Source organism: Nostoc linckia z4 (assembly GCF_002608075.1).
GTDB classification, from domain to species: domain Bacteria; phylum Cyanobacteriota; class Cyanobacteriia; order Cyanobacteriales; family Nostocaceae; genus Nostoc; species Nostoc linckia.
Genome location: NZ_LAHA01000001.1, coordinates 173,014 through 288,356 on the forward strand (window position 1 = coordinate 173,014; position 115,343 = coordinate 288,356).

A 115,343-nucleotide genomic window follows, 5' to 3' on the forward strand; every position below is an offset into this window, starting at 1 on the left:
CCATGCTCCAGTCTGGAGTCCCTGGTTAAGAATTGGGGTCAAGTCTTGTTCCCCGGCGTTGGGATTGGCAGCAAAAATAAATGTTACAGGTGCTTGAACAATTTGCTGTTGATTCCAAGATGCTGCTGCTAGCGCCGCTTTTTGTGCCTCATCTTGCACAAGAATAATTTGCCAGTCCTGGATATTAAAACTGCTCGGTGCTGCCACAGTTAACTCTACCAATTGTTTGAGCAATTCTGGAGTAATGGGGTCTGATTTAAAAGTTTTGATTGAACGACGTTGAGCGATGGCTGTTGGTACATCCAAAGGCTGGATTTGGGTGACTGGACTCATGAGATTCTCCTGATAGTTAAGTACAACAATTTGGGATTTTCGATTTTTGATTTTAAATTCTTTCCACACGCCTTGCCCAAAGCAGACAAAATATAAATATCCTGAGTCTGCGATGTTTTTCAAGTTTGGATGCAAGAAATTTAAATCCAAAATCTAAAATCTAAAATTCTTAGTTTGCTACTGCTTCGTTAGCAGCTGACCAAAATGGATAATCTGTATATCCCTTTTCATCACCACCATAAAATGTGGCTTGATTGGGTTCATTTAATGGTGCATTCAAAGCCAAACGTCGAGGTAAATCTGGATTTGAGATGAATAATGTACCAAAGGCAACTAAATCGGCTGCTTTATTGGCAATTACAGCATTGCCTTTTTCACGAGTATAACCGCCATTGACAATCAGTGTATTTGTAAAGCGATCGCGTATGTGACTAGTAGGCACAACAACCGCACCATGTCTGATATCTGCGTCTATTGCTTCAAAAATATGCAGATATGCCAAATTAAACTGATTCAGTGCTTGAGCCGCATAGCCAAATGTCTCTAGGGGATTGGAGTCGCGTATATCGTTAAACGTCCCACTAGGCGAAAAACGTACTCCCACTCGCTGAGAATCCCACACACTAGTTACGGCCTCTGTCACCTCCAACAAAAATCGAGTCCGATTTTCAATGGAACCTCCATATTTATCTGTACGCTGATTGGTGCTATCCCGGAGAAATTGATCGATTAAATAACCGTTAGCTGCATGAATTTCCACCCCATCAAACCCAGCCGCCAAGGCATTTGCAGCTGCTTGACGATATTTTTCTACTATCTGCGGTATTTCTGAAGTTTCTAAAGCACGCGGAGTCACAAACGGCTTCGGCCCCTCAAAAGTTGAAGCCTCACCTTTAGCAGCAATGGCAGAAGGCGCTAGAGGTAAAGCTCCATCCGGTTGCAAGTCTGGGTGGGAAATCCTGCCTACATGCCATAGTTGCAGAAAAATTCTTCCTTGTTGCTGATGCACAGCATCAGTTACTAACTTCCAGCCCTCCACCTGTTCTGGGGAATGAATTCCTGGTGTAAGCGGATAGCCTTGTCCTTGTGGGCTTACCTGTGTTGCTTCAGAAATAATCAATCCCGCCGAAGCACGTTGAGTGTAATACGTAGCATTCAGTTGGTGTGGCACATTTCCCTCACCCGCCCGATTTCGGGTTAACGGTGCCATCACTATCCGATTCGGTAATTCCAGATTCCCTAATTGATAAGGAGAAAATAAATTAATATCAGCACTCATTGGTTATAGCTCCGAATTGTTATTAGTTATTGGGCATTGGGCATTGGGCATTGGGCATCGGGCATCGGGCATTGGGCATTGGGCATTGGGCATTGGGCTCTCCTTGTCTACCCCCTCTCCCCTGCCCCTCTGCCCCTCTGCCCCCTGCCCCATGCCCCACACTAAACAATCGACCGAATCACACCACCGTCTACCCGCAAAGCTGCACCATTGGTTGCTGAAGCTAGGGGACTCGATAGGTAAACTACCATCGCTGCTACTTCTTCATTTGTTTCAAAGCGTTTAATTAGCGAACTTGGACGCACATTTTGGAAAAATTCCGCCTCAACTTCGGCTGGAGTAGTACGACGTTCTTGCGCTAGGTTGGAAATAAAGTCTTCAACGCCTTCTGAACGAGTCGGCCCTGGTAAGACTGAATTCACTGTGACTCCAGTCCCAACGGTCATTTCTGCTAAACCCCGTGCAATGGCAAGCTGGGCTGTTTTAGTTGTGCCATAGTGAATCATTTCCACAGGAATTTGAATGGCAGATTCACTAGAGATAAAAATTATCCTCCCCCAGTTTTGGTCTAACTGCTTTTGGAGATATTGCCGACTCAAACGAATTCCACTGAGTACATTGACTTCAAATACTTTTAACCAGTCTTCATCACTGATGTTAAAGAAGGTCTTTGGTTCGTAAATACCCAGATTGTTAATTAAGATATCAACTTGGGGAACTTCTTGAAAAAGTTTTTCTACTCCTGCTTTTGTACCTGCATCAGCAACGACGCCAGAAACTTTTGCTTTTGGAATACTTTGCTGAATTTTAGCGATCGCCTGTGCTACCCTTTCCTCAGACCGACCGTTGACAATCACTGATGCACCCTCTTGAGCTAAACCTTGGGCTATGGCAAAGCCAATGCCCGCAGTTGAGGCAGTTACCAGTGCGGATTTACCATACAATTTTAAGTCCATTTGCCTCTTTCTCTACTTATTTGCTCTGGGAATGGAGATGTAGCTTTAGCTTCTCTTTTAGAGACGCTAGCGCGAACCCGCAGGGCGGGAGATGGCGCACAGAGCAGGGGAAAAGGTGAAAGGGAAAAGGGAAAAGGTAAGGTTTATTACCTTTGCCCCTTGCCCTTTGCCCTTTGCCCCTTGCCTTTTGCCCCATGCCCCATCCCCTTTACCTAGATTCCAAATGCTGTGCTAAGGTCTTATTTAATGTGGTTTTCGGAACTGCCCCCACGACAGTATCGACTTGCCGACCCTCTTTGAAAACCATCAGTGTCGGAATGCTCCGAATCCCATAATGGCTGGCGACAGTAGGGTTTTGATCTGTGTTCAGTTTCACTACTTTCACCTGTCCTTCATATTCAGCTGCAACTTCGTCTACAACCGGAGCCAGCATCCGACAAGGGCCGCACCACGGTGCCCAAAAGTCCACTAATACTGGAACTGCACTTTCCAAAACTTCTTGCTTGAATGTGGCTTCTGTGACATTTGTAATGGATGACATAAATTGCCTTCCTGATTAATTCTATAATTCGATAATATCGAATAATGAAAATATATGCTACTTTATGAGATAATGCAAGTATGAGATTCCTTTATCATCCAGATAGAAAAAATATTTCGTTGCCGGGCGTATTGTATGCATTGGGCGACCCGGTGCGGTTAGAGATTGTGCGGCTGTTGGCGAGTGAGGGCGAACAATGCTGTGCCAGGTTTGATTTTGCGATCGCCAAGTCTACCATGTCCAATCACTTTAAAATTTTACGCGAATCAGGGGTAGTATTTACGCGTAAAGAAGGGACACAGCACATTAATATGCTGCGGCGTGAAGATTTAGAGATGTTGTTTCCAGGTTTGCTCGATGCGGTGTTGAAAGCCGCTCAACCATTGTCCGTTGACTCCAGCAGTAGCAAACAAACAGCCTCCAGTACAAGTAGGAGGCTGGGCTGGTGATACTCAAGATGCGAGAGTCAATTGTTATCTATTTAAGAATCTTCTCGTTTTTCTATCATCCTTACTCCGGCGATATTCTTCAAACTCAAATGCAAGAAGGGTTCCGCCACAAAAGTAGGCAGAACCCTTCATAAATATGTCAGAATCCAAGCATTTAAGAAGTGTAAGAATTTTGTTATGGTGTTCTAACTTGAACGTCATAAACAAACTTGCAACCAGGATTTATACTGTCTGGCGAGTTCCTTAAGAAAATTCAGTTCTTCACCCTCAAGATTATTAAATAGATTGTGATATTGCCAGCCACGCTCGTAGCGGCTCAACATTTCTTCTGGAGTAAACCGATATACATCAGCAGTTTGCCAACAAATTGACTCCAAAAAAGGCAGCTTTTTGGGGACAAAAATAGTATTATTTTTTGGTGTTGCGGTTGTCATAACTCTTTTAATCAACCACTTTCCTCTGACTCTAATTCTAGATTAGCATTACCAATTTTGAAATTAAATTTTATTCCAACTATAAATTATTTGTGTTGGGATATACTCTTCCTTTCCAACTACCACCGCGTCCTTGCCAGTGACGGAGTGCAGAATCTAAAGTCATCAAGGTATAGAGAAAAGCGATCGCTGGTAAACTAAAGGCGAACCAAAAAGAACATTTATAAAAGCGAATTGTCGGATAGTAAGCTAAGGTCATTAATAACCAAGCGAATAAACCTGTAAATAAGATTCCCCAATTACGCCAAACTACACCCAACATCACACCTATAGGTGGAACTAAATAAATTAAGGTCATTCCTACCAAAGTTCCCAATAACAATAACGGAGAATAATTCAATTGGGTATAGGCAGTACGAGCAACCATATCCCAAATCGTCGCCAGGGAATTATAAGGACGCAAACTGTGAGTTAAAGTACTCAATCCTAGCCAGATACGTCCTCTTGGGGAAGACACGGAGATGGGGAGACGGGGGGATGCGGGGAATGAAAATATCTTTGCGTCAGAGCGTCCCCATATCCTTGCGTCCTCTTCTACACCACTCTTCTTCACCGCCGCAGCCAAGGCGCAATCATCTATTAAAGCTTGGCGAATCGCTTGAATACCGCCGATTCGCTCTAAAGCTTCTCGGCGTATTAGGATAGAACCACCAGCAGCTGCGGCTGTGGGATTTTTAGGATTATTCACCCAGCGGAAGGGATAGAGTTTTTGGAAGAAAAAAACGAAAGCGGGAATCAATAGTTTTTCCCAATAACTTTGACACCGGAGTCGCACCATTACTGAAACTAAATCTAAATTTTCCTGCTCAGCTTTAGCAACGAGTCGGCAAAGACTATTCACGTCATGTTCGATATCTGCATCGGTAAGGAAATAATAGTCTGGTGTCAATTTAGTAGCATTCTTGATACCTTGCTCAACTGCCCAAAGTTTCCCCGACCAACCAGGAGGTAGCGGTTCTCCAGAAATGATATGTAATTGCTGTGATTTATCTAGGGCGTAGGCGACTCCTTCGGCGAAATTTGCTGTACCGTCTGTGCTGCGATCGTCTACTAAAAACACTTCTAAAGAACCAGGATAATCTTGGAGTAAGAGCGATCGCAAGCTAATTGGTAGTAATTCAGCTTCGTTACGCGCAGGAATCACAGCACAAACTCTAGGTAAAGACGTTGTATGTAACTTCTCTACTTCTAGTTGTTGGTCTAAGAGCCAAAACTGCCCCCGAAAACACAGTAATCCTAACCAAATTATTATGGATAAAACCACCAATGCTAATAAAATTACACCCATAACCTATTGCAAATTCTCAGTGACTCAAGACAGAATACTATGTCTACTGATAGAGGATAATAATTTTTTCACCTGCATTGCCGTGTTGTTAACTAGTGTTGAGTGTTGAGGTTGAACGGTTTTTGATGCAAACACAAGACAGGGTAAAAGTCAAGGAAGTAGCCCAAGCGATCGCAGCTAGCCAAGAATATCTGCTTTCAATACAAAATCCGGCGGGTTATTGGTGGGCAGAGTTGGAATCTAATGTCACCATCACCGCCGAAGTGGTGCTTTTGCATAAGATTTGGGGAACAGACAAAGCAAGACCTTTGCACAAAGTTGCAGCCTACCTGCGTCAAGAACAACGCGAACATGGCGGCTGGGAACTTTTCTATGGTGATGGCGGAGAACTTAGCACCTCAGTTGAAGCTTACATGGCGCTGAGATTATTGGGTGTGCCAGTAAGCGATCCGGCCCTGGTGCGGGCGCGCCAGTTTATTCTCGAACGGGGTGGTATTAGCAAAACTCGGATTTTTACCAAGTTGCACCTAGCTTTAATTGGCTGCTACAACTGGCGCGGTATTCCCTCGTTACCACCTTGGATAATGCTGTTACCTGAAGCTTTCCCAGTGAATATTTACGAGATGTCTAGTTGGGCGCGTTCTAGCACTGTACCGTTGTTGATTGTGTGCGATCGCAAACCGATTTTTCTCGCTGACCAAGGTATCAACCTAGATGAACTATACGTTGAAGGTGTGGAGCGAGTCCAGTGGGGATTACCCAAAAATAACGATTGGACAGATTTATTCCTCGCCTTGGATGATGGCTTCAAGTTGGCAGAACGTCTCAATTTAGTCCCCTTTCGGGAAGAAGGCATCAAAGCCGCCGAAAAGTGGGTTTTGGAACGGCAAGAAGTTACAGGGGACTGGGGCGGCATTATTCCGGCGATGCTGAATTCTATGTTGGCTTTGCGGTGTTTGGATTATGACCAAAACGACCCCATTGTGGAACGAGGGCTGCAAGCAATTGACAACTTTGCCATTGAAACAAAGGACTACTACCGGGTACAGCCTTGTATTTCACCTATTTGGGACACGGCTTGGGCGATACGTGCTTTGGTAGATTCTGGTTTGACAGCAGATCATCCGGCTGTGGTTAGGGCTGGGGAATGGTTATTGCAAAAGCAAATTTTGGATTATGGAGATTGGGTTGTCAAAAATCGCCAGGGAAAACCAGGGGCTTGGGCCTTTGAGTTTGACAATCGCTTTTATCCCGATGTCGATGACTCGGCTGTGGTGGTGATGGCGCTGCATCAAGCAAAACTGCCCAATGAAAAAATCAAGCAAGCTGCCATCGCCCGTGCCTTAAAATGGATTGCAACTATGCAGTGTAAACCAGGTGGTTGGGCTGCTTTTGATTTAGACAACGACCAAGATTGGCTGAACTCCATTCCCTATGGAGACTTGAAAGCGATGATTGACCCAAACACCGCAGATGTCACCGCTAGGGTAGTAGAAATGCTTGGTGCTTGTAATTTGTCAATTGAACCGCATAACCTACAACGGGCACTGACTTATCTTTTGAACGAACAAGAAACAGAAGGTTGTTGGTTTGGTCGTTGGGGTGTCAATTACATCTATGGCACTAGTGGAGTTTTATCAGCTCTAGCGTTGATTGGCCCTGAAAAATATAAACTCAATATAGAACGCGGGGCTGCTTGGTTATTGGGATGTCAAAATGCAGATGGTGGTTGGGGCGAAACTTGTCGCACTTACAACGATCCCAGTCTCAAAGGACAAGGACGCAGTACTGCATCTCAAACGGCTTGGGCTTTAATTGGCTTATTAGCAGCAGGTGAAGCAACTGGTAAATTAGCCCTTGAAGCCATAGAACGGGGAATTAACTATTTGGTGACAACTCAGCAACCGGATGGTACTTGGTTTGAGGCAGACTTCACTGGTACAGGCTTTCCTTGCCATTTTTATCTCAAATATCACATGTATCAACAATACTTTCCTTTAATTGCGCTAGGACGCTATCGAAGGATGATAGATGATTAGACTTCTCTTATAAGTCGGGAAAAGGGGAAAGGGAAAAGGGGAAAGGTTTGGTATTTTCCCTTTCCCCAATAAAGATGCTTCCCTTTTCCCACAAGAGTGCAAAAAGCACTTTTGCAAGTCGTCTATTGATGAGTGTTGATTGATGACTGTTGACGGTTGATAGTTGACATTAAGAGGGCAGAGGGCTTTTATGAAATTCCCATAAATAAATTTAGGGGATTTAACAAGGACATCGTATTTTTTGCGCTGCGCGTCTCGAAATACATTTTCGACTTTTGTTCATAAATGAATTTAGGGGCTTGTGACCATTTTGGCAGAGGACAAAAATTGCATTTTTGACCTTCTGCCTTTCTTTGGTCACAGTTGATGCTTAATCAATTCGGCTTGACGATAACACTTCAACTTAATTTGCGGTAAATTCTGTGAGTAATGTATTGATTCAAATATACATTATTGTATCAAATTAGAAGTAGAAAATGAACCTCAGAGTTTATGGCGATCGCTGATATTAAATTCCTTAAAAGCTGACCTACATTGATTTCTAGCTGTAATACTTTTAAGAAGTATGCTCAACTCTAGTAAATTATTTACATTTGGAGCTTGATGGGAATGTAATGTAGTATTTTGTGTAAAAAAATGGTGGAATAATCAATGTTAAAAGTTTGACTATCTTATTCATGTCTTAATTAATATTCCGATATTTTAGTGGTGAATAAAAAACTATAAAAAAGCAGAAGATTAATCTAAAATCAACATATTTAAACCAACCAAAAGGCAGATTAAATTAGCTATAATTGCCTTTAGCATATTGAATACAAAACAAAGGGCGTTACGACTTTAGGGTGCAACTAACACAAGGACATAGATAATCACAGGGTAAAAGTTTTAGTTTTTACTCTGTGTTTATTTGTTTATACCAAGGTGTAAACAAATCGAAATGTGGATTATAGCAGCTTCAAGTAGGTTATCCCAATTGGAAAAAAGAATGCTACAAATACACCATTTCTAGAGACGGGATTCATCGCGTCTTAATCCAAGGATATGTTGTAATCATTAATTGAATTGGTAAGTAGGTCAACTTAATTAAACATAAAACAATGGTAGTGGCGTGACAAGTTTTAAATGTTGCAATAGATTTTATTGTGGGATGGGTGTCCTCACCCGTCCGGGCAAGCAGTATGCCCACCCCACAAGAGTTTCCTAATGCACTATTTTAGCTGTGTCAGTCCACTACATTTATTGACATCTACGTTGGCTTTTGCCTGACTACACAAATAATTTCAGATATCAAACCGGATTCCTATATGTAAATCCCTAAATTTCTGCGCCTGCTTTCGGTTCTGTACCCATTGGGGCAGCATAATCGCGGAAAAGAGTAATTTGTTGTTCAAAAGGTAATGCTTGAATTCTGCTAAACAGCGCTTGAGATCCTGAGCTAAGTTGATAATCTCCAGGTACAGAAATAATACTACCATTGTTCATACCTTGAGCTAATAGATACCAAAACAGTACCTTTGTAGTATCGCCTAAAGACCCATATTGGCGAGAAATTTGACTATCAACTTTGTTAATCAAATCACGCTGAATTTGTAATTGTTGTTCTTGGGATAATTCTTTAACTTGATTAAATAAACCTTCAGCAATGTCTGAAGAAGCTGTACTAGCACCAGGGGCAGCTGGAGTAATTGATTTACCGATTTCTTTATAGATAAACCAAAACAAACCTAGCTGTTCATCTACATCTAATTTTTGCCAAGCTTCTACATGTTGACGAATAGTTGGGTCGCCAGTTTGTGTGTATGTCATTTTTAACTCCAATTGCAATTAACTAACACTTACAAAACTTACGTAGCGAGATTATTTATTGAGGTGGGGAATTAGGTATGAGGCATGGGGCATGGGGCATTTTTTCTGTCCTATGCTTCATGTGCAGCCCAAATCCTTAATTTTTTGTTTCTCATGCGTAAGTTTTAATTTAGTGTTATTTGCAACCTTATCAAATCTAGATCTGGAGTTTTACCCTACTGAGGACAGATGTATTTGAATCATAAAGAAGAGGAATTTAGAAACAAAATATAAATAAATTGGGGGAAGTATAGGTAACATCAATTCAAATTTTGACATCACACTAGAAGATGTGAACGCAAAATTTCTTGAATTACTTGTTGTACAGCTTGTTTACTCAAGCTACCATCTACCCGCACAATTCGTGAGGGATGGGATGCAGCTAAGGAAGCGTATCCTTGCTGAACGCGGCGATGAAAAGCAATTGTCTCTTGTTCAATGCGGTCTAAAGATTGCAGTGTAACGTCTTTACTTTTGCGGGACAGTCCCACCTCGACATCCACATCCAGCCAGATGGTTAGGTCACTTTCCAAGCCACCAGTGGCTATATAGTTGAGTTGATTGATTAAGTCCATGTTCAGACCCCGACCATATCCTTGGTAAGCAATGGTAGAGTCAGTGTAGCGATCGCATAAAACATATTTCCCTACTGCAAGATTAGGCTTCAGTTCTTGTTCAACGTGTTGGGATCTATCAGCAGCATACAACAACAATTCTGTCACTTCCCCAACTGGCTTATCTTCTGACTTTTCTAATAACAACCGCCGAAGATCCAAACCTAATTCCGTTCCCCCTGGTTCGCGAGTTACTACCACAGAAATTCCTAGACTTTCCAACCACTGACAACAAAGCTGTATTTGGCTGGTTTTACCGCAGCCTTCCACACCTTCAAATACAATTAGTTTTCCACCCATGCTTTTTGCTGCAACAATAGCGCCCACTGTAAAATCTTACTATTTGGAAGTTGCAAGTAAAAAAATATTCGATTGGTGGGGTTGACGGTTGACTGTTAAGGGTGCGTTCGTCCGAATGAAATATGAGTCCTATAGTTTATTTTTTTGCATCACTTAGTTATAGGACTTACGCAATGCCGATATTGTCATTGCCACCGAAACGGAGTGTAGGGAAGCAATCCCAGCGTCAGTGAGGATTACTTCCCTATCCCTCGTAATGACGGAATTACGTTATTTTTGCGTAAGTGCTGAGTTAATTATCAACACATGTAGAAATTCTCTCTACACTCGTAGTATTACCAGACCTGAAAATTAGATTATCATCTTCAAAAATAGACGAACTATTCTATGTTGACAAGTTGCCAGCAGGTTATAGAAAAATTAAATATTAATATTGAACTGTTTTTTGAAAATTTAGAAAAAGGTTCAAATAAAAAGCAATTAATTGAACTCGATAAAGAAATTATTTGTCAATCATTATTGGGAACTTCTCGACAACAAATAGCTAAATTTTTACATTTACCAGAACAAAGAATTCGGGATAGATTAAGTAATAATATTTATCCTAGAATAGCAGAATTAATGCAAATTGACCAAGAACAAATAGCTGGTAACTGGGTCAAGCTTTTGAATTTTTTACTAGATGGCGATCGCGGATATAAATTGAATGCTCCTCTTCAACTAAATAATGATAACTTTCAAGGAAGTTTTGGCAGGCAAATTTTTCTTTATCCCCAAAATCAAGATGTTGTGGAATTACAACTCCAAGCAACAAAATTTTATCAGCAAGGACTTTATTACCAAGCCTTAAAATGTTTTATCTGGGCTTGGAAAAAAGAAAAAGAAATTTATCATACAGGTAATCCTGAAGTTTTAATTTACATTAATAATTGTTTAATTGAATATAAACAATCTTTTTTAAAAGATAAAAAAATCCAAATTTATACTGTAGCTGTGGTTGTTCCATTTTATCATAACCAAGGACAGGTGGCTGCGGAAATTTTAAGAGGAGTCGCTCAAATTCAACTACAAATTAATATTCAATCTTTTCAAAAAATTGCTTTAGAAAAAGAAATAAATTTAGCTGATATTATACCTGAAGGATTTTTCAGTTTAAATCATACAGATAATCAAATAGCCTTGAGGATTTTAATCGTCAATGACCCTAACAATTTATATGCTTCATATAGCCAAACAGCAGAAAATCTAGCTTCTTTAGCACCACAATTAAACTTGATTGCCATTATCGGTCATTATTCAAGCGAAATGACTAAAAAAGCACTACAGTTTTATTCTCAAAATGGATTAGTTTTAATCAACCCTAGTAGTACTTCTAATGAACTTTCTCATTTATCTAGTGGTGAAAGCTTATCATTTTTTAGACTGACTACTCAAGATAACATCAATGCAACACAATTAGGTCATTGTTTGATTGAAAAATTTACAGGTAAAAGTGGAATCAAAGTAGCTATTTTTTATAACAAAAATAGTAGCTATAGCACTTCATATAGAAATAGCATTAAAAATATTTTAGAAAATTATCAGGAAACTTTTATTTTACTTAAAGAATGTAGCTATATTAGCGATAAATACTACCATATCCAAGCTTATATTGAAGAAATTAAACAAGATGGTGTCGAGGTTATTATTATAATTCCTGATGGGGGAATTGAACCGAACTCTCTAGATAATGCTGGTTTGATTAGTAGATTAAAATTGAATAAATGTATGATAGCTGGTTCAGCAACTTTCTACCACGAAAATGTTTTACATTGGATTCACGAGCAAAGCCAATATAATACAGCAGCTACCAACGAGTGTCAAATTATAGCTTGTGTTCCTTGGCATTGGCACAGTGAAAAAAATGGCTGTAATAGTAAAAATCAAATAGGGCAGTGTTTTTGTCAAATAGGAACTCAATTATGGGGAACAGAAAATTTATCGTGGCGCAGTGCAACAGCCTTTGATTCGGTGTTAATAATTTTCAGAATTGTGGAATTATATCAAATTAAAGATAGCCAATCTTTATTGATAAATATGAATAAACATTTTAAAGAACAGAAAAAATCGGTGAAGGGAGTTACAGGAAATATTGAATTTAGAGAAAATGGCGATCGCTTCAATCCCCCAACAGAAATAGTAGCAGTAAAATGGAATGCACAACAGCAAAAATGGCAATGGACAATTGATAACAAAATTCAGATGTAGAGACGTTGCATTGCAACGTCTCTACAAGGATTTTGATATCATACAGAATCCTTTTCAGTGTAGGCATCGGTATCTTGTTTGCTGTGCTAATCTTTATTAGCTTCCGCTTTCGCCGTTCACAATTCTTTGTTTAGCGTTCTGTGCTTATTGAATATGTTAACTACGTCCACCCAACTAACAATCGAAAGCATATACACAGACGGTGCTTGCACCGGTAACCCCGGCCCTGGTGGCTGGGGTGTTGTTGTCTACTTCAGTGATGGCTCAATTCACGAAATGGGCGATGCATCCCCCCACACCACCAATAATAAAATGGAAATGCAAGCGGCGATCGCTGCTCTCCAATTTTTGCAAACATCTCAACAAGCCAAACCCATCACCCTTTACACTGACAGCGAATATCTAATTAACTGCGTTACCAAGTGGGTGAAAGGCTGGAAAAAGAAAGGCTGGAAAAAATCAGACGGTAACCCCGTCCAAAACCAAGACCTTTTGGAAATTTTAGATGAACTAAATAGCGAACAAGTAAAATGGCAATATGTCAAGGGGCATTCTGGTAACATCGGTAACGAACGTTGTGATGCGATCGCTCGCAGCTATGCCAGTGGTAAAATCCCTTCCTTACAGCAATTGTCTTCCACAAATGTTTACAAAAATTTACCTAATACAAATGAAATAAATGTAGCAAAAGTAGCTGATTATGACAAAAGTTATAGAATAATTAACCAAAATACACAACAAGTCACTACTTCTGCACCAGAAAGAACCATTATGGAACCATCAACCGGGCCAGCTGCGGCCGCAACCGACGAAAAATCCTCAGAAATTAGAGTCTTGCAACTCCGCAACTTGGTCGAAACTCTACGCATAGCTGACGAAATATCAGAAAAAGGTTACTTAATCACCAGTTCCGAATTAGCAGATTTAATGGATGTCCACGCCAGCGCTGTTACCAGTAGGGGAGATCAATGGCGTTGGCGAAATTGGATAGTGTCACGAGTCCGCCGTGAAGGAAATCAAATTCTTTGGGAACTAGAACGGGGAGATCGAGTAGGGACGGAAGAGGAGTGAGGGGGATGGGGGGATGGGGAGATGGGGAGATGGGGGAAAGGTTAAAGGGAAAAGGGGAAAGGGATAAATTTAACCTTTCCCCCTTACCCCTTTCCCTTTCACCATATCCAATGCCCCATGCCCCATGCCCTACCCACCATATACTCTTCCCCGCCATTGACGTGGGGTGCGGAATGCAGATAAGAAGATTCGTAGCACTGCTAGGGGATCGGCGAAAGGGGAAAGCCAGAATAACCAGCTTGCTTTGGCACTATGGCGATCGTAGGAAGGTGCGATCGCCAATAGCATACCAAAGCGAATCGTCAGTAGGAATAAATTCAGACCCACTAGGAGAATTGAGGGGGTGGGTAGAGACGCAATTAATGATGGTTCTAGTGAGTGGGAAAGAGAAATTAACAAGAAAGTCAAAATTATTAAAAGTGGTAAACCTTGGACTGCAAAAAGTAGCCATAAATCTGCCCACAGCTGAGAAGGAGAAGTTGCATCTTTGAGGTCTAGACTGCGTCCCCATTCCTTCCACGTTTCCATCGCCCCTTCATACATCCGTACTTTTAGTACTTTTGCGCCATCTAAAAAGCCTACTTTATAACCTTGGATAGCAATATTCCGTGCCAAGGTGACATCATCACAAAAAGAACTACTGGCGCTGCTGTAACCACCCACAGCTGCTAAAACTGAACGACGACACAAAAAACACTGGCCATTTGCCATTACCCGTTCTGGCTGTTGTGTATTAATGCCGGCTGGGTCAAATCGGTAAAGCAAAGTCATCAACAAAGCCGGTTGTAGCCAGCATTCCCCTGGATATTTGAGAATAAACTGGGGCGAAAGGGAAACTAAGTCATAACCTTGTGCTTGTGCCGTCTTTATTAACCCAGCCACCAACCCCGGATGCGGTTGAATATCAGCGTCCAGCCCCAGAAACCATTCACTACCTTCAGAACTATATAAAAAACCATTATGCAACGCCCAAGGACGACCCACCCAACCAGAGGGTAAAGGGTCATCTGTCATCAAGCGAAAGCGCGGATCTGTTTGCTGTATTGCCTTGACCAAATCCGGAGTTCCATCACTGGAATTGCTATCTACAACAACAACTTCCCGAACTTCATAGCTTTGGCGACTCAAACCAGCCAAAAGAGGGCTAATACGAAGCGCTTCATTCAGTGTAGGAACAACAACACTCACTTTACCCAACATTTCCGGCGTCGGCTGTTGCGGTTTTATTGGTGGATGGCGTCTGGGCCCCTTCACCAAACGCGAAAGTAGAATCCCCGTTGCTGGTACTTGGATAAGCAGCAATAAAAGCGAGATGGCACTTTCTAGTATTAAGTTGTCAAGGAATTGGGCATTGGGCATTGGGGGTGTTGACTGTTGAGTGTTGACTGTTGATTGTTGACTGTTGACTGTTGACTGTTACAGAGGAATTATTTTCCTTGTCTCCCTTGTCTCCCTTGTCTCCCTTGTCTCCCTTGTCTATTTCAAAACAACTTTAACGCTGGCTGCTGGGGCTTCTTGAGGTACTGGTTCAATGGCAACTTGAGCGGGTGTGGTTGAACTTCTCAACCACAGTGTCACGGCGGGAATTACGCCTAGCACTGAGCCGAGTAACACGGGGATGAAGAAGCCACTTGCTAAGCTGAGTCCGGCGGCAAAGGCGAAGTTACTTAAATAAATTGCTAAGGGGAGATTAAGTTGCGATCGCTCTAATTTTATCGAGGTTTTTCTCCACAATAACCCTGCGATACTCATAAATAATGCACTAGTGCCAAACCATCCTGCATAGTTCTGGTAAGGTGTTCCAAAGAATTCTCCTGGTTGTTCCCAATACCAAAAGGGTAGAGAAGATTGACTCATTGCTGGTTCTAAAGCAAAGTCCCAGCAAGTGAACAGCAACGCACCAACGGCTACAGCAGCAATATGCCGTGCCAAACTCGGTTTTTGGGCTACCTGCAAACCACATCTGGCTATTAAGTAAGATGACAAGCCAACATAAAACCAAGACAAAGGAATTGTGAAAGGAACTAGCCCACCAATTTTGTAACCCAAGCCACTCAAATAACTATAATCACCAAATGGAAAACCTGTACTGGTTCCTAATAATTCACTTCCTAGAGAAATAAACACAGCCGGGAGCATAAATGCTAGCCAAGTTCCTAATCCCAGCGTCCGGTAGGCATAAATAGAAACTGCCACTGTTCCTAAGATAATATCAACTACACCGCCGCTAGCCATACTTAACCCTATGGCAGTTTCTCCAACCTGGGATAAATTGAAAATTATGTCGGCATGAGGTAAGACCAGTAACATCCCTGCTAACCCAAAAGCCTTTGACAATATATGAGCAATGAGGCATACGCGCTCAACAATAACAATTTGTCTCATGATTATTCCTTAACTAAGATGTGACACACGGCTACTCGGCTGCTAATAGTTTACAAATCTTTATCAATATATTTAACTACTTTGTGCTGTAATTCTCAAACTTGTTTGCGTTGCTTGACAAAGCATGGCAGGCTATAAGTGAAACTAAGTCTCCATAGTAGTCCTAAATCATTTGGGGACTTCCAACTAAAAAAATATTCCACAGAAGAGTGTTGACGGTTGACGGTTGACAGTCAGCAGTCAACGACTTGAACCGGAATAATTTATTTTTTGGATTTCCCTTGTGAAACCTTACTGTCCAGGCTGTTGTTTGACCGAAACACCAAACTTTCGACTCACCACTGGTCTCTATTGACTACAGTCAACAGTCAACAGTCAACTACCACCACTGGTATCGACTTAGTAATGAAATAACGCTTTAGCCCTGTACTGGTGATATCAACCCATGCCAATTTTGAAAAGAGTTCCTTGGGTGTCCCTAGCGGTAGTGTTGCTTAGCTACAGTACTTTGGGCTGGGTAATATCTGAAACACATCCTCCTCTGTTTGTATGGCCAGCGATCGTAGTTTCTATCTTGCTGTTAATACTAATTTTGACAACTCCTTGGCCAAAGGTGACATATTACTACACTCTTTTGTTTGAATCAAATGTCAGAGCTTTTGGAGTTGCCGTGTTAGCGGCTTTCTTGTTCTTTATTATGCTTGCTTGGTTTAGAGTCTTTCTTGATACCTTACTGATTATTTCAGCAACTATATTACTCAGGATAGACTTTCAAGTAGCTGAACTCAAGAGAAAACTAGCTTTTTGGAGTGCGTCTCTTGCTTCATTAACTGGTTTGGTCTTGGGTGCGCTGATCTACAAATTAGTAAATTCTGAAATTTCACTAAAATTCTGAAATCAAGAGTTATAAATGACAGCTTAAAAGTTAGAAATTTTAGGGACTTCCAAATAAAAAAATATTCCCTAGAAAACAGTTAACTGTTAACTGTCCACAGTCAACAGTCAACAGTCAACTACCATCTGCTGTTGTTTATTTTTTGGAGTTCCTTTATTGTTTAAAACCCAATGTTTTCAAACAGCAACACAGACAGAAAAAAATCTGTGATAAAAATTGACACCCAACTAGTCACAACTGCTTTTGTTGCTGATTCTCCTACTTCTTTTGCTCCTCCCTTAGTAGTTAATCCCCAATTACAGCCAATAACAGCAACTAGCATCCCGAAAATGAACCCTTTGAGTAAAATAATGAACAAATCTGAGGGTTCTAGAAAATCTCTGACTGATTCTAAAAAAATTTCTGGGACAATTTCGTAAAACTGCCATGCAGCAAAAACTCCGCCGATGAGACCCATCATTAAAGCAAAAACTGTCATTAAAGGTACCATCAAACAACAAGCAATTACTCTAGGAAGTACAAGATAATCAATGGGATCGGTTTTGAGCATATAAAGTGCATCAATTTGCTCTGTGACTCGCATTGCACCTATTTCAGCTGCAAAAGCAGAACCTACTTGTCCCGCCATAATACTAGCGGTCAAAATTGGGGCCAATTCTCTGCAAAATGCCAATGCAAAAGCACCCCCCACAACATTGACCGCACCAAATCGCACTAATTCTCTCGCTGTTTGAATAGTAAAAATCATTCCTGCAAAACCGCCCACAAGCAAAACTGGGGAGATAGAACCCGGCCCAGCAGTCACTAGATGTTGCATAATCTTGCGGTAATAGGTTTTACCTTGGAGTAAATGCAGCCACACTTGACCAAAGAGCAGTAGTGCAGCAAAACAGCGTACAATCCAATATTGTTCAAAATTTGTTTTTGGTTGCAATTCAAAGAGTTGGAAATTTAATAATATTTCTCATAATGTAATGTTAATAATCATTTATGAACAGTATAAGATATACTTTTTTTGTGTTGCTATTAATACTCTCATTTTTATTAGCATTTCCAGCTTTTGCATCGGTGTGCCGTAATTACAATGGTCATCAGATTTGTATTCTCAGTATTAATCGTAGTGCTAAAAACTATTGGGAATACAGGGCATCTGTCAGTGTAGATGGAGTAAAAACGCCCATTGAGGTTTACAATTGCCGTCAACGATTTAAGATTCAACAAAATGGAACTATTTTGCCTTTCGAGGAAAATAGTGCTGGTGAAATGATATGTAGTTTTTTTAATTCTTCTGGGCGCTAAATACCCGCCAGATAATTAAAACGGTGAAACCTAGATAGGCTAATACAGTTAACCATTCTTGCCAGCTACCAGATATATTGTTCATCAGCAAAAGCCAAAAATAAATACTTTAGGACTTACGCAACTGGCATATTATTTTAAGTTTGTAGTAAGGACTTTAGTCCTCTAATAAGGACTGAAGTCCTTACTACAAGCAAAAAAAATTGATTTTTTGTGACACTTGCGTAAGTCCTGTACTTTTATAAGGGAACTCCGAAAAATAAACAACAGTACATAGTAGTTGACTGTTGACCGTTAACAGTCTTCTGTGGAATATTTTTTTACTTGGAAGTCCCTAGCAGGGAACAGGGTAATTGCTCTCAAACCTGTTTAATTTTACTTTTTACTCAGCACTGTTTCGCTGAAATTATCAAATACTGTTTCTTTTGTGCCCCTGAGTCTTGTGTAAACTGCTAGTTGCCTGCTGTATTTTGCTCATGGGGTTGGAGATCAAAATTACTCTAAAAATTTTTCACTAATTTTCCGGAACCAACAATACTAGACTGGTATTACATATCAGAGCATCGATAATTATACTGAACTTCTATAACTAGCCTACGGGTAATATAGCCCCATTATTTCAAAAGCCCAGTTATCAAAACTGGGCTTTTGGTATTTAATATTACGTCTGGTTAAACACTTGGGGACTTGGAAGTAAAAAATCAGGACTTACGCAAAAATAACGTAATTGGGTCATTACGAGCGATAGCGTACTCCTACCCAGAAGCAAGCTACGCACAGCGTCTGGTAGAGAAGTAATCCCCCCTAACGCTGGGATTGCTTCCCTACACTCCGTTTCGGTCGCAATGACAATATCGGCGTTGCGTAAGTCCTAAAAATATTTTATTGCTATTGTTGACTGTTGACTGTTGACTGTTGACTGTTAACTGTGAACCGTCAACAGTCAACAATCAACACTTTAAGTTCCCTAGTTAACTACAAAAGTAAGCTTACTTAGCCTGAATTGGGGTTAAAGCTACACCTTTGTAATAATGTCCCAAAATTTGCAGGTGGTTGACTCCTTGGCGAGCTAAATTGTAGGCTCCCCATTGACTCATACCTAAACCGTGGCCGAAGCCAAGCCCTTGGAGAACAAAGCTACCATCTGCTGCTTTGGAGACGCTAAAACGGGTACTTTTGAGTTTGAGGGCTGTCCGTACTTGTTCGCCTTGTAAGACTTTCGTGCCTTTGTTGCCGACGATTTTCAAGACTTTGACGCTTCTAAAAGGCGAAAATGTTTCTGGAACCATCGCCGTTACACTACCCACTTCAGGAAATTTAGAGCTAATTTCACTGGGCGAAAAGGTTTTGACCCAATTACATTCGCTGATATTTTGGTCGTAATCTTGGACAGCACGTAGGTAGGGTAAGGAATTTCCCCATACATCTTCGACATTTTCGGTATGTCCGCCAGAACAAGCATGGAAAACTGAGAGAATAATCTTGTTTTTATAAGTTAGAACTTGCCCTGCTGTTTCATCCACTGCTTTATAAGTAGCAGGAGATTCACTAATTACACCTTTGTAAATTTGCCAGCGATCGGGGGTGTTGCCTAAATCGTAAACAGGATTATTCCGTTGTTTTTCTCGTTCGTAAAGGGCATAGGTACGGGCTGCGATCGCCTGGGCTTTCAAAGCTTCCACAGGCCAACTAGCACTCATTTCACCACCAAGAACGCTGTAGAGATACTCTTGGTCGTCAACCCAGTTAACAGCAGTTAAACCATTTTCTGTGGGGACAACCAAAGTTCTGCCCCGATACCAGCGATCGCCAATGTAAACAAATCCTTTACCTGTCGGCTCAATCCAAAATAAACCAGACTGCCATTTATCTAAAGCCACTCCACCAGGAACCGCTTGGGCATAAAACGCACTCATGGCCGGTAATTGTCCCAAAGTCCGGCCTGTACTATCCTTAACGATTCCAGTCGTGGAACTGCCCACTTTTACTTGATTAACTCCCCTCTCGATTGCTACGCGCAAGATTACAGCCGCTTGAGCTGGGGCAACCAAAGCTATCCATAAAAGAACGCTTATCCACCAGTGACGTATTTTAATCTGGGAAACTAAAGAGCCTAAGTAAAGTTGGAATTTCATGCTGGTCATCTAAACATCACATTAGTATTGGTTTGACGCTCTCGATTCTGGCGTCTACTACTTTAAGATGAGACACTTCTCCAACGCCGGAGGTTGCCACCTTTTACTAATTATGCATTTATGTTTAGTTATCAGATGGCAGCCCTAAAGAAATACTTGCCAAAACATTACAGTCTTTGGCAATTTCTTTAGGCAAATCCAACAAAATATTGTCCAATTTCGTGAAATTGGCTGTGAAAATATTATATGCTACAGCCAGGGCCTTGAAGGTCTTCGGGAAAACTAATTAATTCCAAGTAATCTGGATTTGCTAGAAATTGTTTTGCTGCTAATAACCCAGCAATGCTCCAAGTTTGATAAATTCTGGCTTCCTTGCCAATTAAACGACCATTATTGCCATCGTAGTATTCGGGGAATTGATCTTGGTATAAACGACTTTCAGCAATGGCGATCGCCTCTTGGGCAAGTTCTATCCTGTTTGTTTTCAGTGCCGCAGCAGTAAATACCCACAATAAAACAGGCCAGTTACCACCGTTGTGATAAGACCAAGGTATGTTTTTAGAATCGCATCCCGTTACAATTTTCCACTCCAAACCTTCCAAAGCTGGAAAGCAGATTTTAACAGGCATATAGCCAATCAAGTTTTCCCAGCGTTCGGCAAATAAATTCATGATGCTTTGGGATTCTGTTTCGCTAGCTAAGGAAGCTAAGATTGCCATCAAATTTCCCAAAGTAAAAAAGCGGAAATCCATTCGTCCCGGCCCTAAATTTCCGGCTAAATATCCTCCAGTTTCCGGTAACCACTCGGTCAACCAACTGGGGATAGATTCTGAATGGATGTTGAATTTATTGGCAACTTCTTTACCAAATTCGTTACCTTTGTAACGATAAATTTCCCGCAATCGCTGTAAATCTAACCAGTAATAATTGCGGATATGATATTTCAAAGCTCCCAATCGCCGATTCACTTTATCCAGATAACTTTCACCATTGCCATCTGGTAAGAGTAATTCCCCGGCTGCCCTCAAAGATGCATAAAATAATACCTGAATTTCTAAAGGATGTTCGTAAACTCCCAAACGCCGGTCAATCATGCACGCGCCATCGGGAACTAACATTGTTGGGTACATAGAAAAGCGATGTACCAAACACAGATCCAAAATTAACTTGATTCCTGCTTGAAAATCTGGTTGACGCGCTAAAGTCAAATCCCCTGTGGCTTTTTCATAAGCTCTCAATAGCAGAATCCACCACATACAAGAATCAACTGGAGGAACGCGAGCGATGGCTTGTTCGCCAAAATCAGCAACGAAAAATTCCTCACTACCAATGGATTGGACTTTGAAACTGGCAGGCATTAACCCTGCACCCGGTTCAAAGCAATCCATTTGTTTTTCATGACTTTGTAATTTCAGAGTTTCTATTAAAAAATTGCGGACAATATCTGCTTCGCCGTGCATTAGAAACACTAAAGCAGAAGGCACAAAATCCCGAAGAAAACACTGGTCATAATTGAGTGGATCTGCATGTGGATCGACAGCAGCTAAGGTACCGATGGGTTTTCCTTGATGGTAAATTATTGATTTTTCTAGAAATTTCCAAGCTTCTGTTTCTGGCAAATTCTTCTTATTACTCATAGGAGTCATAGGCGTTTAATTCCACTAATGTAGGTATCGGTTTAATGGTGGAAAGCACGCCAGTTCAACTTTTAGAGACTTCCAAATCAAAAATTTCCTACTGTTGACAAGCAATACTCAACAGTCATCAGTCACTTGTTTTTGTTTCTTGGAGTTTCCTTAAGCCGACCAGGTTTCGCGGAAATCAGCATACAGAGTCAATCCACCATCAACAAACAGCGTTTGTCCGGTGATGTATGCAGCTTCATCGGAAGCTAAAAAAGCTACTGCGGCTGCCATCTCTTCTGTAGTGCCAGCCCGCCCCATTGGGATATGGCTTTCCACGATCGCTTTTTTTTCTGGGTCATCAATCCAAGCTTGATTGATGGGTGTAATTGTGGCTCCGGGGGCAACGGCGTTAACACGAATACCTTGGTTAGCGTATTCCAATGCTAAACTTTTGGTGAGATTTTCCATCCCGCCTTTGCTGATAGAATAACTGATATACATCGGTCGAGGAATAATTTCGTGAACGCTGGAAATATTAATAATTACTCCCCGACGATTAGCAGACAGTAGATGTTTAATAGTTTCACGGGCGCAGAGATAAGCACCCCGGAGATTGACTGCAATGACTCGATCAAAATCTGCTGTGCTAAGTTCATGAGATGGACTTTCTGTTTGAATGCCAGCATTGTTGATGAGAATATCTAAACTGCCAAATTCCTGAATAACAGTGTTGACCATCTCAATAATGTCTGATTCTTGAGAAACATCTCCCTGAACCAGCAACGACTTCACACCACAACTTTGAATATCTCCACAAGCTTTTTGCAACGCCATTTCTTGCGTTTGTGCTGCTGCTTCAGGATCTTTACGGTAATTGATAGCAATGTTGCACCCTGCTTGAGCAAGTTTAATGGCGATTGCTTGACCAATACCTGATGTTGCACCTGTAATTAAGGCATTCTTTCCTTTTAACCCTATCATATTTTTTCACTGAAATGATTTTGGATTTGGGATTTTAAATTAATAGGACTTACGCAACGCCGATATTGTCATTGCGACCGTAACGGAGTGTAGGGAAGCAATCCCAGCATCAGTTGTAGAGACTAACAATTGCTAGTCTCTACAACGATAAATCAAGGGTTTTTAGTGTCTAAATAATGCGTAAATTCCAAATTTGGACACTATCGTAAATCGGCTGGTATGTCTTTGGGAACTACCCAATAGTAAACACTTTTGCCCTCTACAGTCAGAGTTTGGTTTGGTTTCCAGTTACCCATATCAAAGGCGTGGGAAACAATCCGAGTACCAGGTTTGAGTTGTTTTAAAAGTATGGGGCGGAGTCTCTCGTTGATTTCTGGTAATAGATAAAGCGTAACTACTGTGGCTTCACTAAAATCTGTGTTAAACAAATCCTGCTGCACAAACTTCACGCGGTCAGTTACTCCGGCTTTTTGAGCATTCTCATTAGCTTCTTTGATGCGTTGGGGGTCAATATCTATTCCCACACCACGAGTACCATAATTTTGTGCCGCAGTAATTACAATTCGCCCGTCACCACTGCCAAGGTCGTAAACTACATCATTTTTGTTCACTTTTGCCACTTTCAACATTGCATCCACCACTGGCTGTGGAGTTGGCACATAAGGAACATCACCAGGACGTTCTTGCGGTTGAGTTGTCGGCGTCGCTGAAGGAGTTACTGTTTCAGTCTCAGCCGTTAAAGTAGAAGGTTGTGTACCAGCTTCCAAATCTTGCTGTTGTGGAGTACATCCAACAATTCCCAAGCTGGTAATACTAACTCCCGCAACCAGTGAAAACAGAGTTTTTTTGAAGTTCATGAATTTTCTCCTTTGTGAATTGGGATTGTTGATTGTTGACGGATGACTGTTGACTGGGCATTGGGCATGGGGCATTGGGCATGGGGCATTGGGCATTGGGCATGGGGCATTGGGCATTGGGCATGGGGGAGGAGTTAGGAGTTAAGAATTATTCTCTTTGTCTCCCTTGTCTCCCCATCTCCCCATCTCCCCATCTCCCCCAATCCCGGTTGGTGAGGGAAGTCGAGCCTCATCTCCCCACGTCTCCCTGGCGGCGTTGATTATTCCACACCAACAGTGGGATACCTGCGGCGACAACTATGACACCTACAATTGCTCCGACGCCTGTGTAAACTAAGCTGGAATAAAGTAAGTAACCGCAGACGGCGCAAAAGAGTAATGGTGTGAAGGGATAAAATGGTACGCGGAATGGGCGTACTATGTGGGGTTCTCGTATCCTTAAGATGAGGAGAGACAGGCCTGAAAGTAGGAAGAAGAACCAAAACACGGGGGCGGTGTAATCCACCATTGTTTTAAAGCCTTCGCGGGTGAGTGTGCCTAAAACAACTAGTGCTAGGGCGATCGCTGCTTGCAACAATAAGGCATGGGTAGGGCTGCTAGGACGTTGCTGCCAGCGTCCCATAAAACCAAATAGGGAAAAATCTTGTCCCAGTGCGTAGTTGGTACGCGCCCCAGTAAAAATTGTGGCGTTGGTTGCCCCTAAGGTGGCGATGGCAATCAGTATGCTGATGAATAAGGCTCCCGGTGTACCCCAAAGCAAGCGCATTAAATCTGCGGCTACTGCTTCTGACTGTGCCATGTTGGCTAATCCCAGTCCCCGGAGGTAAGCTAGGTTGATCAGCAGGTAAATAGCGGTGATTATACCAATACTCCAAACGAGCGATCGCACAATGTTACGTCGTCCATTTTGAATTTCTGCTGAAATGTAAGCGGCTTCGTTCCAACCGCCATAGGACAGCAACACGAACACCATCGCTAAACCCCAAGTCCCTGATGATGCAGATTCCACAGCAGGGGTAGTATTAGGAGTGGCACTCAACCCAATAATTACTACTAGCAACAAACCCAAAACTTTAGCTACACTGAGCAGGTTTTGTGTCCACTTACCTTGTTGTAAACCAACGATGTTTAAAGCAGTTAAGAGGCCGATGGCTACTGCTGCATAAACAGATGATGAAAACGTGCCTAGTCGCCATATTTGCGAAACATAATCGCCAAAAACAAATGCTAAAAGAGCAATGGAACCAGTTTGAACTACTGTCATCCGCGCCCAAGCAAATAAAAAAGCGATTTTTCGCCCAAATGCACGTTTCAAATAGTAATAAGCGCCTCCAACATCAGGATAAACTGTTGCTAACTCTGCATAGCACAACGCTCCTACTAGAGATATGACACCACCGATGAACCAATAAAGCAGTACCGCGATATCACTACTCGCTTGATTTGCTACTAAAGCTGGGGTTTCAAAAATCCCTGCCCCGATGACAATACCAACAATCAAAGCCACTGCGTCTGGTAATGTCAGTGATGGCTTGGGTGATGCTATTTCAGTTATCTCTGTCCGATCAAGCAAATTGTAGTCTTCAGGTCTACTCACATTAGTTCCTCATTTAGTGTTGAGCAGGGACTTTTTGCTTTGTTTCATCAAGAATTACCTCAGATAATCAATTCCATTGAGATAGGAATATAAACTTATAAGCACATTACGCTTTCAAATTGCACAGTCAATCGTGGTGCTGATTGTTGACAATTGACTGTTAACAGTCAACACAAAAAATGTGCGGCGTTAGATGCGTGATAGTTTATTCACATCTCTACATTTAATATGGTTAAATATAAATGTGACGCAAAAATGACAATCAAGATAATCAATAATTACTAACTTTATTACTAATTTCTGATTATCAGCCCATGCAAAATTGAGATAGTGCCAGTATTTTTCGGCATTACCAATATTTGCATATTTATTTGGCTTGAGTTCTTGTAAAATGCTAGAAAATCTCACTTATGAAAACTTCTCCCATGAGTTTGATTTAAACTAGACTAAAGAAGGATTAACGAGATAACTAAAGAATGATTGACTAATAATCACTAATCGTGCTTTGTTCGATGGAGTAGGTAAAAAGAGCGATCGCTGAACACATACACAAGAGGTAACAGGCAAAAGGCAATAGGTAATTAGTACTTTTCTTATTCACAATTCCCTGTTAGTATTAGTTCTCAAAATTCAAGCAGGTAAGTATAATTCAAAAAACTCCCTCAGAATTTTAACAAAAACCAGAGTATTTTCAAAGTGAATATTATGTCCAGCACAATCGATGATTCTTAACTGGCTATGCTGGCATATTTGAGCTATTTCTGTATTAATATGTATAAATTTTTCATCATATTCACCAGCTAATAAAAGCAGAGGAATTTTATTTTTTGTTAGCTGAGACCACAAACTAGGCTGGCATCCAGTACCCATGAAGCGCAGTGATTTATCTAATTCTTGCGGGTTGTTCTGGGAACGATTTTTTACCATTTGGTCATATTGTGGATGATTTTTTATATAGCCAAAAATTGCTTGACTATACCAATTAGAGAGAAAATCAGCAAAAGCAACTTTAGTAGTAATTCTTGTCAATTTCCTACCTATTTGTGTATCGCGCTTAATTCTTTCTAAACGTTCTGCTTCGGTTGCTAAACCTGGGGAAGCGGATTCTAGTATCACTCTGAAGAAACGTTCGGGAAAATGTAAAGTTAGGTATAAAGCTAATCTGCCGCCCATTGAATAACCAACTAAAAAGCATTTAGCAATTTTTAATTTATCCAATAAGTTAATTACCGCCTGGGCTGCGTTCGACATTGAATAGTATTCATCCCCACCCAAAACTTCAGTTTTACCATGTCCGGGTAAGTCTAGTGTTAAATAAGAAAATTCATCACCTAATAAGTTGATTGCTTCATCAAATTCATCAATGTTACCCATGAAACCGTGTAGAAACAGAATTACTGGTTTATCTGTTGTCTCAATAAAAGAGTAATTAAAATTATAATTTTCTAAAACCATAAATTTAATGGTGGAATAAATGGAAATTTACCAGACACTAACCTAATTCATAAATAGAGTTAAATGATAATTTAAAATTTACCTTTCTTTAGATACAAATAAAACGCTACCAAAGATAGATGCCATTAAAAAATAATATAATTTACTTAATTTTAAAAATTAAAAACAATTCTCAACAATACTAACTTTTGTTAAAAAAATTATCAATGAAAGAATTTATTTTTCAGGAGTTAATAACATGTATATAGATAGGAGTCATATTTGATTTGGAGAAATGTACACAGGGGAGTCATTCGTGTGGGCGGGTTTCCCGACTTAAACGAACTGCCGTTGCGTTAGCCTTTGGCGTCACCCACCAAAGGATTTAGGTGCGTTAGGCTACGGCATAACACACCCTACAGATAATGAAATTTTTTCATAAATTTCACAAATTATTGAAGATGATTTTGAATATAAAATGTCTAAATTTTGGAGGCAAAACCAATGATTCATCACATTTCCATTGCAGCCAATAATCCCCGTCATGTTGCCGAAGTTTTAGCTAAAATATTGGGCGGAAAAGTTGCTCCATTTCCTTCCCATCCTGGAAGCTATGTAGCAATAGCTATGGATGAGAAAGGCACATTAATTGAAGTTTATCCCCTGGGAACTGAGTTGATTCCTGGTGATGGCGAACAACAAGTTCAATTTCGTGAGAATCAAAATTTTAGCCCATATGATGCAGTTCACGCAGCAGTGAGTGTGTCTATTAGTGAAAAAGAGATTGAAGAAATCGCAGCTCAGGAAGGATGGCGGGTACTGCATTGTAACCGGGGTCAATTTGAAGTCATTGAATTTTGGATTGAGAATCGCTTAATGATAGAATTGCTGACTCCAGAAATTGCACCTCAATATCTCAATTTTGTTCAAAAGCGAAATTTAGAAAAGTTCTTTACTACTAGTGTTACTTAAATAGGGAGTGGGGAATAGAATTTACCCGAACAATATAGGACTCTATCCACGAATTTGAATGTCGTTGACTGTTGACCGTTGACTGTTGACTGTCAAAGGTCAACAGCAGCAAGATTTCACTTTCTTATTTAGGACTGCTATATTCCCTATTCAAAGGGCTGGGTTTGATGATGTGTAAATGCGCGGAGTGCCTCGCAGGGGTTGACTATTTTGTATTGTCTTGTTAAGTGTAGGAAAATAACAATCAAGCTCAATTAAATCTCAAATGTTTGATTTACAAATTCCTACAGCTATAGAAAAAAAAGCTATTGTTATTGGGGGAAGTATTGCTGGACTGTTGACAGCTCAAGTACTAACTAAGTACTTTCATCACGTTACTATTATAGAGCGCGATCGCTTTCCCGAAAAACCAGAACAACGTCACGGTATACCCCAAGCTCATCATGTCCATGCTTTACTGATTCGGGGTCAGCAGATATTAGAGCAGCTGTTTCCTGGCATCATCGCAGAATTAACGAATTCAGGAGCGCCGATTTTAGACTCCATAGCAGATTGTCCTTGGCTGGGTTATAACGGTTGGGCACCACGCTTTCCTTCTCATTTAATTAGCTGCACTTCTAGCCGCAATCTTTTAGAGTGGACTATCCGCCGTCATTTGGCAGCTAATGACCGAATTGAATTTGTGCAAGCAGCACAGGTAACTAACTTGTTGTCTAACGCCAACAAAACCACCATTACAGGAGTACGAGTCAGTGTTCGCAACGAACCCGAAGCCGAAATACTCGCTAATTTAATCGTAGATGCCAGTGGTCGCAATTCTCAAACACCACAGTGGTTGGAGCAATTGGGTTATCGGCCACCGCAACAAACAGTTGTCAATTCTTTTTTAGGCTATGCCAGCCGTTGGTATCATCCTCCTGAGGGTTTTCAGGCAGATTGGAAATTTTTGTTAATCGCGTCGAAACCACCAAAAGATACTCGCAGTGCTGTACTGTATCCAGTTGAAGGTAATCGTTGGATTGTGACACTCATTGGTGTAAGTCGAGATTATCCACCAACTGACGAAGCTGGATTTTTAGACTTTGCTCAGAGTTTGCGATCGCCTATTCTCTATCAAGCCATAAAAGATGCTCAACCCATCTCGCCCATCTACGGCTATAGGCGCACAGAAAATAATTTGCGTCACTACGAAAAACTTTCTCGATTACCAGAAGGTTTGATAGTAATAGGTGATGCTGTTTGTGCCTTCAATCCTGTTTATGGTCAAGGTATGACCACCGCTGCTTTAGGTGCTTTGACTCTGGATGAATGTTTAAGCAAACAATTATCTCAGCAATCCCAAGGTAATTTAATTGGTTTCCCACAATATTTTCAAAAGCAACTAAGAAAAGCCATTTCTGTACCTTGGTTAATGGCCACAGGTGAAGACTTCCGGTGGTCTGCTACCGAGGGAGGAAAACCCGATGTGATTAGCAAAGTTATGCAGTTGTATATGGATAGATTATTACTACTGCAAGCTAACAGTCCAGAAATTCATCAGCTTTTCTCGGAAGTGATAAATTTACTTAAACCGCCTAGTGCGTTTTTTCAGCCAGGTATCCTCATGCAGGTTTTAAAGCAAATTATCAATTCCCATCCCCAATCAGATGAGCTTATTGATGGAAAAAATATTCCTAAATATCAGCCTTTGGTAATTCATAATTCCTAATTTATCACTCTAGAAATTAGAAAAAATCGGGTTGAAGAAGAATTCAGAAGTCAGAATGGGCTAAACGCCCCGCTACCGCTAACAGGAGTCAGAATCAATTAATTCCGAGTAGCATCCGCCACTAATTGTAGACTGCTAAATTTTTAATTTAGCAGGGTACAAAAACGCCGTTTATTCATTTGTCACTCGCACAGAATTCAATTCTGAATTATGACGACTGACGTATGTATTCTGTTTGATAAATCTATTTCCTATTATCTATAGCAGTCCTAAATCATTTGTAAAAATTCTATATCTCTTTCTTCTTTCTTACCTTTGTGTCCTTGGCGTTCTTCTCTACGAGACGCTGCGCGTTGGCGAAAGCCTCTCGTAGAGAAGGCGGTTTGTTTGCTTATTTATATTTTTCACGACTCGTTTAGGATTGCTATAAGTAGCTCAACCTGAAAAAACGTCATACGTAGATGTTAATAAATGTAGTGGCGTGGCAAGCATTAAATGTTGCAATAGATTTTATTGTGGGATGGGTGTCCTCACCCGTCCGGGCGGGCAAGATGCCCACCCCACAAGAGTTTATTAATGCACTATTTTAGCTGTGTCAGTCCACTACCATTGTTTTATGTTTAATTAAGTTGACCTACTTATCAGAAAGTCTTTTTAACGCAAAATTTCCCAATCTTGTAGTAGGGAAATAGCGTCTTTATAGAAAGATAAATCCACTTCATTGACTTCTATGCCTTGCCCGATTCCTTCTAGAAGAGTGATTGTTAATTTGCCTCCTAAATGTTCGCGGAATTCGGTAAGACCCCTAAATATACAGTTAGGATGGTCTGGATTATCTAGTTGTTCTTTTAGTGCCGATACATACAAAGTAAAGCCTAATTTTTTAAGTGTAACTAGAATTCTTTGCCACTCGGATTGTAAAAGTCGCCCTGTTAAATATGAATAAGTTGTATCCAAAGCAATGCCAATGGCCACAGCTTCCCCATGACGTAAACTGTAATTAGTTAAATGTTCTAATTTGTGAGCAGCCCAATGTCCAAAATCTAAAGGACGCGATGAACCCATTTCAAAAGGATCGCCACTCCCAGCGATATGTTCTAAGTGCAACTGGGAACAACGATAGATTAGCTTTTCCATAATTTCCATATCTCGATTAGCTAATCTATCGGCATAAGTCATAATAAAATTAAAGAAATCTACATCTTTAATTAGTGCTACTTTCACCGCTTCTGCAATACCCGATCGCCAATCGCGATCGTCAAGGCTAGTAATAAAATCAAAGTCATTTAATACAGCATAAGGTGGCATGAATGTGCCGAGAAAATTTTTCTTGCCAAAGGCATTAATTCCATTTTTAACCCCAACACCAGAATCGTTTTGTCCTAATACTGTTGTCGGTACTCGTAGCAGCCGAATTCCTCGATGAGCCGTTGCTGCTGCGTATCCTGCCATGTCTAATACGGCTCCACCTCCAATTGCTAATACGTAGGAATGACGACACAATCCAACTGCATCAATGCGCTGGTGAATTTGCTCTATAAATCTAGAATCGTTCTTCACAGCTTCTCCACCTGGAACGATGATTGGTTCGCCAGTCAAAGTAATGACATCTGCATAACACTGACCGTAAAGTGCTATTTTTTTGAGCAATGCATTTTGATAATTTAAAACTCCTTCATCTACCACTACTAGTACTCGTTTGGGAGTTATTTCCTCATTACCTGCAATCACTTGTGCCAATAAAAGATTATCTAATTCAAACAAACCCCTAGTAAAATGAACGTCATATTTGAAGCTTACTTGCACATATTGATTAATGGGTTGCAGATTCAGAGCAGTCTTTTGTTTAATAGCCATATCGAAATATTATTAGTTATTAATTAATTGTAAATTTAGGCAGTATTGGAACTCAGATGAGTAGCAATTTCCAAAATACAAATAAATTTGCATTTCAAAAATTGCAATGATTACTAAATAATCACAGCTAGTAATTCATTGCTTGACAACGCTATTATTCATTGTTGAATAAAGTTTCAAATTATGGTATTTGGCAAATTTCTGGATCGCTGTACTTAAATATATCTTAAACGTGATGTCTAAGTTTGACAGTTGGTATCACCATTATTACACAACAATGTAATTTTTTTCCGTAAGAAAAATGAGGGTTTTATCAATTAAAAATCACATCTTTACAGTATCTTATTCAAATTCTATTTATTTTATAGATTCAATGAAGTTATTAGCTAAGTAATATACTATATAACTGGTTGAAGAACAAAGTATCAAATTTAATGCTAGATATTATACATAAGACCTCTTGCAAAAGTTACTTTTGCAAGAGCGGGGAAGGGGAAAAGGTTAAAGGGAAAAGGGTTTTTATTTGCCCTTTCCCCTTTACCCCTTAACCTTTTCCCCACTTCTGCAAGAAGTCTATAGTTGTCGCTAAAAAAGATTGGGCAACTTCTCCTGAAATTTATCATGAGTAAAGTAAACAAGTTACTACATCAGTGGTTACTAAAATCTGTTTCTCAGACAGGTATTGCTTGGCTGGAACAGAAGCAGGCACACATCGCTAGCGGTGCTGCTGAGGGAGTGTTTTTTACATCTTTTAGTGCTGTGCCGCGTTACCTGGGTAAACAGAATTTGCAGCTAACATCCGAAGATTTGGAAGCAGCACAGGAGGCAATTCCTGGTTGGAATCCTGGTAATTGGACTGTAGATCGAGCAGGGCGCACACTCTTGGTTTTAGCTTTACCCCACGATGATGCCCAAAGTTATGTGCGATCGCTCGATAAACTTTTCTCTAGTGCCGACATGGGCGAGTTAGTTGCACTGTATCAAAGTTTACCCCTGTTACCACATCCAGAATTACACCGTCAGCGTGCTGCTGAGGGAATCCGCAGCAACATGATTAACGTATTCCAAGCCGTAGCACTACGCAACCCTTATCCAGCAAATTACTTAGATAATGCCGCTTGGAATCAGATGGTATTGAAAGCGGTGTTTGTCGGTAGTCCATTGCATCTAATTTGGGGTCTAGATAGCCGCGCTAACCCAGAATTAGCAAAGATGTTGACAGACTATGCCCACGAACGCTGGGCTGCTAAACGGTCAGTTACCCCAGAACTTTGGCGACCTGTAGGTAAATTTGCTGATAGTGCCATCGTTGCAGATTTAGAAAAAGTCCTGATTAATGGCGATATCGCCGAACAACAAGCAGCAGCCTTAGCTTGTGCTGAATCAGGTTTACCCCAAGCGCAAATATTACTTTCCCATTATCCAGATTTACAGTCATCCATAGAGCAGGGTAACCTGACTTGGAATAGTTTTAGCGTGTAAATGTAAAGAAAGTGGGGGAGATGACTGTTGACTGTTCACTGTCCAATGCCCCATGCCCAATGCCCAATGCCCAATTCCCTAAACCTATGATGTTTATCGATCCTCACATTCACATGTGTTCCCGTACTACTTATGATTACCTAGTAATGCGGGAATATGGCATTGTTGCCGTTATTGAACCAGCGTTTTGGTTGGGACAACCCCGAACCCATGCCGGCACATTTAAAGATTATTTCAGCAGTCTAGTAGGCTGGGAAAGGTTTCGTGCTAGTCAGTTTGGCATTCAGCACTACTGCACAATTGGCTTAAATCCTAAAGAAGCTAACAATGAAGCACTAGCGGCAGAAGTTCTAGAACTGATACCGCTTTATGCTTGTAAAGAAGGAGTCGTAGCTATTGGCGAAATTGGCTACGATGATATGACAGAAGCAGAAGATAAATATTTTTGTCAACAGTTAGCATTAGCGAAAGAACTTGACATGTTAGTGCTAATTCATACTCCTCATCGTAATAAAAAAGCAGGTGCAAGTAAGAGTATGGATCGATGTATTGAATATGGTTTAGATCCATCACAAGTAGTTATCGACCATAACAACGAAGAAACTGTTGAAGAAGTATTAAAACGAGGTTTTTGGGCAGCTTTTACGATTTATCCCCAAACAAAAATGGGTAACGCCAGAATGGTAGAAGTTGTTCGTAAATATGGATGCCATCGCATCATTGTTGATAGTAGTGCTGATTGGGGAATTAGCGATCCATTAGCAGTACCAAAAACCGCTAAGTTGATGTTAGAAAGTGGCATTCCAGAAGAACACGTGCGAGCAGTTTGTTATGAAAATGCCCTAGCTGCTTACAGTCAAACCGGACAAATGCAAGCCTCAGATTGGCTCGATCCCCAATCCATCGACCAGCGTCAACTATTTAATGGTAATTCTGTGTTGCGAGGACAAGAACCAGGTATTAATTCGCTTTCGGTGTTGATTGAGTAGAAAATTGGGTATGGGGCATTGGGCATGGGGCATGGGGCATGGGGCATGGGGACTGGAAAATCAGGATTTATTTTCCTGTCTCCCTTATCTCCCTTGTCTCCCTTATCTCCCTTGTCTCCCTTGTCTCCCTTGTCTCCCTTGTCTCCCTTGTCTCCCTATTTTCAAGGCAGTCATTCTCACAATCTAAAATCTAAAATCTAAAATCCAAAATTCGGGGGGCTGATAAGTGAATGTTGCAAGTTGGAATTTTCAAAGCTGGCGTGGTTATTTTGAATTGATGCGTCCGGCTAATATTGTTACTGCTTGGGCTGATATTTTGGTTGGTTTTGCGGCTTCTGGTGCGGGAATTATTTTGATTAAATTAATTAATGGTGACGCTAATTTTGGAGTTTTAATTCCATTAGCTTGGTTGTTATTAGCAACAACTGGTTTATACGGCGGTGGCATCGTTTTTAATGATGTATTTGATGCTGATTTAGACGCAAAAGAACGACCAAATAGAGCAATACCAAGCGGTCGGGTGTCGTTGAAAAATGCGATTTTATTAGGTAGTTTGCTGTTTGCCATCGGTATCGGAGCAGCTTTTCAAGTATCTTGGGTGAGTGGGGCGATCGCTATCTTCATTACCCTGTCAGCACTGCTGTATAATTCCCTTGCCAAACATCATCCTTTTTTTGGGCCGCTGAATATGGGTTTGTGCCGTGGCAGTAATTTATTATTAGGTGTTAGTGCTGTCCCAGGAATTATTGCAGAACGTTGGTATTTAACACTGATTCCTGTGATTTATATTGCGGCTATTACCGCCATTAGTCAGGGGGAAGTCCACGGGGGAAAAAAGATTACAGGAGTCTTAGCACTAATTTTAATTGCAATAGTTTTGACGGCAATTTTAGCATTAGGAATCTTACCGGAGTATACAGCGATCGCTGCTTTACCATTCGCAATTTTCTTAGCTATCCGTATCCTGCCTAATTTCATCAAAGCCGCCCGCGAACCCTTACCAGAAAATATCCGCAATGCCGTAAAAATCGGTGTATTGTCTCTAATTGTTCTAGACGCCACTGTTGCATCTGGTTTTGCAGGTTTGTATTACGGTTTAGCGGTTTTGATTTTGCTACCAATTTCGATGAAATTAGCACAAATATTTGCTGTTACTTAAAATCCACTCCACACAATTGTCAAAATCTCACGCAGAAGCTCAAAGAAACTTATAGAATTCGTATTTTATTTTTGAAAAAACTCAGTACACTTTGATGCCTTCTTACCTATTCCCTATTCCCTGTTCCCTGTTCCCTCCCTAAGCAAATAATAAATACAGAATGTAGAAAATGAAAATTACAAACAACAACTTCCATTTAACTTATTGCAGCAATATTCATCCCGGCGAAACCTGGGTAGAAGTATTTGCAAATCTCCAAAAATATATTCCCGAACTCAAATCACGTTTATCACCCACGGAACCTTTCGGTATTGGTTTGAGGTTAGCAGATATAGCCGCCAAAGAACTGTTAGCAAATAATCAATTAGCTCAATTCCAAGAGTGGTTAACTCAGCAGGATTTATATGTTTTTACCTTAAATGGCTTTCCTTACGGAGGGTTCCACAGACAAGTAGTAAAAGACCAAGTTTATGCACCAGATTGGTCTACACAAGAACGACTGGACTACACATTAAATCTTACACAAATTTTAGCAACTCTCTTACCCAAAGGACTTGATGGCGGTATTTCTACATTGCCCTTATCCTATAAACCTTGGTGGGGAGAAGACGAAGCAACTCGCGATTCAGTTATCAAAAAAAGTTGTTTAAATTTGGCATCAGTTGTTGAAAATGCAATCCGCATCTGGGAAAAAACAGGAACATTATTACATATCGACTTAGAACCAGAACCAGATGGCTTAATTGAAAATACATCAGAAGTAATTGACTTTTTTCAAAATTGGTTATTGCCTATTGGCGGTAATTATTTATCTCAAAAATTAAATATCGAACAAAGTTTAGCAGAAATTAAATTATTAGAACACATCCGGCTTTGTTATGATACTTGCCATTTTTCAGTTGAGTATGAAGAACCAAATTCTGTATTTAAGCGTTTAGCAGCAGCAGGAATTAAAATTGGTAAAATTCAAATCAGCGCAGCAATTCAAGTGAAAATTCCCCCTGAAATTGAAAAACGTAGTTTAATTGTTGAACGCTTACGTCCTTTTGCAGAATCTACCTATCTTCACCAAGTAATCGAACATCGCACTGATGGTACGCTACATCACTATCCAGATTTAGTGACTGCATTACCTCATTTAGAGCAATCTCTAGCTCAAGAATGGCGTACTCATTTCCACGTCCCAATTTTTATTCGTGATTATCAAATTTTGCAGTCTACCCAAGATGATATTGCTACTGTTTTACATTTACTGCAAACAAATCACGCTTGTTCGCATTTAGAAATTGAAACTTACACATGGGATGTTTTACCACCAGAAATGAAAATAGATTTACTGACTTCCATTGAGCGGGAATATGATTGGATATTAAAAGAATTAGGAAAAAACTCAGAATCCATAAATTATAGCATTTCCTAATTTGCCAAGGTAAAAATCTCTGCGTACCTCTGCGCCTTCCTTTGCGTCCCTATCCTGCGGGAACGCCTAACGGCCGTATGCGTTTCCAAATATTATCTTTACCTCACTTAACAAAAAATCGCTATCAAATTCACAATTCTGATTGTTTGTAAGCAAACACTGAATAAATTAAGTTTATGAAAAAAACTGTTGTTTTAAATGTTGTAGGATTAACACCTAGTTTACTGGGAAAGAATACACCATTTTTATCTACTTGGGCCGCCAAAGGTCAAGTAGTTCCAATCAAACCAGTACTACCTGCTGTAACTTGTTCTGTCCAGGCTACTTATTTAACAGGAAAATTGCCTAACGAACATGGAATCGTAGCTAATGGTTGGTATTTTCGAGATGAATGTGAAGTCAAATTTTGGCGACAATCGAATAAATTAGTACAAGCTCCTAAAGTTTGGGAAATTGCTAAATCCATCGATTCAAATTTCACTTGTGCCAATCTTTTTTGGTGGTACAATATGTATTCTTCGGTGGATTATGCCATTACACCAAGACCAATGTATCCTGCGGATGGCAGAAAACTACCTGATATTTATACCCATCCTAGTGATGTGCGATCGCCAATTCAATCTGATTTAGGTCAATTCCCATTATTTGATTTTTGGGGGCCAAAAACTTCCATTAATTCTAGTCAATGGATTGCTAATTCTGCTAAATGGATTGAAGAACGCTATAGCCCCACATTATCACTAGTTTATCTGCCACATTTAGATTATTGTTTGCAAAAATTTGGGCACGATGAAAAGCGCATTCAAAAAGATTTACTCGAAATTGATGGTGTTTGTAAAGAGTTAATTGAATATTATCAAGCACGAAATACTCAGGTAATTATTCTTTCTGAGTATGGCATTACTCCTGTTAATCAAGCAGTACATTTAAACCGCATCCTGCGGGAAAATAACTTAATTGCAGTGCGGGAAGAATTGGGGCGAGAACTGCTCGATTTTGGTGCTAGTATTGCTTTTGCTGTGGCGGATCACCAAATTGCCCATGTATACGTGAATGACCACGCCTACATTCCCAAAGTGCGATCGCTTTTAGAAGCAACTCAAGGCGTAGCCCAAGTATTAGATGAACAAGGTAAACAAGCCTACCATCTCAATCATCCCAGATCTGGAGAATTAGTGGCGATCGCCGCGCCTAATACCTGGTTTACTTATTATTATTGGCTCGACGACAACAAAGCCCCTGATTTTGCCAGAACCGTAGATATTCACCGCAAACCCGGTTACGATCCTGTAGAGCTTTTCCTCAATCCCCAAATTAAATTTCCTCAAGGAAAAATCGCTCTCAAGTTACTACAGAAACAACTTGGTTTTCGCTACCTCATGGATGTGATTCCTCTGGATGCTTCCATAGTGCGTGGTTCTCACGGTCATATAACCACCTCCACAAACGAAGGGCCGTTATTTATCACCCATCAAACTCACTTAGTTGATAGCGACATCATTGAACCGACGGATGTTTGTTCGTTGATTCTTAAACATTTGGGTAGGGAGTAGGGAGATGGGGAGGTGGGGAGGTGGGGAGATGGGGAGAGGGGGGAGACAAGGGAGACAAGGGAGAAAGATTGCTACCTTGTCTACCTTGTCTACCTTGTCTACCTTGTCCTCTTCCCATCCCCAATGCCCAATGCCCCATGCCCCATGCCCAATGCCCAATGCCCAATGCCCAATGCCCAATGCCCCATGCCCCATGCCCAGTCACCACTCCCATAATTAAGAGATCCTAAAAATACAAAAAAATTGCTGGCAAATCATAGTCATTTCGAGTATGCTTTATATATGAACTCGAAATGACTATGATTTATTGAGTTTAGTCAGTAGGCATCCGTTTATCTACTGACTAAAATATACTGTGGGCAATTTCACTAATTTAATGGAGAAGTTCTTAAGCTATGACAGAACCGCAAAACTTGACAACTGCTGATGGTATTCCTGTTGGGGATAACCAAAACTCGCTAACTGCGGGGGCGCGGGGCCCTGTATTAATTCAGGATTTTCACCTGTTAGAAAAGCTGGCTCATTTCAACAGAGAACGTATTCCGGAAAGAGTTGTTCATGCCAAAGGTGCGGCAGCTTTCGGTACATTTACGGTTACTAATGATATTACACGCTACACAAAAGCCAAGCTTTTTTCTGAGATTGGTAAGAAAACAGAAGTTTTGCTGCGTTTTTCTACAGTTGGTGGGGAAAAAGGTTCAGCAGATGCGGAGCGCGATCCTAGAGGTTTTGCTATCAAGTTTTACACAGAAGAAGGCAACTGGGATATTACAGGAAACAACACGCCGATTTTCTTTATTCGCGACCCCTTGAAGTTTCCTGATTTCATCCATACCCAAAAGCGGAATCCCCAAACCAATTGTAAAGACCACAACGCCAAATGGGATTTTTGGTCATTGAGTCCAGAATCACTGCATCAGGTGACAATTCTGTTTTCAGACCGGGGAATTCCCAAAACCTATCGACACATGGATGGCTTTGGTAGTCATACCTTTAGTTTAATTAATGCTCAGGGCGATCGCGTTTGGTGTAAATTTCACTTTAAGACCTTGCAAGGGCATCAAACCTTGACAGAGGAAGAATCAGGTAAGATTAAGGGTGAAGATCCCGATCATGCAACTCGCGATTTATTTGAAGCGATCGCTCAACAAGATTATCCCAAATGGCGGTTCTGCATTCAAGTGATGACCGAGGAGCAAGCGGCAAAACATCGCGATAATCCCTTTGACTTGACAAAAGTTTGGAAACACTCAGAATATCCTTTAATTGAAGTCGGGATATTAGAGCTAAATCGCAACCCAGAGAATTATTTCGCCGAAGTCGAGCAAGCCGCTTTTAGTCCTAGCGCGGTGGTTCCTGGGGTTAGTTTCTCCCCAGACAAAATGCTTCAAGCTCGGATCTTTTCTTACCCAGATGCTCAACGGTATCGCTTGGGTGGTAACTATCAGCAACTACCAGTCAACCAGCCCAAATGTCCAGTGAGACATTACCAGCGCGATGGCTTCATGGCCTTGGGAAATAACAATGGTAGCGCTCCCAACTACGAACCGAATAGTGCTGAAGGTACGCCGAAAGAAAATCCAGCCTACGCAGAACCACCAAGCCATCTAGGCGATACCACCGTCGATCGCTACAATCATCGTGAAGGAAACGACGATTATACTCAAGCAGGCGACCTCTATCGGTTAATGACTCCCGAACAGCAAGAGCGTCTTGTCAAAAATATCGTTGGTAGCCTGAGCCAAGCAAAGCAAGATGTCCAAATGCGCCAACTTTGCCACTTTTTTAGAGCAGATGTCTCCTATGGTCTTAGTGTCGCTCAAGGGTTAGGTATTGCGATCGATCCTGCAATGCTCAACCATAGTGCTGAAGTCGCAATTTTTTAGTTTCGTAGTAGCGTGACAAAGCTAAAATAGTGCATTAATAAACTCTTGTGGGGTGGGCATCTTGCCCGCCCGTCCGGGTGAAGACACCCATCCCACAATCAAATCTATTGCAATATTTAAGGCTAGACACGCTAGTAGGCTAACGCACCAAAAACCTGGATGCTAGGTTATGTACTTAAGCTAAATTTAGATCCCCGATTTCTTGAAGAAGTCGGGGATTTAATAAATGAAAACAAACTCGTTAATGGAGATAAAAGGCTCTTTAATGGAGTTCAAAGGCTCATTGATGGAGCTAAAAGACTCATTAATGGAGTTCAAAGGCTCATTAATGGAGCTAAAAGACTCATTAATGGAGTTCAAAGACTCTTTAATGAGTATCAAAGACTCATTAATGGAGTTCAGAGGCTCATTAATGAGTATCAAAGGCTCATTAATGGAGTTCAGAGGTTCATTAATGGAGTTCAGAGCCTCATTAACTAGATAAACAAAAATATTAACAGCGATCGCGATCGCTCCCTTCGCCAAGCATATCTTAGAGAAGTAGTTATGGGGGTTGCGATCGCTTTATTTGGCTTGACTGCATTTGCTATGCCATTGTATAATCAAAGATTATGTCTAATTTTTAGACCAAGATTTAAATCCCAAGCGGGTAATACAGCCATTGCAGATTACCTAAATTGCTGAAACCAACGGGAGACAAAAGCAACCATTCTCCTCAACCAAGGCTGACGATTCCGCCGCAAGTATTCTAAATTTTTACCAATGGATATTGTATTGGGATGATTTTCTCCCAACTGTTTTTCAGCGATTTCCAAAGCTTCGATATACAAAGGCTCGGCTTCGCTGTACCTTCCCTGTGAATCGTAGAGGAGTGCCAAATTGTTCAGGCTAGTAGCCACATCGGGGTGTTCATCCCCCAGCAGGCGTTTTGTCATGGCCAAAGCTTGGATATACAAAGGCTCGGCTTCGCTGTACCTTCCCTGTGAATCGTAGAGGAGTGCCAAATTGTTCAGGCTAGTAGCCACATCGGGGTGTTCATCCCCCAGCAGGCGTTTTGTCATGGCCAAAGCTTGGATATACAAAGGCTCGGCATCGCTGTACCTTCCCTGTGAATCGTAGAGTCCTGCCAAATTGTTCAGGCTAGTAGCCACATCGGGGTGTTCATCCCCCAGCAGGCGTTTTCTCATGGCCAAAGCTTGGATATACAAAGGCTCGGCATCGCTGTACCTTCCCTGTGATTTGTAGAGTCCTGCCAAATTGTTCAGGCTAGTAGCCACATCGGGGTGTTCATCCCCCAGCAGGCGTTTTCTCATGGCCAAAGCTTGGATATACAAAGGCTCGGCATCGCTGTACCTTCCCTGTGATTTGTAGAGGAGTGCCAAATTGTTCAGGCTAGTTGCCACATAGGGGTGTTCATCCCCAAAACGTTTTTTAGCAGTTGATAAACTTTGGTCATACCAAGGTAAAGCTTGGTCGTAAGCTCCTTGACCTTCGTAAAATCTACCCAAGCCTATAAAAGGCGAGATTAAATCATCATTACTTAACCAAGCTTGGTAAACTGTGGCGACTTCTGCAAGGTGTGGAATAGCTAGGGTTACTTGAGCAATTTCTATCAATGTGGGTGTCTGAGGAATATCTTTTGCTACGGCTACCATTGCTTGACAATAGCCGTGCTTGAGTTTGTCAGCTTCAGTTAACTCTTCTAACTTCTGCTGCAATAATTCCTGAATGCGTTCGTGAACTTGGTAGGTGTCATCTGCCAATTCTTGCAGCAGATAACGCTCAACTAAAATAGTGCGGTTAGCTTTGAGGTCAAATTCCAAATCGCTAGAACTTGCTGCTGATTCTACCAAAGACCAAGGAATAGGAGCCAAAGCAAATAAACTCAGCAAACAAGCCAATTTTTGTGTTTCTGATTCCAAGCATTGCCAATTCAACTCAAAAGCTGCTGCTACACCAGACTCACCTGCTGATGCTTGCTTTTGTAGCCGTGCGAGGATGTCTGCTAACATAATACTCTCCCTGGCTCTCGTTGCAGTGCTGCTATTTGGTAAAGTCCAATTGGTACATAATTCACAAATCGGCAAAGACTTTTAGCAAACTCTAATTCTTTCTCAACCTTATCTTTTCCCAGCAGAGTTGTTAATAATTCTAAGGCTGCATCTGTTGACAATTCACCTAACGGTAGTGATGGATATGTTAACCCTGAATTTAGACGAGTGGTAATCAACACCTTAAACCGAGAACCTTTAGGTGGTAGATAAGGTTGAATTAGCTTCCAGTCTTTGACATCATCAAATATTAATAAAACTTTGCCAGCTTGCCAGTTCTTCCAGCAATAAGCAACTTGACCTGCTAGGCTTAATCCATTCGGTGGATTAAAGTTAGGAAAATTCACAACTCCAAACTCTACTAACTGGGTTTCCAAATCAACACCTTGGGGATTTAACCAACAACGCCCACCAGAATAATCTTCCAAATATTGTTCTGAGTATTGAATAGCTAACTCTGTTTTACCCACGCCACCTTTCCCAGTCTCATCGCTAATTACCACAACATCATTTGTTTGCAATAGCTGACGCAATTGTTCTATTTCTTCATCCCTGCCAACAAATTTACGCGCTTGACTCTGTGGAATATTATGCGGAATCTCAAAGGGGTTGAAATGAGATTTTTCAATATCTCCATCCCAATTACGGGAATAAAAATAAGTCGGCAGTTGTTTTTTCTCTAAACTAATAAATCGCTGCTTAACTGCTTCTGTTACTTCCCTCATATCCGGGGGAAAAGTCCCATTAGCTGATGCAAAAGCCTCTCTCACAGCTTGAGAAAAGTATCCTGTTTGATTTTCAGAATTTACCTTAGCTTGCTCTCCTTCCCGTGTAGCCAATAACACAAATTGTTGACTATCTTTATGTGGCTGTCCGCTCAAAAAAGCTTTGCTACCTAAATTAGTTGGTCTTCCCTTGGACTCTAAAAAATAATTGGCACAGGCATCAATAATACAAATATGATTGCGAATTTTAAATTTATCTGAACTCAGTAACACTAATAAAGAATTCAAATCTAAATTCTGCCAATTGTGGTTATTTGCATCAGCAAAAAACAACCGACGCTCTCGTTGTGAGGTAATCAAACCATGTCCCGCCCAAAAAATGTAGAGTAAATCCCCCGATTTTGAGGATAAAAAGTTAGTTACAATGTCGCAGATATTTTGCTCTGTTGCTAACTCTACATTTAATCCACATTCCCCAATTAACTGCTGATTTTCTGCCAGTGCTGATAAACATAACCGGATATTCTCCCTCGGTACACCATGCCCATGCAGCCAACGAGCAAATTTCAGCGCGTCATCGGCTGGCCCCCCACCCAGCACATTCCAAGCAGTTTCGTGGTACTTTTCAATACCCACAATTAACCCAAATGTCCGCTCAGGTTTAGCCATCAGCTGCATGATGACTTAGCCTCTCACGTGATGGGGAAAATGACCTAATATCATGTCCGCTTAATTGCTTATTAAACTCGAAGAACCCCAAAGAGCCAAAGCTATGCTTTGTCTTTCCTCCCCGCAGGCGGGGAGGGGTTGGGGGTGGGGTGCAATAACTGTGGGAATCATAACTAATGATTTGCCTTGTAGGAGAGAGGTTTGGAGAGGGGTTTTCTAGATTCCGTAAAAAATAAACCATTATGGCAACCTCGGAATAATTGCCTCCCAGGTTTTGGTATTTGTCCAATAAGCACCGTGGGAACGGGGAAAGGGTTGTCTGCTATCCACTACCACATCCTGCACTCTATCGGGGAAAATTTTCTTGCCAACGTAACTGAGAAAATCCCGTAAATCGTAGATATTCAACCATTGCTGCGGGAAATGTTCTGGTAATAACTGCCCATATTCTAAGCTATAGAGGGCGTTAATCTCATATAAAAATGGTGCTTGGGAACCAACTGTTACTAATAATTCCACCTGAGATAACTGTTGCTGCACTAGCAAATCTACACAAGCGATACCCCCCAAGCTATGGGCGATTAAAACCACTGGCGGTTGTGCTTGTTCGATTTGTTGCTGAATAAACGCCCTGATTTTTTCACCCCGCGCCTGATATAGCAGAATATCCCCAGGCATAGGGGAAATTTTATCAGTTAACTCAAAGCGGTTGCCTTTGATATAGTTTGTTCCCATAGGTAGGGCTAACTCAACAAGTGGCTTTAACAACCAGCGACCTAACCCTAATTCCGCCTCTGTCAAAGCCAGAGTCAGCAATTCCACAACTTTATCGCGCAATTGAGCATCGGTGAGTATGGGGGGAAATATTTCTTGCTGTTCGCTAAGAAACATTGCTTGAGCCACAATTGCCCTAGCGATCGCTCCATAATATTCACTCAAATCAGACTCCGAAACTGTAAGCAATGCCCGTTCATACGGTTCGCTGCGGATAACAATTTCTCGCGCTTGTTCAAACACCTCTGTAATTCCCGCCTCTTGCAACTTAGCTTGCAGTTGAGACACCGGAGTGAAACTCGCTACACGAGATTGTAAAATATCTCCTGGTTCTTCCCCAAAGGGATTTCCTGACTCAATCGGCTTCAAAGACAACAGCCGCAATTCATACAGAGGATCGCGGTATAATTGTCGCCACAGGATAATATCTGCGTCTTCTTCTTTTTGAGATAAAGCCAGTGTGGCATCTTCTAAGGGTATTGATGCCCCATGAGCATTGAACTTTGCACCTAATTCACCCCAAAGACAAGGAGCAACTTTAACGTCAGGGCGTTGGGCGTGAATCTTTTGCTCTATTATCTCAAAAGTTTGATTGTATTCTCGTTCCCTAATGCCTGTGCCATGTACAAATATTACAGTGGTCATTGTTATTTAGCGATCGCCAAGCTTCTCCTCTGTATTATTCATCAAAACTCCTGGGTTTCAAACCCACGAGTTTACGACGTATTTAAGTTTTTATCCCACTCAAATTAAAATAGAACAAAAATAATAAACGATGCAGCGAATTCAATAAACGATGCAGCGAATTCAATAAACGATGCAGCGAATTCAATAAACGATGCAGCGAATTCAACAAACGATGCAGCGAATTCAATAAACGATGCAGCGAATTCAATAAACGATGCAGCGAATTCAACAAACGATGCAGCGAATTCAATAAACGATGCACCGAATTCGATGAATGTATAATAACGTTACAGCAAACTTACTCAATTACTAATTAATCCGGAGTCACCCCACCCCGGCTTTGCTAAAGCAAAACCTCCCCTCCCCGCCTGCGGCTACGGTGTACACACAAGTCTTGAAATTACACCTCACACTTGGTTTCGTCGTCTATCCCTAAGCTGTTGGATCGCTCCGAAAGCCTGTCATTGCGAGGAGGAACGACGAAGCAATCGCAAAAACCACGGGATTATGCGATTACTTCTCTACGAGACGCTTCGCGAACGCTTCGCTCGTAATGACAGTTAAAATGGTCTTTACATGACTATCTACTTAACTAGGAATTTTTAATCACTAGGCTTATTAAATATTTCTATAATTTGGCGACAAATGTGTTTGAGTTTATCCTCAATTTCACCAGAAGGCGAAGATGCGCCGACAACACTCCAGTTTTCTACTGTGGAAAGTCGCCACGCTTCACCACGATGATCGAAGCCAGCCACCTCTACACCGATCGCTCGCCGTGAATTGTTGATGGGATCTTGATAAAATCGAATTTGGATTAATACGCTGCGACTTCGCCAAGATTTGCTAATACCAGGAAAGTGAAAGCCAATATCTATAGAATCCGGATCGACTAACTCCCTGGTTTGGGGGTCATTCTTCCAGGGTTTGAGGTCAGATTTGGCATCAGGAAACTCGAATTTGAACAAATTAACTACCGTAGCAATCTTGCTGGCGAGTTCTAGGTTAATTGCTTGTTCAGATGCGTTCACTAAAAACCACTCCTATATTGCGTCGGCGTCTGGGGAAATGTAATGATAAGAAAACCGCCAGAATGCTTATACTATTGGTGTTTCAGCTTATCAAGCCCTTTAAATTTTCGCAACTTTAAATCAAGTTTTTCTAACAATATTCCAATTAACGAATGCGAAAAATTCCTTGTTGTTGAAACTAAATGACACTTATTAAGCAATTATACTTAAAATTTTCTCAAAAGTAGTTAAGTTCATCGTGCTTATAAAAAAGAATGGATTTCGTGTTGAGTGTTGACGGCGACGCCTCCGTTGGTGTCAAGTTACAGCAATTTTCAGGTAAATACACCACGCGGTAGAGACGCAAAGCCTTGCGCCGTTACAATGATTCGGTTTGAAAATGTATATTCCATTCAATTAAAAATCGCCATAACGCAAAACGGGCGGTTAGAAAGTGCGTCTACACAAACTCTCGCCACCTGCGTGGGTTTCAAAATTTTTTAGTTGTTAAATATTACTCTTGATGACAATTAATAATTCTCGCATTGTTACCTATAGCCCTGCTTATACCATTGTTCCTACTTACGAGTGCTTTAATCGCTGTAGCTACTGTAACTTTCGCGCTGAACCAGGTAAAAGTCCTTGGATGAATATTTCTGACGCAGAAAGTATTTTCAAATCACTCGAAAGTGAAAAAGTTTGTGAAATTCTGATTTTAAGCGGTGAAGTGCATCCCCATTCACCAAAGCGTCAGGCGTGGTTTCAAAGGATTTATGATTTATGTGAATTAGCACTTTCAAGGGGGTTTCTACCACACACCAATGCAGGGCCATTGAGTTTTGCAGAGATGGAAATGCTCAAGGGTGTAAATGTTTCAATGGGGCTGATGTTGGAACAATTAACCCCAACATTATTAAATACCGTGCATCGACATGCACCGAGTAAATTACCACAAGTGAGACTGCAACAATTACAATGGGCGGGAGAGTTGCAGATTCCTTTTACAACAGGATTACTTTTAGGAATCGGAGAAACTGTTAATGATTGGTGGGAAACATTAGCCGCAATATCTGAATTGCATCAGCGCTACCATCACATCCAAGAAGTAATTTTACAGCCTCATAGTCCTGGACTTCAACAAAGTTTTAATGCACCGCCTTTCAACCCCCATCAATTACCAGAAGTCATCGCTAAAGCACGCGAAATTTTACCAGATGATATTACAATTCAAATTCCACCAAATTTAATTAAAGATGACCAATGGTTACTTGCTTGTGTAGAAGCTGGTGCGCGAGATTTGGGGGGAATTAGCCCAAAAGATGAAGTTAATCCTGATTATCCTCATCTTCAAGAGCAGGTTTTGAGAAAAATCTTACAACCTATGGGATGGGAATTGATTGAGCGTTTACCAGTTTATCCCAAATTTGATGGATGGTTATCCCAAGAGTTACAAACGTCAGTGAAATGGTGGCGAAATACTTTTAAATCCCCATCGCAAGTTTGAAAATTTTTCGTTAAGCTGCAATGATTTCTTGGACTAAAACATAAGGCTGGACGATGAGAGTATTAAATCGCTTGGTGACATTAGTATTCCATTCTCCCAACTGTGCTGTAGTGGGTTTGGTAATCAATTTTTCATTAATCCATTGTTCTACCGATGGAGTATTATCATTTGCGATCGCTACCCCAACATCCACTAAGTTTAACTCAAGCGCTACCAAAATTACTGCATCTCGCTGCACATGAGGAATCAACCATTCCCACTCTGCCTCGTCCAAGGTTTCTGTTAATTCTGCTCTCAAATCCGACATATTTTTTTAGTTTCTATTCCCTAATAGACTATTTTACATACATTAGTCACAGCAGATTCGGAGTTTACAATACACAGACTCTTATAAGAGTTTGTTTGAAAAGTGGTTAGCTGTGATTTTAATTACCTCCCTTAATCCCTGCTTGGTAAGAGGAGGGAAACAAGAAAATCTAATTCCCTCTCCTTTATAAGGGCAGGTTAGGGTGGGGTAAAAAATATTTGATACATCAATCATGACTTTTCAAACATCCTTTAAGGGCGAACAGCCGTTCGCCCCTACCCATGTAATTCATTTACCTAAAAAACGCTGTATTATTTCCTAACTCCAACCTCCTAACTCCTAACTCCTAATTCCTAACTCCCAACTCCCAACTCCCAACTCCCAACTCCTAACTCCTAATTCCTAACTCCTAACTCCTAACTCCCAACTCCCAACTCCCAACTCCCAACTCCTAACTCCTAATTAAACCTCAGATTTCATTTCCTCAATCTCAAACAAAGACACAATTACTCCTGCTATGGGAATAGCGATAAAAACACCCAATAATCCTGCTACTCTAGCGCCTACTAACAAAGCAAAAAATACTACTACAGGATTCAGATTTAACGCACCTTGCATAATTCTTGGTGCAATCAAATTGTCTTGTATCTGTTGAAGAATAATACAACTTACCAATACTTTCACTGCTAACCAAAAACCTTGAGACAATACAAATAAAGTTACAATACTGATTGCTAATGTTGCACCTATGCCAGGAATAATATCAATAATCCCCACAATTACTGATAATAATAAAGCAAAAGGTACTTGTAATATTAAGAAAACTAAGAAAGTCGCACTTGTAAGAAATAAACTTAATAAAAATTGTCCTCTAAAAAATCCCAGAAAGGCGCGTCTAATAACTCTAGTAAATCTGTCGCGGCGGTGTTTTGGGACTATTTTTAATATAAAGTTCCATAGCTTTTCGCCATCTAACAACATAAAAAAAGCTACGACTGCAATTAATATAAAAGTGACAAAATTGGTCAAAAATCCTTGTAATATAGTTAAACTAGTAACTACACCTGATATAGCTTGATTGCGTAATTGTTCTTGAACAAAACTTAAATCTATATTTAAATTGCGACTGCGTAAAAAGTCTTCTAATTTGTCTAATAAGGGTAATAAAGAATTTAAAAATCCAGTGATACTATCAATTAATTGTTGTCCTTGAGATAAAATTGTTAAACCGACGGTTATTATCACACCGCCAATAATTACAATACTCAGCAAAAAAACCACACCAACTGCTACACCGTGGGGCAAAAAACGCCGCAGCCATTCCACAGGATAGCTGAGCAAAAAAGCCAAAATAGCAGCGAATGTAAAAATAACGATGACTGCTTCAAAGTAAGCTAAAAGTTGTACAATTGCCCATCCAGAAGCAACTAAGAGTAAAAAGCGGACTAACGCCAGATTGTTTAATCGTTGCCACAAATTTTTGGCATCAAAGCCGCTCATGTTAATTTGGGATTTTAGATTTTAGATTTTGGATTATTCAAGTCTTGAAGAAAAAGTGTTACTGAAATGTTCAGTAAAACTATTGGCAAACTGGTGGCTTCCAAGTAAAAAATATTTCTTTGCTAGTGTTAACTGTTGCCTGTTGACTGTTGACTGTGAACCGTCAACGACTATGCGCTGTTATTTATTTTTTTGGAGTTCCATTGAACTTTAGATTAAAAGAATGTAATAGCGATCGCCACCCCCTAAAGTATATATTTCAACTTTTCTAACTCATCGTCCTAAATCATGCATTTGATTAATTACAACGGTACACTTTTGTGCCAAAGCTTCTAACTCTTCTTTATTGCTGGAACTGGGAGCAGCAATTAAGTTACCAATTCTTACCGTTACGGGAACTGCGCGGGGTATTTTCGAGCCTTTTTCTAAAATTGCTTCAGTACCCCAAACACTTACTGGTAATATTGGGGCTTTGGCTTTCGCCGCTAACAGCAGCGCACCTCTTTTTGGGTCTGTAATTTTACCGTCTGGGGTGCGAGTACCTTGCAAAAAAACACCCACAGCCCAACCATTATTTAGGTATTCTAAGGCTGCACGGATAGCATTGCGATCGGCGCTTCCCCGACTCACTGGGTAAGCACCATACAACTTGATTGCTTGCGCCAAAACAGGGATTTTAAATAATTCTTCCTTAGCCATGTACGCCACTGGACGGCGTACACAATTAGAGACAATTGGCGGGTCAAAGTAACTAGCGTGATTGCTTACCACCACTAATGGCCCAGATTCAGGTACATTTTCCGCGCCATAAATGTTACCCCGAAAGTAAGCGTGAAGCATGGGGCTAACGACTGACCATTTAAAGGCGTGGTAAAGTGCCAGACTAATAAACGGTTCGCGGTTTTTGTCCACAGAAGGTAATGCCAATTAGACTGACATTTAGCATAAGCGATCGCAACGCCCAAGGCAAACGCATTCAAGGGGATGAGGCAATATGGTTCGGGGAAAGGGGAAAGGGGAAAGGGAAAGGGGAAAAGGGGAAAGGGGAAAGGGGAAACCTTAACACCTTACCCTTTTCCCATCTCTACCCTTGACAAAGTTAGGGTGGGGTAAAAATATTTGATACACTACTATAGACTTTTCAAACATCCTTTTAAGTAACTCAAAAAATAAATTATTCCAAAATTCCTAGACTCAATACACTATTTTTCTCACCTCCAGTCTGCCTACACATTTTTTTTAATTGTAAGTCTCTGAGGTAGGCTCTTGAAGCACATCCAGAGATTTTAGAGGGTGTTAAATTATCCCTTGATTTAGGAATTTCCAAACATCAATTATTTTCTGAGATACCGATGAATTGTTGTAATAATGTTTCAACACTAGCATTATGATCCAGAAAAGAAAATAAATGCCAATATCTAAGTTTTCCTTCCTTATCTAATACAAACTGTGCTGGTAAAGGCGCTCCCAAAGCTTGTCCTACATTATAAGTACGAAACACTCGGCAACTTGGATCGCTAAGTAACGGCATTTGTAAACCCAAATCTCTTACAACTATTTGACTTTGCCGTTCATCAGTACTAGTAATCATCAAAACTTCGATTCCACGATTTTTAAATTGTTCGTAATTTTCAGTCAAAGCTTTGATGTGAGGATAACAAAAAGGGCAATATTGCTTTTCAGTAAAGATACGAGTAAAGGCAACTAAAACTGGTTGCTTACCTTTATAGTCAGACAACTTTACTAAAGTACCGTTAGTGATATCCGGTAACTGAAAATCTGGCGTTCCTACACCTAATCTCAGTTGATTTGTAGCTGGAACTGGTAAAAAATTGCGAAAGAATCGCTCGTTTAATAACCCACTAAAATCAGTTGAAGTCAGCATATTTTTATTTTTTGATTATTTAAAACAATTGGATATGGGGCATGGGGCATAGGACAGTCAACCGTCAACAGTCAACCGTCATCTCTCCAATCCCCAATCCCCATTTCCCCTTTCAATGACAAAACCACACATACATTAGACCTTTTGCAAAAGTGCTTTTTGCAAGAGATGGAAAAAGGGGTGCATGTTAAAGGGGAAAGGGAAAACACAAAACTTTTCCCCCTTTCCCCTTACCTTTTTCCCGACTTATGCAAGAAGTCTATTCCTTGTTTATCTGTGGTTATTGTTGATTGCTGGATTAACTCCAGCAAATCTAATCTAGACAGCAGAGAAGTAGACTTTGGACTTCACTGGGTCGGGATTCATTGTTTTGTCACCAGGTTGCCAACCAGCTGGGCAAACTTCATCTGGGTGAGATTGAACGTACTGAATAGCTTGCAATGTCCGCAGGGTTTCATCAACGCTACGACCAAAAGCTAAGTTGTTAATTGTAGCGTGCTGTATGATACCATCTTTGTCGATGATGAACAGACCGCGCAAGGCTATGCCTGCTGCTGGGTCAAGCACGTTGTAAGCTGCGCTAATCTCTTTCTTGATGTCGGAGACTAGAGGATAATTCAAGTCGCCTACGCCACCAGACTTACGATCGGTTTGAATCCAAGCGAGGTGGGAGAATTCGCTATCTACGGAAACCCCAAGGATTTCCGTATTAATTTTCTTGAATTCTTCGTAGCGATCGCTAAATGCTGTAATTTCAGTAGGACAAACAAACGTAAAGTCTAGGGGGTAGAAAAACAGGACGACATACTTACCACGATAATCGGAAAGTTTGATTGTCTTGAATTCCTGATCCACCACAGCTGTTGCTGTGAAATCGGGAGCTTGCTGACCAACGCGGAGGCTTCCTTCTGTTCCGTAACTTAGAGACATTAACTTATTCTCCTTTATCGGTTTACTAGCGTTGGAGTTTGGGTCTGGTAAAACTCACCCATCCACGCTTTACAGTTTGATTACAATCTGTTACGACTATATCATACTCATAACGATTTTGAGTAGCAAATGTCTGATTTAGATACAAGAGAATGGTTACTTACCAATGGTCTAGGAAGTTTTGCCAGTGGTACAGTTTCTGATATCCGCACGCGCATATATCACGGTTGGCTGTTTGCCGCTAAAAATCCTCCTTATGAGCGTACTTTACTGTTATCGCACCTCGAAGCTAGCTTGGAAGTATCAGGGAGCGTTATCGGACTAGGGGCAAATATTTGGGGTAACGTTCAGATAGAGCGGGGTGGCTACGAACTGTTACGCTTCTTTGATATTAACCCAGTTCCAAAATGGATTTGGGGGCAAGATAACTGGCAATTAACTAGACAATTGGTGATGCCTTATGGTTGGGAAGAAAGCAGGGAGCAGGGGAGCAGGGAGCATGGGAGAATATATAGCGACCAACGCCCAATGCCCAATGCCCCTGTCCAATTTTGCGATCGCATTCTCATCCAATATCGCTACGAGGGAAGCGAACAAGCAATTTTACGACTGCGATTGCTGATAGCAGAACGTGACTTTCACCATCAACAGACCTTTGACTCAGAATTACAATTCTCCCAACTGCTTGGACAACAACAAGTCTGCCTGCAAGCAAGAAAATCTCAGCATTTTGGCATACCTTGGCACTTGCGCTGGACAAAAGGAAATTATCAATCAGATGCAGTTTGGTATTGGAATTATCGATTTTCTGAGGAAACAAAACGGGGATTAGCCGATAAAGAAGACCTACACAGTCCTGGTTACTTAACAGTGACACTCCAACCAGGAGATGCAGTAACTCTAGAAGCACGATTAGGTTTTCCCAACCCACTATTAGGTGTTCTCACCTCCGAAACCTTTGCAGAAGCCGTGGAAGCAGAACAGGAAAGGCTCTCTCAGATTTTTGGATGGAGTGGGACAGGTGGTATGGAGGATGGGGAGATGGGGGGATGGGGGGATGGGGAGACAAGGGAGACAAGGGAGACAAGGGAGCAAGGGAGCAGGGGAGATGAGTTTTTCCTCTCTGCCCCATGCCCAATGACGCCACTTGCTCCACTTGGGGAGACCCCAAGACCGCAGTGGCTCCCCAATGCCCAATGCCCAATGCCCAATGCCCAATGCCCCATGCCCAATGCCCCAATTATCCAACAATTACTCAAGGCGAGCGATCGCTTTATCGTCTATCGAGCTTCAACAGCATCCCCGACGGTGATTGCTGGTTATCACTGGTTTAATGATTGGGCGCGAGATACATTAATTGCCTTACCGGGATTGACTTTAGTTCCGCAGCGCTTTGAGTTGGCAAAAGAAATATTGCGATCTTTTGGGCATTACTGTCGTCACGGTTTAATTCCTAATGCCTTTCCGGATGTGGATCGAGAGCCATTTTATAACAGTATTGATACGCCTCTTTGGTGGATTGAAACTTTAGGACTTTATTTGGAAGCTACACAAGACTGGCAATTTTTGGCAGAGCAGTTTTCTGTAGTCCAGCAAATTCATAAAGCCTTTATTGGTGGCACACGCTATAACATCCAGGCTGATGCTACTGATGGATTGATAGGTTGGGATGCTCGTGGTGTAGCCTTAACTTGGATGGATGTGGTGATTGGGGCAAACCCTGTTACTCCTCGTCGCGGTAAGCCAGTGGAAATCAATGCGCTGTGGTATTCTGCTTTGTGTTGGTTAAGTCAGTGGGCAGAACGCCTAAGTCAGCTTGAGTTTCGCGAACCCGTGCGTCTTAGCAAACAAGCAAAGCGTTATGCTCAGCAAGCACAACTAGTAAAAAATTCCTTGCAAAAGTTTTGGAATCCCCAACTTGGTTATCTCTACGATACTATCGAGCCGGACGATCGCCGAAATTTTCAAATTCGCCCCAATGCTGTTTTGGCGTTGTCGTTGCACCATTGTGGATTTTCTGAACATCAAGGCTGTCAAATACTAGATTTGGCAACTACCAGCTTGCTGACTCCCTATGGTCTCCGCAGTCTCGATCCCGGAGACCCGGAGTACAAAGGGAAATATGAGGGCAACCAAGAGCAACGCGATCGCGCTTATCATCAAGGTACTGTTTGGCCGTGGTTAATTGGCCCGTACATTCGTGCTTGGCAACGTTTTTATCCACAACAAGCACTACCTTTTGATTGGCAACCCCTGATAGATCACTTTTTATTTGCCGCTTGTATCGGTTCTATTTCTGAGATTTTTGATGGCGATTCACCCCACACACCAAGGGGAGCCATCGCTCAAGCTTGGTCAGTTGCCGAAGTCATTCGCCATATTCAATAGTGCCTATTTAATATTTTCTCTCTTTTGGCTCAAACATAGTAATTGCCACAGGTCGATATTGAATATCAATTCCTGCTGGCGAATAGTAAGCCATTGTATGTTTGAGAAAGTTCACATCATCTCTTTGGGAATAATCTTCCCGGAAGTGTGCGCCACGGCTTTCTTGACGATTTAAGGCTGATGCTAATATGGTCTGTCCCACCACCATCAAACTTCGCAGTTCTAAGGCTTCTACCAGTTCCGTATTCCAGCAACTTCCTTTGTCATCTAAATAAATTTGCGGATATCGCTGTTGAATTTCTTGTAGTTTGTGTAACCCTTCAGTCATTAATGCTTCAGTGCGGAAAACACCGCAATACTCAGTCATACAATCTTGGAAGGCTTCACGAACTTGATTAATGCGGTATTTTCCTTGCTGTTCTAGCAAAGCTTGGATTTGTTCCTTGGCTTCATTGAGGTAGCGTTCCTCGTCCACAGAAGGCAATTTACGTTTTTGCACAAATTGAGCGATCGCTGCACCAGTGCGTTTGCCATAAACTACACATTCTAACAGCGAATTACTACCTAAGCGGTTTGCGCCGTGTACTGAAACACAAGCTGTTTCCCCAGCAGCAAAGAAGCCCTCAACTAAACCATCACCACTACTGCGGACTTGACCATCAGTGTTCACTGGGATACCACCCATACAATAATGAATTGTCGGGCGCACTGGCATAGGTTGAGTTACAGCGTCAACACCTACTAATCGATGGGCTTCTTCCCAACAAAAGGGAACGCGACTCATAATTTTTTCTTTACCCATGTGTCGCAAATCCAGATAGACAAAGGGGCCGCCAGCGCTACCATCGGGATGGACACCGCGACCGGCACGAATTTCATAAGCGATCGCTCGTGAGGTAATATCACGAGGAGCTAATTCCATGCGACTAGGTGCGTAATTTTTCATAAAGCGATCGCCTGTGCTATTAATCAAATACGCACCTTCACCCCGTACTGCTTCGGAAATCAATACCCCCACTGGATACAAACCAGTGGGATGAAATTGCACAAATTCCATATCTTCTAGAGGCAAACCAGCAATGGCAGTCATAGCTAAACCATCACCCGAAGAAGCGTAATCATTAGAGGTGGTGTTATAAACACGACCATAACCGCCCGTGGCAAACATCACTGCCTTGGCTCGAACAACTTCAACATGTCCATCCAACAAATGGAACATCACCACACCCTTAGCCTGCCCCTCTTCCAAAATGAGACGCATTACATACCACTCTTGATATACTTGCACGCCATAACGCCGCAGGTTGTTAACCAATTCATGCAAAATTGCGTGACCAGTCTTGTCTGCCGCGTAGCAAGTGCGGTTGTGGGAATGTCCGCCAAAAGCTCTTTGAGCAATACGACCATCAGGTAAGCGCGAGAACAAAACACCCATGTGTTCCAAATCAATCACCACATCTGGCGCTTCCTGAGCCAGAATTGCCACAGCATCTTGATCTGCTAAATAGTCAGAACCCTTGACAGTATCAAAAGCATGTGCTTCCCAACTATCTTCCGAATCCACATTTTTCAGTGACGCAGCCATACCACCTTGGGCCGCCACCGAATGGGAACGAATGGGATGGGTTTTAGCAACCACAGCAACATTTAAACTAGGATCTTTACGGGCGATTTCCACAGCCGCGCGACATCCTGCCAATCCACCACCAACAATAATGACATCGTGTTCCAGCATTATTTAAACCCTGACTGCAAACCATTGCTGTTCTATTGTAGAAACCAGAAGGATTTTGCAACTGATTCAACTAACTTGAAAATAACGTTGACTGTTGACTGTTGACTGAGAAAGAAATATTTTCATGACTTGGTTGTGGATTTTCCGCTCAATGGCTAAGTATTCTTTAAGCAGTAATACCATTTTGGATTTTAGATTTTAGATTTTGGATTGTGAAACAGTTAGTAGTAATCGCTTTTGGCTATACATCTGTCGCAATCATTTTTCAAATTGGTATAAAGGAATAATCATGCATCTTTACAAAAAAATTCCCTGCTCATAGACAGGGATGTTATTACAAATTTACATCTGATATAAATTATCGAAATCAACGAAATATCAAGGATTGTGCGCCCTGTAGAGACGTTGCAGTGCAACGTCTCTACAATTGCAACGTCTCTACAACGATAAATCAAGGATTTTAGTGTCTAATCCACACAATGCGTAATTTTGAAGTTAGAAATGAAAAGCTAACAGACAGATGCACTGACTCCCAACTCCCAACTCCCAACTCCCAACTCCCAACTCCCAACTCCTAACTCCCAACTCCCAACTCCCAACTCCCAACTCCTAACTCCCAACTCTCTAACTAGCTACTTGTACAGGTTTTTGCTGAGACACATTACCTGGTATTGGTTCTGTTTTGGTTCCAGGTTGTACAGGAACTAGTTCAATATGATTTAACAATGTAGTCACAAACGCAAACAGCAAGAAAGGCAGCGATAGCAAAACGACGAGACCTACTGTTGCTAAAGCATATACAGGTTTCTTAGCACCCATTAATGCCAAGGCTGATGCCAAGCTGAGGGTAATTGTAATTAACCAAACAATTATTTGACCGTAGATATCACCAAAGGTCAGGGTACAGACATAGCGATAGTTTTGAATATTATTTCCGCTCATCACATTTGCCTCAAGTCTCTCTTATAGGTTCTACCTTAAAACTATGTTTGGCTTGTAGACAAATTCTAAATATTTTTCCAAGGTTTGTAATATCACTTTACAATTATTACTACAGCAGTTAGCTCTGATTTTTAAACTGTAAAATTATACCAAGTATTAAAAATGAATCGTCAATTTCTACACAATTAGGACTTACACAACGCCGATATTGTCATTGCGATCGAAAGTGTAGCGAAGCAATCCCAGCCTCAAGGAAGATTATTTCGCCGCTCCTAATGACGGAATTACCTCTGTGTTCTCTGCGCCTCTGCGGTTGATACGGTTCGGATAAGCAGTATGAACTTCCCTTGTAGTCTGGGAAAAGGTTAAGGGGTAAGGGGTAAAGGATAGACCTGCCTTAACCCAAGCATATTGGGGCATAGAGCAGGAAACAGTCCTCAATGTCCTATAGTTACAACAGTAATGTCAATGCACTCAAAAGTTGAACCAAATATTAAGAGCCTTGTGTATTAATGTAGACTAAGCTCTTCAGCAGAAATTTACGCAATCTCCTGCTTATTTTTTCTATAGGATTCCTATTTGATTTTTCAACAAGATTCAGTACACTCGTCTGTTAAGAGTTCCCTGCCTATGGCGCTTGCACTACACAAACGCGCACCACGCAGATAAATTCAAGAATCAAAGCGGATTCCTAGCTAAATGTGAAACGTCATGACCAGCAGAACGCAGTGAAGCGAAGTAATTACCAAAACTGTGTTTTGTGTTTTTCAATGTTGATTTATATTAGATTATTTGCTCATTTAAAAACATTGAAATTACACTATAAAATTCAATCCAACTCTTATGGTGTAAGTCTAAAAATTAGTTTTAATTATGCAAATTCAAAGTATAACAAGTTATTAAACACAAAAATATAAACCGCTTTTTAACCCAAGCGTATTGGCTGAAAATGTGGATATTTTTTGTCATCTGTTAAATTCCGGATATTTAGAATATCGTAGTTAATTTTTTGCTACTTGTTGTTAAGTAAATAAATCTATCAAAACCAGTATGTAAAAATTGATTTTTTGGTGTTAAATTTTGAGTATTGTCCAAATTTGTTGACTCAAATCAACAAAACCCTTTATTTGGCGTGGCAATATTTGTATTAGGAGTGAGTGAACGTGAATACTAGTTTTCTTCGCACTGGTGTTTTTTGGTTACCAAGTATAGCTGCTTTTACAGTCCTGAGTAGCAGCTTATCTGCTATTGCTCAGACAGTCGAGCCGGTAAGCACTCAGCCATTGACTGAAGCTCCCGCAGCTGTAGTGTCTGGTAATGAATTAAGTACTGAACTAGAAACCACAGAAACAACTGAACCATCAACAGTTGCAAATGTAACTAAGATCCAGCAGTTTTCTCATGCTGGGACAGAGGAAACTCTGACACCTATTCCAGGGACAGTAGCAACCTCATCTGCAACGCTGAATTCTGAGCCTCAGCAAGCAAATTCTCAAACATCTGATCCCAGAATCGCTCAATCAGATATCGATTTAGGTACAACTACCCGTGGCGGTAGCAGTTATGTTGGGGTTGCTGCTAACATTGGTTTGAGTGGTGGTAGTTCCTCTTTAGGCGATGGTAACTTTGCGGTCATCAGCAAAGTCGGCTTAACAAATTCGATTTCAGTACGCCCATCTGCGATATTTGGTGACAACACCACAATTTTACTTCCTGTCACCTACGACTTTTCTTTCCAGTCAACAGATCCTTTCAAGGAACCCTTAGCCTTTGCACCTTATGTAGGAGTGGGAGCAGCTTGGAAAAGTGGTGATAATTCGGAATTTGCCTTTTTAGTATCTGGTGGTATTGATGTACCCCTGAGTTCTCAATTTACAGCAACAGCCTCTGTGAATGCGGGATTTTTTAATCAAACTGATGTGGGCTTATTATTAGGTGTAGGTTACAACTTCAGTGGCTTTTAAAAGTTAAGAGTTAGGAGTTTGGAGTTAGGAGGTAGGAGTTAGGAGTTAGGAATTAGGAGTTAGAAGCCAAAAATGATGACAAGCTTACTATGATTGGTGTATTCATCGATCGCACATTCTCCTAATTCTTGAATTCTTCTGACTCCTAAGCTCTGACTTCTCAACTCTCACGTTACAAGTTTAGTACTCCTTAATTCCTCATTCATAACTCCTAACTCCTAACTCTTAACTCCTCACTTTCTACTTCTTCGGCGTCACTTTATCAATTACCTTGATTTTGCCATCGTCTCCCACTGTCCAGACATCGTAAACACCGACGACATCACCGTTCACATCAACATCTACATTACCACTGGCTCCTTGATAGTTGATCTTTTCACCCTTTTGAAGCAACTTCAATCCCTCGCAGACATCGGTAACTTCTGTACCAGGGCCGCCAGCAACTTCACGGATGTGCTTAGCTATACCAGCGCCTGTATTTTCTTTAGCAGCTTGGGCCGACAATACTAATAAAGCAGCAGCATCCCAAGCTTGGGGAGCGAATTCCCCTGGTGAACCACCTTTTTTCTCTTTCCAAAGCTTTTGAAAAGACTCTAATGCTTTACCATCAGAACCAGGTACTGTGCCGATGGTTCCAGTTGCAATGTATTTCCCATCGCTACCTTTGCCGACTTGACCAGGAAATTCGTCTGATTTCATACCATCTGTGAGCATCACTTGTACGCCTTTGCTAAGACCTTGCTGATATGCTGATTTCAGCAGCAAGCTACCTGTTTCAACGTAAAAAACTCCCAGGACTGCATCTGGTTTCCCAGCAAAAGCAGCTGTGGCTTCCGTTTCAAAGGTGGTTGCTTTGGGGTCGTAGCGCACAGGATTCTTTTTGTTAACTACGGTTCCACCCAATTTTTCAAAAGCTTGAACAAATGCTTTTTCAAAGCCGACACCATAGTCGTTATTAATTACGACGGTGGATACTCGCTTGAAGCCTTTTTTAGTGGCGAGTTGGGCTAAAGCTGGCCCTTGGTAGCTATCAGGGGGAACTGTACGTGCCCAAAAACCTTTAAAATCGCCTTTTTGTGCCTTTTCTGTAAATACAGGGCTGGTGCTACCTGGTGAAATCAACATCACTTGATTTTGAGCAGCAATTGAAACGGCGGCTGTGGAAACACTGCTAGCAAAAGAACCAACGACACCTGCAACTTTATCCACTGATGCTAGCTTAGTCATACCCGCAGCACCAGCTTTTGGGTCTGTTTGGTCGTCTACAGCAACAAGGGTAACAGGTTGGCCGTTTACACCACCGCAAGCGTTGACGGTTTCCACTAGTAGGGGAACGCTAGGTGCCATCTGCTGTCCAATAGATGCTAAATCACCTGTTGTTGGCAATAAAGAACCAATTTTCAGCCCGCCAGTTGTGGTGTTAGTTCCACCACCGTCTTCACAAGCACCTAAAAGGAACCCACCTACGAGAGTAGCTATACTTAAGGCTAAGGCTGTACGAATTTTTTGCATAAGTTACTTTCACTCCTCAAAATATTCAGGAGCCTAAAAGTAATGTTCAAACTATATTTAAAAGTTAGTTTGAATTTATCAAGACTCCAAAGGATAAATCATAACATCCCTCTGAAGGAGTAAAAGTGCTTACTATTTTTATGAATACTTTCTACACACAATGTAGTGCGGTGTGCGGCTCAAAGTCTGAAAAACGGAGASGGAGGGATTCGAACCCTCGGTACGGAGTTGCCTGCCGTACAACAGATTAGCAATCTGCCGCTTTCGACCACTCAGCCACCTCTCCACGGTCATAAATAGTGATGTTAGCAGATATATCAGGCAGAGTCAATAAGTAATTTGTCAATTGTTTCTATGATGCCTCGGCTGCGCCAACAAAAAGCAACAGTGCTAAGAAAATTGCAGGTAAAAAATAATTTCATTGCGATTGTTGACGGTTCACAGTCAACGACTTGAGCAACTAAATCGGGACTTAGGCAGCGAGATTATTTGTTGAGGTCGGTAATAGGGCATCGGGCATTGGGCATTGGGGATTTTTTCTTGCCCAAAGTTCTATGCCCCATACCCAGCCCAAACCCTTAATTTTTCGTTTACCATGCGTAAGTCCTAATAAAGCATCTCTATTTAAATCCCCTACTTTTCAGTAGGGGATTTTGTGTTGACCATTCCCCCAACCCTGTTTCCTTTTAATAATTCTTACAGGACTTGCGATCGCATCCAGGCTACTGGCAAAGAACGTAACTTTCGCCACTGAGGCACGTAGGCGCGTTTCGTGAAGGCATTAAAATCGTTACGTTCGATTACGCTTAAAATCCCACTGTAGTGCATTAAAGCTGCCCACACAGGCCAACGACCATCACTGGCTAGGTAGGAAATTCCCTTTTCTGCCTTGCGATAAAACTGTCGTGCGCGGGCAATTTGAAACCGCATTAAGGAACGCCAGCGATCGTCAACTATACCATCAAACAAGTCTTGTTCGGTGTAGTTGAATCTTGCCAAATCTTCTAGAGGAATATAAATTCGTCCGCGTCGGGCATCCTCACCCACATCTCGCAAGATGTTGGTGAGTTGCTTGGCAATTCCTAAGGCAATTTCTTCTTCGGTGGGATTATGTGGCTGTTGTTCGCGATGCCACGGAGCTGTATTGTTGCTAGTATCCAATCCCATGATTGCTGTGGACATCAAGCCTACAGTGCCGGCGACACGATAACAGTAAAGATATAACTCCTCGAAGGTTTCATAGCGACTTCGGTATAAGTCCATACGTTGACCAGCAATCATATCCCGAAAGGGCTGAATGTCCATTGGGAAGCGTTGAACCGTATCTACCAAAGCTACGTCGAAATTATCCAATGGGTGTCCAGCAAAAATTGATTCTAGCTGCTGTTCCCATAGGTCTAGGGTTTCTGGCGTGGTAATAGCAGATGCAGGGCCATCTACCAGTTCATCTAAACGGCGGCACCAAGCATAAATAGCCCAAATAGCAGGACGCTTTTCCTTGCTCAGAAGCAAAGTGCTGAGGTAAAAAGTCGTGGAGTATTTGGCTATGAGATGACGACAAAGTTCGTAGGACTCGTCCACAGAGACCAGCGTTTTCATGCGGGCTTTGGATTCAGGCAGTTGCAGCATTCGTTGCAGGCGGTCGGGTGAGCGTTTGCAGGTTTGAGGATTTTGCTACCGGGAAGGCCTCAGAAATCGCCTGTGCTGTCAGCTTACCAGAAAGTACGGCACCTTCCATACTGCCTAAGTAGCGTTGCATGGTATAACTTCCGGCTAGATAGAAGTTAGCAATCGGCGTGACTTGTGCAGGACGGTACTGTTGGCGACCAGGGGTCGCTTTGTAAACTGAACGCGGCGTTTTCACCACATGAGATTTCAGCAGTTTTGCTGGGTTATCTCCCCCAAAGTGGTCGGGGAAGAGTTTTTCTAACTCGGCAATTGTCGCAGCCACAATCTCCTCATCGGATTTGGCTATCCAATCTTTCGCCGGCGCTAGAACTAATTCCAGCATTGAGCGGTCAGGGTTGGCGTATTCACGGCAGGTATTGCTCATATCAGCATAAACGCTCAGGAGTGGCGATCGCGAAAAGAGTAAGTGATCGATTTGTGTAAGTTTCCGGTCAAACCACAGATGTAGGTTGATCACTGGTACTCCTTCTAAGCCTTCTAGCTTCTGGAAAAACTGTATTTGCTTCCAAGGGCTAGGCAACATCGCTTTCAGGGGGTCAACTGATATGGCAGATACGTAAGCATCAGCCGTGATTATTTCATCTTCTGCCCCATTTAATCCCCGAATCAAGAATCCTTTAACTGTATTATCGGGGTTGAGCAAAATCTCTTTCAATGGGGCATTTAGGCGCACTTGGCCGCCACGTTCTGTGATGTAATCGACGATAGGGTTGCATAGGCGTTCTGTGGGAGAACCATCTAAAAATGCAATCTTAGAACCATATCGTTCTTGCAGAAAACGATTCAGCGCAGTTAAGAGAATCGTTGCAGAAACTTCATCGGGGTTGATAAAGGTGAGGGCTTTACACGCAGCGATAAAAACGTCACTGGTTACTCGCTCATCAACACCTTGCCTTTCCAACCACTCTAGGAAACTGTACTTGTCCATGTCTTCGACATACTTTTGACCCCGAACCACTGCTGGAAGTAGGCCAACCGCAAATCGAATTTTCTGCTCCCATGTCAACATGTCTTTGTTGCGAAGAATCGACGCAATCACGTTGAATGGAGAGGGAATATCTGGAACATCAAAACGTGAGAATGTCCCAGGCTTATCTGGTTGATTGAAAATCAGTGTATGCTCTTTCCACTGGAGTCTGTCTTCGATGCCCAACTCCTTGAGCAATTGGAGCATATTCGGATATGCCCCAAAGAAGGCGTGTAACCCGGTTTCGTACCAGTCGCCATCAGAGTCTTTCCAAGCCGCAACAAGACCACCCAGTACGTCCCGGCTTTCCAAGACAACGGGAGTATGACCTGCGTCTGTAAGATATTTCGCGCAGGAAAGTCCTGCTAGACCAGCACCCGCGATCGCTACTCGCATTTAACCCTACTGCCCTTCAATATTTCTTAATGGTTTTGCCGTTTTCATTATACGTTGCAATCCGTTACATTTAGTAGTCGTTGTGCGATCGCTTTCCCAAAAAACTTGTTTAAAAGGGAATTTTGTCTGATACACACCCATTTAGACAACCATTGTTGACAATGGCTTTACTGCCTTGATTTTATCTAGATTTAGACTACCAGATGTCGAGAAACAAAAGTCATTACCTCTGATTAAAAAAAACCAGTTATTAACTGTTGTCTCAAAACAGTTGATTTCTTTGGTAATTCGTGTATTTGTTTTCAGGAAATCTTTGGAGCATTGGTTAAAGACTGCTAATTCATTTCTAGCTGAATTTTTCTAAAAAAATTATATTTTCTGTAAAAATAAAAACATTGTATATTTTAAATTAAGTATTTTAACTGTTGTAACTGAATTACAACTGTAAATTTGATTAAATCAAAAACTTTTGAAAACTACAGTCGCCACAACTGAAACTAAGCTGTTTTGCATTTAACTTATGCCCATTAGCTTAAATACATTTCAGTAGAAAAGCTGGTCGTAAATCGTGCTGCATCCCATAGTCATTTCTAGCAAATTCTATTTGCAATATTAAACGATCTTGATGAGTAGGAGTAATTCCTTTATGGAAACAAAGTGGATCTTCCACAAATCCCAAACCAGCTTTGCCACAAATTTTTACTAAAGATTCAGAACCATAATAATTAACGATGTCTTCATCTGTTTCTCGTTTGCGTAGCCAGAGATGTGACCATTTTTTGTGATTATGACTACCACGAACACAAACATGAGGCCCACTACCATCGTCTACATCAGTTAAGTAGAAGAAAAACTTGACACAACCATAATCGTCAAGGTCGTAGTGAAACAACTGAGCAGCTTGGCTTTGTTCGAGATATGTTGCATTTCCAGAAAAACTCCACCACATTAAATTCCCTTGATGTTTGGGTTCAGCATGTAAAAATGCAGCGGCTATTGCCAATAATGTTGGCTCGTTTTGGAGTTTTTTGATAGCTGGGCAAAGTAAACCTGTATTAAAATAACTACCAATAATAAAATTTTTTCCTAACTTAGTTTGTGCGTGTTCTTTCTTATGGTAAAAGAAACCCATATCTGTTTTTCGGTTACCATAACAAAGTGTTGAATAAGCAAATTCCACTATCTCTTGAACAATATTTTCAGGTAATTGAATTCCCAAATATATACCTTCAGTTTTGAGATAGTTAACAACTTCATCTACATTTAAATCTGGAAAACAAGAATTGGTATCATTAAAATCTAATTTAGCTGAGGGTTTTAAGAAATACATCACAATAGCTCGCCCAATTTTAAATCGAGCTATTTTACGCATCAAAAGCCATCTAGGATTTTTAGTCAATCCTTTGTAATTTTCGTAACAAATATTATAAATTTTGGAAGTAATTCTATCGAGACAGTTATTAAATAAACTTATTGACATAAATCTCCCGATATAAAAACAGCAGGGTGCAATGCCTGTGGCAGAGCATTATTGAGTTGAAGCAAAAATGCTTTTGCCGATCGCTGTTCTAGAATTACGTAAGTAATACCATGTAATTCGTATCTGAATTGTTAAAAATCAATAATGATATTTACTTAAATAGGGGTGTTGACTGTTGACTGGAAAGTTATTATTCTCCCTCGCCCCCTCTCTCTGCCCCATCTCCCTTGTCTCCCCCATCTCCCTTGTCTCCCCCATCTCCCTAATCTCCCCCCTGCCCCACTAAAAGTATAGGATTAGGGTTGAATTTGTTTGCTACACAACTATAGGTAAAGGATTATGGCATCATCGCAACAGCTAAACCGCTTTGGACATCATCTGATTTTGGGTATTTCCGGTACTACGTTAAGTGATGAAGATAAACGCGCACTCAGTGAATTAAAGCCCATTGGGGTGATATTTTTTGCTAAAAATTTTCTAGATGGCACTCCCTATGAGGTTTGGCTACAAAAATTCCAAGATTTGAACAACCAAATACGACAATATACTCAACGGGAGTCAATGTTTGTCACTTTAGATCACGAAGGTGGTCGTGTGGTTCGTACACCGCCACCAATTACACGATTTCCTCAAGCGTTGTTGCTGCGATCGCACGCCTACGAAGTAGCAAAAGCCACAGCTGTAGAACTAAAATCATTAGGAATAAATTTATCTTGGGCACCTGTAGCAGATATTTTTTCTCAGCCCAATAATCCTGTAATTGGCTCTCGTGCCTTTGGTAGCAACCCTGAAACTGCTGCTCAAGGTGCCCGTGACTACTACCTTGGACTTCGAGATTCAGGAATTATCGGATGTGCTAAGCATTTTCCCGGACATGGAGATACTAGTCAAGATTCTCACGTTGAGCTACCAGTACTCAATTTGACTTTAGAAGAATTGCGACTTCGAGAACTGATACCTTTTAAAACTCTTATTGAAGTACAGATTCCTTTAGTTATGACAGTCCATATCTTGTTTCCCAAGATAGATCCTGATGTACCAGCGACCCTTTCTCAACCTATTCTCAACAACATACTGAGGGAGGAACTTGGCTTTAAGGGAGTAGTTGTTTCTGACGATTTAGATATGAAAGCAATCTCAGATATGTTTATTCAAGCTGGGACTGTAGCGCGGTCACTTAATGCAGGTTGTGACCTGTTTATTGTCTCGCGTAATATTAATTCATCATCTATTGAAAGAACTTATCGCATTGCTGAAGATTTTGCCAATTCTCTGAGTGACGGTAGCTTAGATGAATCAGTTGTGGAAGCAGCTAGAGAAAGAATTGAAAAATTACTGGTGCTAACACCGCAATATACCGTGCAAGCTTTGGATAAAGATATATTATTGCAACATGCTCAACTGGCGATCGCCAGTTCCTATTCATAAATGGGTGGTATAGGGGTCGAACCTATTTCTGCGGGTTAAAAGCCCGCTGCACAGCCGGTATGCCAACCACCCTAGTTAATTTGAATAAAAAATGAGCAAGTGCGATCGTATTACATCGCAAAGCTTGTAACACCAAACTTATACAGGAGATTTCAAGTTAATGAAGTAGACTATCTAGCTCTCAAAGCCAGGTAGAGAAACTATTCTAATTCTGACTTCTGAATTCTGACTCCTGAATTCTGCTGTATGTAAATCCACCAGGGAGGTACTGCCCCTCCTATTTCTGTGTTATCAGCACAGCGCCTCGCTTTTCGGCTTCAGGTGGAAAAAGTGGAAGATGGAGGAATCGAACCCCTACAGTTGCCCGTACCCTGGTTTTCAAGACCAGTTGCCGTCCATTCAGCGGCATCTTCCATTAGGGGTGCCTGACGGGACTCGAACCCGCTCTGACTGGTTCCACAAACCAGCGCCTCGACCGCTTTGGCTTCAGACACCATCAGTGGAATCAATGGGACTTGAACCCATGACCTCCTGCTTGCAAGGCAGGCGCTCTAGCCAACTGAGCTATGACCCCATCAAAAAAGTAAAAAGAGCAAAGTAAAAAGTAAAAAGAAAGAGGAATAATTAAATCCATTCTTTTGACTTTTAACTTTTGACTAGTGTCAGGCGGGAGTGGTAGGACTCGAACCCACAACTTTCGAGGTAGAAACTCGAAGCTCTATTCCATTGAGCTACACTCCCAAGATTTGGTAGTCCTGGCAGGAATTGAACCCGCAACATTCTTCTTGTAAGGAAAACACTCTACCAATTGAGCTACAGGACTACGCAAGCGAGTGGAGGGACTTGAACCCACGCACTGAGTATGGCGCACTCAGATGCTACCGATTACATCACACCCGCATCAAGCTGGTAACAGGAATTGAACCTGCAACCTACTGATTACAAGTCAGTTGCTCTGCCAATTGAGCTACACCAGCACTATTTCTGAATTTTGGATTTTGGATTTTGGATTTTGGATTTTGGATTTTAGATTGACACCATAGCTTCAGATATGAATTTGAGTAAAGAATTGTAGATTTGGGATAGAAGGATTTGTTGCACAAAGAAAGCAAACTTGCTCTCACACCTTTTTAGATTTTCAGTTTGAATCAACAATCCAAAATTTAAAATCTAAAATCTAAAATTTGGTGACGGGGGCAGGAATTGCACCTGCTGATGTGAGGCTTATGAGACCTCCAAGCCACTCTTGCTTCATCCCCGCATATTCACCAATACCCCTGACTGGATTTGAACCAGCAACCTCTTCGTTCTAAGCGAAGCGCCTCTTCCGTTGGGCTACAAGGGCAAAGTCTGAGAGTGGCAGGTATTGTAGACCCCTTGGCGGCTTCCCGCAAGGTATCTGCGACTTGGAGTTACCGAAAGTCCCGCGCTCCTATCTGCGCCACACCCAGATATTTTGGTACTCCCGACAGGATTTGAACCTGCAAAAAACTAGATCCTCAATCTAGTGCGTCTTCCATTCCGCCACGAGAGCTTAGTACCCCTGACAGGATTTGTAGACGCGAAGCGGCTTCCCGAAGGGTAGCTGCAAAATCTGGACTCTGATTCCAGCACGTATGCCAGTTCCGTCACAGGGGCATATCGGGGTGACAGGATTTGAACCTGCGACATTCTGCTCCCAAAGCAGACGCGCTACCAAGCTGCGCTACACCCCGTTGGTACTCCTGGTGGGAGTCGAACCCACAACGAAACAGATTTTAAGTCTGCCACCTCTTCCAATTGGGCTACAGGAGCAAAGTTTGGTACTCTTGGTGGGATACTCTTGGTGGGAGTCGAACCCACAACTTACCGTTTTTGAGACGGCAGCCTCTTCCAGTTGGGCTACAAGAGCATAAGTGATATTACTTATTTAATATAACTGGGAAGATAGGACTCGAACCTATATTTTTCCGCTTTCAAAGAGCGGTGCCATACCAATTAGGCGACTCCCCAATGTAAATTTAGAAGGTGTTAATTCATCAAATATTTGAACTTTGAAATTGCTTTTGTTTTGTCCAATATCCTCTTGCTGGTTTCTCAATTCCATAAGATTTACACCATTTTTCTACTGCTTTGTCACTAACACCAAAATCTTTAGCTATTAAAGTTGTTGGTTTTGACCAAATTAATTTGAATAATTCTTCTCTAGAAGGTCTTTCTACTTTCCTCTTTGTGAAGTTTAATCTTATTGATACACATTTTTTACAAAGTTTTAACCTAGAGTATTTTGTTATTGCTGTATGACATTGCGAACAAGAAAAAATATTGATTTTACCATAAGTTAATCGCCTACCAGCAAAAGTTTCTGTTTGGCTGTGACAGTTTGGACAAAGTAAACGTAAATTTTCAAGTCGATTGTCGTTACTAATACCGTTTATATGGTCTAATTGCAAACAAAGACGCTTACCATTCCAGTCTGGTGATATCCCGCATTCATAACATTTTTCCTCGAACAATGATTCTTCAATTAATCTAATTTTAAGAGTAAATCTGTTATAAGAAGAGCCTAAAATTAAAATATTTTCTAATGGGATTTTTTTCTGTTCTGCATACCTTCTAAATCCGATTGTATTGTCTCCTATCGGCGGAATAATATTATGTTTATCACACCAATTATGGAAATGTTTATAGTTACCACCAGCCGCTCGAAGCCCTAGATATTCCAAGCATTGCTTTACAGATGAGCAGCATTTCACAGCTTCTTCTACTTTTGATTTATTTGACAGAATACTTCGCCGTGGCATGAATTCTTTGCAGTTGTTTAATGGTTAAAAAATATGGTAATACGATTAAGTAAATCATAAATTGCTAGTTCAACTCAAAATTTAGCTGCCGAGGTAGGGTTTGAACCTACAAACTCCTGTTTCAGAGACAGGTGACTCTACCAATTCGTCCACCCGGCAATGAAATAAATGGCTGCCTCAGTAGGACTCGAACCTACAGCTGCGCGGTTAACAGCCGCTTGCTCTGCCATTGAGCTATGAGGCAACGAAGCCCCCCAGGTCGGAATCGAACCGACGACCTCCTGTTCTTCAGACAGGCGCTAACTACCAACTGAGCTACCGGGGGATAAAAAAGGAGAGAGATAAGTTTTATGTAGTGGGCTGGTTTAATTCAACACTAATCAGGTATTATTTCATCTCTCATGTCAGTCCAGGCGATCGCGGAAGGACTTGAACCTTCACTCTTGAGTTTCGTAGACTCAGATGTTATCCACTTACACCACGCGATCTTAATATCTAGTTAAAAATCCCAGCTATTTTACGGATAATTTATTGCATCATTGCTTTGCTGGCTATAGCAAAGGATGTATTGAGAATTAATCCACCCCTCTCTTCCTACTAATCTGTTGTTTAAGCTATTAGTAACACGCACGTTAACCCAAGGTGTTGGGCGACCTTGAAGTGAGACAATATCAGGCTTGAGTAATGTAATATTGTTGCCATTATCTAAAGCTGCTGTTGCCTTTCCGCCAGCTGTGGCACGTAGAGCTAATTGCCCCGACCCCGATTGCAACCCAGTGACTTCACAAAGTGCAGGCTTAACCTGAGCTACATTACCAGTACATTTTAGGGCGCTACTACGCATCCAACCTTCTAAGCCTTTTTCTTTAGGACTATCTGCATCGATAACGCTAATGTAAATCCAGTTTTCAGCACCTTTAGCTAGTACTTGTAACTTGGCATCTTCATATAAATTAATTGCACCTCCATCTTCAAATTCTCCTTGCGGTTTTCTTAGGTATAGAAAAAGTGCTTCATCATTTCGTAGTTTCTTGGCTTGACAAGTTACTTGTTTGTTGGCGCTTTTGGGAGTTGCAGCATTTGCTGTTGGTAAAAAATTAGGAGTAGAAACCCACAGATAAAATACAGTCAAAGAAATTTGAGGTAGAGATTGAAGAAAACGTGCCATTTTTGAGTAAATACAAGTGTTCTTTACTACCTTATCTGTGATAAATTTCATCGTCATGCATAACTTTACCTAACTCCATAAGGCGGAGAAGACAGGATTTGAACCTGCGTCGGTATTATCCGATACTGTTTAGCAAACAGCTACCTTCGGCCACTCGGTCACTTCTCCTCAGTGGGTTGGGCAGGAATTGAACCTGCAACCAAGAAAGGACGCTTTTACAGAGCGCAGCCCACACCAATAGGCGAGCCAACCCAGAATAAGTCATTCCCCTGACGGGATTTGAACCCGCAATCTCTGGTTTGAAAGAACAGCGACTTAACCATTCGTCCACAGGGGCATAATTGAGAGAATTTTAGATTTTAAATTTTGGATTTTAGATTAGAAAATTTAATCCAAAATCTAAAATCCAAAATCCAAAATTGTCTGACGCAGGGACTAGGATTTGAACCCAGAACATCGGATTTGGAGTCACGAGGTGTTGCCGTTACACCATCCCTGCATTTGGTAGCAGTGGCGGGATTTGCACCCGCGTATACCAGGGTATGAACCTGGGGCTTTACGTTAAGCTACACTGCGACACCAGAGGCTGAGGTGAGATTTGTAGACGCGAAGCGGCTTCCCGAAGGGTACTCACGATGTCGGTTTTGCAGACCAATGCCTTCAACCACTTGGCTACTCAGCCGTTTGGGAGTCCCGACGAGATTTGCACTCGCAGTCTTCAGTTTGAGAAACTGACGGCTTGAACTATTCGCCTACGGAACTTCAACCAGGGTGACGGGACTTGAACCCGCAACATTTCCGCAGACAACGGAACGCTCTAGCCAATTGAGCTACACCCCGATTTTTGAGAATATGTGCCTAAAATTTTAGGTTTTTAGGCACATGTTTTGTTGGTGAACTTGCCCATTTCTTATTCAGTTTTCAAGGTTCAGATAAATTATTTTTTACTGTTAGAAAATCTTAGGAAAGCAACGGAAATTCTAGGTAGTAAATCTGTTGGATATTCCTGATGTATTCAGTGGTTTGTAACAGTACAAACTTTGAATTTTTTTCGTTTCTTGCCTCTACTTGTGATGGTTTGCAAGTAGAAGCCGCTTTGTTGATTGGGGACTTTGGTTTATTCCAACGTCTGCCTTTGAGTTGTATGTAGAACATCACTTTGACCTTTGCGAAGCTTGTCTTTCGCTTCACTACATTTATACTACATAATACTACAAGAGGTGTCAAGGGGTTTGAGAAAAATTTTTTAAAATTGCCCATAAGAGCTTCTGTGCTTAGGTTTTAACTGACTAAGCGCTCTTAAAAAAAGGGTAAAAGGTTAAAGGGAAAAGGGATGGACAGGTTACATCTATAAAGAATCCCCAAGAACGAGGTTTTTACCTTTGCCCTTTTCCCCTTTCCCCTTCTCCTTCTTGAGAAATTAAAAACTCCATCGGTACGTTTTGCTGGGTATGATATTTGATCTGCAAGCATTTACCCAATAGAAACGAGCTATGACCCAGAACTACCGCATTACCCTACTCCCCGGCGATGGCATTGGCCCTGAAATTATGGCAGTGGCGGTAGATGTGCTGAAAGTTGCAGGGAAGCAATTTGATATTCAGTTTGAATTCCAAGAAGCCCTCATCGGCGGTGCTGCAATTGACGCCACGGGGGAACCTCTGCCTTCTGCGACTTTAGATACTTGTCGTAATAGTGATGCTGTATTACTCGCTGCCATTGGTGGCTACAAGTGGGATTCTCTACCATCGAATTTACGCCCAGAAGCAGGTTTGTTAGGGCTACGTGCGGGTTTGGGATTATTTGCCAATTTACGCCCAGCAAAAATTTTGCCCCAGCTAATCGATGCTTCGACTTTGAAGCGGGAAGTTGTGGAAGGCGTCGATATTATGGTGGTGCGGGAACTCACTGGTGGAATTTATTTCGGGAAACCAAAGGGAATTTTTGCTACCGAAACTGGTGAAAAACGCGGTGTAAATACGATGGTTTACACAGAATCAGAAATCGATCGCATTGGAAGAGTGGCTTTTGAAGCAGCCCGCAAACGTGGCGGCAAACTTTGTTCTGTGGATAAGGCTAATGTATTAGAAGTATCTCAGTTGTGGCGCGATCGCATCACCCAACTTTCCCAAGAATATCCAGACATCGAACTGTCTCATCTTTATGTAGATAATGCCGCTATGCAGTTGGTACGCGCTCCTAAGCAGTTCGATACCATTGTCACCGGGAATTTGTTTGGCGATATTCTCTCTGATGCTGCTGCCATGCTCACGGGTAGTATTGGGATGTTGCCTTCCGCTAGTTTGGGCGCTGAAGGCCCTGGTGTATTTGAACCAGTTCATGGTTCCGCCCCAGATATTGCAGGACAAGATAAGGCAAATCCATTAGCACAGGTTTTAAGTGCGGCGATGATGTTACGCTACGGCTTAAATGAGCCAAAAGCAGCAGATAGCATAGAACAAGCTGTACTACAAGTTTTAGAACAAGGCGATCGCACAGGTGATATAATTTCACCAGGAAAAAATCTCTTAAGTTGCCGTGCTATGGGCAATGCGCTGATTGTAGCTCTGGAAGCTCAATAATTTAATAATTCAACCTGGGCAATTTGGCAACCTTTACCATAAGTTTCGGGTAGACTAAAGAGAAATCTAGCAATCAAATAACAGTCGATAGTGTACGCATTACGACAAGGTCAAACAAATTTTACAGTTCCTAAAAACCAGCCGCCTTTGATTGATACCGCCGTAATCAGAGCCGCTGGGCAGATCTACTACACTCACTGCGAAGTACATCCCGAAATAGCTGGGCAACCTTCCGGTGTAGCAATTAATCGTTTAACTCATCGAGGTAAGGTGATTTTTACTAACCAACCTGTTCTCTTACCTCAAGAGTGTTTTGTGCCCTTGAGTCAAATTGAATCGCACATGTATTAAATATTGGGCATTGGGCATTAGGCATTAGGCATTGGGCATTGGGCATTAGTCATTAGTCATTGAGCATTGGTCATTAGTCAAACAAGAAGGACAAATGACTAATGACAAAGAACAGAGGACATTAGTTGTTAACTCTTGACAAAGGACAAAGGACAAATGACAAATGACTAATGATTAATGACTAAGGACGAATGACTATATGGACATTTTGTTCGCCGTTTTGGCGAGTGTAATTGTCTTTGCTTTGGGTGCATCTGTTGGCAGTTTTATCAATGTTGTTGTTTATCGATTACCTGCTGGGTTGTCAATTCTTTGGCCGCCTTCTCGTTGTCCGCATTGCTTAAATCAGCTAAAAGCTTACGACAACGTACCAGTGTTCGGCTGGATTTCCTTGAGAGGGCGGTGTCGATATTGCAAAAGCAAAATTTCTCTCCGTTATCCTGTGGTAGAGGGGGTAACGGGAATAATTTTTTTACTGGTTTTTTTAGTATTTAAAGCTTCAATTTTCACAATAGGCTATTGGGCTTTTTGCAGTTGGTTATTGGCGCTATCGTTGATTGACCTGGATACAATGACGCTGCCCAATGCACTTACTAAGTCGGGTTTAGTGGCGGGCATTTTATTTCAAATGATGGTTGGTTTTCTACCAGAAGCTAGTTCTGTAGCACTGGTAAATCACTTGATGATGGGGATAGTTGGTGCAGTATTGGGGTTATGGTTGCTTGATGCCATCGCCATATTAGGTTCCATTGCCTTCGGAAAAGCTGCAATGGGGGCTGGTGATGCCAAATTAGCAGCAATGATGGGAGCCTGGTTAGGGTGGAAATATTTGCTGTTGGCTAGTTTTCTAGCCTGTGCCCTGGGAGCGTTAGTGGGTAGCGGTGCAATAGTGCGATCGCGCCACAAGTTCGGACAAAAGATGCCTTTCGGGCCTTTTCTCGCTTTAGGGTCTGTAATTACTATATTTATTGGTGAAGCTATTTTATCTAGCTACCTACGGTTATTTTTTCCAGCGTCATGAATTGGAATAGGTTATGGGGCATGGGGCATGGGGCATGGGAGAATAATAACTAAACAGTCAACAGTCAACAGTCAACAGTCACCAGTCATCACTCCCCGCTTTTTATAATTCCTGACTGTAACTTGCATTACGCCATCTGCCCTTCACATTTTGATAATATTCAGCTCGTGACTGGTATTACCCTCTTGACAACGATTAACGGTTGGCAAGCATAACTAATAAAAAAGATACTGATTGCTTATGACCCAACAAAAAGAATAATTGATTTGGGTGGGAGAGGGTAAGCATCTTATTTGGAGGTTAGTATTTGCATGGCTTTGTCACTAGATTCATATAAAAAGTCCTCTAAAAAAAAGAGCAAGAGACTTGTGTTGGCATAAGTATTTTCGTTAAGCTGGCAACCAAAGATGAAAATTAAGGTCTGAATTGCTTAAAAGCTTAATTTGATGATTTAGTCATTACTCTTTGGTTAAAACAAATGATTAATGGCACAGGACGACCCGATAGGGCTTCAGATGGTTTCGACCTCATACCCACTTAAAATAAGATAAAAATGGCTAACAACGAAGAATCACGCGGTTTAAAGTCTCTATTTGACTGGTTTGCAAATCGACGTAAATCAGGATCTACCAGTCTGGAACGCCAAGAACGTGAAATAGCTGATGGATTGTGGCATAAATGTTCTAATTGCGGTGTGTTGACATATACAAAAGACTTGAGATCTAACTTGATGGTTTGTGTGGAATGCGGTCATCACAATCGTGTAGACAGTGATGAGCGTATCCGTCAACTGATAGATCGCGATACCTGGAAACCTCTAGACGAGCATTTGCGTCCAACCGATCCCTTGCAATTTCGCGATCGCAAACCATATAGCGATCGCCTACGGGAAACCCAGGAAAAACTTGGCTTAATAGACGCAGTTAAAACTGGTTTGGGTCAAATCAACGGTTTGCCTGTTGCCCTTGGAGTTATGGACTTCCGCTTTATGGGTGGTAGTATGGGTTCCGTTGTGGGAGAAAAACTCACCCGCATGATTGAACAAGCCACTCAACGCCGCTATCCTGTAGTTATTGTCTGCACCTCCGGTGGCGCAAGAATGCAAGAAGGTATGCTTTCGCTGATGCAGATGGCGAAAATTTCCGCAGCCCTACAGCGCCATCAAGACGCGAGACTATTGTATATTCCCGTTTTGACAAATCCCACCACAGGCGGCGTTACCGCTAGTTTTGCAATGTTGGGCGATATTATTTTGGCAGAACCCAAGGCCACAATTGGTTTTGCAGGTCGGCGAGTGATTGAGCAAACCCTACGGGAAAAACTACCCGATGATTTTCAAACAGCTGAAGATTTACTCCAGCACGGCTTTGTAGATGAAATTGTACCCCGTACCCAATTAAAAAACACCATTACTCAGCTGATTGCCTTACATCAGCCTGTGTTAACACCGCCTCATATGGTGTTATGGGAAACAATGTCCTTGACTTCTAGTGCGGCAGAATAGGAAGAAGAGGGACGCGGGGACGCGGGGACACGGGGACGCGGGGACGTGGAGACGCGGGGACGCAAGGAATTTACGATCGACAGTCTTTCTGTCACCGTGCCTCTTTCCCTCCGCACATTCTTAACCTCTTTGCGTAAGAGCGTCTCCTCCTCTCCACGTCCTTTACTTTCCCGGTTCTTGGGTGAAAATTAACGGAATCAGTGCTGTTAAGCGAAATACGGTAGAGAGGGTGAATAATGCTAATAACCCTCCAGATTGAGTAAATTGCAAGATGAAGCTGCCTATGGTTGTGCCTAAAGCACCACTGGCTCCAGCAACGGCAGCGGCGATCGCAAAATAGATAGACTGATTTTTAATTGGCGCAATCCCTAATTGGATGTTGTTATTACACAAGTCCATCGCCGCCCCTGTTCCTCCAGCTAAGATATGTAATAGTGGCAACCACAGCCAAATATCAAGCTGATTCATACCGATTCCCAGCCACAGCAATGGTATGGTTGCAAGCAGAATTCCACCAAACAGCAAGATGGGACGATTGCCGATTTTGTCTGCTAATTTGCCCCACACAATCAACATCAGCAAATTTGCCCCCGCTTGCAGGCTTGTGTAGATAGTCACGTAGCCAACATTGAGATCCAAGGTGTCCAGCATGTAGAGGTTAAAAAAAGGAGCGCTGAGGTTAAAAGCCAGCGTCCATAACCCGAAATACAACAGAAATCTCAAAAAGTTAGAGTTTTTCCAAATACTGAAGTTTACTGGCTCTAGTGGTGTATAAATTAGTTGAGTTACTTGGGTCGATTTATTCAAAGTATCGCTCAACTCCATACCCTTCTGGTTCGGCATACTGGCAGTATTATGTTCCCTATGCCCTATACCTAATTCTCCTTGTGGCTGGAGTTCTTCTTTTTTTGTAGTGTCTGATTGAATCTCAGTTGTTTGAGGGAATTTGCCAACATGAGTGTTTTGCAATAACGGATTCATATCCGCTTGAAAATACTGGCATCCTAGCCCCACAATTCCAAAAATCATACTCAAAAACAAAATTACCCCATAGCCTTGGACAACTCCGCCATACCAATGGGATACAGCTAAACCGGCTATTGGTACACAAATCAAATTCGTGAGACTAGCAGCACTATTACGTATCCCAAAATACCTGCCCCGTAATCGCCGGGGAACGATGGTTGCCATCCAACTTAGCCACGATGGGGTTCCTAATCCTGCTAAAAGATTGCTTAATAGAAGAATCAAGAGTGTTAGTATTACCAGGTAGTTATGATTCAACACTCCCCAGCTGGTAGCAGCGATCGCAATTACTAAAATTACCCACAATACACGACCGATTCCATGTGTCCGCAGTGCGTATTGAAAGCGGCTGGTGCTACGTTCAGACAAGTAAGCACCCAAAGGCTGAATCAAATTCACCAACATGGGGATAGAGGACAACATCCCAAATATCACCGGACTAGCGTCTAATTCCACCAATAAATTGGCAAGCAAAATCCCACTAGTACCAATAGAATAAACTGCTGCTAACACAGAATCCACAGTGGAGGCTTTTAAACTTCTGCGAATAGCATCCTTGGGAATGCGAGGAGTTGGAGAAATTATTACTTGGGGTGTAGTAATCTGGGCAATTTCCAGATTTATAGGAGTAGATATTTCAACCGGAACAAAATCCATAATGAATGTATCTTTATGGATGAAGCATTGTGGCATCAATCCATTTTTCGATGAATTCAGTGTGCTTGCATCAATTTAGTTAAGAATTCTTCGTTATTTTAACTTGCATTTTTCAATAAAAATTTGTCAAATAAAAATATCAATCTTTAGCCACAGACGATATCAGTAATGAGAGGGAGTTCGATATAGTAAGAATGATTCTTCAGAGGTATTTCTAATAGAAGTCAGTGTAAAATACAGCAAAATAAAAAGTATAACGGTCATCTAAATTCTTTATAAAATATCATTCTTAAGGCTGTTGACAATTAGCAGTTAACAATAAAATAATTGCCAGTAACCGATGGTCAATGGTTGTAAATTTTCAGTGATTAAAAGCAAGTTATTAACTGTTTTTGGAGTGGCGATCGCAATGGCGATCGCTTTTATCGCTTGTCACAATTTACAATTAGCAAATCAACACTCAGTATCTACAGCAATTACCATTAAACTGAGCGGTTGGGGAGGTTCCCCTGTGGAGCAAAAACTCTTGAGACAGGTATTGCAAGACTTTGAAGCACAACATCAAAATATTAAGGTCAAATATGAGGTGATTTCTGACCAATACATGGATGTCATCAAAACTCGTTTAGTTGGAGAAGCCGCACCTGATGTATTTTATCTAGATGCTTTAGAGGCTCCTTTTTTAATGAGTCAAAATGTTCTGGAATCACTAGACAATTACATCACTCCGGAATTTGACTTAGGAGATTTTGAAGAGACTTTAATTAACAGCTTCAAATACCAAAATAAAATTTATGGCCTTCCCAAAGACTACTCCACACTAGCGCTATTTTATAATAAAAAATCCTTTGCCACAGTTGGCTTGAGTGAGCCGCCGACCACTTGGGAAGAACTACGTAGTTACTCCAAACAATTAACCGGAAAACTGAATAAATACGGCTTTGGAGAAATCCCAGAATTAGCGCGTCAGGTTTATAAAATCAAAGCTTTTGGCGGAGAAATTGTTGACCAAAATGGCTATGCGACTTTTGCCAGTGAGGCAAGTTTAAAAGGTTTACAGTTGGTGATAGATCAGTATCAAAAAGACCGTTCCTCTGCTCAAAAATCTGATGTGGGGACAAATTCGGGTAGTGAAATGTTTGGTCAAAATAAAGTAGCAATGGTAATTGAAGGTAACTGGGCAATTCCCTATTTAACTGAAACCTTTCCTCAAATAGAGTTTGCTACTGCCCAAGTGCCTACAATTAATGACAAAAAAGGCACAATGGTGTTTACAGTTGCCTACGTCATGAACAAACAAACACAGCACAAAGCCGAAGCGTGGGAGTTGATTTCTTATTTGACGGGGAAAGCTGGAATGGAGAAGTGGACAGGAACCGGGTTTGCTTTGCCAACGCGTAAATCAGTAGCTAAGAATTTGGGTTATGACCAAGATACATTGCGATCGCCATTAGTGGCTGGTGTTGATTATGCTACACCGTGGCAAGTAGGTAAATATCCAGCAGCAATTGTCAATAATTTTGAAAATCAGTTTGTCAGCGCTTTATTGGGACAGCAACCATTAAAGCAGGCAATGGCACAGGCAGAAAACGCAGCTAATCAACAGATTAGGGCAATGGATTGATGCTTACTTTAAAATGAAATGAGGTTTACTAACTTAATTCCCTTGCAACCACTCATCCAGACGAGACATTTCCACCGCACGATTCAACAGCAATCCATTCACCTCATTTGAGCCGGAGTGGAGGGCAAAAATATAATAATTGCCGTTGATATTACCGATAATTGCACCGCCAGAAGCACCTTGATTAGTATCACAGTTGTGGTAAAGAAAACTATCCTGACGGCGGAGGATACTGCATTTCAGGTGAACGCCAGCAGTCATACTTTCACCAGCAGTTAGAGTTTCATAACCTTTTTTCTTGGGGTTGGGAAAATCACCAGAATAGCCGACTAAGGCGAATTTTTTCGTATCGCCAACCAAACTAGAAGATGGTAAGGATTTCCAACCCAAATAACCATATTTTTTACCGATAGGCTTGTTGAGTTTCAAAATCGCCCAATCGTTTGCGTAATCAGCTAAATCGCCATTTTTAAAGTCTGTGCCGTAATAAACATTAGTTGCGTAGGCTATGTCATTTTTACTTTTGACGACACCATTAACTAAGTTTGGCACAAAGGCGATCGCTTGACTAACTTTTCTGGTTTGAGGGTTAACGACACAATGAGCATTTGTCAAAACAACGTCTTCAGAAATCAAGGTTCCCGTACAACTGTAACCGTTACCCTCAGCGCTTACCCCCTCGATTTTACCCACCGCTGACCAAGGGTAATTTCTGCTAGTCATGGGAATACGGTCATCCTTGGAACCAATGATTACCCGTTGTCCGGGGAGTTCTTCTTTCTGATTTAGCAGCGAGGGTTCTCCTTTTCCTTGTAGTTGAAATTCTTTAGGATTTTCAACCTTGGTAAAGCTGGGTGGGGTTTGTGGTTGGGCTGAGACTGAAGCCCAAATTCCTAAAATTCCTATTGTGGCTAGGCAGGGGAAAATAAATTGTGTGGATGGAAATATGGTTTTCATGAAAAATTATTCCTGTAAATTTTGAGGTGAAATTTAAACGCAAAGGGGCGCAAAGGTAAGCGCAGAGGTACGCGGAGTCTACGATGCTTAGTTACGAATTAGTTCACCGCCATTCGCCCAGCAGGGTAAAGGCTGACCAAGAATAGGGGTTACGCCATTGTTCTTGTGACCACATCTTGAGTTGTGCAGCTCTGAGGGCGGCGGCGGGGGTTTTCCCTTGCTGCAACATTTGGCTGTAAAATTGGCTCATCAATAGTGATGTGGCTTCATCGTCAACGTTCCATAAAGACACCACTACCCGCGCTGCACCTGCATACATTAATCCTCTTGTCAACCCCACTAGTCCTTCTCCTTTCACTTCTTCACCCAGACCGGTTTGGCAGGCACTCAGCACCACTAACTCGGCTGGAAAGTTGAGGTTAAAGATATCAGTGAGTCGCAAAAAGCCTCTTTGGGATTTGCCTTGTTTATCTATCAGCGAAAGGACAATTCCTGATAACTCTGGTTCAGTGCTGTCTAAAAAGCCGTGGGTAGCAAAATGCAGGATTTTGTATTGACTTAGTTGGTCGTTGGTAGCCCAGTTGTAGTTTGCGTCAAAACCAAAAGCTTGGATGTTCTCTGAGGGTGAGACAAGTTTGAGAATTTCCTGCGCTTCTTTTTCTGTGCCGGGGAGTCTTTGAATTTCGCTGCGCTTGATGTTTCTAGTAGACCGCTTGAGGGCAGACTCTTGTAGTTGCTGGTCAATGTTATTATTAGCAACATTGGAGGATTTGCCAGTTACTCGTTCATCGTTAGCGCTAAACACTGGGTCTGCAAGGATGGCGAGGGTTTTCGGTGCTTTGGTGCGTCCTATGGTTTGCTTCCTGAGAATGGCAATGGTGGAGGCGGAAGGTAGAGAGATAATTTCATGGTTGACTACCAATGGTTGATAATCTGACCCATCCGCCGATTTGGTTGATGTCGTTAACGCTGCGAAGGGAATGTATTGTAAAGCTTCATCGCCAACAATTACTAGGCGTTTTTGCCCCAATTTATCAGCTACAGGTTTGAGGATAAGTTGACTCAGTTCGTTAGCAGCTTTGGCCGTTTCTTCTGGGGAAACTCCCTGGTATCCAGGATTTTTTAAGTAATTGTCGTATAAATTCTTGGCTGCTTTGTCTATCTCCTGGCGTTTTGGAAGTTCATAGCTATGGAGAGAGTCTGGTGTAACAGCCCAAAGATAGCTGCGTTCTTCACCTAAAGAATATTGCAATAGCAGTGTGTCTTTATCTAGTTGTTGCTGAATTTGTTTGAGAGTCAGAGGTTGGGGATATATCAAATCGGCATATTCAGGGTTATTGGCGCGGATTTTAACTTCAAGTTCTCGCTGTTGTTTGAGTAAGTCTTGGATTTTTTGTTTGGTGTTAGTTAAAACTTGTTCTGGGGTTTCTTTTTTACTTGCTAGTTCTGATAATAATTTTTCTTGAGCATTGATTTGCCATTGCAAACTAGTTTCTTCTGCTAAAAGTTTTGGGTCAATGCCTTTTTTGATGTCTATGTTTGCTTCGGTTAATAGTTCAATTAGACCACGGGCGCGGGAGCGATCGCTAACTTGCAGTGCCAATGCATCGTATCCTTTTGATGGGTCTTTTTTGTGCAGTTCCATCAGCAAGTCGGTGTAGAACTTATAGTAGCCTTGGACTGAGGCAAAGTAAGAAGCGCGTAGTTCTTTGTCAGCTATTTTGGTGCGTAAATCTTCAATGATTTCAATCGCTGCTTGAATATGTGTTTGGGCTTGTTGTAGGTTACCCTGACTGCGTTCTAGGAAAGCCATGTTAGTCAGGGTGGTGGCTTCCCCTTCTTTGTCACCCACCGCACGGCATATGGGTAAAACTTGGTTGTAGTATGAAAGAGCTTGTTGCTTTTCTCCTAATGAGGAGTAGACTAAGCCAATATTGTTGAGGGTTCTGGCTTCTCCTCCTCTATCTCCCACTGCACGGAGTATGGGTAAAGCTTGGTTGAGGTATGAAAGAGCTTGTTGCTTTTCTCCTAATGAGTAGTAGACTTGACCAATGCTAACGAGGGTGGTGGCTTCCCCTGTTCTGTCCCCCACTGCACGGCTTATGGGTAAAGCTTGGTTGTAGTATGAAAGAGCTTGTTGCTTTTCTCCTAATGAGTAGTAGACTTGACCAATGCTAACGAGGGTGGTGGCTTCCCCTGTTCTGTCCCCCACTGCACGGCGTATGGGTAAAGTTTGGTTGTAGTATGAAAGAGCTTGTTGCTTTTCTCCTAATGAGTAGTAGACTTGACCAATATTGTTGAGGGCAGCGGCTTCGATTCTTCTGTCCCCCACTGCACGGCTTATGGGTAAAGCTTGGTTGTAGTATAAAAGAGCTTGTTGCTTTTCTCCTAAATCAGAGTAGACAGCGCCAATGCCCACGAGGGTGGCGGCTTCGATTCTTCTGTCCCCCACTGCACGGCTTATGGGTAAAGCTTGGTTGTAGTATAAAAGAGCTTGTTGCTTTTCTCCTAAATCAGAGTAGACAGCGCCAATGCTCGCGAGGGTGGCTGCTTCGATTCTTCTGTCCCCCACTGCACGGCTTATGGGTAAAGCTTGGTTGTAGTATTTGAGCGCTTCTTGCTTTTCTCCTAATGAGGAGTAGACTAAGCCAATGCCCACGAGGGTTGTGGCTTCGATTCTTCTGTCCCCCACTGCACGGCTTATGGGTAAAGCTTGGTTGTAGTATTTGAGCGCTTCTTGCTTTTCTCCTAATGAGGAGTATAGATTGCTAATATCGTTGAGGGTGGTGGCTTCCCCTCGCCTGTCCCCGACTGCACGGAATATGGGTAAGGCTTGGTTGTAGTATTTGAGCGCTTGTTGCTTTTCTCCTAAATCGTTGTAGACTCTAGCAATGCGAAGGAGAGTGATGGCTTCCCAGCGTTTATCATCAACTTGTTGCCAAAGCTTTAGCGCTTCTTGCCATTTCCCGATCGCCTGTCGTAGTGATTCTGCTGTCCCTTGTTGATAAAGCTGCATTCCCTCTTGAGAAACCCGTTCCGCAGCAGCGCGAGTGGCATCTTGTTGAGTGGTTCCTGGCTGCTGTGCTATCTGCAACCCTCGCTTTCTCGGTGTCGCCCCCACTGCATCACCAAGCATTACCGCACTCAGCAACAAAGTTAAACTGTAGCGGGTCAATTTTGGTAGAAACCACCAGCAAACCCGTTGAGACTTTGCACTCCTCTTCATTCTTTAGCCTCACAGCCTCAATCAGTGATTATTTGCAGCCCTATCCTGTCGGCATCAATTCCGCCTATTAGTAAATTATTTAATTGTCGCCAGTAATATTGCTGAAACTTTATGTTGATTTTATGGGTGCGGTTGAGAGTTGTGGTTCTGGTTTCTGTTTTTGTAACGAACTTCCTCGGCAAAGTCTGATTTTCTCGTTCTCGCGCTTCCTAAGGCGACACAGATGAGAGGTAATAATATTTATTGAATGAGGGATTACCAAGAAATAAATTATCCACTCTGGTGGGGTGGACATCTTGTCCGCCCCTGTCAACGGGCGGGCGAGACGCCCACCCCACAAGAAAAATTGTACATTTTTTTATTTGGAAGCTCCTGAGCAAAGGTAACTTTGATATGTCGTATAAAGTTAGCATTGTTATCGAAAAAGATGAATGTGGATATTATGCTTATTGCCCTGAACTTCCTGGTTGTCAATCTCAAGGTGATTCCCTAGAAAAAGTACAGGTAAATATTAAAGAAGCAGTTGAACTTTAGATAGAAACCTTGTCAAATTCACAAAAACAGGCGCTTCATAACAAGGAGTATTCACAATAACCTTGGAGGTAAAAGTTGCCTAAACTAAAATAAATATTTTTCGTAATCAAGACTCTATCCCCTTGTGCGTAGAGTATTCACCAATTCTGACTCCTGTTAGCGGTAGCGGGGCGTTTAGCCCATTCTGACTTCTGAATTCTTCTTCAATTAATCACTTTAATTGTCCTTCAGAAATCCCCTTAAAGGAACTTGTAGTAATAACAGGTTATCTTCAGGACTTACGCAAGTGTCACAAAAAATCAATTTTTTTTGCTTGTAGTAAGGACTTCAGTCCTTATTAGAGGACTAAAGTCCTTACTACGAACTTAAAATAATATGCCAGTTGCGTAAGTCCTAATCTTTAATGCCGGGGCTGATTTCTAAATAAAATTTATGCTAGTTAAACTACCGTCACCTGTATTCATATTTCTATTAGGATTAGCCATAACTCAAACCTTTGGATGCACAAATCGTAATCATAATTCCGCGATCGCTCAAAGTTCGCCAAAGCCAACTTACCAAGAAATTGTACAAGCTGGTGAAGTGCGGGTTTTACCAGGAAAATTAGATACAATACCCGTCTTTAACAGCAATAGCCCAGAATGGATTAAAACTGAAGGCGTTTTACTGTCTACCTTTCCTTCAAACGGCAAAAAAGTTGCCGCAGCCCACCTGAATTTTCCTTTTAAAGGACGTTTTGATTTATTCGCCCACCACTACACCCACACTCCCAAGGATTTACAAACTCTATATCTGGGTGTAATTGTGCATAACCCTGGTAAAAAACCTGTAACAGTGGATGTATTGCAAGCGGCGAGTTATTTAATGCAGGATGCGCCCTTTGTGACGTTACCTCCTTATATTGAAAATAACGATGGTAAAACTTATTCAGGGCCAGGGGCCCGCGCTGTTGCTGATGTACTGCGGGGAGTTCGCCAAGCTGATTTTCCCGCCCAACTGGTAATTCCTCCAGGACAAAGCCGGATGTTGCTAAATCATCCCATTCCTGTCAGAAATCTAGAAAAACCAATCAACGGTAGGTCTAGTTTTATGCGGCTGCGTAGTAGCGATTCAGTTTATGCAGCAAGTTTAGCCATGTTTGCCAAGAAAAACTCTGATGGTAGCGAACGTCAACCGACTCTCAAGGAATGGCAAGCTTTACTAGATACAGGTAACTTCGCTGGGCCGCGAGATAAAACACCGACTCCTCCGAATGCTACCAGTGGCGCACTGATTTATGGACGTGTAGCTGGTGTTTCCCAAGGTTCCCAATGGCAAGCAAAATTGGTGGATAATTCCCAAGCCACACAGTTAACTATTCCCCAGCGTGGCAAAGCTATCTCTTATCCTATAGTTACACTGCGGGGTGGTCGATTGGGTACCGAACAAATCCAAACAGCCAAGATGCTGGTACGCTATCCCGATACAGCATACGAAGCACACGGTAATTACGCTGTGGAATACAAGCTGACTTTACCCTTAAGTAATAACACTACTCAAAATCAGACCGTCGCTGTTACCTTAGAAACACCTTTAAAGGAAGATAAATTATCCCAAGGTGGCCTGCGTTTCCGCAAACCATCCCTCGATTTTCCTTTCTTCCGGGGTACGGTGCGGGTACGTTACTTTGACGACCAAGGTCAACAAAAAATCCGCTATGTGCATTTATGGCATAGAACTGGACAGGTATTAGAACCATTAGTGCAACTTACACTTCCACCCTCTACTAAACGGATAGTAAACGTAGATGTGATTTATCCGCCTGATTCAACGCCACCCCATGTGTTGAGTGTGAGAACTTTGTAAGATCCCTCTCGGTAAAATATTACAAGCGATCGCTATCCTTAGACTCAGAACCGTTGCTCAACTTTTCCAAAAATTCTGGATAATTTTGCAAGTCATCTAAAGATTGCAAAGGTGGCATTTCAATCCAGGTTGCTTGTACGTGTAGCTTGTCCACATAGGCATAAAAAGCTTCCATATCATCCCGATGTGCCAAAACATAAGTATGTAGTTCTTTGATACTCATTACTTCAAAGTTAGGCTTACTCACACTACATACCTCCATTTGCCATTGGGATATATTTCTATGATATTTTCTTCACCTGCTAAGAGAAAGACATTGCCTGTGCGTTCATCTACTCGTACAAGGCTTATAGGCAAATACAATTTTGTCAACCAACAGCACAAGATAAAGCACTGTGTTTTTTGCTCAGCTGTAGGAATAATCTCAAATCCTCACATTACTACAAGAAAGGATAGATGAATTACAAATATGTGTACGCTAAAACTGCGATGTCTGGCGACAAAAAGGGTAGCTTTCTACGCATTTTTTACATTAATTCAAATAATAAAGTAGGAGATTGTTGGAATAGTTTGTAAAAAATTGAATCTCGACGCATGAACGATTGGCATAGAAATATATCTCAAATGATGCGTAGGCATTGCCTACGCTTAAAATTACTTACCGCCGTAATAAAAGGCAATTTCTTTTTCTTTTAGAGGTGCGAAATCTGCATCTGTAAGCAATTGATCGAGTTCAGCTTGGGGGATATGTTTTGCACCAATGCGGACAATGCGCGATCGCATCGTATTAGATACACCACTGCGCTGTCTATTGCCCTCTAGCCCCATGACTTTGGCATAAAGTTCTAATTTGGCAGGGGGAATTGGAGAACCATCAAAATCAATTCCTCGTGCGATCGCTTCATCAACAGCATCCGCACCTGTAGTCGTTTGATTACCTGGGTTAGTTTCAGTAGTCATGGTAATTTACTCTTCTTCGCTATGAGTAGATTTTACCAGTCTTGCTGAGAACAATATCCTGTCAACAATCAACAACTCCAAGTCATTGTTTTGATTTATGAGAGTTCCCTAATTACGAGTTTCCCGCGTCACCAAACCACCAACAAACCCCCCTAAAACTGTACCCATCCACAATCCCGTTGTGCTACCTTGCCACATTCCTCCTAGCGTCGCCCCAGTGTTGCATATTACCTTCAAACCCCAGTATTGGTTTGCACACTTCTGGTTATGCAGCATGGTGGTGATTTGTCCAGTGGTATAAGCACCAAAAAAACCTGATGCTAGGGCTAAAAATGTGCAAATGAGAATTTTGTTTTTAGTCATTTGTTATTGGGCATTGGGCATTGGGCATTGGGCATTGGGCATTGGGCATTGGGCATTGCCCCATGCCCCATTCCCCATCAACCTGTATTTCTCATACCGGCAGCAATACCATTAATGGTTAATAATGCTCCTCGCAGTAATTCGCCTTTGCTGTAACGGGAGTGAATAACTCCAGAAGTAGCAGTGGTATTCATGGACTGGCGTAAACGCTTGAGCAGGGAAACTTGGATAAATCCCAAGGGTACAATTGTGCCATTGCGTAATTGTACAGACCTTTGCAATATGGGGTCGCCATCTAAGAGCTTATTGTGATTGGTGATTTTTAACACCAAATCTCTTGTGAGATTAAATTCACTGGCAATTTGCTCAAAAACTTTAACAAAGCGTTCTTTATCTTCCGGCTTTGATAATTCTTGAACGTAGTGCTGCGCCATTTGCATGTCTACTTTTGCCAAGGTCATTTCTGCTTTGGAAATTACCATTTTGAAGAAAGGCCACTTGATGTAAAAATAACGCAGCAGTTTTAAGTGTTCTTCTGGTTCTTCGTTCAAGAATTCTTGCAAAGCAGTACCGACACCATACCAAGAAGGTAATAAAAAGCGAGTTTGTGTCCAGCTAAATACCCAAGGAATGGCCCGCAAACTGCTTAGGTCTTTTTTACCGGAAGGACGCCGTGCTGGACGGGAACTAATTTGCAGTTGGCTAATTTCTTCAATGGGGGTGACTTGGTGGAAAAAGTCGATAAAATCAGGTTGCTCGTAAATTAGGGCACGATAATGTTGACGCGATCGCGCTGCTAGTTCTTCCATGATCTCATTCCAAGGTTCGATATCATCAAACCCTGTCCGCAGCAAACTAGCTTGAATTACTGCGGTGGTAATAGTTTCCATGTGGTACAAAGCTAAGTCCAACAAGGAATATTTAGAAGCCAAAACTTCCCCTTGTTCGGTAATCTTAATCCGCCCGTTGATGCTGTGACCCGGTTGAGCCAAAATCGCTTCGTAAGCCGGGCCGCCTCCCCTTCCCACAGAACCGCCGCGTCCGTGGAAAATCCGCAAATTCACACCGTAACCTTCAGCGATTTTTTGCAGCGATTTTTGTGCTTTATGAATTTCCCAATTGCTGCTTAAAAAACCAGAGTCTTTGTTGCTGTCAGAATACCCCAACATCACTTCTTGCAGGTTGAGGGTGAGGGGGGGTGAAGAAGACGCGGGGACGGGGAGACGCACTGACGCGGGGAAAGAATTGTCGGTGTCACCGTGTCCCTTTGTCTCCGTATCCTTCTCCGCGTCCCCGTGTCCCTCTGTCTCCGTGTCCCCTTCCCACTTGTGCGCTGCATAGCCGCCGGCTAACAAAGCGCGATACAAGGGCAGTTCAAATAATTCTCGCATAACGCTTCTGGAGCGTTGCAAGTCTTCTACTGTTTCAAATAAAGGAACGACTTGAATGGTTCCCACAGCAATGGCGGGGTCAAAAAGTCTAGCTTCTTTGGCTAAGAGCAATACTTCCAAAACATCGCTGACTTGGCGGCACATGCTGATAATGTAAGTTTTACAGATGTTGACGCCGAATTCTTGTTGCAGCGATCGCACGATGCGAAAGGTTTCAATCACATCGTTGGTTTTTTCGGAAAATGGCAGTTCTGCTGGAATTAATGGCCGTCTAGTTTGCAGTTCTGTGGTTAACCAAGCAACTCTTTGGGCTTCCGAAAGTTCGTTGTAAGCTTGGGGTAGTACTTGTAGGTATTCTAGAATCTCATTCAAGGCATCAGAGTGGCGGGATGATTCTTGACGGATATCTAGTTGTGTCAGGTTAAAGCCAAATATTTCTACCTGACAAATTAAATCTTCTAGGGCTTTACAACTTAAACCTGTTTCTGTCAAGTTACGCTCAATTAACCGCAGTTCTGCTAAAAACTCGGCATCAGAAAGGTATAAAGGGCTATCTTGATTTTTTGGGGTTTCCCGATTGTACAAAGCTAAATTGCGATCGCGGGTATTTTCTAGCCGTTTGAGTACATAAGCTAATTTCAGTCGATAAGGTTCTTGTCGATAACGCAGCGCTAGGGCGTCGTATACTTCACTCAACTGGGATTGATCCAATTCTAGAGATTCCAGCAAATCTGGTAAGACATCGCTCCAGTGCATTGACACACTTAATAATTCAATCAGATTTTTCACTGACTCGATATATCTTCCCAGCACCATTTTCCGTTGATAGCAAGCTGTTCGCCAGGTAATTTCTGGTGTCACCGATGGGTTACCATCCCTATCTGAGCCTACCCAAGAACCAAAGGAGCAGAAATTCTTACTCGGTGGTTCTAGCCAAGGAAAGGTATTCGCTAGTGTATATTTAAACCGTTTATAGAGTTGGGGAATGCCGTCAAATAAAACTTCTTGGAAGTAATGTAGAGCATAATCCACTTCATCCAGCACCGTGGGTTTGAACTGGTGGAGTTCGTCTGTGCGCCACCACAAACGAATTTCTTCAAGTAATTGTTCCCGCACATCTGCGACTTCCCAAGAATGTCCCACTCCTGTACTTCCCAGGCCATTTTCTAAAGTATCCAGTTTTTGCAGCAGTTGTACCACTTGTCGCTGCTTATCGCGGATGGTATGACGCACAATTTCTGTTGGGTGCGCTGTGAACACTAAGCGTACATCCAACTGGGAAATCAGACGTTGAATTTGCTGGGGTGGAACATTCAGTTTAAATAAATGGGGAAATAAAGCTGCAAAAGTACCTTTGAGTTTGGTTTGGGTTTTTTGGGCATAATTTTTTGTGAGCAACTCTGCTGCTAGTCCCCCAGTCACAGGGCCGTCGTCTTCTCCTTGATTGGACGAATAATTAGCATTTGGTCGCGTTTCTGGTTCTATAACTTCTGTTTCGGCTTCAAAGCGACTTAATTGCTGCCGTTGCTCGTATTCCTGCTCTATGATGTTAATCAACTGAAAATACAGAGCAAAAGCACGAGCCGCGCGAATTGCTTCATTGATGTTGAGTTGTTCAATCAACTTGACAGCTGAAGAGGCTTGGTCGTTTGTTGTTTGTCCTTCTGGCGAACACAAATCCCGCAATTGCCGCAACAGATCTACCATGTTTTGGCCGCATTCTTGCCTCAGAACTGACTCCCACAATTCTTCCACTACCTGTAGCCGATGACGCAAAAACAATTCCGACACCGGGTATATATCCGCAGTTTGCGATGAAGAGTATAAAAGGGAACTCATATTCTTGATGATTGTAAAGCCAATTACTGTTTACACTTGTAGGTCTTGTACTCAAGGCTCACGATGTTCTTCCTGAGCAGAGAATTGTTCGATGTATATTTTCTAAGTTCGTTCAGTTTCGTTATCGTCTGGGAAGTCAAGAATGGGTAAGCGATCGCCTCGAAACAATTCTTCACTAGCTTCCCCCATAGCTTCTAGTGCCTTTACTGTAGCTTTTTGTGTAACCAGCAGCAGTACCATAGACGCTGTACCTATTTGCAAGAGGAATGATTGGGGAATGCTAAAAAAATCCACATTGGATGGAGGGTTATCTGAGGGTTTTTGGTTGGCTGCTGTCATTGCTAATTCTTTGGTTGTGGAAAAATCAGTCAAAAGGAGTCAGAATTCAGGAGTCAGAATTCAGAAGGACTTCACACATCAGGAGAAGGAGTTTAAATTGGATAAGATTTGTTATTGGTTCAGCCTACAAGGAGCGTTAGCTCAATCGGAGGCGTTCAGACTCTAAAAGACAATTTATCAGCTAGTCACATAAAATTATTCTGACTTATAACTCGTGACTTCTGAGTTCTGAATTCTGACTTCTGACACCTGACTCCTAACTCTTAACTTCTGACTTTTGACTCCTTGCGAGTAAAATAAACGCAAAACTCAACATTAGCCGTACTTGCAACCGTACAAGATTATCTTTGCCGATTTTGCAAGCTACAAAGGTAACAAAATTGTTAAAAAAAAACGTCAAACTGTGATACACCTATGGTTCTAGTTTACAAGTGCAGGCACTATCCCCCAACAATCGCTGACTGTTAAAGTTAATTTCCCATGAAAACAGTATTACCAGACCGCCAGCAATCCTTAGTGCAATGGATCAGCCAAGCAACAGGGATTAACACTTTCGGGGTGAAAATCCGATTACGGGGAAATGACCTTCATATTCTTTGTGAGGGGGCAGAATGTCCGCAGCGTTGGCGTACCCTTTCGGATCTGCTGCAAGCACTACAGCAAACAGATTTGGATAGCCTCACAAGCGACGAGCAACCCTCAATATACCAAGTATTTGTCTATGGTCGAAGAAAAGGGGAATCGCGTCCTAAATGGTGTCATCGAGTTTATTTGAATCAAATCCAGAAGCATGTAGAGCAGGTGCAGCAAGCTTTACTAGGAGACTCAAAAAATTCTCAGCAGCCAGGTGGGGCGCTGATTGTCTCCAATGAAAGTTTGGCACGCCAAGGTAACCCAGAGGCCATTGCTCGTTACTTGAGCGAAACTTTGAGTAGTTTGGGTGTGTCAGTAAATGCAAAAATTAAGCTACACAAGGCCAAGAATTCCCAAATTGAAGAAAATCGTCTGTGGATATTTTGCCATTCTAGCTATAGTCCCGATGCTTCGTTGCTGGCAGAACCAATAGCCGAAAAGTTACGTTCTCTGAGACTTTCTGGCTATCCAGATGCGGTAATAGTTTCTCAGGTAACTGGTGAAACTGCACCTGATTGGCTCTTGCGAGTGGATTTAACCCCACCAGAGGTAATGCTCAAAGAGTGGGCGCGTTGGGGAGATGTGCAAGCGATCGCCAGATTACTAACTGAGGTATTGTCAGGGTTAAAAGTTGCTGTCCAAGCTTCTCTCAAAGAATCAACGCTACATATCTTTTGTACGCCAGCTTTTGACCCCTTAGGAACCGCCCCAATCCCAGATAAAGCCGCTTGCTTGGAGGTAATTGTACCCCAGCTAGAAGCCATCGCCCCCCAAGGCATTCTCGGTGCCACAATATACGGACAAAAAGCAGGGGACAACCAACCTGCTTGGATTGATTGGTTACCTTTACCTGCTGCGGAGCATTCCGTCTTTGCAACAACACCGCTAGATTTGGCAAATAGTGGAGATGAAGAAGCGATCGTTTTTTTACTAGAGCGCTTACTCAATCCTGACTTAGATTGGCGTTTGCTCACAGGTGGAATTCGCGTACAACTGCTCAATAAAAGTGATTTATTGCACATTATGTGTGATGCACCTGTTTGTCCAGCACGGGCACAGATAGCAAACAAAGTTACACAGTTTATTCGCCAGTTAAAAATTTCCGGTATTACAGGAGTGCGCGTCTACGGAAGGCGGGCAGGAAATAAGGAACCTTTTTGGCATCATGGCATCGATTTAGAACACCGCCAACGTCTAGTACCAGAAGCAACCCCGGAATTTGCCGCTACCTCTCAATACGTCAACGATTTGGTAACGGCTGAAACTAGCGAACCAATTTTACGCCCAGACTTAACCACAGAAGAAGTTCAAAGCTTTGTTACAGAAGTAGCCCTCGATTGGCTAGCAACGGCCAATGCAGCAGTCAAAAAATTTCTCTTAGCAACTCAGCTATTTACCGAAAGCCATCAGTCAGCAGAACTAAACCCTGATGCTCAAGGAGTTAAGACTGCTTTGGTTTGGGGGACACTGGGATTATTGCTTACCCTGCAAAGTGATTGGGTGTTGGGTCTCATGATGGCACCCACTACACCCACTTCCCTAACAATAGCCAATGTCTCACCTACATCATCTGAGCAAAAAGCATCCTTGACATCTGGAAAAAATCCCAATGAAGAGAAAAAGACATTGTTTAGCAGTACAGGCAAAACAAAAACTCCTCTCGACCAAGGTACTGTATTCAATGCTTCTCAATTCACCCAAGGTGAAGATACTCAAAATGGGAACTTAGCAGCCGCACCACTGAAAGAAAAGGCAACTGCCACTGCTATTCTTTTAGCAGCGCGATCGCAAATGCCAAGTTTCAATGTCAGGCAATTAGACGAACAACTAGCTTTATACAAACAACGCCTCGCCAGAACCGGTAGACCACCAGATGTATTAATCATTGGTTCTTCCCGCGCCCTCAGAGGAGTAGACCCCGCAGCACTTTCTAAAGCTTTGGCAACTCAAGGCTATCCAAATATTGATGTCTTCAACTTTGGCATTAATGGAGCCACTGCACAAGTTGTCAACTTTGTAGTGCGCCAGGTTTTAGAACCATCAGAACTGCCAAAATTAATTCTTTGGGCAGACGGGGCCCGTGCTTTCAATAGCGGACGTGAGGATATTACCTTTAAATCCATCGCCGCATCAGCTGGCTATAAACAAGCTTTGGAAAAAGCCTCCACAACACCAAATAGCACTGATGCCCCTGAAAATCCCAAACCAGAAAACCCAAAAGAAGAAAAGCCAGAAACTAACGGATACCAAGCTGTTAATGATTGGTTAAATCAAGCTCTAGCATCTGTTTCTACTAGCTATCAAAACCGCGATCGCATTAAAGGTTTACTGCAAGAACATCTGCTAAAATTCGGTCAAACTCAAACACTCACATCCCCAAATCAATCAACAGACGGTAATTCCGAAGATACTTCCCAGCAAGCAGTTGATTTTGATGGATTTTTACCTTTGTCTATTCGCTTTAATCCTGCTAGATACTATCAAAAACATTCTAGAGTTCCAGGAAATTATGACAACGATTATAAGTTTTTTCAATTAGGAGGAGAGCAAGAAACTGCCTTGCAAGAGGTCATAGAATTTACCCAATCTCAGAAAATTTCTTTAGTCTTTATCAACATGCCCTTGACAGCTGATTATCTAGATCCAGTCAGGAAAAAATACGAGCAAGAATTTCAAAAATATATGTTGCGTTTAGCAACTAACCCCAACTTTATTTATCGCGATCTAAGCCAACAATGGCCTAAAGTCAATGATTATTTTTCTGACCCTAGCCACCTCAACCGCTTTGGTGCTTACGAAGTCTCGAAAAAGTTAGTCAATGACCCGATGATTCCTTGGCCAATTAAGTAGGGAAATGGGGTATGACAGTTATTAGTTGACTGTTGACTGTGCAATGCCCCATGCCCCATCCCCTATGCCCAATGACTAATAACCAATGACTAAAAAATGAACTTCATATCAATTTTCTATGGGCTTTTTTTGTTGAGTGTACTAGGAATTTACTGGTCTTTGGGACAACAAAAATGGCGATTGTGGACACTTTTAATTGCTAGTTTGGTTTTCTATGCATCTTTGCATATCCAGTACATTCCATTGATATTAGCATTGACTTTTATTAATTTTCGCTTGGGAGTAGAAATTGGCAAGAATACGTCGCTGGGGAAACATTCTTTTGACTGGCGAATTTCTAATGAAGAATGGCAATTTATTGAAAATGATTGGAATTCACGTCGTTTAAAGCTTTTGTGGTTAGGTATAGTTCTCAATGTTTTACTGTTATTGGGTTTCAAGTATACTGTTCCTTTATATAATTTTGTTTTTAACATCCAAACCAATCCCCAAGAAAATCCTTTTAAATTAATTGCTCCCTTAGGAATTTCATTTTTTACTTTTGAATGTATTGCTTATTTAATAGATGTTTATCGTGGCGCTCCAGCGACGGATAAGTTTTTGAAATTTGCTTCCTACAAATTATTTTTTGCAAAGCTGATTTCCGGCCCAATTACCCGCTACCACAACTTAGCAAATCAATTTAATACTCCACATTTACCTACCACTAATAAAGTGGCGGAAGGATTGTGGTTAATTGCTAGAGGGGCAGTAAAAAAAGGTATTTTGGCAGACCATTTGGGAGTTTTTGTTGATTTATGTTTTGGCAATCTCCAGCGAGCAGGTAGTACGGATTTGTGGTTAGCTACATTCGCCTACGGCTTACAGTTATATCTAGATTTCAACGGCTATGTAGACATCGCCCGTGGTAGTGCTTTACTTTTCGGGTTAGTTTTGCCTGAAAATTTTGATTTTCCTTATTTCAGCACCAGCATTGGAGAATTTTGGCGGCGCTGGCACATGACTTTAGGTGATTGGCTGCGTAACTATATTTATTTTCCTTTGGGTGGCTCTCGCCGGGGTTTGACTCGCACCTGTGGGAATTTATTTATTGTGATGTTAATTGCTGGTATCTGGCATGGAGCGGCTTTAGGTTATGTAGTATGGGGCGTAATGCACGGAATAGCTCTAGTGGTTCATCGACTTACAGATGCAATTAGCGATCGCTTTGAAAAACTAGAACTTTTCTGGCAAAATCCTTTGGGTATATTTATAGCTTGGCTATTGACCCAACTGATGGTTTTTACCTCTTGGATTTGGTTTCGCTTACCTAACCCCCAAGACTCTTTTTTAGTAACTCGACATCTTTGGGGTTATCCAGCTGACGCCCAATTTGCCCAAAAAGTCTATGTGGAAGCTTTAAATATGAGTCAATACCAACTCGCTTGCGTGTTGATAACTTTAGCTATTCTCATGGCTATAGTCTACGCCTTTAACCGCATATTGAAGTTAGAGTTTAACTGGCCTGTGAAGCTTGTTTTTGTACCTTTATGCTTCTACGCAGTTTGGTTATTAGCTCCTGAAGGTAGCTTGCCATATATATACTTTGATTTTTAATTCACTTTCTTGGGACACAGCTGACCGTAGTTAATACCAATTTATGAGGTAGAAGTAAGGGTAGCACAGATGGCTGTGCTACCCTCTTGATTTTTTCTAATTCCTTGTAATTGAAAACGGTTATAAGTTCTGGATTATCGATTCTTACAAGATATTTTTTATTAAATATTTTTAATTAAATTTGTAAACAAATGTAAAGTTAATAATGATGGAACGAATGACCCACAGGTAAAAGAAAATCGAACCACAGAGGACACAGAGAACACCGAGGAATAAGAGTTAGAGAGATTTTTGCATCAGTGCTATGGGGGATAGATTCCCGAAATTCGTTTAGTGTTTAAATCCCTTAAAGCCATACAAATTAATACTTTTGATGCTATTTGGGACTGCTATAAATCCAAAGAAAAACTTTACCTTTATGTGAGTTTATTCAACAAATATGTTACAGAATATTAAGCTACATCTCGCATCAAAGTAAATTCATGTAGACTTATTTCTACAGGTGAAAAACAAATTAACCTGTTCAATTTTTAACAAAAAATAGCACTCATAAAACAATGACAACTACCTTACAACGGCGTTCTAACGCCAACGTATGGGATCGGTTTTGCGAGTGGATCACCAGCACTGACAACCGCATTTATGTTGGTTGGTTCGGTGTATTGATGATTCCTACCCTGCTAGCCGCTACCGTTTGCTTCACAATCGCTTTCATCGCTGCTCCTCCTGTGGACATCGATGGTATCCGCGAGCCTGTTGCAGGTTCTTTGATCTACGGAAACAACATCATCTCTGGTGCAGTTGTTCCTTCTTCTAACGCGATCGGTTTGCACTTCTACCCCATCTGGGAAGCAGCTTCCTTAGATGAGTGGTTGTACAACGGTGGCCCTTACCAGTTGGTAATTTTCCACTTCTTGCTCGGTTGCGCTTGCTACATGGGCCGTCAGTGGGAACTTTCTTACCGCTTAGGTATGCGTCCTTGGATCTGCGTAGCTTACAGCGCACCTCTAGCTTCCGCTACCGCAGTATTCTTGATCTACCCCATCGGTCAAGGTTCTTTCTCTGATGGTATGCCTCTGGGTATCTCCGGAACCTTCAACTTCATGATCGTGTTCCAAGCAGAACATAACATCTTAATGCACCCCTTCCACATGTTAGGTGTGGCTGGTGTATTCGGCGGTTCTTTGTTCTCCGCAATGCACGGTTCTTTGGTAACCTCTTCCTTGGTTCGTGAAACCACCGAAACCGAATCTCAAAACTACGGTTACAAGTTCGGTCAAGAAGAAGAAACCTACAACATCGTTGCTGCTCACGGTTACTTCGGTCGCTTGATTTTCCAATACGCTTCCTTTAACAACAGCCGTTCCTTGCACTTCTTCTTAGCTGCTTGGCCTGTTGTTGGTATCTGGTTCACCGCTTTGGGTGTAAGCACAATGGCTTTCAACCTCAACGGTTTCAACTTCAACCAGTCCATCATTGACTCTCAAGGTCGCGTTATCAGCACTTGGGCAGATGTAATCAACCGCGCTAACCTGGGTATGGAAGTAATGCACGAGCGTAACGCTCATAACTTCCCCTTAGACTTGGCTGCTGGTGATGTTGCTCCTGTAGCAATGACCGCTCCTGCTATCAATGGCTAATACTCCAGTAATAGCTGAATAAAAAGCGTCCCCTGAAAAGGGGGCGCTTTTTTGTTGGAATGTAATGTTAAAAAGAAGAATTCAGAATTCAGAATTCAGAATGGTAACCGCTGCGCTAATCGAATCAATTAGTGGGGGATTTGGATAAAAGTCACTGTATGCTCAATACTTGTCGGTTAAGGGGGAAAGGGAAAGGGGAAAAGGGAAAGAAAAAACCTTTAACCCTTACCCTTTAACCCCTTCGGGGTTCGCCAGTCGCTCATGGGGGAAACCCCCAAGACCGCGCTGGCTCACCTTTTCCCCAAACCAAATTCCAGTTTAAAATCCTTAACCGAGCAGTATTGACTGTATGCTAATTCTTCTTACCTTTTCTCAGAATCAGCTAGATTTATTTTCCAGTAGGGATATTGATACGGTACTCCAAAGAATTGATAGTTCTCAGAATATTTGGTTGCGTTGTGTTAATTTCCGCGATCGCGCTGGAACTGGTAGAATTATCAATCACTTTGGTTTGAATCCATCTCGTGTGAACATGGTTTTCAACCATACACCTACAGGAATGGACGAAGATACAGAAGATTGTTTATTTGATAATTATGAAATTTTAACTGCTCAATTAAAAAATCGAGAGTTTGAAGTAGCACGCGGTACTATTGTGCTGGGCAAGAATTTTATCATCACCTTTGAAATTACTGAAGTCAAAATATTTAATGTACTCACTAACAATCTGCAAAAGCGAAATATAGACCTAGAAAAATCGGGAATTGACTATCTTTTTTATCTGATTTTTAATGATATTTTAAATAATTACCATACTGTATTTGAATACATTTCTAGAAAACTTGATGATTTAGAAGATGAAGTTTTAGGAAATTTGGGTGATGAATCAACATACCACAAAATAGCTAGCATGAGGCAATCCACTCGTTTTGGGCGTCGTAATTTTCAAAGCATTAAGTCACTTTTAATGATGATGAATTACGAAGATTTCCAATGGATTTCTCAGCCAGTAAAGGCATTATTTAATCAAGAATTTGTGCATCACATAGATAATCTCTGGCAAGAATATCAAAGTCTGAGAATCTGGATGTCAGAATTAATGGAAATTCAACGTGATAATATTGCCAGTGAAACTAGCGAACGAATTAACCGCTTAACTATCCTATCGGCGGTATTCTTACCAATCACCTTTATTGCTGGTGTTTATGGGATGAACTTCAAGTATATGCCTGAATTAGAGCAACCTTGGGGTTATCCAGCCGCCATTGCTGTCATGGCTTTCATTGTGATTGGTAGTATTGTTTATGCGAAGAAAAAACGTTGGTTGTAGTGTTTAGTTGATTAGCAATACTGCTCGGTTAAGGATTTTAAACTGGAATTTGGTTTGGGGGAAAGGGAAAATACCAAACCTTTCCCCCTTTCCCCTTCCCCTTTTCCCGACTTCTCTTAGAAGTCTATTGTTGACTGTTAAAAAACTAAAACAAAAAATATCTTTGGGTCATTGGTAAAGCTGTTGCAGGTTCACAAGTCAGTAAATTACCATCCGCCCAGACTTCGTAGGTTTCTGGGTCAACTTCAATTTTAGGTAGCGCATCATTCAGCTTCATATCTTGCTTACTCAATTGGCGGGTTTGGGAAACTGCAACTGCTGTTTTGCGTAAACCCAACTGTGTAGGAATTTCCCTTTCTAAAGCCGCCTGGGAAACAAAAGTTAGTGATGTGGCGTTCTTCGCACCTGCAAAACTACCAAACATCGGTCGCATGTGTACTGGTTGGGGTGTGGGAATACTGGCGTTAGCGTCGCCCATTTGCGACCAGGCAATCATTCCGCCTTTAATGACTATTTCTGGCTTGACGCCAAAAAATGCCGGACGCCATAAGCACAGATCTGCTAATTTTCCCTCTTCCACAGAACCGACATATTCAGCAATTCCGTGGGCGATCGCTGGATTAATAGTATACTTAGCAACATATCTTTTTGCCCTAAAGTTATCTGCTGCTTGCTGAATTCCTTGTGGGTTGAGAGTTCCGCGTTGCACCTTCATTTTATGAGATGTCTGCCAAGTGCGAATTATTACCTCTCCTACCCTACCCATTGCCTGAGAATCAGAAGATATCATACTAAATGCACCTAAGTCATGCAAAATATCTTCAGCTGCTATGGTTTCTCGGCGGATGCGAGACTCAGCAAAAGCCACATCTTCAGCGATGGCTGGGTCTAGGTGATGACATACCATCAACATATCCAAGTGTTCGTCTAAGGTATTGAGGGTATAAGGACGGGTGGGGTTAGTGGAAGATGGTAAAACGTTGGCTTGGCCGCAAACTTTGATGATATCTGGTGCGTGTCCGCCACCTGCACCTTCAGTGTGGTAGGTGTGGATCACACGATTCTTAAACGCGGCGATGGTATCTTCCACAAATCCGGCTTCGTTGAGGGTATCAGTATGAATAGCCACTTGCACATCATATTCATCAGCAACGCCAAGACAAGTATCAATGGCTGCGGGGGTCGTTCCCCAGTCTTCATGTAGCTTTAACCCCATTGCACCGGCGGTTACTTGTTCTACAAGTCCTTGGGGTTGACTGGCGTTTCCTTTACCCAAAAATCCTAAGTTAATGGGAAAAGCATCAGCGGCTTGCAGCATCCGATAAATATTCCAAGGGCCTGGGGTGCAGGTAGTGGCGTTTGTGCCGGTAGCGGGGCCAGTACCGCCGCCAATCATCGTAGTGACACCAGAAGCGATCGCCACTTCAATTTGTTGGGGACAAATAAAATGAATATGGGCGTCAATACCACCAGCAGTGAGAATCATTCCTTCTCCTGCTAAAGCTTCAGTGCCAGGGCCAATAATAATATCTATATTATTTTGAATATAAGGATTTCCGGCTTTACCAATTTTGAAAATTTTGCCATCTTTAATGCCGATATCTGCTTTAACGATACCCCACCAATCGAGGATTAAAGCATTAGTAATTACTAAATCTACAGCCCCATCAGCATTAGAAATAGGAGATTGTCCCATGCCATCTCGAATAACTTTTCCGCCGCCGAATTTAACTTCATCGCCGTAGGTGGTGAAATCTTGTTCGACTTCGATAAATAATTCTGTGTCTGCAAGTCGGATTTTGTCTCCGACAGTGGGGCCATAGGTTTCGGCGTAGGCGCGGCGGGACATTCTGTAAGGCATATTTTTAGTAATGGAGGTTAAGATTGAGTTTAAACGCAAAGGAGCGCAAAGGTAAGCGCAAAGGTTCGCAGAGGATGGATGAGAATAATTTGAGTGGGGTGATAATTGGTTGTGGGATGCGAGTGCATACAGCGTTGGGGCCGGGTTTGTTAGAGTCAGCTTATGAGGAGTGTTTGTATTACGAATTGAGAAAGAAGGGGTTAAATGTTGGTAAGCAAGTTCCATTACCGCTTATTTATGAAGAGGTGAAATTAGATTGTGTTTATCGATTATATTTAATAGTTGAAGATCGAGTAATTATTGAGGTTAAGTCTGTAGAATCCATCAACCCAATTCACTCCGTACAACTTTTAACTTATCTCAAATTAACTAATTGTAAACTCGGTCTTATTCTCAACTTTAACGTTCTCCACCTCAAAGAAGGCATTAAACGTGTGGCAAACAAACTCTAACTCCGCGTACCTCCGCGTTTACCTCAGCGTCCCTTTGCGTTAAAAAATCAATTAACTCATAACTATTCCTTAAAAACTACGAATTTGCAAATTTTCAAACCTCATCTGAAAACCATTTCCTTCAGGTGAGGCACACATCACACCGACATTTAATGTTTCCACTGGAGTCAAATAAGCAAGTCGCAGCATTGTATACTCACTTCCATTCAAAGAGTATTCCACCTCTATTGCTGTGCCGCGTCGAGTTACACGTATCCAAATTGCAGAAGAATTTTGCGGCACTGGAATAACAGACCAATCTGAGTAATTACGCGTCACTACTGCGCTAATTTGTTGCACGCCATCCACAAATTCAATGCCACATTTTAACCAATTAAATTCATCTGAACGTACCATCAAGCCGGCTTGATCGTATAAATCGTGATACTGTCCAGTCACTTTAACTTCTGCAATAAAGTCACCTTCAATTGTTTGATAAAAAAAGTGACCGTTATCTCTTATAAAACCGTAGTGAGTTTCCCGCCAAAAATCTGTTTTTGCCCCAGAAGTAACAGCGATCGCTTCATCTTTTACTTCCCAAACAGGCGGCTCATTATACCATTCCATTTGCATAATTATAGAGAACCGTTAATTTTAGCGTTGAAACCGTAGACTTGGCGACTACCAACCAAAGGCACTAATGTGATTTCTTTTTCATCCCCAGGTTCAAATCTAACTGCCGTGCCTGCGGGGATATCGAGACGCATTCCTCGCGCTTGTTCTCTGTTAAAATTTAAGGCTGCGTTAACTTCGTAAAAGTGAAAATGGGAACCGACTTGTATGGGGCGATCGCCTGTATTTGAAACTTGTAATTTAATAATAGGACGACCAGAATTTAGTTCAATTTCACCTTCTGGTGGAATAATTTCTCCAGGAATCATAATTAATTTATTTCCAAATTAACGAATTGGATTATGTACAGTCACTAACTTTGTGCCATCAGGAAAAGTTGCTTCTACTTGCACTTCATTTACCATTTCTGGTATTCCTTGCATCACATCATCCCGTGTTAACAAAGTTGTGCCATAACTCATTAATTCAGCTACAGTTTGCCCATCTCTCGCACCCTCTAAAATAGCAGCCGAAATATAAGCAACAGCTTCCGGATAATTCAATTTCAAACCCCTTTCTTTACGTCTTTCTGCTAATAAAGCAGCAGTAAAAATCAATAGCTTATCTTTTTCTTGTGGCGTCAATTGCATTCTTTCCTCCCTCGCGGCGGTTCAAACTTGCCAAACTCTTGGTATACATTTACCACGATTCAAAAAATAAACTCGTAGCAACTGCCAAACTTCAATAAACCAGTTTCTCACCTCAGATGTAGAATCACCGCGATATCGACACAATAATCCATGTTGTAATCGGCTAACACCAGCTTCACTCACTCCATTAGCTAAAATTCTGATTTTTTCTATAATTTCTGGTGCAACTGCACCACCAAGCCAAACTAGACTACCGATTATTGGCTTTCCCGCCAACCCGTGAAAACTGTAAAAAATTTCCTCACTAGCTGGTAACCATTGGCGGTCTATCCACAACGGGACACCTTGTTGCCAAATTTCAGTATGCGATCGCCATTCTCCCCGATCAAATTTTTCTCCTCTAGCACTGCGACCAAAGCGGGTAATTTCCCACCCTAAAAAGTTAGCCCCGGTTGCTAATTCTACCCGTAAATCTTGCTGATAAATCGCACCGTTAAATAAAATTGTTTCTTGGGGTAACCATTCTAAACAAGCGCCAGTCTCAACTTGTATCTGGATTTTTTGCCTAGCTTGTAAACCATTACTGCGATATATCTTACTAGCTGCTGCTGTAGTGATTAAAGCCTCTGTATGAGGTTCGAGATGGATATTAGAGGATAAGCGATCGCCCCCCACAACTCCCCCGGCTGTGTGTAAAATTACGCTATGACAAACTTTTGACCCTTCTGGATAAAATGGGCGTTGCACCTTCAAGGGTGCTTGCTGGTGAGTGTAAATTAATTGCGTTGCGTTGTGGCGATGGGCATAAACTAAATTCAGTTTGCCATGCCAACCTTCTGTAATTTCTGGGTTACAAGTCATTTATCGATAAAATATTAAATCTCAAATCAAGACGCTAATAAAATCTTAATGTCTTCACTTGAGATTTATAGCAGATTTAAGTTATTCAAACACAAAAGCTAACTCTGTTTTCATTCTGAATTCTGAATTCTGAATTCTGTTCTAATTAATTACTTCGCCAAGATGTACGCTAGTACGATAAACTAGATAGACAAAATTATTTTCATCACGAAAACGCTGATATAATTCCTCAAAACTCTCAAGGAATTTTTGATCTGCTAACAGTTCTTGAGGTAGGTAAGAAACACTTTTTGCCCGTCCGATAAGTCCAGTTAAATCTAACTTTTGTCTATAAGTGAAATTATATTCACGAATGTTGATAAAATAAGGAGTTGCTAATAGTGGCTCCACTGACTGCATCCTTGATTCTCCAGGATGATTGTTAGATGCTTCCCGGACTATCCGGCTATATTCTGCGGTGAAGGCATCTTCTCGATCGCGGTTATTCCACACTATAGCTAAGCGTCCCGATGGTTTTAAAATCCGATGAAATTCTGATAATGTTGGTTCTGGATTAAACCAATGGAAAGATTGAAAACAAGTAACTAAATCAACAGATTTATCGCTAAGTTTGGTAAATTCTGCTGTTCCATCCCGAAAGTCTACTAAAGGATGTGGTTCGCCGGCCTCTCTCATGGCCGCATTTGGTTCTATGGCGATGACATTAACTCCACGCCCAGCTAATATTCTGGAACTAATTCCTGTACCTGCACCAATATCTGCTGCAAAAATTGGTGAATTTTTATTTAATGATTCCAAGATAATATCAATGGCAGCTGTGGGGTAGCTTGGTCGATACTTTACATAATCTTCTGCTCGATCGGAAAATCGGTTGAGTGGGTTTAGGGTATGTAGGGGAGTTGTTTGAGAATAACTTTCGCTCATGGATTTTGAGAAAATTGAGTGTGGTGTTTCACAGTTTGTTTACTCATCTACTGTTCGCCGACGCCGACGCGGCCTTCTTTGTTGTGAATCTTCACGCAAGCGACGGCCGACTTCGCTAAAGAAATCTCGCCGCAGGTAAGGATAATCGCTAACCCACAACTCACGACTGGGAATGTATATATCAGTGAAATCTTCAATACTGCTTAAATCTGCGCGATTTGACATCACTACCATTTCTGCAATTTGACCGCGAGTTATGGCTTTGTGGCTAGAACGTAGTGGTGCGTCAAATTCAATGGTAAATCCAGTGTCGTCACCCACCTCTAAGTTAATCCGTTTTTCTCGGTTTTCTACAATTACTAATTCACCTTTGCTATTAACAGTTTCCTGTTTGCCAATTAATTGGTCTGTAATCCACCAGTCCAAAACTCTACCGCGAAAAAAGCCGCTATATTTGTAACGACGGCATTTTAAATTTCGCATACTTGCTTGAAATACTGGATACCACAGCCAAAACAAAGCGCTAATTACCCCCAGCACAAATATTATGGGGCCAAACTGTAGCCCAAACAAAGCTCTAACAAGCAGAATTACGACTATGGCGACTACAGAAATTAACAGGCGTTGCAAAAAATTTGCAAACTTTCCCCAATAGTACTTGTACTGAAGACCAGTGGCAATTAACGGGACAATTTGTTCAAATTTCTGGCGAGTCAGTGGTACTAACATGAGTGCTGAGTAATGGGTAATGAGTATGAAGAATTCAGAATTCAGAATTCAGAATTCAGAATTAATGAGTGGAAGATAGACCAGTTACTAATAGAAGACTAAATTGAAAATTAGGCGTGAGTGTTTTCACCGTTTATACTCCCACAGAGTCGCAAGCTACATTCATCAGTTTTACTCAGGTAAATTCTGAGTTCTGAGTCCTGACTTCTGAATTCTTTCTTATTAAAGTATTTTTTCTAATCCATATATTAACGACTTTAACGCTAGGACTTTGCGAATGGCTAATAGTACTCCTGGCATATAGCAAGCGCGATCGCTCGTATCGTGTCGTAAAGTATAAATCTGTCCCGGTGCGCCAAAAATAACTTCCTGATGAGCAATTAATCCCGGTAAGCGCACGCTATGAATTCTAATTCCTTCGTCTGCTTGGCTCCCCCTAGCTCCTGCTAATTTCTCAGTTTCTTGTACTAACGCCGGGTTAAAGGTTTTACCTAATTCTCCCAATAACTGCGCGGTTTGAATGGCAGTACCGCTGGGAGCATCGGCTTTTTGGTTGTGATGTAGTTCGATAATTTCTACGTGGTCAAAATATTGAGAAGCGGCCACTGCGGCTTGTTGCAGCAACACCATACCAATGGAAAAGTTAGGAATAATTAGACAACCAGTGCTAGCTTTTTCGGCAAAGTCCGCCAGATCTTCAATTTGTTCTGGGCTTAATCCAGTGGTACCGACTACAGGACGAATACCGTAGGCGATCGCGCTGCGAATGTTGTCATAAACTGAATCAGGATGAGTAAAGTCCACTATCACCCCTGGAGGCCCTTGTCTCTCCCCAGCTACATAACCCAACATCGGTTCTAATTGATTGGTAATTGGCACTTCTAAAGGTTCGCTTAAACCCGCCAGTTCTCCAGCATCTTTTTCTTGATGTTGGGGACTGCTATCAATTGCACCCACTAAATTCAAGTCTGGTGCTTGCGCTACCGCCTTCACTACTTCACGACCCATTTTACCAGCCGCACCGTTGACAATAACCGGGATAGGAGCTTGATTCGTCATATATTGAGAAATACTTTTTGAGTTAACAAAGGAATTGTAAAGACTTTTGCAAATAAAAATACCAGTCCCCAGTTCTTAGCTGCTTTTTCATGGATGACCTGGAAAATTTTTCATCAGTATCTATGATAAGTAAATCTTATCAAAAAATTAATCTTTTGTTTGTCAAGTCTAGTTGACGAATCGTAATAAAATTTGTTAAATTTATTTACATAGGTTAACAAAGCAGTAAAGTAAGCCACCTAGTCAAGGTTAGACCTTGTATGTGACCTTCTAGTTTTGGTTGCTTTAAAAGTTAACTAAAAATAGACTTCGGTATCGGTACATTTCATCGACATTTGGACTTCTCCCATTTACCTCGGCTATCAAGTCGGGGTTTTTATTTTCTTGATTAGCTGCCAATCTTGTGCTTCAACCGAAGCGTACCGCTTGATGGGAAAATAAAAACGTTAAACTCATCCATTCCTAGAAAAAGATGGGATTTCCTGTTGACTGTTGACTGATAAAGCCTAGTTGCCAAGAGAGTGAGTTCCGCTTTAGCGGTACAACCAGCACAACCCAAAACCCACGCTTTTGTTAACTGTCAACCATCAGCAGTCAACAGTGTCCAAATGATGCTTGCCTAGTATTGCCTCCAGCCCAAAGGAACCTGTATATAATGTGGAAACGAATTGTATTAATTTTGCTATTAGTCTTGAGCTTCAGCCTGAGTAATCCTGGTGTAGCGTTTGCCGCTGGACTCAAAAGCTTTGTAGACAGCAATGATGGTTATCAGTTTTTATATCCTAATGGCTGGCTGCAAGTCAAAGTTGCCAACGGCCCTGATGTGGTTTTTCACGATTTAATTGAAATATCTGAAAATGTTTCTGTAGTGATTAGCCCAGTTCCAGAAAATAAAACCTTAGCAGAATTAGGAACTCCAACAGAAGTAGGATACAAGTTAGGAAAAGCCGCTCTCGCGCCTGCTGATTCTGGTCGTACAGCGGAATTAATCAACGCCGCACAGCGCGAAGTAGATGGTAAAACATACTACCTTTTAGAATATGAAGTTAAACTCCCCAATCAACAGCAACGGCATAACATCGCCAGCGTTGCTGTGAGCCGTGGTAAACTTTTTACCTTCAACGCCTCAATTTCGGAAAAACGCTGGCCAAAAGTTCAACAAACAATTGATGAAGTTGTAAATTCTTTTTCTGTTTATTAGTCAATTGGGTATTGGGCATTGGGCATGGGGCATTGGGAAGAGGCAGGGGAGCAAGAAGCAGGGAGCAGAGGGAAGGAACTTCTCCCCTGCCTCTTGCCCCTCTTCCTCATCTCCCTTGTCTCCCTTGTCTCCCTCATCTCCCCTACCCCTCTGCCCCCTGCCCCCCTGCCTCCCCTGCTCCCTCATTTCCTGCTTCTCTATGAGCATTCCACCTTTTGTACTGGCCTCGGCTTCTCCAGCGCGACGGCGCTTGCTGCAAACTGTTGGTATCGAACCGATAGTTCGACCTAGTGATTTTGATGAGTCGCAAATCCAATTAAGCGAACCTGCACAATTGGTGAGAACTCTTGCCCAGTACAAAGCTCAAACCGTAGCCCCCCAGTTTGAATCAGCTTTGATTATGGGTTGTGATTCGGTTTTATCTGTACATAATCAGATTCATGGCAAACCAGCAGACACTAATGAAGCGATCGCCCGTTGGCGGATAATGCAAGGTAGCTTTGGTGACTTATACACAGGTCACGCCTTAATTGACCTTATGCAAAATCGCACTTTAGTCAAATCTCAAGTTACAAGAGTTTACTTCGCTTCCGTGACCGACAAGGCAATTAAAGCTTATGTAGCCACAGGCGAACCCCTCAAGTGTGCTGGTGCTTTTGCTCTCGAAGGTTTTGGTAGTTTATTCGTCGAAAAAATTGAAGGCTGTCACAGCAATGTCATTGGACTGAGTTTACCCCTGCTGCGGCAGATGCTAGCAGAATTGGGATACGATGTTACGGATTTTTGGCAGTAGTCATTGGGCATTGGGCATTGGGCATTGGGCATGGGGCATTGGGCATGGGGCAGAGGGGAAAAACTCATCTCCCTTGCTCCCCATCTCCCCATCTCCCCATCTCCCCATCTCCCTTGTCTCCCTCATCTCCCCACGCCCCACACCCCATGCCTAATAACTAAATTGTCTGATATTCAATATCGCCTCTCCATAATCTGGAATCCAAGCTAGCCATTCATCTTTGGAAACTGGACACAATAAAAGTGCTTCGTCAAAACTCCAAGGATTGGGAAGTTCCAAAAGCGTCACCCAACCAGAAACTCTTAACTGCTGTAAACCTTGCAGATTCCGCCTTCTTGCTTGGACAGCAACATCTGGTCTATGAGAATCTAGTTTCATATCTTCGCCTCAGCCTGAACTTATGGGCTAATATAAAATTATTTCTGTAACTTACACTACAAAATAAATAATACTTGTGAAAAGCAACTGTCTTATAACTTTACGTTGGCTAGTGTAAGTGTTTGCTTAATATTGCAAGCTGTGACTGTGAGGCACGGCAAGTTGTAGACTGGCTACTAGACCGCAATTCTCCCAACTAGAATATGTCATTTACTTCTATGCCCTCGCTGCGCGAGCAACAACATCCCCTAATTCGTCAGCTAGCTGATTGTATTGAGGCAGCTTGGCATCAGCATCTGGATCTATCGCCCTACCATTTGCCAGCTGAGTTGGGGTATGTGGAAGGTAGACTAGAAGGGGAAAAACTGACCATTGAGAACCGTTGCTATCAAACCCCCCAGTTCCGGAAAATGCACTTAGAACTGGCAAAAGTCGGGAGTATGCTCGATATTTTGCATTGCGTCATGTTTCCCCGTCCAGAGTACAACCTGCCGATGTTTGGTTGTGATTTAGTGGGTGGTAGAGGTCAAATTAGTGCGGCGATCGCAGACCTTTCTCCCGTACAATTAGAACGCGCCTTACCAGAATCTTATACTGCGGCCCTTAGCCAGCTAACAGTGCTTAACTTTTCCCAACCGCGGGAATTACCAGAATGGGGAAATATTTTTTCAGACTTTTGCATCTTTGTGCGTCCCATTTCCCCAGAAGAAGAAACAATGTTTCTCTCTCGCGTCAAAGACTTTTTAGACATTCATTGTACCCAAGCGATCGCCTCTAGTCCAGTTCCAGTAGAACAAGTCACCCAAAATCTCGCCGGACAACACAACTACTGCACTAAACAGCAGCAAAACGACAAAACCCGTCGCGTCCTAGAAAAAGCCTTTGGCCCAGCTTGGGCAGAACATTATATGACCACAGTTCTATTTGACCTTCCACAGGAGATTGCTAAATAGGCGGCAAGGGAGATGAAGAGATAGGGGAAAGGGGAAAGGGGAAAGGGTAAAGGGTAAAGGGGAAAGGGTAAAGGTGAAAGGGTAAAGGGGAAAGGGTAAAGGTGAAAGGGTAAAGGGGAAAGGGATAAATTTAACAAACTTCGGCGGGTTTAAGTCCCCGGCTTCTATCAAGCCGCAAGTATGTGTTTGCGGGGTCTAAATCCCCGTTACAAAACTGTACTTCAGACGAACAACTTCTTTAACCTTTCCCCCTTAACCTTTTCCCTTTCCCCTTTCCCCTTTCCCTTTTCCCTTTTCCCTTTCCCCTTTCCCTTTCCCCTTTCCCCATGCCCCATGCCCTTATTCCCCCATCTGTAGGTTCTGTTACGTTTTCCGATAACTGATAAATGTAGAATTCATTCAACGAGAGTTTGATGGAGTCCCAAAATAGAGCAGGGAAATTAATTAAGACCAATTAACTTTAACTAGGTTACAGATAATGACGCGGGGACACAGTGACACAGTGACGCGGAGAATAATGTGTAGCAAAATTTTTGAGAATTGGTATCAGGTCTTTGAAACAAATGATTTTTGATTTTGTTTTTGAATTTTGTCAATAACTGTAGCCTCCGCTGATTAAGTATAAGAATTTAGAATTCAGAATTTAGAATTCAGAATTTAGAATTCAGAATTCAGAATTCAGAATTCAGAATCAATGATGCTTGAATGCCCAAGCTTGATAATTTGTACTAAATCAAGCAGGTATACAACATTTGATTTCCCAACTATTCTGACTTATGATTCCTGAGTCGGAGAGTTCTTTTATCAGTAAATAGTTAGTAAAGTTCACTGATTAGTTAATGTGAACTAGTTTCTCATTGCGGTAGCAAAGTACCGCATCATAGTAGTTTTGGATTTTTAATAGAGACGTAATATCTCGCGTTTCTATATCTGAATGCCCCATTAATTAATTTGAATTCTGAATTCTGAATTCTGAATTCTGGATTCTGGATTCTTTTTCAAATAGCCAGCTACAAAAGTGCATCGTTTTTTTACAAAGCTTTAGTGTGAGTGTTGAGTGTATATCGCGTGGATTTTAAGCCATACCCGTTGTTTGTCCTAATACTAATTTGAAAAAATAACGTGATAGATATACAAGCTCAAAACCTTGTGATATCTAGTCTTTTAAATTGGTATAAACGGCTGGCAATTGATTAAAAACCCTTTTTTACTCGCATCAGCACAATTCAGATAAACGGGCAACATACTATGTCAAGGGTGACCGAGAAGCCAAAGCCAACTGAGCAAACATTTAATCCCGAACAACCTAAGATTTGGTGGGGTATTGCTGTAGCAGTACCAATAGTAATTGCTGCTGGGGTGCTAGGTACAGCTAAAATCGAGCAGCTGAAAAAACTCAATGTCTCTGCACCGGTAATGCCATCTAGCAATACTGTTAGTGCTGTGGGACGTTTGGAACCGCGAGGTGAAGTGATTAAATTGTCTGCGCCATCCTCAGGATTAGCGCCATCCTCACGAGTTCAGCAGCTTTTAGTGAAAGAAGGTGAAAAAGTCAGACAAGGCCAAATTGTGGCAATTTTGGACAACCGCGATACTCAAATAGCCGCACTAGAAGAAGCAAAAGCTAAAGTCCAAGAAGCCCGTGCGAATTTAGCGCAAGTCAGAGCCGGATCTCCGCGAGATATTCAAGCTCAAAGATCGGTTATTGGTCGCCTACAAGCGCAGTTAGTTGGGGAAAAGAACGCTCAGCAAGCGACAATTGCTCGAATTGCAGCTCAGTTAAGTGGAGAAAAACTCGTCCAACAAGCAACTGTGAATCGGCTAGAAGCAGAACTTAGCGGACAAAGAGAAGCTCTCAGAGCAACCCTGGCCCGTATCCAAGCCGAACAGCGTAATGCTCAAGTGGATGCTGGACGCTATGAGTTTTTATACAAAGAAGGTGCAATTTCTCAGCAGGAACGGGATAGAAGACGTTTGAGTGCAATTACAGCTAATCAGCAAGTTGCTGAAAGTCAAGCTACTCTCAAGCAGACATTGGCAACTCTTAGACAGCAACTAGCTGAAGCCAGAGCTACTCAAATACAAAATTTAGCAACTTTGCAACAGCAGTTAATTGAAGCCAAAGTTAACCGTGACAAAACTGTAGCAACCTTGCAAAGGCAAATCGATGAAGAAAAAGCCAGGCTCAGTAGGCTTTTGGAGGTTAGTCCCACTGATGTGCAAGTGGCTTTAGCTCAAGTTAGTAATGCGATCGCTAATGTTAGAAAAGCCGAAGCAGAACTAAAATTAAGCTACGTTCAAGCGCCAATTGCTGGAGAAATTTTAAAGGTTTACACCAAGTCTGGTGAAGCCATAGGTGCAAATGGCATTGCTGAAATTGGACAAACAAATCAAATGTTTGTAGTTGCTGAAGTCCCTGAAGATAGTATTAGCAAAATACGTCTCGGTCAAAACGCTAGCATCACCAGCGATAACGGAGCATTTAGCGAAGAATTCAAAGGAACTGTCACTGAAATTGGCAGAAAAATTGGCAAAAAAGATGTGCTAAATACAGATCCAGCCGCAGATGTGGATGCCAGAGTCATAGAAGTGAAAATTGCTTTGTCTCCAGAAGACAGTTTGAAAGTTTCTGGCTTAACTTATGCGAAAGTTCTCGTGGAAATTAATCAGTAATACTACTTGGTAAATGATTGCAATCGATGTATTTATACAGTCTTTAATTCCAACAGCAATTATCAATCCAAAATCCCAAATTTTTACTGAACATGTCGAAGTATCTAAAATTCAAAATGGTCTAATTCCTTAGAAATTAATCTTTAATAATGAATAAAAAAATCCCTTTGTCGTGGCTACAACTAACAAGAGAAAAGACTCGCCTAGCTGTGGCTTTGGCAGGAATAGCTTTTGCTGATATTTTGATGTTTATGCAACTCGGATTTCGAGATGCTTTGTATTATAGTAACGTTCGATTCCATAACAGTTTGCAGGGCGATCTTGTTTTAATTAACAGTCAATCAAGTGCTGTTTTGGCAATGAGGAGCTTTTCTCAACGACGATTATATAAAGCTTTAGAGTTACCAACAGTACAATCAGTACATCCCATATATTTAGATTATACAACCTGGAAAAATCCTGTCACGGGTCGCCCTCGTAGCATCTTGATATTTGGCATGAATCCAGAAACTAATTTGGTCAATTTGCCTGGAGTTGAAGAAAATTTAGAAAAACTTAAACTACCAGATGTAGTTTTATTTGACCGTTCTTCTAGAGTTGAATATGGGCCAATTGCTGCTGATTATGACCAAGGAAAAACCGTCACCGCCGAAGTAAGAAGGCGGCGAATTAAAGTAGTAGGCATGTTTACTTTAGGTGCATCATTTGGTGCAGACGGTAACTTAATTACCAGCGATGTTAACTTTCTGCGGATATTCAGTACTCGTCAGAAAGGATTAATTGATATTGGATTAATTAGATTAAAACCAGGAGCAAACGCCAACGCTGTTGCCGAGGATTTAAGGAAGTATATACCTAAAGAAATAAACGTTTTAACTAAACAAGAATTTATTGATTTTGAGCGAAATTATTGGGCGAGTAGTACAGCGATCGGATTTATTTTCACGCTAGGCACTATCATGGGTTTTATTGTTGGCACTGTAATTGTTTATCAAATTCTGTATACAGAAGTTTCAGATCACTTATCTGAGTACGCCACACTCAAAGCCATAGGCTATACACATAATTATTTATTGACAGTGATTCTGCAAGAGGCTTTTATGCTAGCAGTTTTAGGATATTTACCCGGATTAGTTTTTGCTTTGTTAATGTATCAACGAGCAAGAGAAGCAACACTTTTACCAGTATTTATGAGTTTTGATCGCGCCACAACCGTGTTGATTTTGACCATAATTATGTGTTTTGTATCCGGTGCGATCGCAGTCCGAAAATTACGTTCTGCTGACCCAGCAGATATATTTTGAAGAAGAATACAGAACTCAAAATTCAGAATTCAGAATCAATTTATCCGCCAGTTTATTACAAACAGTTCTGTATTGGAAGTGCTAAATCATAACTAACAAATTTATGAATAAACAAGAACCTGTAATTGCCATTAAAAATCTCAATCATTACTACGGCAAAGGCGCACTCAGAAAACAGATTTTATTTGACATTAACCTAGAAATTTATCCTGGCGAAATTGTCATCATGACTGGACCATCAGGTTCCGGAAAAACCACATTATTGAGCTTAATTGGTGGTTTACGGTCTGTACAAGAGGGAAGTTTGAAATTTTTAGGTGAAGAAGTATTTGGTGTCAATCAAAACAAACTGGTGCAGATGCGGCGTAATATCGGTTATATTTTCCAAGCTCACAATTTACTAGGATTCTTAACTGCCAAACAAAACGTCCAAATGGCAGTAGAATTAAGCGATCGCATTTCTCAAGCAGAAGCGATGGCTAAATCAGAAATGATGCTGCGGGCTGTTGGTTTAGAAGAAAGAATTAATTATTACCCAGATAATCTTTCTGGCGGACAAAAACAAAGAATTGCCATCGCCCGCGCCCTAGTGAATCGTCCTCCCCTAGTGCTAGCAGACGAACCAACAGCAGCATTAGATAAACAATCAGGACGCGATGTCGTAGAAATCATGCAGAGCCTAGCTAAAAATCAAGGTACTACTATCTTGTTAGTCACACACGACAATCGTATTTTAGACATCGCCGATCGCATCATACAAATGGAAGATGGCCTGTTAACTCGTAATTCTTCAAATACAGTGATTCAGTCATAGCTTTAATGTTCTTTGTCATTTGTTCTTTGTCCTTTGTTTGTTAACAATAACTAATGACCAATGACCAATGACTAATAACTAATGACCCTTCATTTTTGATTGGTTTGGTGGAGTTGGGACAGTTGCTTGGCGACTGGTGCGAAACGTTACATTCACGCCTTCATTGGATTGCTCCAATACCAATAAAGGCGTAGGCTTAGCTTTTTGATCCCAATGCATAGTGGCAATCCGACCTTGAATTGTTGGTTGCCAACTATCTTCATCTTCCATCGGACTTAAATAAGTTTCTATACAATCAATAATTTGGCTGATAGTTGCGGAAGTTGCTTGCGTTGGTAACTTCATTAACCGGACTTGAATCCGAAACAATACACGTTTAGCAGAGTTCGGTGGAGTACCAGTTTCATACTCTACATCAAAAATTTCATCCACTTGCCGACCGGCGCTGTTAGCAATTCCCACCGCTCCTTGTTGGGCTTGATTTGGACGCAGCGCTTGAGAAATTTTATCTTTCACCTTAATTTTTACTTGATTGAGAATCGCAAAGTGAAATACTTCCTCTGACATCCGCATTCGCAAATAATCTAAGTTAAAATCCCGTGAATTCACCAAATCGGGATTCGTTTCCATTTTGCGAATTGTTTCCAAAGCCAGCTTAAATTTTTTTTCTAATTCTCGCGCGCGGAATTGTTCAAACTTAATTTTTTTCTCCAGTTTATTCATCTGGATTTTACTATACACAATCAAAGCAATCACCACTAAAGCCAGTCCTCCAGAGGTTAGCACCAAGAACGGTGGTATTTGAGGATTATTTGCTGGCACTTCCTGGGATGCCTTTTTAGTTTTTGTCCCAGAGGATTGGGCAAGAAACATCGAAGTAGGCATGGTTGGAAAACTGAAAAACTTGACTCCTAATGTTTAGGATTCCCAAATTTTTCAGTTCATCTTGCTGTATGATTAATATTTTTTACAAAGTACTGGGGACTGATGACTAGGAACTGGGGAAAATCAACGAAATATCAAGGATTTTGTGCCCTGTAGAGACGTTGCACTGCAACGTCTCCACAATTGCAACGTCTCTATAACGATAAATTAAGGGTTTTAGCGTTTATGTGTAATTCTTAACCCCTCAGTCAACAGTTAACACTCAACAGTCAACACTCCCAATCCCTTATGCCAAAACATTTGAGCCTCACCGCTTTGAGTAATATTCGTCTCATCGCCACAGATATGGATGGCACTCTGACAAAACGAGGAAAGTTTACTCCTGCACTGCTGCAAGCTTTGGAAGATTTAGCAGCAGCTAACATTAAGGTACTGATTGTCACCGGACGTTCTGCTGGGTGGGTGAGTGGATTAAGTAGTTTGATGCCTGTAGCAGGTGCTATGGCAGAAAATGGCGGTTTGTACTTTCCACCAGGAAACCAGAAACCAATAGTGTTAACACCCATTCTCGATTTAGCTAAGCATCGCCAGCACTTGGCTACAACTTTTGAAAAGTTACAAACTCAATTTCCCCAAATCCAGGAATCTGTTGATAATCGCTTTCGTGTCACAGATTGGACTTTTGATGTAGCTACTTTGAGTCAAGACGAAATCCAAACCATAAATCATCTGTGTCAACAAATGGGTTGGGGGTTTACTTACA

Annotated in this window: 94 protein-coding genes, 27 tRNA genes and 1 pseudogene (2 of these 122 only partly in view); 39 read left to right on the plus strand and 83 right to left on the minus strand. The window is 41.7% G+C overall.

Annotated features, from left to right (window positions below; translation table 11 throughout):
* From VF06_RS00750 to trxA, 4 genes are all read right to left on the minus strand, one after another.
* Positions 1-333 carry the start of a nitroreductase family protein gene (locus tag VF06_RS00750; RefSeq protein ID WP_099073335.1) on the minus strand. It extends 333 nt beyond the left edge of the window, so only the first 333 of its 666 coding nucleotides appear in the window; it begins with the start codon at positions 331-333; its stop codon lies off the left edge, out of view.
* Positions 334-502: 169 nt separating this feature from the next.
* Positions 503-1,612 (minus strand): alkene reductase, encoded by a 1,110-nt coding sequence (locus VF06_RS00755; protein WP_099072996.1) that lies wholly within the window; start codon positions 1,610-1,612, stop codon positions 503-505.
* A gap of 161 nt (positions 1,613-1,773) precedes the next feature.
* A complete protein-coding gene (locus VF06_RS00760) occupies positions 1,774-2,568 on the minus strand; it encodes an SDR family NAD(P)-dependent oxidoreductase (RefSeq protein WP_099073148.1) in 795 nt (264 codons plus the stop codon).
* 208 nt (positions 2,569-2,776) lie between these two features.
* A complete protein-coding gene (gene trxA, locus VF06_RS00765; RefSeq protein ID WP_099072637.1) occupies positions 2,777-3,109 on the minus strand; it encodes a thioredoxin in 333 nt (110 codons plus the stop codon).
* Between the two features lie 80 nt (positions 3,110-3,189).
* Here trxA and VF06_RS00770 point away from each other — a divergent pair, with 80 nt between their 5' ends.
* Positions 3,190-3,558, plus strand: coding sequence for an ArsR/SmtB family transcription factor (locus tag VF06_RS00770; protein ID WP_099072636.1), 369 nt, complete (start codon positions 3,190-3,192; stop codon positions 3,556-3,558).
* A 197-nt stretch (positions 3,559-3,755) separates the two neighbouring features.
* Here VF06_RS00770 and VF06_RS00775 read toward each other — a convergent pair whose 3' ends face one another.
* A complete protein-coding gene (locus VF06_RS00775; protein WP_099072635.1) occupies positions 3,756-3,992 on the minus strand; it encodes a hypothetical protein in 237 nt (78 codons plus the stop codon).
* A 79-nt stretch (positions 3,993-4,071) separates the two neighbouring features.
* The gene (locus VF06_RS00780; protein ID WP_099072634.1) at positions 4,072-5,340 is read right to left on the minus strand and encodes a glycosyltransferase; all 1,269 of its coding nucleotides are present in this window, start codon (positions 5,338-5,340) and stop codon (positions 4,072-4,074) included.
* Positions 5,341-5,465: 125 nt separating this feature from the next.
* Here VF06_RS00780 and shc point away from each other — a divergent pair, with 125 nt between their 5' ends.
* Positions 5,466-7,379, plus strand: a complete 1,914-nt coding sequence (gene shc, locus VF06_RS00785) for a squalene--hopene cyclase (protein WP_099072633.1) — start codon at positions 5,466-5,468, stop codon at positions 7,377-7,379.
* A 1,314-nt stretch (positions 7,380-8,693) separates the two neighbouring features.
* On the opposite strand, the gene VF06_RS00790 is transcribed toward shc, so the two are convergent.
* A complete protein-coding gene (locus VF06_RS00790; RefSeq protein WP_099072632.1) occupies positions 8,694-9,185 on the minus strand; it encodes an orange carotenoid protein N-terminal domain-containing protein in 492 nt (163 codons plus the stop codon).
* 317 nt (positions 9,186-9,502) lie between these two features.
* Positions 9,503-10,138: a dTMP kinase gene (gene tmk, locus VF06_RS00795; protein ID WP_099072631.1), complete on the minus strand. Its 636-nt coding sequence runs from the start codon at positions 10,136-10,138 to the stop codon at positions 9,503-9,505.
* 387 nt (positions 10,139-10,525) lie between these two features.
* Between tmk and VF06_RS00800 the strand changes: the two genes are divergently transcribed.
* Complete coding sequence (locus VF06_RS00800; protein ID WP_099073149.1) at positions 10,526-12,385, plus strand: ABC transporter substrate-binding protein; 1,860 nt, start codon at positions 10,526-10,528, stop codon at positions 12,383-12,385.
* Positions 12,386-12,538: 153 nt separating this feature from the next.
* A complete protein-coding gene (gene rnhA / locus VF06_RS00805; RefSeq protein ID WP_099072303.1) occupies positions 12,539-13,456 on the plus strand; it encodes a ribonuclease HI in 918 nt (305 codons plus the stop codon).
* A 129-nt stretch (positions 13,457-13,585) separates the two neighbouring features.
* On the opposite strand, the gene cruG is transcribed toward rnhA, so the two are convergent.
* Together cruG and cruF are read right to left on the minus strand one after the other, a co-directional pair.
* Positions 13,586-14,815, minus strand: a complete 1,230-nt coding sequence (cruG, locus tag VF06_RS00810; RefSeq protein ID WP_099072302.1) for a 2'-O-glycosyltransferase CruG — start codon at positions 14,813-14,815, stop codon at positions 13,586-13,588.
* A 117-nt stretch (positions 14,816-14,932) separates the two neighbouring features.
* Positions 14,933-15,841, minus strand: a complete 909-nt coding sequence (gene cruF, locus VF06_RS00815; RefSeq protein ID WP_099072301.1) for a gamma-carotene 1'-hydroxylase CruF — start codon at positions 15,839-15,841, stop codon at positions 14,933-14,935.
* A 445-nt stretch (positions 15,842-16,286) separates the two neighbouring features.
* On the opposite strand from cruF, the gene VF06_RS00820 reads away from it, so the two are divergent.
* A complete protein-coding gene (locus VF06_RS00820; RefSeq protein WP_099072300.1) occupies positions 16,287-16,736 on the plus strand; it encodes a hypothetical protein in 450 nt (149 codons plus the stop codon).
* 160 nt (positions 16,737-16,896) lie between these two features.
* Here the strand turns inward: VF06_RS00820 and VF06_RS00825 are convergent, their stop codons facing one another.
* The 7 genes from VF06_RS00825 to menH form a co-directional block, all read right to left on the minus strand.
* Positions 16,897-17,670: an MlaE family lipid ABC transporter permease subunit gene (locus VF06_RS00825; protein WP_099072299.1), complete on the minus strand. Its 774-nt coding sequence runs from the start codon at positions 17,668-17,670 to the stop codon at positions 16,897-16,899.
* Positions 17,671-19,024: 1,354 nt separating this feature from the next.
* On the minus strand, positions 19,025-20,170 hold the full coding sequence (locus VF06_RS00835) for a SpoIID/LytB domain-containing protein (protein ID WP_099072306.1): 1,146 nt from the start codon (positions 20,168-20,170) through the stop codon (positions 19,025-19,027).
* Between the two features lie 242 nt (positions 20,171-20,412).
* A complete protein-coding gene (locus VF06_RS00840) occupies positions 20,413-21,816 on the minus strand; it encodes a glycoside hydrolase 100 family protein (protein ID WP_371411485.1) in 1,404 nt (467 codons plus the stop codon).
* Between the two features lie 150 nt (positions 21,817-21,966).
* Entirely contained in the window at positions 21,967-22,776 is an 810-nt protein-coding gene (locus VF06_RS00845) for a glucose 1-dehydrogenase (RefSeq protein WP_099072297.1), read from the minus strand.
* A 200-nt stretch (positions 22,777-22,976) separates the two neighbouring features.
* Positions 22,977-23,633, minus strand: coding sequence for an SAM-dependent methyltransferase (locus VF06_RS00850; RefSeq protein WP_099072296.1), 657 nt, complete (start codon positions 23,631-23,633; stop codon positions 22,977-22,979).
* Positions 23,634-23,862: 229 nt separating this feature from the next.
* A complete protein-coding gene (locus tag VF06_RS00855) occupies positions 23,863-25,230 on the minus strand; it encodes an APC family permease (protein ID WP_099072295.1) in 1,368 nt (455 codons plus the stop codon).
* 630 nt (positions 25,231-25,860) lie between these two features.
* Positions 25,861-26,685 (minus strand): 2-succinyl-6-hydroxy-2,4-cyclohexadiene-1-carboxylate synthase, encoded by an 825-nt coding sequence (menH, locus tag VF06_RS00860; protein ID WP_099072293.1) that lies wholly within the window; start codon positions 26,683-26,685, stop codon positions 25,861-25,863.
* Positions 26,686-27,168: 483 nt separating this feature from the next.
* Here menH and VF06_RS00865 point away from each other — a divergent pair, with 483 nt between their 5' ends.
* Both VF06_RS00865 and VF06_RS00870 read left to right on the plus strand, forming a co-directional pair.
* Positions 27,169-27,636: a hypothetical protein gene (locus VF06_RS00865; RefSeq protein WP_099071894.1), complete on the plus strand. Its 468-nt coding sequence runs from the start codon at positions 27,169-27,171 to the stop codon at positions 27,634-27,636.
* 265 nt (positions 27,637-27,901) lie between these two features.
* Positions 27,902-29,344 carry an FAD-dependent oxidoreductase gene (locus tag VF06_RS00870; RefSeq protein ID WP_099071893.1) on the plus strand — a complete coding sequence of 481 codons (1,443 nt, stop codon included), beginning with the start codon at positions 27,902-27,904 and terminating at the stop codon, positions 29,342-29,344.
* 654 nt (positions 29,345-29,998) lie between these two features.
* Here the strand turns inward: VF06_RS00870 and VF06_RS00875 are convergent.
* On the minus strand, positions 29,999-31,201 hold the full coding sequence (locus VF06_RS00875) for a 3-dehydroquinate synthase (RefSeq protein ID WP_099071892.1): 1,203 nt from the start codon (positions 31,199-31,201) through the stop codon (positions 29,999-30,001).
* Between the two features lie 621 nt (positions 31,202-31,822).
* Between VF06_RS00875 and VF06_RS00885 the strand changes: the two genes are divergently transcribed.
* The 9 genes from VF06_RS00885 to VF06_RS00920 all read left to right on the plus strand — a co-directional run bounded on the left by VF06_RS00885 (position 31,823) and on the right by VF06_RS00920 (position 40,170).
* Entirely contained in the window at positions 31,823-32,683 is an 861-nt protein-coding gene (locus VF06_RS00885) for an EboA family metabolite traffic protein (RefSeq protein WP_099071891.1), read from the plus strand.
* A 20-nt stretch (positions 32,684-32,703) separates the two neighbouring features.
* Positions 32,704-33,672, plus strand: a complete 969-nt coding sequence (locus VF06_RS00890) for a TatD family hydrolase (RefSeq protein WP_244917990.1) — start codon at positions 32,704-32,706, stop codon at positions 33,670-33,672.
* A 24-nt stretch (positions 33,673-33,696) separates the two neighbouring features.
* A complete protein-coding gene (locus VF06_RS40105; RefSeq protein WP_180267470.1) occupies positions 33,697-33,873 on the plus strand; it encodes a hypothetical protein in 177 nt (58 codons plus the stop codon).
* A 25-nt stretch (positions 33,874-33,898) separates the two neighbouring features.
* On the plus strand, positions 33,899-34,831 hold the full coding sequence (eboC, locus tag VF06_RS00895) for a UbiA-like protein EboC (RefSeq protein WP_371411486.1): 933 nt from the start codon (positions 33,899-33,901) through the stop codon (positions 34,829-34,831).
* A gap of 169 nt (positions 34,832-35,000) precedes the next feature.
* Positions 35,001-36,251 (plus strand): metabolite traffic protein EboE, encoded by a 1,251-nt coding sequence (gene eboE, locus VF06_RS00900; RefSeq protein ID WP_099071890.1) that lies wholly within the window; start codon positions 35,001-35,003, stop codon positions 36,249-36,251.
* Positions 36,252-36,427: 176 nt separating this feature from the next.
* Positions 36,428-37,804 (plus strand): alkaline phosphatase family protein, encoded by a 1,377-nt coding sequence (locus VF06_RS00905; RefSeq protein WP_099071889.1) that lies wholly within the window; start codon positions 36,428-36,430, stop codon positions 37,802-37,804.
* A 4-nt stretch (positions 37,805-37,808) separates the two neighbouring features.
* Positions 37,809-38,024, plus strand: coding sequence for a hypothetical protein (locus VF06_RS40110; RefSeq protein WP_180267469.1), 216 nt, complete (start codon positions 37,809-37,811; stop codon positions 38,022-38,024).
* A gap of 175 nt (positions 38,025-38,199) precedes the next feature.
* On the plus strand, positions 38,200-39,690 hold the full coding sequence (locus tag VF06_RS00915; protein WP_099071887.1) for a catalase: 1,491 nt from the start codon (positions 38,200-38,202) through the stop codon (positions 39,688-39,690).
* 159 nt (positions 39,691-39,849) lie between these two features.
* On the plus strand, positions 39,850-40,170 hold the full coding sequence (locus VF06_RS00920) for a hypothetical protein (protein ID WP_180267783.1): 321 nt from the start codon (positions 39,850-39,852) through the stop codon (positions 40,168-40,170).
* 188 nt (positions 40,171-40,358) lie between these two features.
* Here the strand turns inward: VF06_RS00920 and VF06_RS00925 are convergent, their stop codons facing one another.
* The 4 genes from VF06_RS00925 to VF06_RS00940 form a co-directional block, all read right to left on the minus strand.
* Entirely contained in the window at positions 40,359-41,702 is a 1,344-nt protein-coding gene (locus tag VF06_RS00925; RefSeq protein ID WP_099071885.1) for a tetratricopeptide repeat protein, read from the minus strand.
* Positions 41,696-43,135 (minus strand): NB-ARC domain-containing protein, encoded by a 1,440-nt coding sequence (locus VF06_RS00930; protein WP_244917991.1) that lies wholly within the window; start codon positions 43,133-43,135, stop codon positions 41,696-41,698. Before VF06_RS00930 ends, VF06_RS00925 begins: the two co-directional genes overlap by 7 nt.
* A 240-nt stretch (positions 43,136-43,375) precedes the next feature.
* On the minus strand, positions 43,376-44,554 hold the full coding sequence (locus VF06_RS00935) for an RBBP9/YdeN family alpha/beta hydrolase (RefSeq protein WP_099071883.1): 1,179 nt from the start codon (positions 44,552-44,554) through the stop codon (positions 43,376-43,378).
* A gap of 644 nt (positions 44,555-45,198) precedes the next feature.
* A complete protein-coding gene (locus VF06_RS00940) occupies positions 45,199-45,627 on the minus strand; it encodes a Tery_1686 family protein (protein WP_099071882.1) in 429 nt (142 codons plus the stop codon).
* Positions 45,628-46,129: 502 nt separating this feature from the next.
* Here VF06_RS00940 and cofG point away from each other — a divergent pair.
* Entirely contained in the window at positions 46,130-47,110 is a 981-nt protein-coding gene (gene cofG, locus VF06_RS00945; RefSeq protein ID WP_099071881.1) for a 7,8-didemethyl-8-hydroxy-5-deazariboflavin synthase subunit CofG, read from the plus strand.
* Between the two features lie 10 nt (positions 47,111-47,120).
* Here the strand turns inward: cofG and VF06_RS00950 are convergent, their stop codons facing one another.
* The 5 genes from VF06_RS00950 to VF06_RS00970 all read right to left on the minus strand — a co-directional run bounded on the left by VF06_RS00950 (position 47,121) and on the right by VF06_RS00970 (position 51,732).
* On the minus strand, positions 47,121-47,417 hold the full coding sequence (locus VF06_RS00950) for a DUF2288 domain-containing protein (RefSeq protein ID WP_099071880.1): 297 nt from the start codon (positions 47,415-47,417) through the stop codon (positions 47,121-47,123).
* 462 nt (positions 47,418-47,879) lie between these two features.
* On the minus strand, positions 47,880-48,917 hold the full coding sequence (locus VF06_RS00955) for an AI-2E family transporter (RefSeq protein WP_099071879.1): 1,038 nt from the start codon (positions 48,915-48,917) through the stop codon (positions 47,880-47,882).
* Positions 48,918-49,190: 273 nt separating this feature from the next.
* A complete protein-coding gene (locus VF06_RS00960) occupies positions 49,191-49,829 on the minus strand; it encodes a lysophospholipid acyltransferase family protein (protein WP_099071878.1) in 639 nt (212 codons plus the stop codon).
* A gap of 418 nt (positions 49,830-50,247) precedes the next feature.
* Positions 50,248-50,802 (minus strand): peroxiredoxin family protein, encoded by a 555-nt coding sequence (locus tag VF06_RS00965; protein WP_099072962.1) that lies wholly within the window; start codon positions 50,800-50,802, stop codon positions 50,248-50,250.
* Positions 50,803-51,120: 318 nt separating this feature from the next.
* A complete protein-coding gene (locus tag VF06_RS00970; RefSeq protein ID WP_099072963.1) occupies positions 51,121-51,732 on the minus strand; it encodes a peroxiredoxin in 612 nt (203 codons plus the stop codon).
* Between the two features lie 129 nt (positions 51,733-51,861).
* On the opposite strand from VF06_RS00970, the gene VF06_RS00975 reads away from it, so the two are divergent.
* Entirely contained in the window at positions 51,862-54,120 is a 2,259-nt protein-coding gene (locus VF06_RS00975) for an amylo-alpha-1,6-glucosidase (RefSeq protein ID WP_099073457.1), read from the plus strand.
* Between the two features lie 7 nt (positions 54,121-54,127).
* Here the strand turns inward: VF06_RS00975 and VF06_RS00980 are convergent, their stop codons facing one another.
* Together VF06_RS00980 and VF06_RS00985 are read right to left on the minus strand one after the other, a co-directional pair.
* A complete protein-coding gene (locus VF06_RS00980; protein ID WP_099068334.1) occupies positions 54,128-55,855 on the minus strand; it encodes a succinate dehydrogenase/fumarate reductase flavoprotein subunit in 1,728 nt (575 codons plus the stop codon).
* Between the two features lie 624 nt (positions 55,856-56,479).
* Positions 56,480-56,797: a hypothetical protein gene (locus tag VF06_RS00985; protein WP_099068335.1), complete on the minus strand. Its 318-nt coding sequence runs from the start codon at positions 56,795-56,797 to the stop codon at positions 56,480-56,482.
* A 1,163-nt stretch (positions 56,798-57,960) separates the two neighbouring features.
* Between VF06_RS00985 and VF06_RS00990 the strand changes: the two genes are divergently transcribed.
* Positions 57,961-58,761, plus strand: coding sequence for a hypothetical protein (locus VF06_RS00990; protein ID WP_099068336.1), 801 nt, complete (start codon positions 57,961-57,963; stop codon positions 58,759-58,761).
* A 240-nt stretch (positions 58,762-59,001) separates the two neighbouring features.
* On the opposite strand, the gene VF06_RS00995 is transcribed toward VF06_RS00990, so the two are convergent.
* The 5 genes from VF06_RS00995 to VF06_RS01015 all read right to left on the minus strand — a co-directional run bounded on the left by VF06_RS00995 (position 59,002) and on the right by VF06_RS01015 (position 64,805).
* Positions 59,002-60,273 (minus strand): ABC transporter substrate-binding protein, encoded by a 1,272-nt coding sequence (locus VF06_RS00995; protein WP_099068337.1) that lies wholly within the window; start codon positions 60,271-60,273, stop codon positions 59,002-59,004.
* A 194-nt stretch (positions 60,274-60,467) separates the two neighbouring features.
* A tRNA-Ser gene (locus VF06_RS01000) sits at positions 60,468-60,559 on the minus strand.
* A 410-nt stretch (positions 60,560-60,969) separates the two neighbouring features.
* Entirely contained in the window at positions 60,970-61,902 is a 933-nt protein-coding gene (gene crtB, locus VF06_RS01005; protein WP_099068338.1) for a 15-cis-phytoene synthase CrtB, read from the minus strand.
* Positions 61,886-63,325 carry a 15-cis-phytoene desaturase gene (gene pds, locus VF06_RS01010; RefSeq protein ID WP_099068339.1) on the minus strand — a complete coding sequence of 480 codons (1,440 nt, stop codon included), beginning with the start codon at positions 63,323-63,325 and terminating at the stop codon, positions 61,886-61,888. Before pds ends, crtB begins: the two co-directional genes overlap by 17 nt.
* 532 nt (positions 63,326-63,857) lie before the next feature.
* Positions 63,858-64,805 (minus strand): phytanoyl-CoA dioxygenase family protein, encoded by a 948-nt coding sequence (locus tag VF06_RS01015; protein WP_099068340.1) that lies wholly within the window; start codon positions 64,803-64,805, stop codon positions 63,858-63,860.
* Between the two features lie 339 nt (positions 64,806-65,144).
* Between VF06_RS01015 and nagZ the strand changes: the two genes are divergently transcribed.
* Positions 65,145-66,233, plus strand: coding sequence for a beta-N-acetylhexosaminidase (nagZ, locus tag VF06_RS01020; RefSeq protein WP_099068341.1), 1,089 nt, complete (start codon positions 65,145-65,147; stop codon positions 66,231-66,233).
* A gap of 1 nt (position 66,234) precedes the next feature.
* On the opposite strand, the gene VF06_RS01025 is transcribed toward nagZ, so the two are convergent.
* The 28 genes from VF06_RS01025 to VF06_RS01130 form a co-directional block, all read right to left on the minus strand.
* Positions 66,235-66,305: transfer RNA gene (locus VF06_RS01025), tRNA-Lys, on the minus strand.
* A 259-nt stretch (positions 66,306-66,564) separates the two neighbouring features.
* Positions 66,565-66,647: transfer RNA gene (locus tag VF06_RS40115), tRNA-OTHER, on the minus strand.
* Positions 66,648-66,653: 6 nt separating this feature from the next.
* Positions 66,654-66,727, minus strand: a tRNA-His gene (locus VF06_RS01030).
* 6 nt (positions 66,728-66,733) lie between these two features.
* Positions 66,734-66,807, minus strand: a tRNA-Ala gene (locus VF06_RS01035).
* A 93-nt stretch (positions 66,808-66,900) separates the two neighbouring features.
* Positions 66,901-66,974, minus strand: a tRNA-Arg gene (locus tag VF06_RS01040).
* 6 nt (positions 66,975-66,980) lie between these two features.
* Positions 66,981-67,056: transfer RNA gene (locus VF06_RS01045), tRNA-Val, on the minus strand.
* A gap of 5 nt (positions 67,057-67,061) precedes the next feature.
* A tRNA-Gly gene (locus VF06_RS40120) sits at positions 67,062-67,133 on the minus strand.
* 4 nt (positions 67,134-67,137) lie between these two features.
* A tRNA-Thr gene (locus tag VF06_RS01050) sits at positions 67,138-67,210 on the minus strand.
* 295 nt (positions 67,211-67,505) lie between these two features.
* A tRNA-Leu gene (locus VF06_RS01055) sits at positions 67,506-67,578 on the minus strand.
* A 112-nt stretch (positions 67,579-67,690) separates the two neighbouring features.
* Positions 67,691-67,767 (minus strand) — tRNA-Leu (locus tag VF06_RS01060).
* A 107-nt stretch (positions 67,768-67,874) separates the two neighbouring features.
* Positions 67,875-67,948: transfer RNA gene (locus VF06_RS01065), tRNA-Pro, on the minus strand.
* Position 67,949: 1 nt separating this feature from the next.
* Positions 67,950-68,027: transfer RNA gene (locus tag VF06_RS01070), tRNA-Leu, on the minus strand.
* Positions 68,028-68,050: 23 nt separating this feature from the next.
* A tRNA-Leu gene (locus VF06_RS01075) sits at positions 68,051-68,124 on the minus strand.
* Between the two features lie 27 nt (positions 68,125-68,151).
* Positions 68,152-68,225: transfer RNA gene (locus tag VF06_RS01080), tRNA-Gln, on the minus strand.
* Between the two features lie 26 nt (positions 68,226-68,251).
* Complete coding sequence (locus tag VF06_RS01085) at positions 68,252-69,016, minus strand: HNH endonuclease signature motif containing protein (RefSeq protein WP_099068342.1); 765 nt, start codon at positions 69,014-69,016, stop codon at positions 68,252-68,254.
* An 85-nt stretch (positions 69,017-69,101) separates the two neighbouring features.
* A tRNA-Gln gene (locus tag VF06_RS01090) sits at positions 69,102-69,175 on the minus strand.
* Between the two features lie 10 nt (positions 69,176-69,185).
* Positions 69,186-69,260 (minus strand) — tRNA-Asn (locus tag VF06_RS01095).
* Positions 69,261-69,266: 6 nt separating this feature from the next.
* Positions 69,267-69,341 (minus strand) — tRNA-Phe (locus VF06_RS01100).
* 89 nt (positions 69,342-69,430) lie between these two features.
* Positions 69,431-69,504 (minus strand) — tRNA-Arg (locus tag VF06_RS40125).
* Between the two features lie 29 nt (positions 69,505-69,533).
* Positions 69,534-70,184, minus strand: a complete 651-nt coding sequence (locus tag VF06_RS01105) for a hypothetical protein (RefSeq protein WP_099076465.1) — start codon at positions 70,182-70,184, stop codon at positions 69,534-69,536.
* An 83-nt stretch (positions 70,185-70,267) separates the two neighbouring features.
* Positions 70,268-70,352, minus strand: a tRNA-Ser gene (locus tag VF06_RS01110).
* Between the two features lie 4 nt (positions 70,353-70,356).
* Positions 70,357-70,437: transfer RNA gene (locus VF06_RS40130), tRNA-Tyr, on the minus strand.
* Positions 70,438-70,448: 11 nt separating this feature from the next.
* A tRNA-Glu gene (locus VF06_RS01115) sits at positions 70,449-70,520 on the minus strand.
* Between the two features lie 91 nt (positions 70,521-70,611).
* A tRNA-Trp gene (locus VF06_RS01120) sits at positions 70,612-70,683 on the minus strand.
* Positions 70,684-70,686: 3 nt separating this feature from the next.
* A tRNA-Met gene (locus VF06_RS01125) sits at positions 70,687-70,760 on the minus strand.
* Positions 70,761-70,767: 7 nt separating this feature from the next.
* Positions 70,768-70,866 (minus strand) — tRNA-Cys (locus VF06_RS40135).
* Between the two features lie 3 nt (positions 70,867-70,869).
* A tRNA-Glu gene (locus VF06_RS40140) sits at positions 70,870-70,946 on the minus strand.
* A 4-nt stretch (positions 70,947-70,950) separates the two neighbouring features.
* Positions 70,951-71,024, minus strand: a tRNA-Asp gene (locus VF06_RS01130).
* 653 nt (positions 71,025-71,677) lie between these two features.
* Between VF06_RS01130 and leuB the strand changes: the two genes are divergently transcribed.
* From leuB to accD, 4 genes are all read left to right on the plus strand, one after another.
* Positions 71,678-72,766, plus strand: coding sequence for a 3-isopropylmalate dehydrogenase (gene leuB / locus VF06_RS01140; RefSeq protein ID WP_099068344.1), 1,089 nt, complete (start codon positions 71,678-71,680; stop codon positions 72,764-72,766).
* A 90-nt stretch (positions 72,767-72,856) separates the two neighbouring features.
* The gene (locus VF06_RS01145) at positions 72,857-73,117 is read left to right on the plus strand and encodes a hypothetical protein (RefSeq protein WP_099068345.1); all 261 of its coding nucleotides are present in this window, start codon (positions 72,857-72,859) and stop codon (positions 73,115-73,117) included.
* A 199-nt stretch (positions 73,118-73,316) separates the two neighbouring features.
* Positions 73,317-74,138, plus strand: a complete 822-nt coding sequence (locus tag VF06_RS01150; RefSeq protein ID WP_099068346.1) for a prepilin peptidase — start codon at positions 73,317-73,319, stop codon at positions 74,136-74,138.
* 553 nt (positions 74,139-74,691) lie between these two features.
* The gene (accD, locus tag VF06_RS01155) at positions 74,692-75,642 is read left to right on the plus strand and encodes an acetyl-CoA carboxylase, carboxyltransferase subunit beta (protein ID WP_099068347.1); all 951 of its coding nucleotides are present in this window, start codon (positions 74,692-74,694) and stop codon (positions 75,640-75,642) included.
* 162 nt (positions 75,643-75,804) lie between these two features.
* On the opposite strand, the gene VF06_RS01160 is transcribed toward accD, so the two are convergent.
* A complete protein-coding gene (locus VF06_RS01160) occupies positions 75,805-77,325 on the minus strand; it encodes an MFS transporter (RefSeq protein ID WP_099068348.1) in 1,521 nt (506 codons plus the stop codon).
* Positions 77,326-77,734: 409 nt separating this feature from the next.
* Between VF06_RS01160 and VF06_RS01165 the strand changes: the two genes are divergently transcribed.
* Positions 77,735-78,949 (plus strand): ABC transporter substrate-binding protein, encoded by a 1,215-nt coding sequence (locus VF06_RS01165; RefSeq protein ID WP_257210091.1) that lies wholly within the window; start codon positions 77,735-77,737, stop codon positions 78,947-78,949.
* 33 nt (positions 78,950-78,982) lie between these two features.
* Here the strand turns inward: VF06_RS01165 and VF06_RS01170 are convergent, their stop codons facing one another.
* Together VF06_RS01170 and VF06_RS01175 are read right to left on the minus strand one after the other, a co-directional pair.
* Positions 78,983-79,906, minus strand: a complete 924-nt coding sequence (locus VF06_RS01170) for a trypsin-like serine peptidase (RefSeq protein WP_099068350.1) — start codon at positions 79,904-79,906, stop codon at positions 78,983-78,985.
* 103 nt (positions 79,907-80,009) lie between these two features.
* Positions 80,010-83,132, minus strand: a complete 3,123-nt coding sequence (locus VF06_RS01175) for a CHAT domain-containing tetratricopeptide repeat protein (RefSeq protein ID WP_099068351.1) — start codon at positions 83,130-83,132, stop codon at positions 80,010-80,012.
* Positions 83,133-83,525: 393 nt separating this feature from the next.
* Between VF06_RS01175 and VF06_RS42295 the strand changes: the two genes are divergently transcribed.
* Both VF06_RS42295 and VF06_RS01185 read left to right on the plus strand, forming a co-directional pair.
* Positions 83,526-83,666: a type II toxin-antitoxin system HicB family antitoxin gene (locus tag VF06_RS42295; protein ID WP_244918131.1), complete on the plus strand. Its 141-nt coding sequence runs from the start codon at positions 83,526-83,528 to the stop codon at positions 83,664-83,666.
* A gap of 432 nt (positions 83,667-84,098) precedes the next feature.
* A complete protein-coding gene (locus VF06_RS01185) occupies positions 84,099-85,511 on the plus strand; it encodes a DUF3370 domain-containing protein (RefSeq protein WP_099068352.1) in 1,413 nt (470 codons plus the stop codon).
* Positions 85,512-85,530: 19 nt separating this feature from the next.
* On the opposite strand, the gene VF06_RS01190 is transcribed toward VF06_RS01185, so the two are convergent.
* From VF06_RS01190 to VF06_RS01210, 7 genes and pseudogenes are all read right to left on the minus strand, one after another.
* Positions 85,531-85,758, minus strand: a complete 228-nt coding sequence (locus VF06_RS01190; protein ID WP_099068353.1) for a DUF6887 family protein — start codon at positions 85,756-85,758, stop codon at positions 85,531-85,533.
* Positions 85,755-85,934 carry a DUF6888 family protein gene (locus VF06_RS43460; protein ID WP_423752223.1) on the minus strand — a complete coding sequence of 60 codons (180 nt, stop codon included), beginning with the start codon at positions 85,932-85,934 and terminating at the stop codon, positions 85,755-85,757. The genes VF06_RS01190 and VF06_RS43460 overlap by 4 nt, the downstream gene beginning before the upstream one ends.
* A 107-nt stretch (positions 85,935-86,041) precedes the next feature.
* Positions 86,042-86,107: pseudogene (locus VF06_RS43330) on the minus strand (DUF2887 domain-containing protein); the annotation flags it as partial.
* A gap of 58 nt (positions 86,108-86,165) precedes the next feature.
* The gene (locus VF06_RS01195; RefSeq protein WP_099068354.1) at positions 86,166-86,471 is read right to left on the minus strand and encodes a small RNA NsiR4-regulated ssr1528 family protein; all 306 of its coding nucleotides are present in this window, start codon (positions 86,469-86,471) and stop codon (positions 86,166-86,168) included.
* A 108-nt stretch (positions 86,472-86,579) separates the two neighbouring features.
* Positions 86,580-86,834 (minus strand): hypothetical protein, encoded by a 255-nt coding sequence (locus tag VF06_RS01200; RefSeq protein WP_099068355.1) that lies wholly within the window; start codon positions 86,832-86,834, stop codon positions 86,580-86,582.
* 77 nt (positions 86,835-86,911) lie between these two features.
* Complete coding sequence (locus tag VF06_RS01205) at positions 86,912-90,064, minus strand: phosphoenolpyruvate carboxylase (RefSeq protein WP_099068356.1); 3,153 nt, start codon at positions 90,062-90,064, stop codon at positions 86,912-86,914.
* Between the two features lie 102 nt (positions 90,065-90,166).
* Positions 90,167-90,403, minus strand: a complete 237-nt coding sequence (locus VF06_RS01210; protein WP_099068372.1) for a hypothetical protein — start codon at positions 90,401-90,403, stop codon at positions 90,167-90,169.
* Positions 90,404-90,883: 480 nt separating this feature from the next.
* Between VF06_RS01210 and VF06_RS01215 the strand changes: the two genes are divergently transcribed.
* The 4 genes from VF06_RS01215 to VF06_RS01230 all read left to right on the plus strand — a co-directional run bounded on the left by VF06_RS01215 (position 90,884) and on the right by VF06_RS01230 (position 98,452).
* Positions 90,884-93,886 (plus strand): DUF1574 domain-containing protein, encoded by a 3,003-nt coding sequence (locus VF06_RS01215; protein WP_099068357.1) that lies wholly within the window; start codon positions 90,884-90,886, stop codon positions 93,884-93,886.
* A gap of 96 nt (positions 93,887-93,982) precedes the next feature.
* The gene (locus VF06_RS01220) at positions 93,983-95,482 is read left to right on the plus strand and encodes an MBOAT family O-acyltransferase (RefSeq protein WP_099068358.1); all 1,500 of its coding nucleotides are present in this window, start codon (positions 93,983-93,985) and stop codon (positions 95,480-95,482) included.
* 557 nt (positions 95,483-96,039) lie between these two features.
* The gene (gene psbA, locus VF06_RS01225) at positions 96,040-97,122 is read left to right on the plus strand and encodes a photosystem II q(b) protein (RefSeq protein ID WP_099068359.1); all 1,083 of its coding nucleotides are present in this window, start codon (positions 96,040-96,042) and stop codon (positions 97,120-97,122) included.
* Between the two features lie 349 nt (positions 97,123-97,471).
* Positions 97,472-98,452 carry a magnesium transporter CorA family protein gene (locus tag VF06_RS01230; protein WP_099068360.1) on the plus strand — a complete coding sequence of 327 codons (981 nt, stop codon included), beginning with the start codon at positions 97,472-97,474 and terminating at the stop codon, positions 98,450-98,452.
* A 145-nt stretch (positions 98,453-98,597) separates the two neighbouring features.
* Here VF06_RS01230 and ureC read toward each other — a convergent pair whose 3' ends face one another.
* Entirely contained in the window at positions 98,598-100,313 is a 1,716-nt protein-coding gene (gene ureC / locus VF06_RS01235; protein WP_099068361.1) for an urease subunit alpha, read from the minus strand.
* A 74-nt stretch (positions 100,314-100,387) separates the two neighbouring features.
* Between ureC and VF06_RS01240 the strand changes: the two genes are divergently transcribed.
* Positions 100,388-100,765 (plus strand): GxxExxY protein, encoded by a 378-nt coding sequence (locus VF06_RS01240; RefSeq protein ID WP_099068373.1) that lies wholly within the window; start codon positions 100,388-100,390, stop codon positions 100,763-100,765.
* Between the two features lie 69 nt (positions 100,766-100,834).
* Here the strand turns inward: VF06_RS01240 and VF06_RS01245 are convergent, their stop codons facing one another.
* The 7 genes from VF06_RS01245 to dapB form a co-directional block, all read right to left on the minus strand.
* Positions 100,835-101,371 carry a DUF1349 domain-containing protein gene (locus tag VF06_RS01245; protein WP_180267427.1) on the minus strand — a complete coding sequence of 179 codons (537 nt, stop codon included), beginning with the start codon at positions 101,369-101,371 and terminating at the stop codon, positions 100,835-100,837.
* An 8-nt stretch (positions 101,372-101,379) separates the two neighbouring features.
* Complete coding sequence (locus VF06_RS01250; protein WP_180267428.1) at positions 101,380-101,685, minus strand: urease subunit beta; 306 nt, start codon at positions 101,683-101,685, stop codon at positions 101,380-101,382.
* Between the two features lie 18 nt (positions 101,686-101,703).
* Complete coding sequence (gene ureA, locus VF06_RS01255) at positions 101,704-102,006, minus strand: urease subunit gamma (RefSeq protein ID WP_099068364.1); 303 nt, start codon at positions 102,004-102,006, stop codon at positions 101,704-101,706.
* A 21-nt stretch (positions 102,007-102,027) separates the two neighbouring features.
* Positions 102,028-102,867 (minus strand): urease accessory protein UreD, encoded by an 840-nt coding sequence (locus tag VF06_RS01260; protein ID WP_099068365.1) that lies wholly within the window; start codon positions 102,865-102,867, stop codon positions 102,028-102,030.
* A gap of 141 nt (positions 102,868-103,008) precedes the next feature.
* On the minus strand, positions 103,009-103,791 hold the full coding sequence (locus VF06_RS01265; RefSeq protein ID WP_099068366.1) for a class I SAM-dependent methyltransferase: 783 nt from the start codon (positions 103,789-103,791) through the stop codon (positions 103,009-103,011).
* A 39-nt stretch (positions 103,792-103,830) separates the two neighbouring features.
* Complete coding sequence (locus VF06_RS01270) at positions 103,831-104,520, minus strand: DUF8619 family protein (RefSeq protein ID WP_099068367.1); 690 nt, start codon at positions 104,518-104,520, stop codon at positions 103,831-103,833.
* 222 nt (positions 104,521-104,742) lie between these two features.
* A complete protein-coding gene (dapB, locus tag VF06_RS01275) occupies positions 104,743-105,579 on the minus strand; it encodes a 4-hydroxy-tetrahydrodipicolinate reductase (protein ID WP_099068368.1) in 837 nt (278 codons plus the stop codon).
* A 655-nt stretch (positions 105,580-106,234) separates the two neighbouring features.
* Between dapB and psbP the strand changes: the two genes are divergently transcribed.
* Together psbP and VF06_RS01290 are read left to right on the plus strand one after the other, a co-directional pair.
* Positions 106,235-106,780, plus strand: a complete 546-nt coding sequence (gene psbP, locus VF06_RS01280) for a photosystem II reaction center PsbP (RefSeq protein ID WP_099068369.1) — start codon at positions 106,235-106,237, stop codon at positions 106,778-106,780.
* A gap of 199 nt (positions 106,781-106,979) precedes the next feature.
* Positions 106,980-107,573 (plus strand): Maf family protein, encoded by a 594-nt coding sequence (locus VF06_RS01290; RefSeq protein ID WP_099072978.1) that lies wholly within the window; start codon positions 106,980-106,982, stop codon positions 107,571-107,573.
* Here VF06_RS01290 and VF06_RS40145 read toward each other — a convergent pair whose 3' ends face one another.
* Positions 107,574-107,681 carry a histidine kinase gene (locus tag VF06_RS40145; RefSeq protein ID WP_180267636.1) on the minus strand — a complete coding sequence of 36 codons (108 nt, stop codon included), beginning with the start codon at positions 107,679-107,681 and terminating at the stop codon, positions 107,574-107,576.
* A 42-nt stretch (positions 107,682-107,723) separates the two neighbouring features.
* Positions 107,724-107,951 carry a hypothetical protein gene (locus tag VF06_RS01300; protein WP_099072976.1) on the minus strand — a complete coding sequence of 76 codons (228 nt, stop codon included), beginning with the start codon at positions 107,949-107,951 and terminating at the stop codon, positions 107,724-107,726.
* Positions 107,952-108,154: 203 nt separating this feature from the next.
* Between VF06_RS01300 and VF06_RS01305 the strand changes: the two genes are divergently transcribed.
* The 4 genes from VF06_RS01305 to VF06_RS01320 all read left to right on the plus strand — a co-directional run bounded on the left by VF06_RS01305 (position 108,155) and on the right by VF06_RS01320 (position 113,695).
* Positions 108,155-108,904: a phycocyanobilin:ferredoxin oxidoreductase gene (locus tag VF06_RS01305; RefSeq protein WP_099072975.1), complete on the plus strand. Its 750-nt coding sequence runs from the start codon at positions 108,155-108,157 to the stop codon at positions 108,902-108,904.
* Positions 108,905-110,152: 1,248 nt separating this feature from the next.
* The gene (locus VF06_RS01310) at positions 110,153-111,577 is read left to right on the plus strand and encodes an HlyD family efflux transporter periplasmic adaptor subunit (RefSeq protein ID WP_099071710.1); all 1,425 of its coding nucleotides are present in this window, start codon (positions 110,153-110,155) and stop codon (positions 111,575-111,577) included.
* A 149-nt stretch (positions 111,578-111,726) separates the two neighbouring features.
* Positions 111,727-112,881, plus strand: a complete 1,155-nt coding sequence (devC, locus tag VF06_RS01315; RefSeq protein WP_099071709.1) for an ABC transporter permease DevC — start codon at positions 111,727-111,729, stop codon at positions 112,879-112,881.
* Positions 112,882-112,984: 103 nt separating this feature from the next.
* Positions 112,985-113,695, plus strand: coding sequence for a DevA family ABC transporter ATP-binding protein (locus VF06_RS01320; RefSeq protein ID WP_099071708.1), 711 nt, complete (start codon positions 112,985-112,987; stop codon positions 113,693-113,695).
* A gap of 78 nt (positions 113,696-113,773) precedes the next feature.
* Here the strand turns inward: VF06_RS01320 and VF06_RS01325 are convergent, their stop codons facing one another.
* Complete coding sequence (locus tag VF06_RS01325) at positions 113,774-114,580, minus strand: hypothetical protein (protein ID WP_099071707.1); 807 nt, start codon at positions 114,578-114,580, stop codon at positions 113,774-113,776.
* A 288-nt stretch (positions 114,581-114,868) separates the two neighbouring features.
* Here VF06_RS01325 and VF06_RS01330 point away from each other — a divergent pair, with 288 nt between their 5' ends.
* Positions 114,869-115,343, plus strand: partial view of an HAD family hydrolase gene (locus VF06_RS01330; RefSeq protein WP_099071706.1) — the 5' portion only. Its footprint extends 299 nt past the window's final position; 475 of the gene's 774 nt are visible here — the first part of the coding sequence; it begins with the start codon at positions 114,869-114,871; its stop codon lies off the right edge, out of view.

Coding starts and splice junctions, on each gene's coding strand:
- VF06_RS40110 (WP_180267469.1), top strand. CDS start 37,809: ATGGGGAGGTGGGGAGGTGGGGAGATGGGGAGAGGGGGGAGACAAGGG.
- shc (WP_099072633.1), top strand. CDS start 5,466: ATGCAAACACAAGACAGGGTAAAAGTCAAGGAAGTAGCCCAAGCGATC.
- VF06_RS01170 (WP_099068350.1), bottom strand. CDS start 79,906: ATGAAAACCATATTTCCATCCACACAATTTATTTTCCCCTGCCTAGCC.
- ureA (WP_099068364.1), bottom strand. CDS start 102,006: ATGCAATTGACGCCACAAGAAAAAGATAAGCTATTGATTTTTACTGCT.
- VF06_RS00915 (WP_099071887.1), top strand. CDS start 38,200: ATGACAGAACCGCAAAACTTGACAACTGCTGATGGTATTCCTGTTGGG.
- VF06_RS01305 (WP_099072975.1), top strand. CDS start 108,155: ATGTCATTTACTTCTATGCCCTCGCTGCGCGAGCAACAACATCCCCTA.
- VF06_RS00775 (WP_099072635.1), bottom strand. CDS start 3,992: ATGACAACCGCAACACCAAAAAATAATACTATTTTTGTCCCCAAAAAG.
- psbA (WP_099068359.1), top strand. CDS start 96,040: ATGACAACTACCTTACAACGGCGTTCTAACGCCAACGTATGGGATCGG.
- rnhA (WP_099072303.1), top strand. CDS start 12,539: ATGTTAACTACGTCCACCCAACTAACAATCGAAAGCATATACACAGAC.
- VF06_RS00995 (WP_099068337.1), bottom strand. CDS start 60,273: ATGCAAAAAATTCGTACAGCCTTAGCCTTAAGTATAGCTACTCTCGTA.
- VF06_RS00950 (WP_099071880.1), bottom strand. CDS start 47,417: ATGTCGGATTTGAGAGCAGAATTAACAGAAACCTTGGACGAGGCAGAG.
- cruG (WP_099072302.1), bottom strand. CDS start 14,815: ATGCCCAATGCCCAATTCCTTGACAACTTAATACTAGAAAGTGCCATC.
- VF06_RS01320 (WP_099071708.1), top strand. CDS start 112,985: ATGAATAAACAAGAACCTGTAATTGCCATTAAAAATCTCAATCATTAC.
- VF06_RS01290 (WP_099072978.1), top strand. CDS start 106,980: ATGAGCATTCCACCTTTTGTACTGGCCTCGGCTTCTCCAGCGCGACGG.
- VF06_RS00840 (WP_371411485.1), bottom strand. CDS start 21,816: ATGACTCCTATGAGTAATAAGAAGAATTTGCCAGAAACAGAAGCTTGG.
- VF06_RS01250 (WP_180267428.1), bottom strand. CDS start 101,685: ATGATTCCTGGAGAAATTATTCCACCAGAAGGTGAAATTGAACTAAAT.
- VF06_RS01325 (WP_099071707.1), bottom strand. CDS start 114,580: ATGCCTACTTCGATGTTTCTTGCCCAATCCTCTGGGACAAAAACTAAA.
- VF06_RS01105 (WP_099076465.1), bottom strand. CDS start 70,184: ATGGCACGTTTTCTTCAATCTCTACCTCAAATTTCTTTGACTGTATTT.
- VF06_RS00955 (WP_099071879.1), bottom strand. CDS start 48,917: ATGAGCGGCTTTGATGCCAAAAATTTGTGGCAACGATTAAACAATCTG.
- psbP (WP_099068369.1), top strand. CDS start 106,235: ATGTGGAAACGAATTGTATTAATTTTGCTATTAGTCTTGAGCTTCAGC.
- VF06_RS01085 (WP_099068342.1), bottom strand. CDS start 69,016: ATGCCACGGCGAAGTATTCTGTCAAATAAATCAAAAGTAGAAGAAGCT.
- VF06_RS01300 (WP_099072976.1), bottom strand. CDS start 107,951: ATGAAACTAGATTCTCATAGACCAGATGTTGCTGTCCAAGCAAGAAGG.
- VF06_RS00820 (WP_099072300.1), top strand. CDS start 16,287: ATGCCAATTTTGAAAAGAGTTCCTTGGGTGTCCCTAGCGGTAGTGTTG.
- VF06_RS00885 (WP_099071891.1), top strand. CDS start 31,823: ATGAGTAAAGTAAACAAGTTACTACATCAGTGGTTACTAAAATCTGTT.
- VF06_RS00780 (WP_099072634.1), bottom strand. CDS start 5,340: ATGGGTGTAATTTTATTAGCATTGGTGGTTTTATCCATAATAATTTGG.
- nagZ (WP_099068341.1), top strand. CDS start 65,145: ATGGCATCATCGCAACAGCTAAACCGCTTTGGACATCATCTGATTTTG.
- crtB (WP_099068338.1), bottom strand. CDS start 61,902: ATGCTGCAACTGCCTGAATCCAAAGCCCGCATGAAAACGCTGGTCTCT.
- VF06_RS00790 (WP_099072632.1), bottom strand. CDS start 9,185: ATGACATACACACAAACTGGCGACCCAACTATTCGTCAACATGTAGAA.
- VF06_RS01205 (WP_099068356.1), bottom strand. CDS start 90,064: ATGAGTTCCCTTTTATACTCTTCATCGCAAACTGCGGATATATACCCG.
- VF06_RS00835 (WP_099072306.1), bottom strand. CDS start 20,170: ATGAAATTCCAACTTTACTTAGGCTCTTTAGTTTCCCAGATTAAAATA.
- VF06_RS00875 (WP_099071892.1), bottom strand. CDS start 31,201: ATGGCTATTAAACAAAAGACTGCTCTGAATCTGCAACCCATTAATCAA.
- VF06_RS01160 (WP_099068348.1), bottom strand. CDS start 77,325: ATGGATTTTGTTCCGGTTGAAATATCTACTCCTATAAATCTGGAAATT.
- accD (WP_099068347.1), top strand. CDS start 74,692: ATGGCTAACAACGAAGAATCACGCGGTTTAAAGTCTCTATTTGACTGG.
- eboE (WP_099071890.1), top strand. CDS start 35,001: ATGAAAATTACAAACAACAACTTCCATTTAACTTATTGCAGCAATATT.
- menH (WP_099072293.1), bottom strand. CDS start 26,685: ATGGTTTTAGAAAATTATAATTTTAATTACTCTTTTATTGAGACAACA.
- VF06_RS00935 (WP_099071883.1), bottom strand. CDS start 44,554: ATGACCACTGTAATATTTGTACATGGCACAGGCATTAGGGAACGAGAA.
- VF06_RS00975 (WP_099073457.1), top strand. CDS start 51,862: ATGTCTGATTTAGATACAAGAGAATGGTTACTTACCAATGGTCTAGGA.
- VF06_RS01165 (WP_257210091.1), top strand. CDS start 77,735: ATGGCGATCGCTTTTATCGCTTGTCACAATTTACAATTAGCAAATCAA.
- devC (WP_099071709.1), top strand. CDS start 111,727: ATGAATAAAAAAATCCCTTTGTCGTGGCTACAACTAACAAGAGAAAAG.
- VF06_RS01210 (WP_099068372.1), bottom strand. CDS start 90,403: ATGACAGCAGCCAACCAAAAACCCTCAGATAACCCTCCATCCAATGTG.
- VF06_RS00980 (WP_099068334.1), bottom strand. CDS start 55,855: ATGCTGGAACACGATGTCATTATTGTTGGTGGTGGATTGGCAGGATGT.
- pds (WP_099068339.1), bottom strand. CDS start 63,325: ATGCGAGTAGCGATCGCGGGTGCTGGTCTAGCAGGACTTTCCTGCGCG.
- dapB (WP_099068368.1), bottom strand. CDS start 105,579: ATGACGAATCAAGCTCCTATCCCGGTTATTGTCAACGGTGCGGCTGGT.
- VF06_RS00965 (WP_099072962.1), bottom strand. CDS start 50,802: ATGCTGACTTCAACTGATTTTAGTGGGTTATTAAACGAGCGATTCTTT.
- VF06_RS01150 (WP_099068346.1), top strand. CDS start 73,317: ATGGACATTTTGTTCGCCGTTTTGGCGAGTGTAATTGTCTTTGCTTTG.
- VF06_RS42295 (WP_244918131.1), top strand. CDS start 83,526: ATGTCGTATAAAGTTAGCATTGTTATCGAAAAAGATGAATGTGGATAT.
- VF06_RS00920 (WP_180267783.1), top strand. CDS start 39,850: ATGCTAGGTTATGTACTTAAGCTAAATTTAGATCCCCGATTTCTTGAA.
- VF06_RS00760 (WP_099073148.1), bottom strand. CDS start 2,568: ATGGACTTAAAATTGTATGGTAAATCCGCACTGGTAACTGCCTCAACT.
- VF06_RS00890 (WP_244917990.1), top strand. CDS start 32,704: ATGACTGTTGACTGTTCACTGTCCAATGCCCCATGCCCAATGCCCAAT.
- VF06_RS01245 (WP_180267427.1), bottom strand. CDS start 101,371: ATGGAATGGTATAATGAGCCGCCTGTTTGGGAAGTAAAAGATGAAGCG.
- VF06_RS00985 (WP_099068335.1), bottom strand. CDS start 56,797: ATGAGCGGAAATAATATTCAAAACTATCGCTATGTCTGTACCCTGACC.
- VF06_RS40145 (WP_180267636.1), bottom strand. CDS start 107,681: ATGGGGAGATGGGGAGATGGGGAGATGGGGAGCAAGGGAGATGAGTTT.
- VF06_RS01240 (WP_099068373.1), top strand. CDS start 100,388: ATGGATGAGAATAATTTGAGTGGGGTGATAATTGGTTGTGGGATGCGA.
- VF06_RS00800 (WP_099073149.1), top strand. CDS start 10,526: ATGTTGACAAGTTGCCAGCAGGTTATAGAAAAATTAAATATTAATATT.
- VF06_RS01220 (WP_099068358.1), top strand. CDS start 93,983: ATGAACTTCATATCAATTTTCTATGGGCTTTTTTTGTTGAGTGTACTA.
- VF06_RS01260 (WP_099068365.1), bottom strand. CDS start 102,867: ATGACTTGTAACCCAGAAATTACAGAAGGTTGGCATGGCAAACTGAAT.
- leuB (WP_099068344.1), top strand. CDS start 71,678: ATGACCCAGAACTACCGCATTACCCTACTCCCCGGCGATGGCATTGGC.
- VF06_RS00870 (WP_099071893.1), top strand. CDS start 27,902: ATGTTTGATTTACAAATTCCTACAGCTATAGAAAAAAAAGCTATTGTT.
- VF06_RS01230 (WP_099068360.1), top strand. CDS start 97,472: ATGCTAATTCTTCTTACCTTTTCTCAGAATCAGCTAGATTTATTTTCC.
- VF06_RS01270 (WP_099068367.1), bottom strand. CDS start 104,520: ATGTTAGTACCACTGACTCGCCAGAAATTTGAACAAATTGTCCCGTTA.
- VF06_RS40105 (WP_180267470.1), top strand. CDS start 33,697: ATGGGGCATGGGGCATGGGGCATGGGGACTGGAAAATCAGGATTTATT.
- cofG (WP_099071881.1), top strand. CDS start 46,130: ATGACAATTAATAATTCTCGCATTGTTACCTATAGCCCTGCTTATACC.
- VF06_RS01215 (WP_099068357.1), top strand. CDS start 90,884: ATGAAAACAGTATTACCAGACCGCCAGCAATCCTTAGTGCAATGGATC.
- VF06_RS01310 (WP_099071710.1), top strand. CDS start 110,153: ATGTCAAGGGTGACCGAGAAGCCAAAGCCAACTGAGCAAACATTTAAT.
- trxA (WP_099072637.1), bottom strand. CDS start 3,109: ATGTCATCCATTACAAATGTCACAGAAGCCACATTCAAGCAAGAAGTT.
- VF06_RS01265 (WP_099068366.1), bottom strand. CDS start 103,791: ATGAGCGAAAGTTATTCTCAAACAACTCCCCTACATACCCTAAACCCA.
- ureC (WP_099068361.1), bottom strand. CDS start 100,313: ATGCCTTACAGAATGTCCCGCCGCGCCTACGCCGAAACCTATGGCCCC.
- VF06_RS01195 (WP_099068354.1), bottom strand. CDS start 86,471: ATGACTACTGAAACTAACCCAGGTAATCAAACGACTACAGGTGCGGAT.
- VF06_RS00930 (WP_244917991.1), bottom strand. CDS start 43,135: ATGGCTAAACCTGAGCGGACATTTGGGTTAATTGTGGGTATTGAAAAG.
- VF06_RS00845 (WP_099072297.1), bottom strand. CDS start 22,776: ATGATAGGGTTAAAAGGAAAGAATGCCTTAATTACAGGTGCAACATCA.
- tmk (WP_099072631.1), bottom strand. CDS start 10,138: ATGGGTGGAAAACTAATTGTATTTGAAGGTGTGGAAGGCTGCGGTAAA.
- VF06_RS00970 (WP_099072963.1), bottom strand. CDS start 51,732: ATGTCTCTAAGTTACGGAACAGAAGGAAGCCTCCGCGTTGGTCAGCAA.
- VF06_RS00925 (WP_099071885.1), bottom strand. CDS start 41,702: ATGTTAGCAGACATCCTCGCACGGCTACAAAAGCAAGCATCAGCAGGT.
- VF06_RS00755 (WP_099072996.1), bottom strand. CDS start 1,612: ATGAGTGCTGATATTAATTTATTTTCTCCTTATCAATTAGGGAATCTG.
- cruF (WP_099072301.1), bottom strand. CDS start 15,841: ATGAGACAAATTGTTATTGTTGAGCGCGTATGCCTCATTGCTCATATA.
- VF06_RS00905 (WP_099071889.1), top strand. CDS start 36,428: ATGAAAAAAACTGTTGTTTTAAATGTTGTAGGATTAACACCTAGTTTA.
- VF06_RS00865 (WP_099071894.1), top strand. CDS start 27,169: ATGATTCATCACATTTCCATTGCAGCCAATAATCCCCGTCATGTTGCC.
- VF06_RS01200 (WP_099068355.1), bottom strand. CDS start 86,834: ATGACTAAAAACAAAATTCTCATTTGCACATTTTTAGCCCTAGCATCA.
- VF06_RS01185 (WP_099068352.1), top strand. CDS start 84,099: ATGCTAGTTAAACTACCGTCACCTGTATTCATATTTCTATTAGGATTA.
- VF06_RS00770 (WP_099072636.1), top strand. CDS start 3,190: ATGAGATTCCTTTATCATCCAGATAGAAAAAATATTTCGTTGCCGGGC.
- VF06_RS01015 (WP_099068340.1), bottom strand. CDS start 64,805: ATGTCAATAAGTTTATTTAATAACTGTCTCGATAGAATTACTTCCAAA.
- VF06_RS01175 (WP_099068351.1), bottom strand. CDS start 83,132: ATGAAGAGGAGTGCAAAGTCTCAACGGGTTTGCTGGTGGTTTCTACCA.
- VF06_RS00850 (WP_099072296.1), bottom strand. CDS start 23,633: ATGAACTTCAAAAAAACTCTGTTTTCACTGGTTGCGGGAGTTAGTATT.